Source organism: Oceanitalea stevensii, assembly GCF_014837105.1.
GTDB classification, from domain to species: Bacteria; Actinomycetota; Actinomycetes; order Actinomycetales; family Actinomycetaceae; genus Oceanitalea; species Oceanitalea stevensii.
On record NZ_JACSPO010000005.1, the window covers coordinates 69,232 to 182,206 of the forward strand.

Here is a 112,975-nt window from a genome sequence, read left to right on the forward strand (position 1 = left end):
TTCATCGCCGACACGTTGTTCTGCACGGACATAGCCATGGTGGTGTTCCTCTTCTTCCTGAAGATCAGTGGATCGACAGCCCGTCCATGGGCAGTCACACACTCCTATCGGTCACCCGCGACCGGTGATGAGAGGTCCCGGAACGCCAGACGCCGGCACCCATGGAGGAAGTGCCGGCGTCGGGGTACCGCTGGGTCTCAGACCGCTTCGCTGATCACCGGTGCGGTCGTCACCTCGATGACGCTGTGGAGCGCCGTCGCACTGGCCCGCTGGGCCACCGCGGCGTAGTAGGCCTGGCGGCGCTTCTCCGCGACGCCGGGCTGCTCGGAGGCCACCGGGGCGAGCTCCGGGTCGAGCGCCGTGTTCATCGCGTCGCGCAGCATCTGCAGGGCCTGGGTCCGCAGCTGGCTGATCCGGGACTGGGTGACTCCCAGCTCGGCGGCGATCTCGACGACCGGGCGCTCCTCGAAGAAGATCCCCTGGACGACGACGCGCAGGTTCTCGGGCAGCTCGCCGACGCCGGCGGTGAGGTAGCGCAGGCGCTCGTCGACGACGATGCGCTCCTCCGGGCTCGGTGCCTTGTCGCTGATGCTGCCGGTGGCGTCGGTGGTGTCGGCGTCGAGGGAGACGACCCGGCGCTGCGCGTCGTCGCGGATGGAGCGGAGCTCGTCGACACCCACGCCCATCGCCTGCGCCAGCTCGTCCTGGCGCGGGGCGCGACCGAGGTCGCCCGTGAGGCGCTCGGTCAGCTCGGCCAGGCGGCGGGCGCGCTGGCGGGTGCCGCGGGAGGCCCAGTCCATGCCGCGCAGCTCGTCGAGGATCGCACCGCGGATACGGGTGGAGGCGTACCGCGCGAACGGGACACCGAGGTCGGCGTTGAAGCCTCGGGCGGCCTGGACCAGCGCCAGGGACCCGGCAGCGGCGAGCTCGTCGCGCTGCACGTGGGTCGGAACCCGTCGAATCATCTCACTCACGTGGTAACCCACGAGCGAAAGATGCTGCTCGATGAGTTCGTCCTGCTCGCGACGCTCAAGCGCCATGGTCCTACCCCCAGGTCGGGACCCGTCGCGACGCGAGCGAGCCCCTGAAGTTGTGATCGTTGGATGTGGTCATCGCTGCCGATCTCGGTGCGAGATTGCCCCGACAGGTGACGACTACTCCGTCAGCATGGTGGTTCCTCCTCCGAAAGTACAAGCCGTTCGGATTGTGATGTGGACCACACAGGATCGACGAATCGCTTGTGCACCAGCGCTTCGACGCAGTAGTGGGTCAGAGGTCCCGCAGGCGCGTTGCGAGCCCCCGCGACCCGCGTGTGGTCCCAACGGAGGAGGAGGGGTCGGAAGGAGGAAGTACGCCTGCACCGCTCACACCCGCCGCTGCGCTGCCGATGGACAGGACCGTGATGGTGAACGCAACGGCCCCGAACGGAGAAGTGACAATGCTCGGCTCCCTCTCCGACCTCCTCTGGCGCGAGCGCGACCTGCTCGAGTCGCTGCGCTACCGGCTGGAGGTCGAGCACCTGCTCCTCGCCGCCGGACGCACCGAGCTGCTGCCGCTGGCCGTCCGAGAGGTCGACGACGTGCTCGCCGACATCCGGACCGCAGAGCTGGCCCGCGCGATCGAGGTCGCCGCGGCCGCCGCCGCGCTCGGCCTGGCCGACGGCGCGAGCCTGCTCGACCTCGCCACCGCGGCCCCCGCCCCGTGGGACGGGATCCTCCTCGAGCACCGGCTCGCCTTCCTCACCCTCACCACCGAGATCGCGACGGTCGCCGAGACGAACCGCGACTTCCTCATGGCCAGCCACCACGCCACGCAGGAGACGCTCATGTCCCTGCACGAGAGCGTCGACGTCTACGACGAGCGCGGCGGCACGTCGCGCGGCATGGCCGACGCCCACCTCGTCGACAAGTCCCTGTGAGAGGTCACCCATGAGCTCCTTCTCCGCACTCAACGGTGCCTTCACCGCCCTCACCGCCCAGCGGGTCGCACTCGAGGTGACCGGACAGAACATCTCCAACGTCAACACCGCCGGCTACACGCGCCAGCGCGCGGGCATGGAGGCCATCTCCGGCACCACCCGCCCGACGATGTTCGCGACCGGCGGCGCCCCCGCCTCCGGTGTCCGCATCACCTCGATCGACCGGCTCGGTGACATCTTCCTCGAGACCAAGCTGCGCACCCAGACCGCCTCCACCGCCCGTCTCGAGGCCGTGGCCGGCACCTGGTCACTCGTCGAGACGACGCTCAAGGAGCCGGGCGAGAACGGCCTCGCGGCCGGGCTGGACACGTTCTTCACGTCGTGGGACGACGTCGCCAACCGGCCCGACGACGCCGCGGCCAGGTCCGTGCTGCTCGGCAACGCGACCGCCCTCGCCTCGTCCATCGCCAACGGCTACCGCGCCGCGGCCAACCAGTGGGACAGCACCCGCGCGCAGGCCGACGCCATGGCCGTGGACGTCAACACCGCCGCCGTGGCCGTCGCCGACCTCAACGGCCGCATCCGCGACGCCCAGGTGTCCGGGGACAACGCCAACGCCCTCATCGACCAGCGCGGGGTGCTGCTCGACGGGCTCGCCGCCATGGTCGGCGGTGAGGTGCGCGAGCGCGCCGACGGGAGCGTCGACGTCATGATCAGCGGCAACGCGCTCGTGCGCGGCGACCGCGCCTACGCCGTCGCCGTCCACGGCAGCACGACTCTCGCGGACCTGAGCTCCGCGGGGACCGAGCCGGCCGAGGGCTGGGGCAGCAAGGAGGGACCGGCCCGCCTCGTGTGGGCCGCGACCGGTAACGCCGCCGTCTCCTCCGGGGGACGCGTCGTCGGCCTGCTCGACTCGATCGCGCCCGACGGGCCCGTCGCCGGTCTCGCCAGGACCTACAACGAGATCGCCACCACGGTGGCGACCGAGGTCAACGCCCTGCACTCCTCCGTGCCCGGCGCCGACGGCACCTCGCGCGACTTCTTCGCCTTCTCCCCCGCCGGCACGCCGCCCGCCCTGTCCCTCACTGTCGCCGTCACCCGCGACCAGGTCGTCACGGGCAACCCCGGCGAGGTCGACGGCACCCTGGCCGCGCGGATCGCCGACCTCGGCGGCGCCCGCGAGCAGTGGGCCAGCGCCGTGACCCAGATCGGCGTGAGCAGCGGGGCGGCCTACCGCCGGGCGCAGGCCGCCGAGAGCACGCGGGCCACCGCCGAGTCGCAGCTGCTCTCGCAGACGGCCGTCGACCTCGACGAGGAGAGCGTCAACCTCGTGATGTACCAGCGTGCCTACGAGGCGTCGGCCCGCGTCATGACGACCATCGACCAGATGCTCGACACCCTGATCAACCGCACCGGCGTGGTGGGAAGGTAGTCCGATGATTGGCCGCGTCACCCAGCAGGGGCTCCAGCGAGCGTCCCTCAACCAGCTCCAGACCAACCTCTCCGAGCTCGCCCGCCTCCAGGAGCGCCTCACCACGGGCAAGGTCATTACCAAGCCCTCCGACGACCCCGCCGGCACCGTCGACGCCATGCGGCTGCGCTCGGACCAGCGGACGACGGCGCAGCACGCGCGCAACGTCGCCGACGGCGACAGCTGGCTCACCACGGTGGACAGCGCCCTCGGGGACGCCCTCACCCAGCTGCGCAAGGCCCGGGACCTCACCGTCCAGGGCGCCAGCACCGGGTCCCAGGGCCCCTCGTCCCGCAGTGCCCTCGCCGGGGAGCTGCGAGCCACCGCGGACGGCCTGCTCGAGGTCGCGAACACGACGTACCTCAACCGCTCCGTCTTCGCCGGCACCTCCACCGAGGCGGCCTACGCGGTGACCGACGCCGGGACCGTCACCTACAGCGGCCGGCCGGGCGCGGAGGTGCTGCGCCAGGTCTCGGACACGACGAAGGTGCGGGTCGACTCCCCCGGCTCGGAGGTCTTCGGCGTCGACGTCGTCGACGCCGACGGCGAGCTGGTCCGCGACCCCGCCACCGGCGAGCCGGTCGGCATGTCCGTGTTCACCCTCCTGCGTGAGGTCGCAGCGAAGGTCGAGGCCGGGGACCCGGACGTCGGCCGGTTCCTCACCGAGATCGACTCGCGCATGAGCGCCTTCCTCGGTGAGGTCGGCAGCGTCGGGACCCGGCACAAGCAGGTCCTCCAGGCGAAGGACGCTCTGGAGACGCGCGAGATCGCGCTGACCAACCAGCTGTCCTCCGTCGAGGACGCCGACCTCGCCAAGACGATCGTCGACCTCCAGCTCCAGGAGGTCGGCTACCAGGCGGCACTCGGGGCCACCTCCCGCGTGCTGCAGCCCAGCCTGTTGGACTTCCTGCGATGAGCGAGGACACCATGACCATGACCATGGCCGTCGAGACCGACGCCGCCCTCCACTTCGTCACCCCGCCGCCGGGGCTGAGCCCGCTCACCGAGTTCACCCTCAGCGCCGTCACCGAGGAGCTGTACTCGCTGCGGGCGGTGGACGCCGAGGGTGTCCGCCTCTTCCTCATCGACCCCCGCCCCTACTTTCCCGGGTACGAGCCCCGCGTGGCGGAGCAAACCCTCGAGGAGCTCGGGACGACGGACCCGGCCGTGCTCGTCGTCGTGCGCCCCGGAGAGGGCGGAGCCCCCACGGCGAACCTCCTCGCGCCGGTGCTCGTCGACCTGACGACCGGTGCCGCGATGCAGACGATCCTCGAGAACAGCGACCAGCCGCTGCGGGCGCCCCTTCCCCGCTGACTCGACCGACGTGGTCCACAAGCCGACGTCGGTGGCGGCGGATACCCTCTAGAACCACCGGAGACCCCCGCCTCCCTGGGCACCGTCCCCCTCCGCACGGACGGTGCTCAGCACGAATCAGAAGGGCGTGACCATGCGCGCGCTTTCCGACTTCCTCTGGCACGAGCGTGACGTGCTCGAGCTCCTGCTGCACCGGCTGGAGACCGAGCGCGCCCTCCTCGAGACGGGCCGCACCAGGCGGCTGCCCCGCGCCGCCCGCGAGATCGACGCGGCGATCGCGCAGCTGCGGACCGCCGAGCTCGGCCGTGCCGCGGAGGCCGCCGCCGCCACCCAGGTGCTCGGCCTGCCCGCCACCGCCTCCCTGCTCACCATCGCCGGGACGGCGCCCGTCCCGTGGGGCGACATCTTCCTGGACCACCGCGCCGCCATGCGCGAGCTCGTCGACCAGATCGTCGCGCTCGCCGACGGGGAGCAGCGCGCCACCCCGGCCGTCGGCGGGACCACCATGGACGCCATGGCCGACGCCGACGCCGAGCTCACCGACGCCGTCGTCGAGCTCGAGCTCGAGCGTCTCGGTCGCGGCGCCGCCGAGAACCGCGGCGGCGTCATGCAGCGCGAGCTGCTCGCGTTCCTGGCCTAGCCGTTCGACGGCCGCCCCGAGGCGGCGGTGACGAACCTGGCGTACAGGGCGTCGTAGACCGGGTCGGGGCCGCTCCCCGCGGCCTGCGAGCCGAGCACGAGGGGCTCGGCCAGCCCGGCGCGGTGGGCGGCGAGCACGGCCGCGCCGACGGCGACCGCCTCCCGCTCCCCCACCACCCGTAGCGGCGCCGGACCGGCCGCCGCCTTGGCGCGGAGCCACGCGGACCCGCCGGCGGTGGCCGAGCCGAGCACCCGCACCTCGCCGCCGGCAGGGTCCGCACCGGCCAGCTCGGCCTGCGCGGTGAGCATCCATCTGGCGTGGAGCGCCAGGCCGTCGAGGACAGCGGCGGTGCGGTCGACGTCGTCGTGCTCCGGCCGCTGACCGACGACGACGGCGTGGGCACGCGGGTCCGGGCGCGGCGCCTGCCGACCGCGCAGGTACGGCAGGAGCAGCGGCACCGCCGCGCTCCGAGGACGCGCGGCAGCGGCGTCGAGGAGCGGGGCGAGCGCGGGGAAGCCGCCGACCTGCTCGGCCCACCACGCGAGGACCGCCCCCGCCGTCGCCGATCCGGCGACGAGCGCCTCGTGCCCGCCCTCGACCGTGCGGACGAGGCTCATGCCCGCCGCAGCCACCGCCGCCGGGACGGGCCGCGCGCCGAGCACGCGCACGACCGACTCGGCCGTGCCGACGGAGTCCGCGACGTCCCCCGGCTCCCGCACCCCGGCCGCCCACGCACCGACGGGGTGGTCGTGCCCGGCGACGATGACGGGCGTGCCCGCGCGCAGCCCCCACACACCGCCCGCCGTGACGTGGGCCGCAACGTCACCGGGTGCGACGACGTCGGGCAGCTGCTCGGGGCGGAGGCCGACGGCGGCGAGGAGCTCGGCGTCGAAGCCGCCCGGGACGAGCTCGCCGGGGGCGGGGAGCCGATAGGCCATCGTGCGGCCGGCGAGGGTGTGGTCGGTGGCGAGCCTGCCCGTGAGGGCGAGCACGACGAGATCGGCGGCACCCGCCCACCGCGCCATCGCCGTCCACCGGTCGGGCTCCTCCGCGCGCAGGTGTGCCCACGTCGCGAGCGGCACCTTGCCGCTGGGCCGCACGCCGGTGGCGGCGAAGAGGGGGGCGGCGCCGTAGGTGGCGGCGAGAGCGGACGCGTGGTCCTGCGCCCGCGAGGGGTCCCAGCGGACGAGGTCGCCCAGGGGGACGCCGTCGCCGTCGAGGGGCACCCCGGTCTCGGCCATCGACGCCACACCCACGGCGGCGACCTCGGTGCCCACCTCACCGACGAGGCGGGCGACGGTCCGCTGGAGCGCGACCCCGCCTGCCGGGGTGGGGGCGGAGGCATGGGCGACGACGGTGGCACGTCCGACGTCGACGACGACGGCCTTGATGTTCGTCGTCCCGATGTCCAGGCCCAGGCTGCGCATGCCCCCATCCTGCCTGCGGCCTCCCACCGCTCCCGCCTCGGCGGCGCACGGGTCGTACGCTGAGGCGGTGATCGAGCTCAAGACCCCCTCCGAGATCGAGGCCATGCGCCCGGCCGGCCGTTTCGTCGCCTCGGTGCTCGAGGAGCTGCGCCGCCGCGCGGCCGTCGGCGTCAACCTCCTCGAGCTCGACGCCCTGGCGCACGAGATGATCCGCACGGCGGGCGCGGAGTCCTGCTACATCGACTACCACCCCTCCTTCGGCGCGCGGCCCTTCGGCTACGTCCTGTGCACCTCGGTGAACGACGCCGTCCTGCACGGCCTGCCCCACGACTACACGCTGCGCGACGGCGACCTCCTGTCGGTCGACTTCGCCGCGAGCGTCGACGGCTGGGTGGCCGACTCCGCCCTCAGCCTCGTGGTCGGCACGCCGCGGCCCGAGGACCTGCGGATCATCGAGGCCACCCAGGTGGCGCTGGAGGCCGGCATCGCGGCCGCCGTCGTCGACAACAAGATCGGGGACATCTCCGCGGCCATCGGGGCCGTCGCCGCCGACTACGGCTACCGCGTCAACGTCCAGTTCGGTGGCCACGGCGTGGGCCGCACGATGCACGGGGAGCCGCACATCGCCAACGACGGCCGGGCCGGGCGCGGCCTGCGGCTGCGCCCGGGGCTCGTCGTCGCGATCGAGCCGTGGTTCATGGCCGGCACCGACGAGCTGGTCACCGACCCCGACGGCTGGACCCTGCGCAGCACCGACGGCTCCCGCGGCGCCCACAGCGAGCACACCATCGCCGTCACCCCCGACGGACCGGTCGTCCTCACCGCCCGCAGCAGCGACTGACCGCGGCGGCGCTCAGGCGGCCGGGGCGGCCGCCCAGGCGAGGAGGTCGGCGGGGCGGTCGGTGATGATCCCGTCCACCCCCAGCTCCCTGGCCGCGGCCCAGTCCTCGGGCTCGTTGAGGGTCCACGGCGTCACCGTGAGGCCCGCGGCCTGCGCCCGGCCGGTCACCTCGGGCCGTGTCCGGAGCAGCGCCCCGTGCGGGTTGCAGGCGCTCGTCTCGAGCCGCCGGCACAGCTCGAGCACCCCGTCGCCCGCCTCCTTGACGAGCAGACCGCGGCGCAGTCCCGGGGCGACGGTCGCGAGCGCCGCCACCGTCGCCGCGGAGAAGCTCTGCGCCAGCACCCGGTCGTCGAGTCCGCGGGAGACGACGGCGTCGGTGACCCGGCGGACGTCGTCGGCGTCCCAGGTGCCCTTGACCTCGAGGAAGAGCTCGACGTCGCCGGCGGCCGCGAGCATGTCGAGCACGTCGGTGAGCACGGGGACGCGCTCGTCCACGAACCGCTCCCCGAACCACGAGCCCGCGTCCAGGGCCGTGACCTCCGCGGCCGGTGCGGCCGCGACGGGCCCCGACCCGTCGGTCGTGCGGTCGAGCGTCTCGTCGTGGATGACGACGGGCACGCGGTCGCGGGTGAGCCGGACGTCGATCTCCACGCCGCCCGCCCCGCACGCCACCGCCGAGGCGATCGCGGCAAGGGTGTTCTCCGGTGCCGCGGAGGAGTTCCCGCGGTGCGCGACGACCCTCACCGGGCGGCCTCCGCGCGGTCACGGTCGACGGCGTGGGTGACCGGTGAGCCGAGGTCGGGCAAGGCCCTCATGCGTGTCTCCGATGTGCGGTCCGGGTGAGCCGCCACCCACGCTACGAGGCCGAGCGCGCCGAGTGGCCGACGTTCAGCAACCCGCCCGCAAGAGTTCACCGACCATTCACCGGGTGCCGCCCGCCGTCACGCGACGGATACAGACCTGCGCCTGGGACGTCGACCGTGCCGCGCACGGGGGTCGTCACCCGGCCCCGGTGGTCCGCTGCTTCCGCACCGCGTACGCGCGCTTCATCTTCACGTGGTTGCCGCAGCCCGCCATCGAGCACCAGCGACGCGCCTGGTTGCGGGAGGCGTCGTAGAAGGCCCACCGGCAGGTGTCACGCGCGCAGACCTTGAGCCTGGGCCAGGTGCCGTCCTGAGCGCTGCGGCGGACGGCGTCGAGGAGACCGGCCAGGGCGTTGTGCCAGGGCTCGGACGTGGCAGCGACGAGCCGGGGGCCGCCGGCGCCGAGCGTGACGCGGACGGGGACGGCGGCCAGCTCACGCTCCAGCTCGTCCAGCGGTCCGCGGTCGACCTCGTGCCCCGCGTGCTCGAGCAGCACCTGCCGCAGGCCCTCCCGGACCGCCACGGCACGCCTGAGGTCCGACGCCGTCACAGCCGCTCCCGGGGGCAGGAGACCGCGACCGTTGAGCCAGGCCGCCAGGCTGTCCGGCGTGACCAGCTGCTCCTCGTCCGTCTGCGGCTCGCGAGTGTTGACGAAGTCGCGCACGAGCCGAGCCGCAGCCGGGACGTCCTGTTCGTCGTCCATGGAAGACACCTCCAGATACACCAGCGTAACCGCTTGACAGGTGTGAGCGATCGGGGTCACTCTGATTACACCAGTGAACAGCGTTTGCTGGTGTACCAGGAGAGGTGATCCGCATGGTCATGACGCAGCGGCCTGCTGCACCAGCGCCACCCGCACCGCCCACACCGCCGGTCCGACCGGCCGGTCCGCCGCCGCCGGACGGCGCACCCCGCCAGGCCCGTGGCCGTCGCTGGCACGTCGAGTTCCTCAGCGCGCTCGAACGGCACTGGGCGACGATGATGCTCTGGCGGTTGTGAGGACCTGCCCCGCCGAGGCTCCGCCGGGGGTCGTTCAGCCCGCGGCGCGGGCCGCCGCGTTGGCGAGCTGGTCGACGATCTCGTTGTACGTGTCTCCGGCGTGGCCCTTGACCCACTCGAGCTCGGTGCGGCCGGTGCGGGCGTCGATGAGCGCGATGATCGTCTGGACGATCTCGAGGTTCTCGGGGACCTTGCCGTCGGCCTTCTTCCACCCGCGTCGCTGCCACCCGCGCCCCCACGTGGTGGCGATGTTGATGACGTACTGGGAGTCGGCGCGGACCAGCAGGTCACCGTCCGGGCCGGCGTGCTCGAGGGCGTAGCGCAGGGCGAGGAGCTCACCGATGTTGTTCGTGCCGTGGCCGAGGCCGCCGGCACCGGTCTCCCCGGTGCGCTGGTTGACCCAGGCCCACCCGGTGGGGCCGGGGTTGCGGATGGCCGAGCCGTCGGTGGCGTAGACGTGGTCGAAGGCGGAGTAGTCCTTGGTGGCCGGCGGGGCTGTCGCTGCAGTCTCCTTGGGGCCGCCGAGGAGGGTGAGGACCTCCGAGGTGGACCAGACGTAGAACTCCGTGCCGTCACGCATGGTCGTCTTCTTCGCCAGGCCCTGGGACACGGCTGACTCGGTGGCCGTCGAGCCGGACTTCAGCCCGAGCTCGGTGAGCCTGGTCCCCACCTGCCGGGCGTCGAGCCCGACCTGCTTGCCCAGCTGTGTCTGTGTCGACCATGCGGCCACGGATGAGTCCCTTCGGTTGGCGGCCCCCTATCCTCCCTCACCCGCGCTCATCAGCTGGATGTCGAAGATCGGCGTGGTCGCCTCGTCGAGGGCGGGAGTGGTGGGGAGACGACGGACGGCGGGGTCGGGGTGCGTGGACTCCGCGTCCACGACCGCGCTCTCCAGGTCCGGGGAGACCCACACCGTGGTGCCCCACTCCATGACGGCGCCGTCCGTCATCGCGACGATCTTGACGTCGACGGGCACCGGCTCCGTCGCTTCGTCATGCTCCTCGCCCAGCACGGGGGCCAGCACCGAGTAGTCCGGCACGATCTGGTAGGCACCCGAGGAGTCCGTCCGGGTGGAGCCGATCGGGGTGAGCGAGAACTCCTCGCCGACCGCCACCTCCTCCATCGCGGAGTCCGTCGGCCAGGCGTAGGCGCCCACCGTCGCACCGGGCACGGGGTGACCGTCCTCGCCGGTGATGACGCCGGCGGCGAGGACCGCCGTCGCGTCGACAGCCGGGTGGTCGCCGGGGAGCGTGAGGGCGGGGGCACTCGGCACCGGTCCGGCTGCCGGCGCGGTGGCCGTCCCGCAGGACGCGACGACCGCCATGGACGCCAACGCCACAGCGAGCGGCGGCAGCGCACTGACGATGCGACGCCTCATAGGGGACCCCCGGGTGCGGCCGGGGCCGAACGTCGGTGTTCGTGATGACCCGGAAGCTTGCCCCGAAGGTAGCGGCGACACCTGCCGCGTCACAATGCGACGAAAGGGGGAACGGGGCGGCTCGGCGATGCCGAGCGTGCCCCTCGGAGCCGCCTGTCGGAATCGAACCGACGACCGTCCGCTTACAAGGCGGGTGCTCTACCAGCTGAGCTAAGGCGGCGCGGGCTGGGACCCGTCCACAGGGGACGAGGACCTGCCCACCGGGGCGGGGCCGCGTGGCCCCGCCCCGAGAAGTTTGCCAGACGTGGCGGCCGGGTCAGGCTGCGGCGTCGGTGACGGCCTGGGCGAGGGCACCCGGCTGCTGCCACCCGGTGAAGGGCTCACCGTCGATGAGGACGGTCGGCGTGCCGCCGATCTCGTCGCGGCGCGCCTGCTCGGTGGCGCCCTGGACCCAGTCGCTGTAGCGGACGTCGTCGAAGGTCTCGATGACCTCCTCCGGCACGCCCACCTCGCGGGCGGCGTCGGCGATCTGCTCGTTGCTCAGCGGAGTGGCGCCGCCCTCGGGCTGAGCGGCGAAGAGCTGGCCGTTGAACTCCCCGAAGTGCTCGGGTGACTGGGTGGCGACCTCGGCGAGGGCGCTGGCACCGCGGACGTTGAAGTCCGAGCCGCTGATGTAGGCGATCGGGTGGTAGTTCACCGTGGCCTCGCCGTTGGCGGCGAGCTCCTCGAGGACGCCCGCGTTGAGGTTCTCGAAGGTCCAGCAGTGGGTGCACAGGTAGTCGAGGTAGACGTCGACGACGGGCGCGCCCTCGCTCACCGAGCCGACGCCGTCGGCACCGAGCTGGATGGCGCCGCTCTCGATGGCGCCCGCGGGCTGGGAGTCGACGCCCTCGAGCGGGTCGGCGTTCCGGGAGTTGACGATGGCGAAGAGCGCGGCGGCGACGATCGCGATGAAGACGACGACTCCGGCGATGACGAGGACGCGGTTGCGCTTCTCGCGGCGCTGCTGGGCCTCGCGCAGCTTGCGGGCCTGCTCGCGCGCGGCGTCGCGGCGCTCCTGCTGCTTGTTCACCTTGGCGTTGGACATGGGATCTCCTGGTGTGGGGTGGGCGCGCTGCGCCCATGGGTCTGGCGGTCCGCCGTGCGGCCGGCGCGCTCGTTCCCGCGGCGGGAGGGGGAGCTCAGGCCGGCAGGGCGGCCGGCGGTCCGCGCAGCAGCGGGACGGCCGCGGGCGTGCGCCACGTGGGCACCGCGAAGGTCCCGACGGCGGCACCCAGGCGGGTGGGCACGACGATCGGCCGCAGGGCCGGCTGCCGGCGCCACGGGGTCAGTCGGGCGAGCCGCGCCAGCGAGCGCCGCACGACGGCGCCCACTCCCCAGCTGCCGGCGAGCACGCCGGCGTGGAGGAGCAGCATCGGCACGGTGAGCAGGACGACGGCGGTGAGCACCTGCTCGCTCTCCCCACCCAGCGCGACGCCCGTCGTCGGGCACTCCGCTGCGGGTCGCAGGAGGGCGAGGTTGACGCCTACGTGCGCGATGCCACCGGGCACGCTCACGCAGCGGGTGACGTGCACCGTGCCGCTGAGCAGCGCCGCGAGCGCAGGCAGCAGCGCGGCCACGGCCATGAGGAGGCCGGGTCGCGCGAGCGGGCGGGTGCGGGGCACCGGGTCAGCGTACGTGTCGCGCCCGCCCCGTGGCGATCATCACGGTGACGATCTCAGGGGCCGGCCTCACGCCGGCTCGGGCAGCGGCGACCAGACCGGCTGCGGCGCGCTGCCGGAGAGCACCAGCCCGGCGAGCACGACGGCGGTCGCGAGCGCCACGAGGACGAGCGCGAGGCGCGCCTGCCGGGGCAGCCCGCCGAGCACCACGCGAGCACCCTCGCGGGCGGACGCCGACGGCGGCGCCGTCCACGCCAGCGCGAGCCCGGCCGCCGCCGCGGCCCACAGGAGAACGGCGGCGGCCTCGTCGCCCGACCCGCTCATCTCGCGCACCACCCACCACCCCCCACCCGCGACGACGACGGCGAGCAGCAGTCCCGGCAGCGCCGCACCGGCCGCCCACAGCAGGTGGACGGGCGCGCCGACCCACGCACGTGCGGCGTCCGAGCGGCGCAGGCCCCGGCGGATCCGGACGGCGCGCAGACGCTGGTTGCCGCGTCCCACCGCACCGAGGATGACGACGAGCGCGGCCACCCCGATCAGCCAGGACCCGGGGGCCAGCACGGCGAGGGCGCTCAGGCCAAGACCGAGGGCCGCCACCGCCCCGCGACGGGGGCGCGGTGGCCGGACCCACTCGGGGGCCTCGAGCGGCGCGGCGCCGCCCCACCCCGGTGCGGGCTGCAGCGGGGCGGACGGTACCGGGAGTGGCTGCTCGTAGGCGGGCGCCGCCTGCCACGGCTGGGTGCCCTGCCACGCGTCGGTGGGCGCGGCCTCCCACGCCGCGGCCGGTGCGGCCCGCCACGGCTCGGCCGGTGCGGCCCGCCACGGCTCGGCCGGTGCGGCCCGCCACGGCTCGGCCGGCGCCGCCTGCCCCGGCCGGTCGGTGACCGGCGGGAGCACCCGGGTCTCCGGTGCCGGTGGCGCGGGCAGCACGGAGGTCCGCGGCACCGTGGCGGGCTCCGGCGCACCGAGCAGCGCCTGCAGGGCCGGCCGGTGCCAGTCGCCGTCGAGGGCGGCGAGCACCTCCTCCGGCGGGAGGCGGCGGGCGGGATCGGGCTCGAGCGCGGCCGCCAGCACCACCGCCAGGTCGGCGGGCAGGCCCTCCGTGTCGACGAGCCCGGTGCTCACGCGGCCCAGCACCGCCTGGATCGTCCCGCGACCGAACGGCGGGCGGCCCGTGGCCGCGAAGGTGAGGACGGCGGCCCACGCCCACCAGTCGCCGTCGGCGCCGGGGTCGGCGCCGGCGAGCACCTCCGGGTCGAGGTAGCCCGGCGTGCCGGTGACCATCCCGGTCTGGGTGAGGCGCACGTCGTCGGCCACCTGGGCGATGCCGAAGTCGATGATGACGGGGCCGTCGGCGGCGAGCATGACGTTGCCGGGCTTGAGGTCGCGGTGGGTGACGCCGGCGGCGTGGATGGAGCGCAGCCCGGCCGCGAGCCCGTGGGCGAGGCCGCCGAGCTCCTCGGCGTCGAGCGGTCCGTGCTCGCGGACGTCGTCCTCGAGGGTGGGGCCGTCGACGAGCTCGGTGACGACGAACGCGGTGACGCCGTCGACCTCCGCGTCCAGCACCCGGGCCACGCCCTGCCCGCGGACGCGGTGGAGGAGCTCGACCTCCCGGCGCAGCCGGTCCCGGGCCGCGGGGTCGGCCGCGATGGACTCGTGGAGAACCTTGACCGCGACCCGGTTGCCGTCGGCGTCGAGCGCCTCGTGCACCGAGCCCATCCCGCCGGCGCCGATGCGCCGCACGAGGTGGTAGCCGTCGATCCCCTGCATGACGACAACCTACCCAGCCCACCGGCCGGCCCCGTCGTCCCCATGCCGCCGTGGGCGGCCCCGGGTAGCCTCGGCAAAAGGATTCCCAAGGAGGACTGAACACCTGATGCCTGCCGGTGAGCACTCGATCGTCGTCGTCGCCAACCGCCTTCCCGTCGACATCACCACGGGTCCCGACGGCTCCGTCGACTGGACGCGCTCCCCCGGTGGCCTCGTCACCGCGCTCGCGCCGGTCATGCGGCAGCACGAGGGAGCCTGGGTGGGCTGGGCGGGCAGCGCCGACCTCTCCCTCGACCCCTTCGACGCCGACGGCATCCGCGTGTGGCCCGTCGCGCTGAGCGAGCAGGAGATCGCCGACTACTACGAGGGCTTCTCCAACGGCACCCTGTGGCCGCTCTACCACGACGTCATCGTGCCGCCGGAGTACCACCGCAAGTGGTGGAACGCCTACGTCGCCGTCAACCGCCGCTTCGCGGCCGCCGCGGCCGAGGCCGTGGCTGAGGGCGGCACCGTGTGGGTCCACGACTACCAGCTCCAGCTCGTGCCCTCCGTGCTGCGGATGCTGCGGCCCGACGTCCGCATCGGCTTCTTCAACCACATCCCCTTCCCGCCGGTCGAGATCTTCGGCCAGCTCCCCTGGCGGCGGCAGGTCGTCGAGGGGCTCCTCGGCGCCGACCTCATCGGCTTCCAGCGCTCCTCGGACGCCTCGAACTTCATGCGCGCGGTGCGGCGCCTCACGCCGCTCACCACGAAGGGCCGGACCGTCACGGTCGGCGCCCGGTGGTCGCGGCCCGAGCGCCAGGTGCGCGCCGGCGCGTTCCCCATCTCCATCGACACCGCCTCCTTCGACGAGCTCGCCCAGAGCGAGCCGGTGCAGCAGCGCGCCGTGGAGATCCGGAAGGAGCTCGGCAGCCCCGACGTCCTCCTCCTCGGTGTGGACCGCCTCGACTACACCAAGGGCATCCGTCACCGGCTCAAGGCCTTCGGCGAGCTCCTCGCCGACGGTCGCGTGACGCCGCCGGAGACGACGCTCGTCCAGATCGCCAGCCCCTCCCGCGAGCGCGTGGACCAGTACCGGCAGCTGCGCGACGAGATCGAGGTGACGGTCGGGCGCATCAACGGCGACTACGGCGTCCTCGGCAAGCCCGCCGTCCACTACATGCACCACTCCTACCCCGCCGAGGAGATGGCCGCCCTCTACCTCGCGGCCGACGTCATGCTCGTCACCTCCCTGCGGGACGGCATGAACCTCGTCGCCAAGGAGTACATCGCCGCCCGCCGCGACCTCGGCGGCGTCCTCGTGCTCAGCGAGTTCACCGGCGCCGCCGACGAGCTCGGTCAGGCGCTGCTCATCAACCCGCACGACGTCGACGGCACCAAGACCGCGATCATGCGGGCCATCGGCATGGAGCCGCGGGAACGACGACGCCGGATGCGCGCCCTGCGCCGCCGGGTCGTCGAGCACGACGTCCAGCGCTGGGCCGAGGACTTCCTCAGCGCCCTGTCCACCGGAAGGAGCGAGGCATGAGCGAGAACCACGACCCGGGCGTCCCCGGCCCGGGGGTCGACGTCCCCCTGTTCGTCCAGCACGTCGAGGAGATCCTCGACCAGGCGCTGCGGGGGCTCGCCGCCCAGCCCTCCATCCTCGTCGCGCTCGACTTCGACGGCGTGCTCGCGCCCCTCGTCGACGACCCCACCGAGTCGCGGATCGTGCCGGCCGCCGTCGAGGCGCTCGCCCGGCTCGACGCGCTGCCCGGCGTCCACGTCGCGCTCATCTCCGGGCGCGAGGCCACCTCGCTCGTCTCCCTCGCCGAGGTCCCCGTCGGCACGCGCATCGTCGGCAGCCACGGCGCCCAGCGCGGGCACGTGGGCCTGTCCCCCAGCCAGCTGCCCGAGCTCGTCACCGAGCCGCTCGCGCTCAGCGACGAGCAGGCCTCGCTCCGCGCCGAGGTCCTCCGCGAGGCCACCGACCTCGCCGGCCGCTACGAGGGCGCCTGGGTCGAGACCAAGCCGGCCTCCGTCGTCGTGCACTCGCGACGGTGCAGCCCCGAGGACGCCGCCGCCCTCGCCGACGCCGTCCTCGCCGGGCCGGCCACCCGCCCCGGGCTGCGCGTGCAGGAGGGCAAGTCCGTCGTCGAGATGGCGGTGGTCGACACGACCAAGGGCGACGCCGTCGCCGAGCTCCGCGCCGACGTCGCCCCCCACGCGGTGCTCTTCGCCGGTGACGACGTCACCGACGAGGACGCCTTCGCCGTCCTCGAGCCGCACGACGTCGGCATCAAGGTGGGCGACGGACCGACCACGGCCGGCTACCGGGTGGCCGACCCGGACGAGATGGCCGCCGTCCTCCTGCGACTCCTGGAGCTGCGCGAGACCGTGTGACGCGCAGCACACCGGGACCTGTGGCCGTGCCGCCCGACACCCCTCCTGTGTCACACTGGCCCCAGCCCAGCCACGGTGGTCCCCGACCTCCGCGGACGGGCCAGTGTCAAGGCAGACACCTGGCACTCTTCACAACGGATCGTCCGGCACGTACCTGCCGGTGAAGGGATGTACACCACCATGGCATCAGTCACGTATGACAACGCCACTCGCGTCTACCCGGGCACGGAGCGCCCGGCCGTCGACGCACTCAACCTCGAGATCGCCGACGGCGAGTTCCTCGTGCTCGTCGGCCCCTCCGGCTGCGGCAAGTCGACCTCGCTGCGCATGCTGGCGGGCCTCGAGGACGTCAACTCCGGCCGGATCCTCATCGGTGACCGCGACGTCACCGACGTCCAGCCCAAGGACCGCGACATCGCGATGGTCTTCCAGAACTACGCGCTGTACCCGCACATGTCCGTGGCCGACAACATGGGCTTCGCGCTGAAGATCGCCGGCAAGCCGAAGGCCGAGATCCGCCAGCGCGTCGAGGAGGCTGCCAAGATCCTCGACCTGTCCGAGTACCTCGACCGCAAGCCCAAGGCCCTGTCCGGTGGTCAGCGTCAGCGTGTGGCCATGGGCCGCGCGATCGTCCGCCAGCCGCAGGTGTTCCTCATGGACGAGCCGCTGTCGAACCTCGACGCCAAGCTCCGCGTGCAGACCCGCACGCAGATCGCCTCGCTGCAGCGCCGCCTGGGCGTCACCACGGTCTACGTCACCCACGACCAGACCGAGGCCCTCACCATGGGTGACCGCATCGCGGTGCTCAAGGACGGCGTCCTCCAGCAGGTCGGCACCCCGCGCGACATGTACGACCGTCCCGCGAACGTCTTCGTCGCCGGCTTCATCGGCTCCCCCGCGATGAACCTCGGCACCTTCCGCATCGAGGACGGCGCCGCCGTGCTCGGTGACGTCCGGATGCCGCTGAGCCGCGAGACCATCAGCGCGCTCGGCAGCGACGAGAAGGGCGAGATCGTCGTCGGCTTCCGTCCCGAGTCCCTGGACCGCGTGTCCGCGGGCACCGAGGGCGCGATCCCGGTGACCGTCGACCTCGTCGAGGAGCTCGGCTCGGACGCCTTCGTCTACGGCCGCCTCGCCGGCTCGCAGGAGCTCGCGTCGCACATCACCTCGGGCGCGGGCGACTCGCAGATCATCGTGCGCATCGACCCGCGTGACGTGCCGATGAAGGGCGACACGATCCACGCCCGCATCCGCGTGGGCGAGCAGCACAACTTCGCCGTGTCCACCGGCGAGCGTCTGCCCGGCTGACGCACCAGCGCATCACAGGGGCGGACCCGATACGGTCGGGTTCGCCCCTGTGGCACGTCACGAGGAGTCGGAGCTGATGGCACAGTCCCTGGAGATCACCGCTGCGCGGCTGGACCCTGCCCTCCTCGACCTGCCGTGGGAGGTCGCGCTCGAGGAGTGGCCGGACTCGGTCCTCGCCGCGCTCCCCCGCGGCATCTCGCGCCACGTCGTGCGTTTCGTGCGGCTCTCCGGGCGGGTCATCGCCGTCAAGGAGATCGGCGAGACCGTCGCGTTCCACGAGTACGAGATGCTCCGCAACCTCAACCGGCTCGACGCGCCGTCGGTGCAGCCCCTCGCCGTCATCACCGGCCGGGCCACGCCGCAGGGCGAGCCGCTGGACTCCGTGCTCGTCACCGAGCACCTCCAGTTCTCCCTGCCCTACCGCGCACTGTTCTCCCAGTACCTGCGCCCGGACACGGCCACGCGCCTCATCGACGCCGCGGCCGTGCTCCTCGTCCGCCTGCACCTCCTGGGGTTCTACTGGGGCGACGTCTCGCTGTCCAACACCCTCTTCCGCCGCGACGCCGGCGCCTTCGCGGCCTACCTCGTGGACGCGGAGACCGGGGAGTTCCAGCCCGAGCTCACCATCGGCCAGCGCGAGTACGACCTCGACATCGCCCGGACGAACATCATCGGCGAGCTCATGGACCTCCAGGCCGGCGAGATCCTCGACGAGGACGTCGACACGATCTCGGTCGGCAACCGCATCGTCGAGCGGTACACCGCCCTGTGGCGCGAGCTCACCGACTCCGAGTCCTTCGACACCGGCGAGCGCTGGCGGGTGGCCGCCCGCATCGACCGCCTCAACGAGCTCGGCTACGACGTCGGTGAGCTGACGATGACGACCGACGTCGACGGGACGAGCGTCCAGATCCAGCCGAAGGTGGTCGACGCCGGCCACCACCACCGCCGGATGATGCGCCTCACGGGCCTGGACGTCCAGGAGAACCAGGCGCGGCGGATGCTCAACGACCTCGACGCCTACCGCGCCGCGACCGACCGCCAGGGCGAGGACGAGGAGTTCGTCGCGCACGACTGGCTCGCCAAGGTCTTCGAGCCCACCGTGCGCGCGATCCCCCGCGAGCTGCGCGGGAAGCTCGAGCCGGCGGAGATCTTCCACGAGGTGCTCGAGCACCGCTGGTTCATCTCCGAGCAGCAGCGCCGCGACGTGCCGCTGCCCGAGGCCGTGCGGTCCTACGTCGACGAGGTCCTGCGCCACCGCCCCGACGAGCGCTCCTTCCTCGGCGTCGACGCCCCCCGCCTCGAGGACCTCTAGCCGCTCCCGCCGGCGTCCGGCGTCACCGTCCCTGACCATCCCCCGTCGCTGTTCTGCGCACAGGTTCGCGACACACGGGCGACACGCCGGGACACCTGACGCATAAAGGCGCTTCTGGCGACCTGTGCGCAGATCAGCGACCGTGCACCGGTCTCACGACCCGCCGAGCAGCCCCTTCACAGCCGAGACGATCACGCGGGGGTCCTGCATGATCTCCTCCCACGTGAAGCGCAGGACGAGGTAGCCCCTCTCGAGCAGCGCGCGGTCGCGCCGCCGGTCCTCCCGGTACTCCGCCCGGCCGGAGTGGTAGGCGAAGCCGTCACACTCCACGACGATGCGGCCCTCGACCACCAGGTCGACCTCGCCGACTCCGTCGATCTTCACGCCCGCCGACACGATCAGGCCGGCGTCCTCGAGCGCCAGCCGCGCGCGCGTCTCGATGACCGATCGGCTGCGCGGACTGCAACGCTCCAGGGTGGCGAGTGCGGCCGGACTGCCCCTCCCGGTCAGCGTGCGGCGGACCGCCTCCGGTGCCACCAGGCCCTTTCGCAGGGCGGCGTCCAGGACGACGGCCGCTTCCTCCGTCGGCCGGCACCGCAGCACCCGGGCGAGCGCGTCGGCCAGCGGAGCGAGGGGGAGGCCGACAGGCAGCGGAGCGGTCCAGCTGCCCTCCCCGTGAACGCGCACGGCCATGTCGATCGACCGTCTCCCGCGCCTCCGGGGGAGCGCGATGTGCGGGCGGTCGGGGGTGACGAGAAGGGGCAGGTCGAAGAACTCGGCGATACTCACGCAGGTGATCGCCGCGCCCATGCGGCGGGCGACGACGACGGACTCCTGGGCGTCAGCGAGGGCGAGCCACCCTGCCCCCAGGTCGCGGACCTGTCCCGCGGCGACCGCCGCCGTCACCGCGCGCCGCTCCGCCGTCGTCCGGGCGATCTGGGTGCGCGTGCCGACGCCGCCGTACGTCCACAGCCTGTTGACCGCATCCATCGGCCGAGCGTCGCCGACCGCGAGTACCCCGCCGTCGCCAGCTGCACGGAACGGTGGACGGGACACCCACGCGCGGGAGCTGTGCAGCAACCGAGGTCGCCGCGATGTCGCCGATCTGCGCACAGGTTCCTCGAGGCACCTCGTACGCGCCACCTGTCCCGGCGTGTCGCGCCCGTGTCGCCAACCTGTGCGCAGCATCGCTGCAGTCGGCGGCACGGGCCCCGCCCAGCAGCGGCCGCCCGTGCCGCAGCGGCGGCGCTCAGCGGGTGGCGCGGATGCGGGCAATCTCGTAGAGGCTGATGCCCGTCGCCACGGCGGCGTTGAGGGACTCCACGCTCGAGGAGATCTCGATGCCGGCGATCGCGTCGCAGGTCTCGCGCACGAGCCGCGACAGGCCCTTGCCCTCGGAGCCGACGACGACGACGAGCGGCTCGGTGGCGAGCTCGAGCTCGGCCACCGTCGTGGGCGCCTCGCCGTCGAGCCCGACGACGAAGCAGCCGGCCTTCTTGTAGTCCTGCAGCGCCCGCACGAGGTTCGTCGCCCGGGCCACCGGCACGCGGGCGGCGGCACCGGCCGACACCCGCCAGACCGTGGCGGTGACGCCGGCGGAGCGGCGCTCCGGGACTAGGACACCGTCCACCCCGAAGGCACCGGCGGAGCGGAGCACCGCCCCGAGGTTGTGCGGGTCGGTCACGCCGTCGAGGGCGACGATGAGCGGCGCGCTGCCCGGGAAGCGCCCGAGGAGGTCGGAGGGGTCGGCGTACTCGTAGGGCGGCACCTGGATGGCGATGCCCTGGTGGTTGCCGCCGTCGGTGAGCTTGTCGAGGTCGCTCTTGCTCGCCTCGAGGAGCGGGGTGTTGCGAGCCGTGACGGTGCGCAGCACCTCGCCGAGACGCTCGTCGGAGTCGACGCGGGCCGCGAGGTAGACGTGGTCGATCGGGATACCGGCCCGCACGGCCTCGAGGACCGCGTTCCGGCCGGCCACGAGCTCGCGTCCGGTGCTCGACCGGGCCGCCGCCGGCTTACGTGCCGGGGCGCCACGGCCCTCCCGCTTCTCGGCAGCCGCCTTGCGCGCTGCCGCCGGGTGGTAGGGCCGCTCGGCGGCCTTGGGCGTGGGGCCGCGCCCCTCGAGCGCCCGGCGGCCCTTGCCGCCGCTGCCGACCGTCGCCCCCTTCTTCGATCCAGCCTTGCGTACTGCGCCTCGGCGCTTGGAGTTCCCGGCCATCAACGGCCTCCTCTCGTCCCCAGCTGCCATCTGGCACCGTCGGGTGAATCCTCAATGATGATGCCCGCCGCCTGGAGCTGGTCGCGCAGCGCGTCGGCGCGGGCCCAGTCCTTGGCCTTGCGGGCGTCCGCGCGCTCGGCGAGCACGACGGGCATGAGCACGTCCAGCGCCTCACGGGCGGCGTCGTCGGAACCTGCCGCGGTGGCCCACGGCGCGGCGAGCGGGTCGAGCCCGAGCACGTCGAGCATCGAGCGCACCTGCAGCTGGGCCTGCCACACGACGCTGTCCTCGCCCGCGGCGAGGGCGTTGTTGCCGGTCCGCACCTGCTCGTGGACGGCGGCGAGCGCGGCGGACACGTTGAGGTCGTCGTCCATCGCGGCGACGAAGGCGGGCGGCAGCGCGGAGATCGGCCGGCCCGTCACCTCCTCGGCGGGCACCTGCCCCACGCGCTCGACGGCCCGGGTGACGAAGCCGCTGAGGCGCTCCCAGGTGCTCGTCGCCTCGGCGAGGGAGTCGTCGGAGAACTCCACCGTCGAGCGGTAGTGGACGGTCCCGAGCGCGAAGCGCAGCACGACCGCGGGCACCCGCTCGAGCACGGCGGACACGACGAGGGAGTTGCCCAGCGACTTGCTCATCTTCTCGCCACCGACGGTCACCCAGGCGTTGTGCATCCAGAGCTGGGCGAAGTCGTAGCCGGCGGCGCGGGACTGGGCCACCTCGTTCTCGTGGTGCGGGAAGCGCAGGTCGATGCCGCCGCCGTGGATGTCGAAGCTCTCCCCGAGGTAGCGGTGGGCCATGGCCGAGCACTCGAGGTGCCAGCCGGGCCGTCCGCGCCCGTAGGGGGTGTCCCAGGCGGCGGAGGCGGGCTCGCCGTCCTTGGGCGTCTTCCACAGGGCGAAGTCGCGGGCGTCGCGCTTGTCGCCCGCCTCCTCCTCGTCGAGGGTCGACATGTTCTCGAGCAGCTGGCGGGTGAGCCCGCCGTACTCGGAGAAGGAGCGGACGTCGAAGTAGACGTTGGCCCCCTCGCCCCGGTAGGCGTGCCCGCGCTCGACGAGCCGGTCGATGAGGGCCACCATCTCGGTCACGTGACCGGTCGCGCGGGGCTCGTAGGTGGGCCGCCCGACCCCGACGGCGTCGTAGGCGGCGGTGAACTCCTGCTCGAAGCGGTAGGCCCAGGCCCACCAGGGCACGCCGGCCTCGGCGGACTTGATGAGGATCTTGTCGTCGATGTCGGTGACGTTGCGGACGAGGGTGACCTCCAGCCCCCGACGGCGCAGCCACCGGGCGAGCACGTCGAAGGCGATCGCCGAGCGCAGGTGACCCACGTGAGGCGCCCCCTGGACGGTGGCGCCACAGAGGTAGATGCTCACCTGTCCGGGGACGAGGGGCACCAGCTCGCGGTCCGACCGGGTGGCGGAGTCATGTAGTCGCAGGCTCACGTGCCCCAGGCTACCGGCGCAGGGCCGGGATGCCGCGGTGCCGGACGTCACCCCGAGGACGCTAACGTTCGTCACGTGACCACAGCGCCCGTGACTCCAGGCCCGACGCAGCGCCGCCGGGCCTTCGGCTGGCCCGTCTACGCCTGGAGCCTGTGGGACTGGGGGTCGGCGGCCTTCAACGCCGTCATCACCACCTTCGTCTTCACCGTGTACATCACCAACGCCGAGCTCTTCGGCCCGGGCGCCTCCCAGAAGCTGGGCTGGGCGCTGGCCGGCGCGGGCGCGCTGATCGCCGTCTGCGCACCCGTCGCCGGGCTGCGCTCGGACCGTTCGGGACGGCGGACCTTCTGGCTCGCCGTCAACACGATGGTCGTCGTCGTCATCTCCGCGTCGTTGTTCTTCGTCGCGCCGGGCCCGAGCAACCTGTGGCTGGGCCTGGTCCTGCTGGCGGTCGGCAACGTCTTCTTCGAGCTCGCCTCGGTGAACTACTACGCGATGCTCAACGACATCTCCACGCCGCGGACGATCGGCCGGATCTCCGGCCTGGGCTGGGGCCTGGGGTACATCGGCGGGATCGTCCTCCTCCTCATCGTCTACTTCGGCCTCATCAGCCCGGACGTCGGCCTCTTCGGAATCACCTCGGAGAACGGCATGGACGTGCGCGTGGCGATGCTCATCTGCGCCGGCTGGACGCTCCTGTTCTCCCTGCCGGTGCTCCTCACCATCCGCGACGACCGCTCCGCCCGCGAGCGGCTGCCCCGGCTCGGCGTCGTCGGCTCCTACCGCCTGCTCTTCCGCTCCGTGCGGAACGTGTGGCGCCAGGACCACCACACCGTCTTCTTCCTCGGCGCCAGCGCGGTCTTCCGGGACGGCCTGGCCGGGGTCTTCACCTTCGGCGGCATCGTCGCGTCGACGGTCTTCGGCTTCGAGGCCGGTGAGGTCATCATCTTCGGCGTCGCCGCGAACCTCGTCGCGGGCGTCGCGACGATCGCCTTCGGGGCGCTGGACGACATCCTGGGTCCCAAGCGGGTCATCGTCGGCTCACTCGTCGCCATGATCCTCGCGGGGATCGGCGTCTTCGCTCTCCACGAGCACGGCGCCGTCGTCTTCTGGTGCCTCGGGCTGGTCCTGTGCGTCTTCGTCGGCCCGGCCCAGTCGGCCTCGCGCACCTTCCTCGCCCGCCTCATCCCCAAGGGCAAGGAGGGCGAGCTCTTCGGCCTGTACGCCACCACCGGCCGGGCGGTGAGCTTCCTGGCGCCCATGTGCTTCGCGCTCGCGATCAGCATCGGTGCCGCCGTCACCGGGCAGAGCGTCGCCGACTCCGAGTACTGGGGCATCCTCGGCGTCGCCGCGGTGCTCACCGTCGGCCTGCTCCTCCTGCTGCCGGTGCGCGTCAAGGTGCGCAGCGAGAGCGCCCTGCACGAGCCGCCCCCGGCCTGAGCCTCGCTACCCTGACGACCATGCTGCCGCGCACCGGGATCGGGACCGACGTCCACGCCTTCGCCCCGGAGGGCAGCGACCGTCCGCTCCACGTCGCCTGCCTCGAGTGGCCGGGCGAGGTGGGTCTGGAGGGACACTCCGACGGCGACGTCGCCGCGCACGCGGTCTGCGACGCGCTCCTGTCCGCGGCCGGCCTGGGCGACCTCGGCTCCCGCTTCGGCACCTCCGACCCCCGCTGGGCCGGGGCGTCCGGCGCCGAGTTCCTCTCCGCCACCGCGGCCCTCGTCCGCGAGGCCGGATTCGAGATCGGCAACGTCGCCGTCCAGGTCGTGGGGAACCGCCCGCGGATCGGTCGCCGGCGCGAGGAGGCGGCTGAGGCGATGTCTCGCGCCCTCGGGGCGCCCGTGAGCCTGTCGGCGACGACGACGGACGGGCTCGGCTTCACCGGCCGCGGCGAGGGGCTGCTCGCCGTCGCCACCGCGCTCGTCGCCCGCTGACGGGGCGACGGCGGACGGAAGGTTCCGCTCACCGGGCGGGCATCCCGGCCCCGGGTGTGCCGGCGGTCACTAGCATGGCGGGCACCCATCCAGTGAAAGGCCTGACATGAGCGAGTCGTCCACCGGGGGCCCCTCCTCCGGCGAGTTCCCCCCGCCGCCGGGCTCCACCCCGCCGCCCCCGCCGCCGCCCGGGCAGGCAGGCCAGCCTGGCCAGCAGCCGCCCGCCGGCCAGGGTCCGTACGGCCAGCAGCCGCCCTACGGTCAGCAGCCGCCCGCCGGCCAGGGTCCCTACGGCCAACAGGGCTCCTACGGCCAGCAGTCCCCGTACGGCCAGCAGCCCCCCGCCGGACAGGCACCGTACGGCCAGCAGCAGTACGGCCAGCAGCAGCCCTACTACGCCCCGCCCGCTCCGGGCTTCTCCCGGGCCGGCCAGCCCGCGGAGCTCGGCTCCCGCTTCCTCGCGCGGCTCGTCGACTTCATCCTCATCGGCATCGTCAACGGGATCATCGGCTGGATCCTGGGCGCGTCGGCCTACACCAGCATCCTCACCACCGGCCGGGTCGACTACGGCACGCTGGCGCTCGTCACCGTCGTCACCACGGCGATCACCGTCGCCTACTTCGTGCTCCTCGAGTCCAGCCGCGGGCAGACGCTCGGCAAGATGCTGCTCAGGATCAGGACCGTCGGCGCAGGTGGGGGCAACCCCACGACGGCGGAGGCCCTGAAGCGCAACGCGTGGACGGCCATCGGCATCCTCGGCGTCGTCCCGATGCTGGGCTGGATCGGGAACCTGCTGTCCCTGGCCGCCGTCATCGCGATCATGGTGACGATCAGTGGCAACACCGCCACCCGTCAGGGCTGGCACGACAACTTCGCCGGCGGCACCCGGGTCGTCAGGACCGACTGAGCAGCCGCTCCGCCAGCTCGAGGTCGGCGGGCGTCGTGATCTTCAGCGCCGCCGCCTCGCCCGGCACGAGGAGGACCTCCTCACCGAGCGACTCCACGAGACCCGCGTCGTCCGAGACGGCGCGGGTCTCGTCGTCGGCGCGCTCGGCACCGAGGCGGTGCGCCCGCTCGAGGAGCTCGCGGCTGAAGCCCTGCGGCGTCTGCACGGCCCGCAGGGTGGACCGCTCGGGTGTCTCGACGACGCGGGCGCCGCCGCCCGGCAGGTCCACCACGCGCTTGACCGTGTCGGTCACCGGGACGCCGGGCACGACGGCGCCGTGCCCGGCCTCCAGCGCCGCGACGACGCGGCGCACGAGCTCGGGGCCCGCGAGGCAGCGGGCGGCGTCGTGGACGAGGACGGCCTCGCACCCGGGGGCGACGTCGTCGAGCGCGGCGAGGCCGGCGGCGACGGAGGCCTGCCGGGTGGCGCCACCGACGACCACGCGGACGGGGACGTCGCTGCCCGGGACGCGACCACCCGGGAACAGCGCGGCCACCTCCTCGAGGTGGCCGTCAGGTGCGGTGACGACGACGGCGTCGACCACACCGGAGGCCGCCAGCCCACGCGCCGCGTGGACGAGGAGCGGGGTCCCGGCGAGCGGGACGAGCGCCTTGGGCAGGGCGTGCCCCAGGCGCGTCCCGGAGCCGGCAGCCGTGAGGACCGCGGCGCAGAGCACGTGGGTCAGGAGGCGAGGACGTCGTCGAGCATGGCCTCCGCCTTGTCCTCCTCGGTGCGCTCGGCGAGAGCGAGCTCGGAGACGAGGATCTGGCGGGCCTTGGCGAGCATGCGCTTCTCCCCGGCCGACAGGCCGCGGTCCTGGTCGCGGCGGGACAGGTCCCGCACGACCTCGGCGACCTTGATGACGTCACCGGAGGCGATCTTCTCGACGTTCGCCTTGTAGCGGCGCGACCAGTTCGTCGGCTCCTCGGTGTACGGCGCGCGCAGCACCTCGAAGACCTTCTCCAGGCCCTCCTTGCCCACGACGTCACGCACCCCGACGAGGTCGACGTTGTCCGCGGGCACCTCGATGGTGAGGTCGCCCTGGGCCACGCGGAGCTTGAGGTAGAGCTTCTCCTCGCCCCTGATGACCTTCTTCGAGATCGCCTCGATCAGGGCGGCTCCGTGGTGGGGATAAACGACGGTCTCACCGACGGTGAAGGTCATAGTGGTCATGCTCCTTGGTCGCGAGGAGTACCTATTCTAGCACGCGGAAATGGCGCGATTCCGCGGGTTTGCGCGGACTCTGCGCCGGCGCAGGCCGGTCCGCGCACGTGGCCGGGATCGCGCGGGGCGACCGCGCGTACCGGGCCCGGGGCCCGGTAACCTGGGGGGACACGTCGACGAAGGAGACCGTCTTGGCCCGCATCCACCACCTGCTTCGTGGCGCCGCAGTTGTCGGCGCCTCCGCGCTCGTCGCCGGCTGCAGCGTGATGACCCCGATCCAGACCGCCGAGCCGTACAACGCGGGCGACGGCGTGCGGGTCGTGGTCACCGACGAGATCCGGGCCGAGAACCTCCTGGTCCTGTCCGAGGAGGAGGGCGGCGAGGGCCAGGTCTTCGGCTCCCTCGTCAACGACAGCCAGGAGGACGTCGTCATGTCGGTGACGATCGGCGACGGCGGGATCCAGGTCCCCGTCCCGGCCACCGGCCAGGTCCTGCTCGGCGTCGACGAGATCGTCGTCGTGCCGGCCGTGCCCGTCCCGCCGGGCGCCAACGCCGAGGGGCTCGTCGAGGCGACCGGCCTCGGGACCGTCTCGGCGAACGTGCCCGTCCTCGACTCGACGCTCCCGCAGTACGCCGACTACGTGCCGTGACCGGCGTCAGCCGGCGGCCGGACCCTCGATCCGGTCGACGGCGGCCATGACGCGCTCGCGCAGGTCAGCGGAGATCGGCGCAGCGCCCGCGACCTCCGGTGACGCGGCGCGGGCCTGGCCGTCCTCGCTGGCGATGTAGCCGAGCAGCGCACGCACCGAGTCGGCCTTCTCCGCGCTGTCGTAGCGCGTGCAGGCGATCGTGTAGGAGATGAGGACCACCGGGTAGGCACCGGCCGCGTCCGTGTCCCGGTCCAGCTCGATGACGAGCCGGGTGTCGCTCGCGCCCGGAGCGGGCGGGGAGGCGTCGACGACGGCGGCCGCCGCCTCCGGGGAGAAGGGCACGAACTCCTCGCCCACCCCCACCGCGACGGTGCCCAGCTCGTCGGTCACCTGGGAGGCATCGACGTAGCCGATCGTCCCCTCGGCGGCCTCGAGCGTCGAGACCATGCCGACGTTCTGCTGGCCCGAGTGCGTCCCCGAGCGGGGCCACGTGCCGCTCGGCTCGTGCGGCCAGGCGCCGCCGCCGGCCTCGGCGAGGTACTCGGTGAAGTTCTCGGTGGTGCCGGAGTCGTCGGAGCGGTTGACCGGCACGACCTGGAGGTCGGGCAGCTCGACGCCCGGGTTGGTCGCGATGATCGCGGGGTCGTCCCACCGCTCGATGCGCCCGTCGAACATCCCGGCGATCGTCTCCGGCGCGAGCTGGAGGTGCTCGACGTCCAGCCCGGGCAGGTGGTAGGCGACGGCGATCGGAGAGATGTAGAGCGGCAGCTCGAGGACCTCCCCGCCCTCGCAGCGCTCCTCGGCCTCGAGGACCTCCTCGTCGTCGAGGTGGGCGTCGGAGCCGGCGAAGTCGACGGCGCCGGTGATGAACATCTCGCGCCCGGCCCCGGAGCCGGTGGGGTCGTAGGACGCGAGGATCTCCGGCTGCAGGTCGTGCAGGCCGGCCAGCCACGCCTGCATCGCGATCTCCTGGGAGGAGGCGCCGGCGCCGGCGATCGACGTGCCGTCGGTGCCGCACCCGGCGGCGGTGAGCGCGACGACTGCCGTCGCGGCCGCGATCCGTCGTCCCGTGCCCTTGATCATCCCGTCCCCTGTCGTGTCGCTGAGGCTTCAGCAGCACACGACAGGTTACGGGGTCCGCTCGGGTGCGACGAGCTTGTACCCGAGGCCGCGCACGGTGAGGAGCATCTCGGGCACGGACGGGTCGTGCTCGATCTTCGCGCGGATGCGCTTGACGTGGACGTCCAGGGTCTTGGTGTCACCGACGTAGTCGGCACCCCACACCCGGTCGATGAGCTGGCCGCGGGTGAGGACGTGGTCCGCGTTGCGCAGGAGGACCTCGAGGAGCTCGAACTCCCGCAGCGGCATCCGCACCGGCTCGCCGTCGACGAGGAGCTCGTGGCGGCCGACGTCCATCCGCACCCGGCCGACCTCGAGCACGCCCGCCGCCCCCTCCTCGGCCGGCTCGGCCCCCCGGCGCAGGACCGCCCGGACCCGGGCGACGAGCTCGCGGTAGGAGTACGGCTTGGTGACGTAGTCGTCGGCGCCCAGCTCGAGGCCGAGCACCTTGTCGAACTCGTCGTCCTTGGCGGTGAGCATGATGACGGGCGTGTTGCCCTGCCGGCGCAGCTCGCGGCACACCTCAGTCCCGGACATGCCGGGCAGCATGAGGTCGAGGAGGACGAGGTCGGGCGCCGCGCGCTCGAAGGCCGGCAGCGCGTCGAGCCCGTTGTCGACGGCGACGACCTCGTAGCCGTCCCGCTCCAGCTGGTAGGTGAGCGGCTCTCGGTAGGACTCCTCGTCCTCGACGAGCAGGATCGTCGTCATGGCTGTCTCGGCACTCCTGGGGTCGGGGCGGTGGTGTCGGGGGACGCCGTCGTCGGCGGGTCGGCGATCGGGAGGACGAGCGTGAAGGTCGACCCGGCGCCGGGCTTGGACCACACCTCGGCCTCACCGCCGTGGTCGGCGGCGACGTGCTTGACGATGCTCAGGCCCAGGCCGGTCCCGCCGGTGCGGCGGGCACGGGCCGGGTCGCCGCGGTAGAAGCGCTCGAAGATCCGCTCCTGCTGGGCGGGGGCGATGCCCTCGCCCTGGTCGACGACGGCGATGCGCACCTTGTCCCCGTCCCGCGCGACGCCCACGGACACCCGCCCGAGGGGGTCGGAGTGGCGCAGCGCGTTGTCGAGGAGGTTGCGCACGGCGGTGGTGAGGAGGTCGGCGTCGCCGAACACGTGGAGGCCGGGCTCGCCGCCCACCGCCAGGGTGATGCGCCGCGACTCGGCCTCGACGCGCACGCGGTCCGCCGCCTCGGCGACGACGGCGTCGATGTCGACGAGCTCGGAGCCCACGAGCGCGTCCGGCTCCTGGAGGCGGGAGAGGTCGATGATCTCCTGGACGAGCGCGGTCAGCCGCCGCGACTCCCGCCGCATCTGGGCGGTGAAGCGGCGCACGGCCACGGGGTCGTCGGCCGCCTCCTCGAGGGTCTCGCTGAGGAGGGCCAGGGCGCCCACGGGCGTCTTGAGCTCGTGGGACACGTTGGCGACGAAGTCGCGCCGCACCTGGTCGAGGCGGCGCGCGGCGGTGTGGTCGTCCCCGACGACGAGGATGCGGCCACCCGTGAGCGGCACGACGCGCAGCTGGAAGATCATCTCCCCCGCGCCGGCGAGCGGGCCGCGCGGCAGGCTGAGCTCCCGGTCCTGCGGCTGGCCCTCCGCGCGGACGCGCTCGACGAGCTCGGACACGGCCGCCAGGGCGACGCGACCGGAGCGCACGAGCCCGTAGCTGTAGGCCGAGGGGCTGGCCTGGAGGACGTCCCCGTTCGCGTCGAGGACGAGGACGGTGGACCGCAGCGCCCGCAGCAGCTCCCGGGCATCCTTGCTCACGCCCTGCGAGGTCGGTGTCACGACGGCCGCCCGACGTGCCCGCACCGGGAAGAAGCCGCGCACGAGGACGCCGACGCCTGCGCCGACCAGCGCGACGACGACGAACGGCCAGATCCCCTCCACGTGTCAGAGGGTAAGCCCCTCGGGGACGCCGTGAGCGTCCGTCCGGGCGGGCCCCCGACCGTTCACCGGGACGCCACCTGTCGTTCACCGACCCCTGGAACGCTACGGTGGGATCACGACGAGACCGAGGAGAGCGAAACGTGCGCGAGATCTTCATGCAGGAGCTGGCCCAGGTCGGTGAGGACCTCCAGCGGATGAGCCGGCTGGTCATCGACGCGATCGAGAAGGCCTCCACCGCGCTGCAGACCGCGGACCTCCAGCTGGCCGAGCAGGTCATCCGCGCCGACGAGCAGATCGACGAGATCGAGCGGAGCCTGGACGAGCAGTGCATCTCGCTGCTGGCCCGTCAGGCGCCGGTCGCCACCGACCTGCGCGTCGTCATCGCGGCGCTCCGGATGTCGGCGACCATCGAGCGGATGGGCGACCTCGCCCGCCACATCGCCTACGTGGCGCGTGGGCGCTACCCCGAGGTGGCCCCCAGCCCCGCGATGCAGGAGATCTTCGCGCAGATGGGCGAGGCGGCGACGAAGGTCGCCCACCAGGTGAGCAACCTCCTCGCCACCCGCGACCTCGAGCTGGCCGCCGGCGTCGAGCGCGACGACGACGCCCTGGACGCGCTGCACAAGCAGACCTTCACGATCCTCCTCGACCCCGAGGTGGAGATGACCAAGCAGCAGATGGTCGACGGCGTGCTCCTGGGCCGCTACTTCGAGCGCTTCGGTGACCACGGCGTCTCCGTCGCCCGCCGCACGAGCTACCTCGTCACGGGCGACCTCACGAACTCCGTCGCACGCGACGACGCCGCCAGCGAGCACTGACGTACGAGGAAGGGGGGCCGGCTGAGCCGGCCCCCCTTCGTCGTGCCTGGGTGCTTACTTGCCCTGGTTGGCGACCGCCGCGATGGCTGCCTCGGCGGCAGACGGGTCGAGGTAGCGACCACCGGGCGTGATCGGCGTGAGGTTCTCGTCCAGCTCGTAGACGAGCGGGATGCCGGTGGGCACGTTGAGGCCCGAGATCGTGTCGTCGTCGATGCCGTCGAGGTGCTTGATGATGGCGCGCAGCGAGTTGCCGTGCGCGGCGACGAGAACGGTCTTCCCTGCCTTGAGGTCCGGAACGACGTCGGACTCCCAGTACGGCAGTGCGCGCTCGAGGACATCCTTGAGGCACTCGCTCGCCGGAATGGGCTCACCGGCATAACGCGGGTCGGTGTCCTGGGAGAACTCCGAACCGGCCTCGATGGCCGGCGGCGGGACGTCGTAGGAACGGCGCCAGAGCATGAACTGCTCCTCGCCGTACTCCTCGCGGATCTCCTTCTTGTTCTTTCCCTGGAGAGCGCCGTAGTGGCGCTCGTTGAGGCGCCAGTGGCGCTTCACCGGAATCCAGTGGCGGTTTGCGCGGTCGAGCGCGAGGTTCGCCGTCATGATGGCCCGGCGGAGAAGAGAGGTGTGGACGACGTCCGGCTCGATACCGGCGTCGACGAGCAGGTCGCCGCCGCGCAGCGCCTCCTCGGTGCCCTTCTCCGAGAGCGGGACGTCCACCCAGCCGGTGAACAGGTTCTTGGCGTTCCAGTCGCTCTCGCCGTGGCGGAGCAGCACAAGCGTGTAGGTCATGTCCCCATCATCTCCTATGAGCGCGGCACCGTCGCGGTGCCTTTCGTCCCGTGGACGTGCGCGAGGGCCACGGACCGGTCGGTCCGTGGCCCTCGGTCGCGTCAGTTCGCCTTGGCGTAGGCCTCGGTGACCTCGGCCGGGATGCGGCCGCGGTCGGAGACCGTGTAGCCGTTGGCGCGGGCCCACTCGCGGACCTTCGCGGCGTCGCTGTTGCCGCCACCGCTGGAGCGGCGACCGGAGCGGGCGCCGCCGCCACCGCCGGTGCGGCGTCCACCGGCCCGGCGGGCGTGGCCCACCCAGGGAGCGAGCGCGTCGCGGAGCTTGGCGGCATTGTCGGTCGTGAGGTCGATCTCGTAGTTCACACCGTCAAGGCTGAAGAGGACCGTCTCGTCAGCGGGAGTCCCGTCGACGTCGTCGATTAGTGTGACCATGACCTTCTGCACCATCTGATTCTCTTCCTGTACTTTCCAGTCCCTGAGGACCGCAGCGATGTTCGCTCCCGCTACCCCCTGCCGAATAGCGTTGCGCACACACTAATTCGCAGAATCGGAATTGTCACGCCGCGTCGTATTGTCCTCATGAGCGACAAGCGATGCCGAGTTGTCCATCTCGTTCTCGAACTCGCGAATTGCCGCTCGTTCACGACGGTCGGCGAAGAGAATGGCGCGCAGCACGACGACGAAGATGATCGCCAGGCCGATGGAAGGAAGGAGCGCCACGACATAGTCCATAGGGCCCATGGTACGTCCGCTGGAGGGGGTGGAGCCGCCTGTGGGAATCGAACCCACGACCTTCTCATTACGAGTGAGACGCTCTGCCGACTGAGCTAAGGCGGCGCGGCCCGCGCGGGGCAGCGCGGACCACTGTACCGGGGCGAGCCCCGTGGACCAAAAGTCAGCAGACGAGGCCGTCCTCCGGGACGGTGCCCTCAAGGAGGAAGCGGTCGACGGCGTCGGTCACGCAGTCCCCGGCGCGCCCGTAGGCGGTGTGCCCCTCACCCTCGTAGGTGACGAGGACGCCGGACTCCAGCTGCTCGGCCAGCTGCTCGGACCACGCGTACGGCGTGGCCGGGTCGCCGGTCGTGCCGATGACGACGATGGGATCGGCGCCGGCCGCGCTCACCGGCGCACGCTCGACGCGCGGCTCGTAGGGCCACGCGGCACAGGTGACGTCACCGTAGGAGAGCGCCGGCCCGAAGGTGGGGGAGATCTCCTCCAGCGCCGCGGCCTGCTCACGCCACTCCTCGATGCCACCCTCGACGGGGTAGTCGATGCAGTTGATGGCGATGTTCGCCTCGTTGGAGTTCGACAGGTAGGTGCCGTCCTCCTCGCGCTCGGCGGCGAGGTCGGCGAGGAAGAGCAGCTGCGAGCCGTCCTGCTGGTTCATCGCCGCGTCCAGCGCGGAGGTGAGGAGCATCCAGTACGCGTCGTCGTACAGCGGCATGATGATGCCGGAGAACATGAGCGGGGCGGTGAGCTCGCGGTCGGTGCCCGTCTCCAGCGGCGTGTGGGAGGCGAGCTCGAGGAGGTCCTGGACCTGCCCGACGGCGGTGTCGACGTCCCCGCTGAGCGGGCAGCCCTCACCGGCGAGGCAGTCCTCGGCGTACGCGCGGATGGCCCGTTCGAAGCCCTCGGCCTGGCCGCGGACGATCTCGTCGCTGCCCAGCGAGGGGTCCATCGCGCCGTCGAGCACCATCCGCCCGACGTTGTCGGGGAAGAGCTCGGCGTACACGGCGCCCAGGTGGGTGCCGTAGGAGTAGCCGAGGTAGTCGAGGCGGGGCTCCTCGAGCACGTGGCGCAGGACGTCGAGGTCGCGGGCGGCGCTCACGGTGTCGACGTGGGCGAGCAGCTCGCCGCTGTTCTCCTCGCAGGCCGCGGCGAGCTCGTCGGCGGACTCGGTGAACGCCGCCACGCCCCCCTCGGTGCTCGTGTCGAAGTCCTCCGAGCGCATCTCGTCCAGCTCGGCGTCGCTCACGCACTCCACCGGGGTGGAGGCGCCCACGCCGCGCGGGTCGAAGCCGACGACGTCGTAGCCGTCGAGGAGGTCGGCGGAGAACATGAGCGGGACGGACTCGACGAGCTGGACCCCGGAGCCGCCGGGCCCGCCGGGGTTGATGAGCAGCGAGCCGACCGGCTCGTCGCCGGCGGCGCGGCGCTTGACGGCGAGGGTGATCGACTCGCCGTCGGGCTGCTCCCAGTCGAGGGGCACCGTGACGTCGGTGCAGTCGAAGCCGTTGCCGCACTCCTCCCAGGTGAGGGACTGCCCGTAGACGTCCGCGAGCTCGGCGGGCACCTCGGGCATCGGCTCCTCGGCCCTGGGGGTGCCGGACTCCTCGGTGGCGGAGCCGGTGGGAGCGTCGTCGGGGTCCTCGTTCGCGCTGCAGGCGACGAGGGCGGTCACGGTGACGAGGGCGAGGCTCGCGCGCAGGATCCGGCTCACCGGCGCCACTCTACAAGCGGGCGGAGGACGCCTGCGGGCGCAGCCCGACCATCATCGCCTCGACCGCCAGGAGGGGTGCGACGTTGGCGGCGAGGCGGGTCCGGGCGGTCCCGACGGCGTCCATCCGCTGCACGGTCTGCTCGGCGGACGAGTCGGCGGCCAGGGCCCGCACCTCCGCCTCGAGGTCGGTGTTGACGAGCGGCACGTCGGCGCCCAGCTGGACGACGAGGACGTCGCGGTAGAGGGAGAGGAGGTCGACCATCGCGCGGTCCAGGACGTCGCGCTGCGCGCGCGTGGCGCGGCTCTTCTGGTTGTCCTCCAGACGCTTGACCTGGGACCGCACGGCGGGCGGCAGCCGGGTCTCGCCCTCGGCGCCCAGCGTGCGCAGCAGCTCGGCACGCTCGGCGGCGTCACGCTCCTCCGTGGCGGCCTTGCCCTCGGCCTGGGCCAGCTCGACGAGGTCCGCGGCCGCGAGGACGGCGTCCCCGACCCCCCGGATGCGGCTCGGCACGGTGAGGATGGCACGTCGCCGCTCCCGCGCCTGCGGGTCGGTGGCCAGCCGCCGCGCGACCCCGACGTGGCTCTGGGCGGCGCGCGCGGCCATGAGGGCGATCCGGGGCTCGATGCCGTCGCGGCGCACGAGCAGCTCGGCGACGTCCTCCGCGGCCGGGACGCGCAGCGAGACGGTCCGGCAGCGGGAGCGGATGGTGGCGATGAGGTCCTGCGGGCTCGGGGCGCACAGCAGCCACACGGTGCGCGGGGGCGGCTCCTCGATCGCCTTGAGGAGGACGTTGGAGGTGCGCTCGACCATGCGGTCGGCGTCCTCCATGAGCATGACGCGCCAGCGACCCTGGGAGGGCGCCTGCTGGGCATCGGAGACGATCGGGCGCATGTCCTCGATCTTGAAGCTCACCCGCTCGGTGGCGATGACCTGGACGTCGGCGTGGGTGCCGGCGAGGGCCGTCGTGCAGCCGTGGCAGTGGCCGCAGCCCACCTCGTGGGGGTCGGTGCAGGCGAGCGCGGCCGCGAAGGCGCGCGCGGCGACGGACCGTCCGGAGCCGGGCGGGCCGGTGACGAGCCAGGCGTGGGTCATGCCCGTGCCGCGCGAGTCACCGCCGTCCGCGATGCCGCGGGCGGCCTCGGCGGCCGAGCGCAGCGTCGCGACCGCCTCGCGCTGGCCGACGACGTCGTCCCACACGCTCATCGGACGAGCCCCAGCAGCGGGCTCAGGGCCGCGACGACGGCCCGGTGGACGTCCTGCGGGGGCAGGGACGCGTCGACGACGGCGTACCGGTCCGGCTCCGCGTCCGCGAGCGCGAGGAACCCGGCGCGCACCTCCTCGTGGAAGGCGTGCGGCTCACGCTCGAGGCGGTCCGGCTCGCCCGAGCGGCGGGCGGCGGCCGTGGCGGCGTCGAGGTCGAGGACGACGGTGAGGTCGGGAAGCAGGCCCCCGGTGGCCCACAGCGACAGCTCACGGATCTCCTCGCGGCCCAGCCGGCGGCCGGCGCCCTGGTAGGCGACGGAGGAGTCGATGTACCGGTCGGTGACGACGACGGCGCCGCGCACGAGGGCGGGCCGCACGAGCGTGTGGACGTGGTGGGCGCGGTCGGCCGCGTAGAGGAGCGCCTCGGTGCGCGGGTCGAGGTCCTCGCCGTGGAGCACCTCGCGGCGCAGGGTACGGCCCAGCTCCGTGCCGCCCGGCTCGCGGGTGAGGACGACCTCGCAGCCGTGGCCCTCGAGCCACTCCTGCAGCAGCCGGGCCTGGGTGCTCTTGCCCGAGCCGTCCCCGCCCTCGAGGGCGATGAACAGGGGCGCTGCATGGGTCGTCACCGCCCCAGCCTAACGAGCGCCTCCGACGCCCCGGCACACCCGCCCACACCCCAGCCCCCCACCCGCGAGAGCCGGATTCTCCGGCGGAGAATCCGGCTCTCGGCGAGAAGGGGGTGGGGCGGGGACCAGGGCGGGGAGCTACTCGCCGGGGTAGGTGACGCCGAGCTGGCGGCGGACCTCGTCCATCGTCCCCAGGACCGCGAGGGTGTCGTCCCAGCTCATCGTCGCCGACTGCCGGCGGCCCTCGGCGACGCAGCGCGCCACCTCGGCGGCCTCGTACTGGAAGCCGCCCTCGTGGCGCGGGCGGACGGTGACCTCCTCGTCGCCACGGGTGACGGTGAAGCTCGTCGCGCCGTAGAAGGGGCCCTCGATCTCGATGACGCCGTCGGTCCCGCTGATGGTGGCCCGGCAGGGCGTGCCGGCCCAGAGGGTCGAGGAGCACACGGCCTGCGTCCTGCCGGCGTACTGCAGGAGCACGGTCTCCTGGCCGTCGACGCCGGTCTCGGTGAGCGCGCCGGCGGCCACGACGGCCTCGGGCGTGCCGAGGAGGTCGTGGGCGAAGGACAGCGGGTACACGCCGAGGTCGAGGAGCGCCCCGCCGGCGAGCGCGGGGTTGAGCAGGCGGCCGGCGGGGTCGCCGTCCAGGCGCTGCCCGTGGTCGGCATGGAAGGCGACGACCTCACCGATGGCGCCGCTGCGCACGAGCTCGCGGACGGCGACGACGTGCGGCAGGAAACGCGTCCACATCGCCTCCATGACGAAGACGCCGCGTTCCTCGGCGGCCGCGAAGACCTCCCGGGCCTCGGCCGCGTTGCGGGTGAAGGCCTTCTCGACGAGGACGTGCTTGCCCGCGGCGATGGCGAGCAGCGCGTGGTCGCGGTGCTCGCTGTGCGGCGTGGCGACGTAGACGGCGTCGACGTCACCGTCCGCGAGCAGCTCGTCGTAGCCGCCGTGGGACCGTTCGATCCCGTGCTCCTCGGCGAAGGCCGCGGCGCGGGCGCCGTCACGGGACCCGACGGCGACGACCCGGCCGCTGCTGTGCGCGGGCACCTGGCGGGCGAAGGTGCGGGCGATGCCGCCCGCGCCGAGGATGCCCCAGCGCAGCGGCGGCGCGTCGAGGGGGTCGGGGGCGGAGGTCAGCTCGAGCGTCGAGGTCATGGCAGGAGGTTAGCGGCGCCCGTCGCGGCCGATGTCGCCCATCGGGTCGTAGCCGTACCGCGCGCCCGGGCTGTCCGGCCCGAGGGTCGACGCCCCGCCGGGGTTCCGGCCGGCGCGGCTCGCCCGCTCCCTCGCGCCCTTGAGGAGCAGGGTGACGGTGACCGCCTGGCCCACCATGAGCGCGGCGACCACGGCGATGAACACCTCGAAGGGCACGACGTCGAAGACCCACAGGAGCACGGTGGTGGCGAGGAGGAGCCCGCTGACCGTCGCCATGACGAGGAAGTGTCGTGGGTTGATCGTCGGCTGCGCGGGCGGCGCCATGTCAGGCCTTCTTCTTCGCGGGCGCCTTCTTGGCGGCGGGCTTGCGGGTGGGCGTCTTGCGGGTGGTCGTCTTCTTGGCCGGGGCCTTGGCGCGCTTCTCGGCGAGGAGCTCGTAGGCGCGCTCGGGCGTCACCGTCTCGACGTCGTCGTCCTTGCGGAGCGTCGCGTTGGTCGTGCCGTCGGTGACGTACGGGCCGAAGCGGCCGTCCTTGACGACGACGGGCTTGCCGCTGACCGGGTCCTCGCCGAGCTCGCGCAGCGGCGGCTTGGCGGTGGCCCCGCGGCCGCGCTTGGGCTGCTTGTACAGCTCGAGGGCCTCCTCGAGGGTGATCTCGAAGATCTGGTCCTCGCCCTCGGGCAGGGTGCGGGAGTCGGTGCCCTTCTTGAGGTAGGCGCCGTACCGGCCGTTCTGCGCGGTGATCTCCTCACCGGACTCCGGGTCGGTGCCCACGACGCGCGGCAGGGACAGCAGGCGCAGCGCGTCCTCGAGGTTCACCGTCTCCAGCTGCATCGTCTTGAACAGCGACGCCGTGCGCGGCTTGGGGGCGGCCTTCTTCCTCGCCGGCTTCTTCGCGCCCTCGGCGGCAGGGGCCTCCTCCGGCTCGGGCAGCACCTCGGTGACGTAGGGCCCGTAACGGCCGGTCCTCGCGATGATCGTGTGCCCGGTCTCCGGGTCGGTCCCCAGCTCGCGACCGTCCTCGGCGCTGGCGGCCAGCAGCTCGCGGGCCTTGTCGACGGTGAGCTCGTCGGGCGCGACGTCGTCGGGCACGGAGGCGCGCTTGCCCTCCTCGTCGGCCGTCTCGAGGTAGGGGCCGTAGCGGCCCACGCGCAGCGTGATGCCCTCGCCGATGTCGATGCTGTTGACGGCGCGGGCGTCGATGTCGACGAGGTTCTCGACCTGGGTGCGCAGTCCCTCGCGCTCCCCCTCGCCGCGGTAGAACCGCGCGAGCCACTCGACACGGTCCTCCTGGCCGGCGGCGATCTGGTCGAGGTCGGTCTCCATCGCGGCGGTGAAGTCGTAGTCGACGAGCCGCGGGAGGTACTCCTCGAGCAGCCGGACGACGGAGAAGGCCAGCCAGGTGGGCACGAGGGCCTGGCCGCGGCGCTCGACGTAGCCGCGGTCGGTGATGACGGAGATCGTCGCCGCGTAGGTGGAGGGACGGCCGATGCCGCGCTCCTCCATCACCTTGACGAGGCTCGCCTCGGTGTAGCGCGGCGGCGGCGTGGTCTCGTGGCCCTCGGCGCGGACGGACTCGGTGCCGACCGGGTCCCCCTCGGCCAGCTGCGGCAGGCGCGTCTCCTTGTCCTGCGCGGCGGACTCGGCGTAGCGCTCGGCGTCGCGGCCCTCCTCGTAGGCGGCGAGGAAGCCGCGGAAGGTGATGACGGTGCCGGAGGCGCTGAGCTCGGCCTGGCGGGTGCCGTCGGCCAGGGCGGCGTCGGCGCGCAGCCGCACGGTGGCGGTGGAGCCGGCGGCGTCGGCCATCTGGGAGGCGACGGTCCGCTTCCAGATGAGCTCGTAGAGCCGGAACTGGGCACCGGTGAGCTGGCCGGCCACCTGGGCGGGTGTGCGGAAGGAGTCACCGGCGGGCCGGATGGCCTCGTGCGCCTCCTGGGCGCCCTTGGACTTCTGCGCGTAGAACCGGGGCTTGGCCGGCACGTACTCCGCGCCGTACAGCTCGGTGGCCTGCGCCCGGGCCGCGGCGATCGCCTGCTGCGACAGCGCCGAGGAGTCGGTACGCATGTAGGTGATGAAGCCGTTCTCGTACAGGCCCTGCGCGGTGCGCATGGCCTCCCGGGCGCTCATCCGCAGCTTGCGGCTGGCCTCCTGCTGCAGCGTGGAGGTGGTGAAGGGCGCGGCGGGACGACGCGTGTAGGGCTTGGTCTCCATCGACGCGACCCGCGCCGGCGCCTGCTCGAGCGCCTCGGCCAGCGCCGTGGCGGTGGCCTGCTCGAGGTGGACGACCTCGTTCTTGCGGGCCGCGGCGGTCAGCTGGCCGTCGTCGCCGAAGTCACGGCCGGTGGCGACCTTCTGGCCGTCGAGCGCGACGAGACGCGCCTCGAAGGGGCGGGTGCCGCCGCCGTCGTCGCCGGTGAAGGTGCCCTTGACGTCCCAGTAGGAGGCGGAGCGGAAGGCCATGCGCTCGCGCTCCCGCTCGACGACCATCCGGGTGGCCACGGACTGCACGCGGCCGGCGGAGATGCGCGGGCGGACCTTGCGCCACAGGAGCGGGGAGACCTCGTAGCCGACGAGGCGGTCGAGGATGCGGCGGGCCTCCTGCGCGTCGACGAGACGCTCGTCGAGCTCGCGGGTGTTCTCCAGCGCCCGGGTGATGGCCTCCTTGGTGATCTCGTGGAAGACCATCCGCTTGACCGGCACCTTGGGCTTGAGGACGTCGAGGAGGTGCCAGGCGATGGCCTCCCCCTCGCGGTCCTCATCGGTGGCGAGGTAGAGCTCGTCCGCCTCCTTGAGGGCGCGCTTGAGCTCGGAGACCTTCTTCTTCTTGTCGGCGTCGACGACGTAGTACGGCTCGAAGTCGCCCTCGACGTCGATGGCGAACTTGCCGAAGGGGCCCTTCTTCATCTCGGCGGGCAGCTCGGAAGGCTGAGGCAGGTCGCGGATGTGTCCGACGCTGGCCTCGACGTCGAACTCCGGCCCGAGATATCCGCCGATGGTGCGCGCCTTCGCGGGCGACTCGACGATCACGAGCTTGCGGGAACCTGTCACCGCCTACCTTCCTTCTGTCCACAGGGGGCGTGTCGGGGTGACGGTACCTGATGGGACTGGCGGGCGTCGGCGTCAGCTCGGCCTGGGCAGCCCCAGACGGGTGCGCACCCCGGGCGAGAAGTGGACGAGCGGAGCGCCCGTCGGCGCGGGCAGGCCGGCCGCGCCCAGCACGTCCCCGACGTCGACGACGACGGCGCGCGCCTCGTGCAGCGACCAGTCCGGGTGGGCCACGGGGACCTGCCACAGCCGTCCCGCCCGGCGGCTGAAGGCCCACCACCGCGCGCTGAGGAACCGGGTGAGGTCGTCGGTGTCGACGGGGGCACCGACCTCGATCTCGGCGCGCAGGCGGACGGGGGCACGCCAGGGCACGAGTCGGTCGCTGCGGTAGCGGACCGTGCCCGGCGCCTCGCCGTCGACCTCGCCCCGGCACCACATGTACGGCAGCCCGAGGACGCGCGCCGCCGCGACGATCCACAGCCGCGTGGCGTCGAGGGAGAAGAACCAGACGCCGCTCGTGCCGTTGGCGTGGCGCACGTAGGTGCGGCAGTTGAGCTCGGGGAAGGAGGAGAGGTGGGGCAGCGGTGGCAGGCCCGGCGTCCGGACCGCGTGCATCCGGAACGGGACGACCCCCACCCAGGCCCGGCCGTCGACGGTCTCGACGGTCAGCCCCTGCGGCAGGAGCGCCTGCACGACCTCCGGCGGGTAGGTCCAGTGGAGGAAGGTGAGGTCGAGCCAGCCCTGGAGGTTGACCGCCCGGAAGGTGGGCGGACCCGGCGCCTGGTCCATGCGCGCAACGTACTCCGCATGGGCGGCGCCCGGCGCCCGCCCGCTCAGTCGGCGGCGGGGAGGAGGAGCCCGTCGAGGACGAGGTCGCGGACGGCGGGCAGCACCTCGGCGGCGACGGCGTCGACCGGCTGGTCGAGGACGACGGCGAGCCCCCCGACGATCTGCCCGACCGTGAGCTCCCCGTCGCAGGCGCCGACCGCCCCGGCGACGAGCGTGCCGGGCTGGTAGGTGCGGCCGAAGCCGCCGCCCTGGCGCAGCAGGAGGACGCGCGGGTCCGGCTCCCCGGGGCGCAGGTGGCGCTCCTCGGTGACGTCGTCGGCCACCCGGAAGGTCTGCGCCGCGAGGTCGTCGTCGTCGGTGGCGGCGAGCCACTCCTGGGCGGCGAGCACGTGCGCGACGTGCCCGCCGAGGGGTCCCTGGACCGGCGACGTCAGCTCCTCGACGCGACGCCAGCGTGGACGCGACTCGTCGGCGGGCCGGCGCAGGACGAGGTAGCCGAAGCCCACGCCCTCCACGCCGCGGGCGGCGAAGTCGTCCAGCCACGCCGACAGGGCGGCGTCGAAGAGCGAGCTGCCGGGCCGCAGCCCGCCGTCCCGCAGCCAGGTGTGGGCGTACTCGGCCGGGTCCTGCACCTCGCGCTGGACCACCCAGCCGTCGGTGCCGGCGGCCTCCAGCCAGCCACCGACCCGTTCGCGCCAGTCCTCCCCGGCGTGGTGCTCCCAGTTCCCCAGGAGCTGCGCCACGCCGCCCGGCGCCAGGTGGTCCCCGAGCCCGGAGACGAGGTCGGCGACGAGCGAGTCGCCGGGCCGGGCGCCGTCGCGGTACTCCATGACGGGCAGGCCGGCGGCGTGGGCGGCCGGCGGGGTGATGACGAAGGGCGGGTTGGACACGACGAGGTCGAAGCGCTCCCCGGCGACCGGCTCGAGCAGCGAGCCCTCGCGCAGCTCCAGCGGCGTCCCGGCGAGCGCGGCGTTGAAGGCGGCGAAGTCCAGGGCGCGGCGCGAGACGTCGGTGCCCAGGACGTGGTCGGCGTGCCGGGTCGCGTGGAGCGCCTGGACCCCGCAGCCCGTGCCGAGGTCGAGCACGCGCGGCCGGTGGTCGCGCACGGTGATGCGGGCCAGGGTGAGGGAGGCGCCCCCGATCCCGAGGACGTGGTCGGCGTGGAGGCTGCGGCCCGTCGCGAGCTCCCCGAGGTCGGAGGCGAGCCACCAGCGGGCCTCACCGGCCGCGTCGCTGGCCTCGTAGGGACGGAGGTCGACGGCGGCGCGCACCTCGTCCTCGCCGTCCTCCCCCGCCGCGGCGACGAGCCCGACGGCGGTGGCTCCCGCCGTCGTCGTCCGCGGCAGCGCGGTGTCGAGTGCCGCCCGGCTCACCGGCTCACCGAGGAGGAAGAGGCGGGTGAGCACGGCGGCGGGCCCGGTCAGCCCGTCCGTCGCCCGGCGGGCGGCGACCGGCTCCTCGCGCTGGAGGGCCGCGGTGGCGACCGGCCCCAGCGCGTCCTCGACGGCGGCGCGGGTGTAGCCGGCGGCGAGGTCGGCGCGCAGGGCGTCGGCGAGCGCAGCGGGCAGGCGGGGCGGCAGGGGGCTCGGCATGGACCCGAGGGTACGGGGGTGTCCTGTGTCACAGCCGGGCGCTAGCCTCGACAGCGTCTGCCGACGGCGTGCCGGACCGGCCCGTGCGGTGGCAGCACACGTCCACACCCACCCGGAAGGACCACATGCGCACACGCAGAACAGTTCCCGCCGCGACGACGGCGGCGCTCCTCCTCGCAGCGGCGGCCGCACCCGCCGCCGGCCAGCCCGTCGAGCCGGACCGGCTCGAGCTCACCCTGCTCGCCACGACCGACGTCCACGGTCACGTCTACGACTGGGACTACTTCCGCAACGCCCCGTTCCCCGCCGACGACTCCCTCGGGCTCACCCGGGTCGCGACCGCCGTCGAGGAGATCCGGGCGGAGAAGGGGGAGGAGTCCGTCCTCCTCCTCGACAACGGCGACGCGATCCAGGGCACCCCGCTCACCTACTACTACGGCATGGGCGAGGGCCGCGACGAGGTCCTCGACGACGAGGTCACCCACCCGATGGCCACCGCCTTCAACGCCCTGGACTACGACGTCCAGGTGGTCGGCAACCACGAGTACAACTACGGGCTGGACCTCCTCGAGGCCTACGACGAGGACCTCGACGCCCCGCTGCTCGGGGCCAACGTCATCGACGTCGAGACGGGCGAGCCCTACCACCAGCCCTACGAGCTCCTGGAGCGCGAGATCGACGGCGAGACGGTGACCGTCGGCGTCATCGGCCTGGTGACCCCCGGCGTGCGGGTCTGGGACAAGCAGCACGTCGAGGGCGTGCTGGAGTTCCAGGACATGGTGACCGCCGCCGAGCGGTGGGTCCCGGAGGTGGACGCGCAGGCGGACGTCGTCGTCGTCATCGCCCACACCGGCCTCGGCAACGTGGACAACGACGCCTACGACCGCGACGCGCTCCACGAGGACGTCACGAACAACATCGCGCACTTCGTACCGGGCATCGACGTCATCGTCGCCGGCCACACCCACCAGGACCGTCCCCAGGAGGTGCTGACGAACGTCGAGGGCGACCCCGTCCTCATGACGCAGCCGACGTACTGGGCGCGCTCGCTCACCGAGACGACGCTCGGCCTCGTGCCCGACGGCGAGGACGGCTGGGAGGTCGACTGGAGCGAGGACGACGCCCCCACGGCGGTGGCGCACCGCGGCACGGACTACGCCGAGGACGAGGAGCTGCGCGCGGCACTCGCAGACGAGCACGCGACGACAGTCGAGTACGTCAACACCCCGGTCGCGGAGTCGGTGACCGAGCTGCTCGCCGAGACGTCCCGCTACGAGGACACCCCGATCATCGACTTCATCAACCACGTCCAGCAGACGACCGTCGAGGCCGCGCTGAGCGAGGAGGACCGCGCCGGACGGACGGTCATCTCCCAGGCCTCACCCTTCTCGCGGACGGCTGTCTTCCCCGAGGGCGAGGTGACGATCGCCGACATCGCCGGCCTGTACATCTACGAGAACACGCTCTCGGCGGTGGTCCTCACCGGCGCCGAGCTGCGCGACTACCTCGAGTACTCGGCCCGGTACTTCAACCAGGTGGAGGAGGGCGCGGAGTTTGACCCGGAGACCGGGACGAACGCCGTCTACCCGGACCGCCCGGAGGGCGTGCCGGACTACAACTACGACGTCATCTCGGGGCTCGAGTACGTCATCGACATCTCGCAGCCGGTCGGCGAGCGCATCGCCGCTCTGTCCTACCCCGACGGCACGCCCGTGGGTGAGGACGACGAGTTCGTCATGGCGGTGAACAACTACCGCCAGAGCGGCGGCGGCGCCTTCCCCCACGTCGCGGAGGCCGAGGTCGTCTACGACGAGCGGCTGGAGATCCGCCAGCTGCTCATCGAGTGGGCCCAGGAGCGCGGGGTCATCGACCCGGCGGACTTCTTCGTCGAGAACTGGTGGCTCGTCACCGAGCCGCTCCCCGAGCCCGAGCCGACGACGCCCGGCGAGGAGCCGAGCGAGGAGCCGACCACCGCGCAGCCCTCGCCGACCACCGCACCGCCGAGCCCCGACGCGACGACACCGCCACCGGCGGCCGGCCCCGGCAGCCTGCCGAGCACCGGCGCCCCGGTGCTGGCTCTCGTGGGTCTGGCGCTGCTCAGCGTGGCCGGCGGTGCGGGCCTGCTCGCCCGCCGTCGCCGGGCCGCCCTGTAGCGCCCCCGTAGCGGCCCCGTAGCGGCGCCCTCGCCGCCCGCCCCCGCCCTCCTCTCCCATCGTCGAGAGCTGAGTTGTTATCCAACTGCTCAGCTCTCGGCGGGGAGGAGGGCGGTGGGCTGCCTACGCTGGGGGCATGACCGTCACGGCAGTGGTGGAGGCTCGGGCGCTGCCCGCGCCCGAGTGGCTCGCGCGCGAGTCGCGCCACCGGGAGCGCGCCCTGGAGCTCACCCGCGCGCACCGGGAGCGCCGCTCGCGCGGCGAGAAGCACCCGGTCGAGGACTTCCTCTTCGACTACTACGCGCTCCGCGCCGGACGGCTCGACCGCTGGCACCCCGGTACCGGCGTGACGCTCCTGGCCCACGACGACGAGCTGCTGGCCGGCCGGGCCGGGTGGCGCTGGCACGTGCGCACCTCCGACGGCGGTGTGCGGCTGGACGCGGACGCCTTCGTCGCCGACCGCGGGCCGGCGCTGCGCCAGCTCCTCACCGTCCTGCGCGCCACCGCCGCGCGTCCCGCGCACCTGGGGTGCCTCGGCCTGCACGAGTGGGCGATGGTCTACCGGCAGCCGGAGGCCGAGCGGCGCCACGACCTCCCGCTGCGCCTGGGACCGGAGGGCACCGACGCGGTGGTCGAGGGGCATCCCGTGCGCTGCACGCACTTCGACGCCTTCCGCTTCTTCACCCCCGCCGCGCGGCCGGTCAACCGGCTGCAGCCCACCCGGGAGAACCAGCCCGAGCTCGAGCAGCCCGGCTGCCTCCACGCGAACATGGACCTCATGCGCGCGGCCCTCACCCTCGGGCCGGCGTGCCCCGGGGAGCTGCTCCTCGACTGCGTCGCGCTGGCCCGCGACATCCGGGTCCTCGACATGCGGGCCTCCCCCTACGACGTCACGTCCCTGGGCCACCGCCCGGTGGCCATCGAGACGGCCGAGGGCCGGGCGGAGTACGTGGCGGCGCAGCGCGCCTTCGCGGAGCGGTCCGCTCCCCTGCGCGAGCGGCTCGTCGCCGTCGGGGAGGGGCTGGGACTGTGAGCGCCCCCCGGACCGCCGCCCTCGCCGTCGTCGTCCTCCTGCTCACCGCCTGCGGGGGTGAGCCCTCCCCCGGCGAGACGCCCGAGGAGACGCCGTCGTCCCACGAGCTGCCGGCGCCGACGACGCCCGCACCGAGCGGCTCCGACGTCGAGCGGACACCGCAGGTCGACGCGGCCGTCGCAGACCTCGCCGCGCACCTCGGCATCGAGCCGGCCGAGGTCACCGTGGTGAGCCACGAGGACGTCACGTGGCCCGACGGCTCCCTCGGCTGCCCGCGGCCGGGGACGAGCTACACCCAGGCCCAGGTGCCCGGCGCCCGCCTCGTGCTCGCGGCCGGGGGCCGGGAGTTCTCCTACCACGCGGGCCGCAGCGGCGACTTCGCCCGGTGCGCGTCCCCGCGGCTGGGGACGACTCCGCCTCCCGCCGAGAGCTGACCTCCCCCTTTCCCACATATGCGCGATTTCTGCCGCGCCGAGTGCCGTCGAGCCGCAAGATTCGCGCATATGAGGGGGGAGGGTGGGGGTCGAGGGTGGGGGTCGAGGGTGGGGGTCAGCGCGGGCTGGCCGCGGCGACCGCGGCGCGGGCCTCGTTCTCCTGGTCCACCTTCGCGGCCCGCAGGCGGGAGGCGATGACGGCGCCGAAGGCCACCGCGGCGGCCGCCGAGGCGATGCCGATGCGCAGCACGTGGTTGGCGTCGGCCGGCACGCTCAGCTGGACCACGGCGGGCGCGATGAGGAGCGCGACGAGGTTCATCACCTTGATGAGCGGGTTGATGGCCGGGCCGGCGGTGTCCTTGAACGGGTCGCCGACGGTGTCCCCGATGACGACGGCGGCGTGCGCCTCGGAGCCCTTGCCGCCGTACCTGCCGTCCTCGACGATCTTCTTCGCGTTGTCCCACGTCCCACCGGCGTTTGCGAGGAACACCGCCATGAGCACGCCGGCGGCGATCGACCCGCCGAGGAAGCCGGCGAGCGGCCCGACGCCCAGCCCGAAGCCCACCGCGATCGGGGCGAAGGCCGCGAGCAGCCCGGGGGTGGCGAGCTCACGCAGGGAGTCGCGGGTGCAGATGTCGACGACGCGGCCGTACTCGGGGCGCACCTCGCCGGTCATGATGCCCGGGTTCTCCCGGAACTGGCGGCGCACCTCGAAGACGATGGCGCCGGCCGCCCGGGTCACGGCGTCGATCGCCAGGCCGGAGAAGAGGAAGACCGTGGCGGCGCCGAGGATGACGCCCACGAGGGTCACCGGCGAGATGATGTCGTAGGCGAGCATCGAGGTGACGACCCCACCGGCGACGTCCTTGCCGGAGTCGAGGATGTCCTGCAGGGACGTGGCGACGGCGTCGGCGTAGGAGCCGAAGAGCGCGGTCGCGGCGAGGACCGCGGTGGCGATCGCGATGCCCTTGGTGATGGCCTTGGTCGTGTTCCCGGCGGCGTCGAGGTCGGTGAGGATCTGGGCGCCCTCCGCGTCGACCTCCCCCGACATCTCGGCGATGCCCTGGGCGTTGTCCGACACGGGCCCGAAGGTGTCCATCGCGACGATGACGCCGACGGTGGTGAGCAGGCCGCAGCCGGCGAGCGCGACGAGGAAGAGCGAGAGCCACACCGAGCCGCCCGCGAGGAGGAAGACCCCGCAGATCGCGGCGGCGATGATGCCGGCGGTGTAGACGGCCGACTCGAAGCCGACGCCGATGCCGGACAGCACGACGGTCGCGGCACCGGTCTGGGAGGTGCTGGCCACGTGCAGGGTGGGCTTGGAGGTGGTACCGGTGAAGTAGCCGGTGAGCCACAGGATGATGCCGGCGAGGACGACGCCGATCGTCACGGCGGCGGCGGCGATGAGCCGCGGGTCGCCCGCGTGGTTGGCGAGCTCCTCGCTCACCCCGTTGATGGCGCCGAAGCTCGACGGCAGGTAGAGGAAGGCCGCGAGCGCCGCGAGCAGCACCCCGGCGAGCGCGGAGATGTAGAAGCCGCGGTAGATCGTCGTCAGCGCGTCCTCGTCGCCCCGCACCCGGGTGATCGCCACGCCGAGCACGGCGACGACGGCGCCGATGGCCGCGACGATGAGCGGGAAGATGATGCCCTGCTCACCGAAGGCCGCCTTGCCGAGGATGAGGGAGGCGACGAGCGTGACGGCGTAGGACTCGAAGAGGTCGGCGGCCATGCCCGCGCAGTCACCGACGTTGTCGCCGACGTTGTCGGCGATGGTCGCGGCGTTGCGGGGGTCGTCCTCGGGGATGCCCTGCTCGACCTTGCCGACGAGGTCCGCGCCGACGTCGGCTGCCTTGGTGAAGATGCCGCCACCCACGCGCATGAACATCGCGAGCAGGGCGGCGCCGAAGCCGAAGCCCTCGAGGACCGCCGGGGCGTCGCCCTGGAAGATGAGGACCACGCCGGCCGCGCCGAGCAGGCCGAGGCCGACGACCGACATGCCCACGACCCCGCCGGTGCGGAAGGCGATGCGGGCGCCCTCCCGGCGACCGCCGGGGTGCTGGGCCGAGGCGGCCACGCGGAGGTTGGCGCGCACCGCCAGCCACATGCCGAGGTAGCCGATCGCGGCGGAGAACCCGGCACCGAAGACGAAGGCGACGGCGCGGCCCACCTTGATCCCGCCGTCACCGGGCAGCAGGAACAGCAGGGCGAGGACGACGACGACGAAGATCGCCAGCGTCCGGAACTGCCGGTTGAGGTAGGCGCTGGCGCCCTCCTGGATCGCCTGGGCGATCTCCCGCATCCGGACCGACCCCTCGTCGGCCGCGAGCACCTGCCCGCGCAGCACGACCGCGATGAGCAGCGCGACGACCGCGACACCTGCGATGACCCCGACTATGACCAGACTTGATGCACTCAGCTCGAGCATCCGCCCTCCTCGGCAGTGCCCACCGACGCTCACAGCAGTGTCAGCGCTCGGCGGCGTTCGTGCGGCGCAACCGCCGCGCATTGACGTGCCGGAGTCTACGCACGTCGACGGCTCCTGCCGAGCACTTCAGGTGGAGACGACGCGAGAATCGCGCTGTCGGACGACCCCACTCGTCCCTCCGTCCAGTCCTCGTGCCGCCCCGCGGCGCCCGCGGGGCGATGATGGCGGGGTGACCGAGCTTCTCCCCCTCCTCCACCAGCTCGGCGAGGGCGACGACCGGCTCCTCCACGTCGAGCGGATCCCCGCACGCCCGGGGCGCACGGGGGACTGGCCGGCGTGGGCGGACCCCGACCTCGTCGCGGGCTACCGGCGGCTGGGTGTCGAGGCGCCCTGGGAGCACCAGGTGGAGGCTGCCGAGTCCGTGTGGTCGGGGCGGCACACCGTCATCGCCACGGCCACCGGCTCGGGGAAGTCGCTGGCGGCGTGGCTGCCCGCGATCAGTGCCGTGCGGGAGGGCGCCGAGGCGGCCGCCGGCCCGGGCTCGGGCCGGATCACCGGATACGCCCGCCGGCCCACGACGCTCTACCTCTCACCGACGAAGGCCCTTGCCGCCGACCAGCTCGCCGGGCTCGAGCGGCTCCTCGACGCGGCGGCGCTGCGGGGCGTGCGGGCCACGACCTGCGACGGCGACACCCCGCTCGCCGAGCGGGACTGGGCCCGCGACCACGCCGACATCGTGCTGAGCAACCCGGACTTCCTCCACTTCTCCATGCTGCCCCGCCACCGGCGCTGGCAGCGGCTCCTGCGCGGGCTGCGCTTCGTCGTCGTCGACGAGTGCCACGCCTACCGCGGGGTCCTGGGCGCGCACGTGGCCCTGGTGCTGCGCCGGCTGCTGCGCGTGGCGGAGCACTACGGCGCGCGCCCGACGGTGGTCCTCGCCTCCGCGACGACCGGTGACCCGGCCGCGACCGGCGCCCGCCTCATCGGGGTCGACCCCGCCGAGGTGCACGCGGTCGTCGAGGACACGGCGCCCAGCGGGACCCGCACGATCGTCCTGTGGCAGCCGGGCTTCACCCGGGAGGGGCGCCAGTGGCCCGCGGAGGGCGTGGTGCTGCCGGAGGAGCAGGGCGAGCTCGACGCCGCCGGGCCCCGGCGCAGCGCGTCCAGCGAGGCGTCCGCGCTCGTCGCCCGCCTCGTGCGGGCCGGCGCGCGCACGCTCGCCTTCGTCCGCTCCCGCTACGGGGCCGAGGCGGTGGCCGAGCAGATCCAGCACCAGCTCGCCGGCACCGGCCTGTCGGACCGCGTGGCCGCCTACCGCGGCGGCTACCTCCCCGAGGAGCGCCGCGCCCTGGAGCGGGCCCTGCGGGAGGGGGACCTGCTCGCGCTCGCGACGACGAACGCGCTGGAGCTGGGGGTGGACGTCTCCGGGCTGGACGCCGTCGTCATGACCGGCTGGCCGGGCACGCGCGTGTCGATGTGGCAGCAGGCCGGCCGTTCCGGCCGGGCCGGGCGCGACGGCCTGGCGGTGCTGGTCGCCTCGGAGGACCCGCTGGACGCCTACCTCGTCCACCACCCCGACGCGGTCTTCGGTCAGGCGGTGGAGGTGACGACCTTCGACCCCGCCAACCCCTACGTCCTCGCCCCGCACCTGTGCGCCGCGGCCGCGGAGGTCCCGCTCACCGAGGCCGACCTGCCGCGCTTCGGGCTGCCCGACGACTCCCTGCTCCAGCTGCTCACCGCGCAGGAGTTCCTGCGCCGCCGCCCGAACGGCTGGTTCTGGAACTTCTCCCGGCCCGAGCAGCCCTCCTCCCTCACCGACCTGCGCGGTGGTCACGGCCAGCCGGTGCAGGTCGTCGAGGCCGGCACGGGCCGTGTGCTCGGCACGGTCGACGGCGCGCGCGCCGACGGCACGGTCCACCCGGGCGCCGTCTACGTCCACCAGGGCCGCACCTTCGTCGTCGACCAGCTCGCCGACGACGTCGCCCTCGTCCACGCCGAGCCCGAGGTGTCCTACCGGACCAAGGCGCGCAGCGCGACGACCGTGCGGATCATCGAGGAGCAGGAGCACGCCGAGTGGTCCCACCCCGGCGGCGCCACCGTGCGGTGGTCGCGCGGCGCGGTGGAGGTGACCTCCCAGGTGACCGGCTTCGACCGGCGCCGGCTGCCCGGACTGGAGATCGTCGGCAGCTACCCGCTGGAGCTGCCCGAACGCGTCCTGCGCACGAGCGCGGTGTGGTGGTCGGTGAGCGCGGAGGCCCTGGCGGAGGTCGGCGTGAGCGCCGACGTGCTGCCCGGCGCGCTCCACGCCGCCGAGCACGCGTCCATCGGGCTGCTGCCGATCGTCGCCACCTGCGACCGCTGGGACCTCGGCGGGTTGTCGACCGCCGTCCACCAGGACACGCTCGTGCCCACGGTCTTCGTCCACGACGCCTACCCCGGCGGTGCGGGCTTCGCCGAGCGCGGCTTCCGGGCTGCCCGGGAGTGGCTCACGGCCACTCTCGGCGCGGTGGCCGGCTGTGGCTGCGCCGACGGCTGCCCGAGCTGCGTGCAGTCGCCCAAGTGCGGCAACGGCAACTCCCCCCTCGACAAGGCCGCGGCGGTGCGCGTGCTGCGCTTCCTCGTCGCCGCCTGCCCCGCGTAGCCCGGTCGGCCGACGTGCCGCTGCGCTGCGCCGGGCCGGCACGCGCGCCCGCGCGCGCCACGAGCCCCGGCCCGACCTCGCGGGCGACCTCGACCGTCACCTCCTCGCCCTGGACGGCGCAGCCGGTGAGGGCGGTCCCGTGCGCGGACGCCACCTGTGCCGCCACGGTGCAGGCACCGGTCGCTGCGCCGGGCGAGTGCAGGCGCTCCGCCGCGGCCAGGGCCGCGAGGTCGGCGGCGGCCTGAGCCGAACCGCGTCCCGCCACCACCTGCCCGAGCGTCGCGACGGCGACGAGGAGGACGAGCGCGACGGCGACCACCCCGATCCCCAGGACGGTCCCCGAGCCACGCTCCCCCGGCCTCGCGGGCGGCGGGACGCCTCGGGAGGTGGTCCTCACGGCCCCGGCTCCACCCACGCCCGGGCGCTGGCCCGGGCCTCGAGCGTGCCGGCGCCCAGCACCCCGGAGGCCACCGGACGCGAGACGACGACCTCCACCCACGACCCGTCGGTGTCGACGCTCACCTCGGCGTCCGCGCCGGCGAGCTCACGGGCGACGGACGTGACGACCGCCGCCGGCTCGCCGATCGCCGCCGCCCGGGCCGCGGCGCGTGCCGCGTCGGCGCAGCGCACCTGCCCGAGCACGGCCGCCCCCAGGGTGCAGCACACGAGCAGGACCATGACGACGGCAGGCAGGACGAGCGCCAGCTCGGCCGTCACCGCACCCTGCTCGTCCCGGGGGCGCGGGCGGCGCCGTCCTGCCCTGCCGTCCACGTCATCCCACCTGGAGGGCCTGGCGGATGATGCCGAGGAGGAAGCCCCGCACCTCGGCACTGCGCAGGATGACGAGGAGCAGCCCGGCGAAGCCCGCGGCGGCGAGGGTGGCGATGGCGTACTCGGCCGTGGCCATGCCGGCCTCGGCGGTGCGCCGCAGCGTCCGCAGGCGGGCCTGCAGAGACGCTCGTGCAGTTCGTGCCCAACGCATGATGGTGGTCCTTTCGTCGGTCCGGCTGCGAGTCAGCCGGTCCGCCCACTGTGGGTCCCCGCCCCCACGTCCTGCCGGGGCCGATGCCGCTTCTGTGCACGGCGCCCCCGCGAGCAGGGCCTGGGGCTCAGCCCCCGAGCAGCGAGCCGACCCCCGAGAGGAGCACCGGCGCCATCGCGAGGAGGACGAAGGCCGGCAGGAAGCACAGACCAAGTGGCAGGACGAGTCGCGCGCCCAGGCGGGCCGCAGCCTCCTGGGCTTCCTGGCGTCGGCGGGAGCGGATCGAGGCGGCCGCCTGCCGCACGAGCGGGCACGGGTCCACGCCGTCGGTCCAGCCCGGCTCCAGGGCCGCCGCAAGGGGCCGGAGCACCGGCGGGCAGCGTCCCCAGGCCTCCTCCCACGTGGCTCCCAGGCGCAGCGACGTGGCGGCGGACCGCAGGGGGTCGGCCACGGGGTCGGGGGTCGTGGCCGCGGCGAGGGCGGCGAGCGCCCCGGGCACCGACGCGCCCGAGGCGAGGGCGACGTCGAGGAGGTCGAGGAGGACCGCGGTGTCGGTCCCGAGGGGCGGCCGCGCCGTCCGCCGTCCTCCCCGCCGCGCGCGGGGGGCACCGGGCCGCGCGAGCAGCCAGGGCAGCGCGGCAAGGGCGACCGCGAGCGCCAGCAGCGCGCCGCTCACCGCCGGGCCGCCGCCCGCGAGCGCCGCCGTCCCACGTGGCCCGGTGCCTCCGCGGCGGCGACGAGTGCGGCCGTCCACCGCCGCCCCGCGACGAGCAGGAGCAGCCCGGTGAGCACGCTGGCCGTCCCCCAGCCGCCGTCGGTCGCCGAGCCGAGCGGGTCGGCACCGAGGCCGGCGCCGAGCAGCAGCCCGAGGAGCGGCAGTCCGGCGAGGATCCGCGCGGTGGAGCGGGGCCCGGCGAGCGCCACCCGGCGGGCGTCACGCGCCTGCTCCGCCTCGGTCACGGTCACGGCGCAACGGTCGAGCACCTCGGCCAGCGGCGAGCCGAGGGTGTGCGTGAGCCGGCTGGCGGCGACCACGGTGCGGACCGCGGCGGCAGCTCCCGGATCGGCGGCGCAGCGGGCGACGAGACGGCTCAGCGCCGGCGGGACGCCGTCGTCCCCGCCAGGACCTGCGCCGTCCCCGTCCTGCCCCTCGGCCGGACCGAGCAGCCGGCCCACCGTCGCCGCCCAGGCGGCCTCGGGCGTCGCGCCGGTCCGCAGCCGGCTCGCCACCTCGGTGACGACGACGGCGAGGTCCAGCCTCCTCGTACGCCGCCGTCCACGCGGCGGCCACCACCGGCGGGACCACCCCACCCGCGGCCCGTCCCGCGTCGAGGGCACCGGACGCCCCGGCGCCCACGCGACCGCCGCGAGCACGGCGAGGAGCACGAGGAGCGTCATGCCCGCTCCCTCCGGTCGAGGCGGTCGGCGAGGGCCGGCCACGCGGGCCCCTCCCGCACCTCCCCGCGGGCCGTGACCCGCAGCGCGGTGTCGCACACGAGCTCGGGGCCCCGACGCGCGAGCACGCCGACCTCCGTCAGCCGCCGCCCGCCCTCGGTCCGGCTCACGTGGAGGACGGCGTCCAGCGCACTCACCGCCTGGACGGCGACGGCGTGCTCCCCGAGCCCGGCGAGGGACCCGAGGGCGATGAGCCGGGCGGGCACGTCCGCCGGGGCGTTGGCGTGGACGGTGGCCCAGCCGCCGTCGTGCCCGGTGTTGAGGGCGCCGAGAACCTCCCGCACCTCCGCGCCGCGGCACTCGCCGAGGACGAGGCGGTCGGGCCGCATCCGCATCGCCGCGCGGACGAGCTCGGCCATCTCCACGCCGCCGGCCCGCTGGACGTTGGCCCGGCGCACCTGGAGGTGGACGACGTGGGGGTGGTCGGGCCGCAGCTCGACGGCCTCCTCGATGCAGACGATCCGCTCGTGGGGTCCCACGGTGGACAGCAGCGCGGCGAGGAGCGTCGTCTTGCCCGCCCCGGCGGCGCCGCTGACGAGGACGTTGGCGCGCGTGGCGACCAGCCCCCGCAGGACGTCGGCGAGCGGCGGCGCGACGGTGCCCCCGGCGACGAGCTCCTCGACCGTCAGCGCCCGCCCGCGCTGGGTGCGCAGGCTGATGAGCGTGCCGTCGGCCGACACCGGCGGCAGCACCGCGTGGAGGCGGGTGCCGTCAGGCAGCGCGCCGTCGACGACCGGGCACGCCTCGTCGAGCCGCTGGCCGCACGCCGCCGCCAGCCGGGTGGCCAGTGCCCGGACCGCCGCCTCCCCGCCGAGCCTCATCGGGACGGGCACCAGCCCGCGGCCGCGGTCGGCCCACACGCCCTGCGGCCCGTTGACGAGGACGTCGGTGACGAGCGGGTCCTCGAGGAGGTCCTGCAGCTCGCCGGCCCCCACCAGGGCGGCGCGGGCGCGCGAGTCGAGCTCGAGCAGCGCCCGCCAGCCCTGCGCCGCCTGGCCCGCCGCGCCGACGACGGCGGAGCTCACCGCCGCGCCGTCGGCCTCTCCCCCGCCGCGGGCCACGGCCGCGCGGACGTCGGCCACCGTGGTCACGGACCCAGCCCCACCGTCCGCAGCAGCCGGCGCCCGGTGGCGACGAGCGGTCCGCGCCGCTGGTCGCCCGGGGACAGCCCACGCTCCACCCCTGCGGTGAACGCGCGTTCCGGACGCAGGACCGCGGCGAGCGACCGTCCGCAGACGTCGGCGACGTCCTCGGGCAGCAAGGTGCCTGCTGCCGGTCCGCGCACCACGAGGCGCACCTCACCGAGCACGCCCACCGCCGCCGCGGCCGCAGCGGCCGCCCGGGTGTCACAGGCGGTGAGGAGCACCGTCTCGTCGCACAGCGCCAGCCACTCGCGCTCCGCGCCGGGTGCCAGCACCGCACGTGGCAGGTCGAGGACGAGTGCGTCGGCCGCCCGGGTCAGCGCGCCGACGGCGTCGACGGCCACCGGGTGCCCACCCGCCACGCCTCCGCGGACGTCCGAGGACAGCACCCGCACGCCGTGCCACTGGGGCAGCGCCGCCATGAGACGGTCCGGCGGGAAGCCGCCACGCTCGGTGAGGACGTCGCACCAGCGCGGACCGGGGTCGTGCTCCACGCCGAGCAGCACCTCGAGCCCGCCGCCGGCCGGGTCGAGGTCGACGAGCGCCGTCGTCCGCCCGGCCGTCACCGCCAGCCGCGCGAGGACGGCGGCGAGTGCGGAGGTCCCCACGCCGCCCACGGCGCCCACCACCCCCACCACCCGGGCGCGGCGGGGTGCGACCGCGCGGCTGAGCGCGTCGAGCACCACCTCGGCGTCCGCGGGGAGGGTCAGCCCGCCGGCACCGAGCTCGAGCAGCTCCCCGGTGGTGGCGGCCCCCCGCCAGGGCGGGTCGGCCGGGTCGGCACGGTCGTCGATGAGCACGGCCGCCGTCGTCGGCGGGTCACTGCCGGGCGGGCGCACCTCGAGCTCCACGCCCGCGAGGACGCACAGCCGCCGCACCCGCTCGACGACGTGCCGGTCCCCCGAGCGGAGCGCCGCCCGTACCCCTGTCTCCATGCTCGCCCTCCTCGCTCACCACGAGGATGACCAGCAGGGGGCGTCGCTGGGCAGGCACAGCCCCCGACTGGGGAGGAGCCGCCCCTGAGCCGGCCCTGGGGACCGGCGGCTCAGCGCCGAGGCGCTCGGTACTGACCCGGCTGCACCGGCGGGGCGCCGTCGTCGTCCTCGAGGGGGTGCTTGGCGAGGAAGACGATCGCGACGACGAGCCCGCCCCAGATGACGAGCATCGCGATGATCATGAACAGGATTGCGAGCGGGGTCATCGCCGGACCTCCTGGGACGCGGACAGCGGTTCGGGGGTGAAGTCGTCGACGGGGCGGCGCCACGGGATGAGCGTGTACACGAGGGCGGCGACGACCAGGAGGCCGAGCGTCCCCCACCCGGCGATGGTGAGGAAGGCCAGCGGGTAGTCCTCGTACGGCTCCGAGAAGAGTGCCCGCAGGCTCGAGAGAAGCATGATGGTCAGCGCGATCGGGACGATCGCCCCGACGAGCACGCTCCACCAGCGGCCCACGTGCCCGGTGGACACCGCGTTGAGGTGGGCGCGCAGCTCGGGCAGCTTGCGGGCGCCGAGCGTGACGATGACGCAGGTGGCGATCGCGGAGACGACGACGCCGACCTCGTTCGTGTACTTGTCCACGACGTCGAGCACGGCCAGGCCGGAGGTGGAGGAGTAGAGGGCGAGGGAGATGACGGCGGCCACCCCACCGATGAGGAGGGAGACCTGGACGCGGGAGAGACCGAACTTCTCCTGGAAGGCCGCCGAGACGACCTGGAGGATCGAGATGAGCGAGGTGAAGCCGGCGAGCGTCAGCGAGGTGAAGAAGAGGATCCCGAAGATCGGTCCGCCGGGCATCATCGAGACGATCTGCGGGAAGGTCGCGAAGCTGAGCATCGGCCCGGTGAGCCTCATGTCCCCGATGGCGATGCCCTGCTGCGCCGCCATGAAGCCGAGCGTGGCGAAGACGCCGATGCCGGCGAGGAGCTCGAAGGAGGAGTTCGCGAAGGCGACGACGTACCCGGTGGGCGCGACGTTGGAGCGCCGCTTGAGGTAGCTCGAGTACGTGATCATGATGCCGAAGGCGATCGACAGCGAGAAGAAGATCTGGCTGTAGGCCGCGATCCACACGTTCGCGTCGAGCAGCGCCTCCCAGTTCGGGGTGAAGAACGCGGTGAGGCCGTCGGAGGCCCCTTCGAGGAAGAGGGCCCTCACCACCATGATGGTGAAGAGCACGACGAGCAGCGGCATGAAGATCTTGTTCGCCCGCTCCAGCCCCCGCTGCACACCGAGTGCGAGGACGGCGAGGACGACGAGCCACAGCACGAGCATCGGCCAGAAGATCCCGCCGACGAAGTCGGTGCTCAGCCCGGCACCGCTGTACTGGAGGAAGTCGCCGGTGAAGAAGGCCGCGGGGTCCTCGCCCCAGGCCAGGTCGACGGAGAAGCCGATGTAGCGGATCGCCCACACGACGATGACCGTGTAGTAGGTGGCGATGACGAAGGAGATCCCCACCTGGAACCAGCCGAGCGGCTCGAAGCCCTTCCCCAGCCGCCGGAACACCGCCGGTGCCGAGCCGCGGAAGCGGTGCCCGAGGGAGTAGTCGAGCAGGAGGATCGGGATGCCGGCCGTGAGGAGGGCGACGAGGTAGGGGACGAGGAAGGCGCCGCCGCCGTTCTCGTAGGCCACGCCGGGGAAACGCCAGATGTTCCCGAGCCCCACCGCCGATCCGATCGCGGCGAGGATGAAGCCGTACTGGCCGGTCCACTGCTCGCGTTCCGGCGTCGTCGTGCGCTCTGCCATCGCGTCCCCTCGTCGTCTCAGCCCACCCGCGTCGGTGGTGCCGCGCAATCTAGCCCTCCCGCTCGGGCAGCGACGAGCGCACGTCTCACCTGTCGGACACGTCCTCGAGGGGGGGGACGTCGGAGGGGGCCGTTAAGGTCGGGGGAAGGAGGTTCATCCGTGCCACACACGTCCCCGGGGCGCCCAGCGGCGTTCTTCGACCTCGACAAGACCGTCATCGCCGGCTCCTCGTCGCTCGCCCTGTCCAAGGCCTTCTACGCCGACGGCCTGCTCACCCGCGCCGGGGCGCTGCGCGGCCTGTACGCGCAGCTCGGCTACCTCTCCTTCGGCGCCGACCACGACCAGACGGAACGGATGAAGGAGCGCCTCGCACGCGTCTCCCTCGGCTGGGACGCGGCCCGGACCGAGGCCGTGGCCGCCGCGGCCGTCGACTCGCACGTGCGTCCCGTCGTCTACCAGGAGGCGCTCGACCTCATCGCCGCGCACCAGGCCGCCGGCGAGGACGTCGTCGTCGTCTCCGCGTCGAGCGAGGCCGTCGTCCGCCCGATCGGCGAGCTCCTCGGCGCCGACCACGTCATCGCCACCCGGCCCGTCGTCACCGACGGCCGCTTCACCGACCAGCTCGAGTTCTACGCCTACGGGCCGACGAAGGCGACGGCGATCCGCGAGCTCGCCCGCGAGCGCGGATACGACCTCGCCACCAGCCACGCCTACAGCGACTCCGTCACCGACCTGCCGATGCTCGAGACGGTCGGCAACCCGGTCGCGGTCAACCCGGACCGTGCGCTGCGGCGGCACGCGATCGCGCAGGGCTGGCAGGTGCGCGACTTCTCCCGCCCCGTGCCCGTGCGGCCCCGCCGCCGCCCCGGTGCGCTGCTCGCCGTGGCTGCCGGCGCGGCCCTGCTCGCCGCCCTCGCGTGGCGGGCTCGCCGACGCGCCGAGCGCTGACCGGCGCGCCGCCCCCCGCCCCACGTCCGCGCCTCGCTACGTTGAGGATCGCAGACCCGAGGAGGCGACGTGTCCGACAACCCCTATGAGCGCGACAACCCCGACGAGCCGGTCCAGCCGGTGAGTGCCGACGCCGCGACCGACCCGGACGGCGCGGCCCCGGCCCCGTCCGACGAGCCGTGGTCGCAGCGGCTCGACCCCGCACCACCCGCCGACGACGCACCCTGGCTCGCGCAGGACGACGGCGCCCGGCCGGCCACGTCCACGCGGCCGGTCGACGGCGACACCGGCCCGGTCCCCACCGACGCCGGCCCGGAGCGAGCGGCCCCCGCCGAGGACCCCGGTCCGGCTCCGGCCGCGCCTGTTCTGAACGGCGACGGTGAGCAGCCCGTGGACGACGCGACGGGCGCCGAGCACCGCGCCACCCCCGACGCCGAGCGGACCGCCGCCGACGCCGAGCCGGCCGGCACCCACGGCGAGCCGACCACCGTCCTCAGCGAGGAGACCGGCGACGCCGAGCGCACCCAGGTCCTGCGCACCCACCAGGCCGAGCGCCCGGTACCGCGCTCCGGCCTCGCCGAGCACCGCAGCGCCGCCTACCTCACCGGTGAGCGCGCCGTCGAGCCCGAGCCCCGCCCGGAGCCCGAGCCCACGGCGACCACCCCCGCGCCGTGGCTGTCCGGCGCGGGCGCAGGGGCAGGGGCCGCCGCCGGCCCGGAGCCCGTCGCCCCGGCGGAGCGCCCGGCCGAGGAGGAGCGGGCCCGGCCCGAGCGTGACGTCGTCCTCGAGGGGACGACCGCCCACACCCGTCCGCCGTCGCGGGCCAAGGCGCACGTCCTCACGATCCTGCTCACCCTGCTCCTCACGCCGGTCGCCTGGTACCTCCTGGCCGACGCCGGCGCGCGGCTCACGCTCCCGCAGGGCAACCCGTGGGACACCGCGAACCTCAACGTCGCGGCGCTGCTCGAGCTCGCCGGTGGCCTGCTCGTGCTCGTCGTCGTCCTCCTCGCGGCCCGGTGGAGCTCGGTGGGCGCGATCGTCACCGGCGCCCTGGTCATCGTCCTCGGGGTGCCATTCGTCGCGGTCCCCGCGTGGACCCAGGACCTCCTCGAGCCGGTGGACTCGTGGCTCGCCGGCCTGGGCGACTTCGGTGACAACGTCGCCCACCACCTCGTCGCCTCGGGCAGCACGGGCCGGCTCGTCGCCGTCGGCGTCGCCCTCGTGCTCGTCGGCGTCGTCTCCCACGGCGCCCGCCGCCAGGGCCGCCGCGAGGTGCGCCCCGCCGTCGAGGCCTGAGCACAGCGGAACGGGCCGGTCGCGGGATCTCCCGCGGCCGGCCCGTTCCCTGTCCGTCAGTGGCTGGCGGCGCGCTCCGCGCCGGCGCCCGTCATCGAGCGGACCTCCATCTCCGCCTGCTTCGCGTCGTTGTGCTCCTTCGAGGTCACCGTCCCGAGCCAGGCGAGGAAGAAGCCCAGCGGGACCGAGACGATCGCGGGGTTGGACAGCGGGAACCACGCGAAGTCGGCGCCGGCGATCATCGCCGTCTCGCTGCCGGACACCACCGGGGAGAAGGTGATGAGGAGCAGCGCGCTGAGCAGCCCGCCGTAGATGCTCCACGTCGACCCGCGCGTGTTGAAACGCTTCCAGTACAGCGAGAAGAGGATCGAGGGCAGGTTCGCGCTCGCCGCGATCGCGAAGGCGAGCGAGACGAGGAACGCGACGTTCTGCTCGGCCGCGAGGATCCCGCCGACGATCGAGATCGCCCCGATGACGACGGCGGTGCGGCGGGCCACCTTGACCTCCTTCTCGGGGGAGGCCTTGCCCTCCTTGAGCACACCGTTGTAGACGTCGTGCGCGAAGGAGGCCGAGGCGGTGATCGTCAGGCCGGCGACGACCGCGAGGATCGTCGCGAAGGCGACCGCGGCGATGATGCCGAGCAGCAGGGTGCCGCCGAGCTCGTAGGCCAGCGCCGGGGCGGCGGCGTTGGAGCCGCCCGGGGCGTTGCGGATCGTGTCGGCACCGACGAGGTAGACCGCCGCGTAGCCGAGCACGAGCGTGCACAGGTAGAAGAAGCCGATGAGCGAGATCGCCCAGACCACCGAGCGACGTGCCTCCTTGGCGCTGGGCACCGTGTAGAAGCGCATGAGGACGTGGGGCAGGCCGGCGGCGCCGAAGACGAGCGCGATGGCCAGCGAGACGAAGCCGATCTTGCTCGTGTCCGAGGTGCCGTACTGGAGCATCGGCTCGAGGATCGCCCCGCCCTCGGGGTGGGCGTCGACCGCCCGACCCAGCAGCGCGCTGAGGTTGAAGCCGTTGGAGGCCATGATCCACACGGTCATGACGCCGACGGCGGCGATGAGGAGCACGGCCTTGATGATCTGCACCCACGTGGTGCCCTTCATCCCGCCGATCATCACGTAGACGATCATGAGCGCGCCGACGATCGCGATGACGAGCGACTGCCCCGCCCGGCTCTCCACCCCGAGCAGCAGCGAGACGAGGGCACCCGCGCCCGCCATCTGCGCGAGCAGGTAGAAGAAGGTGATCGCGAGGGTGGACGTCGCCGCGGCGGTGCGGACCGGCCGCTGCTTCATCCGGAAGCTGAGGACGTCGGCCATCGTGTACTTGCCGGTGTTGCGCAGCGGCTCGGCGACGAGCAGGAGCGCCACCAGCCAGGCGACGAGGAAGCCGACGGAGTACAGGAGGCCGTCGTAGCCGTAGAGCGCGACGGCGCCGACGATGCCGAGGAACGAGGCCGCGGAGAGGTAGTCGCCCGCGATGGCGATGCCGTTCTGGCGCCCGGAGAAGCTGCGCCCGCCGTGGTAGAAGTCGCCGACGCTCGTCGTCGTCCGGGACACCCGCACGACGATGACGAGGGTGACGACGACGAAGAGCAGGAAGATGCCGATGTTGAGCCAGGGGTTGCCGACGTCCATCACACGCCCCCTTCGAGCTCGGTCCGCAGCCGCGTGGCGACGGGGTCGAGCGACTTGTTCGCGTGGCGCACGTAGAGCCACGTGAGGAGGAACGTGGTGACGAACTGGCCCAGGCCGAAGAGCAGGCCGACGTTGAGGTTGCCGACGACCTCACGCGACATGAGGTCCTCGGCGTAGGTCGAGAGCAGGACGTAGGACAGGTACCAGACGAGGAACGCCGCCGTCATCGGGAAGGCGAACGAGCGGAAGCTGCTGCGCAGGCGGCGGAACTCCGCCGACTCCTGCACGGCCTGGAACTCCTCCGCGGTGGGCTGTCTCAGGGCTCCGGGTTGGTGTGTCATGGTCTCCCCCTTCTCAGTGACACAGGTCACGACGCCGTGACCAGCGGGCAACGTATCAGAGATCGTTTTCGAGCTCGCGGGGTGCCGGGGCTCCGGACGCCGTGCCCGCGAGCGGCGGACGAACGGTACATTCGAGGCGTGCCGATGTGATCCCGGCCATACGGGGGCACGGCGATGGAAACGAACAACGTCGTCCGGAGGAAACATGGTTGACCACACCAGCGCTGCGCCCGGCTCCGCCGAGGCAGGAGCCGGCGGCCTGGAGAACCTGCTCGTCGAGGAGCGCCGCTTCCCGCCGAGCCCCGAGTTCGCCGCCCAGGCGAACGCGACCGCGGAGCTCTACGACCGCGCGGCGGCCGACCGCCTGGGGTTCTGGGCCGAGCAGGCCCGCGAGCTGCTCACCTGGTCGACGGACTTCACCGAGGTCCTCGACTGGTCCGACGCGCCGCGGGCGCGCTGGTTCGGCGACGGCCGGCTCAACGCCGCGTACAACGCGGTGGACCGCCACGTCGAGGCAGGCAACGGCGAGCGGGTCGCCATCCACTGGGAGGGCGAGCAGGGCGACACCCGCACGATCACCTACGCGCAGCTGCGTGACGAGGTGGCCCGCGCCGCCGCGGCCCTCGCCGAGCTCGGCGTGCAGACCGGTGACCGCGTGGCCATCTACCTGCCGATGATCCCCGAGGCGGTCGTCGCGATGCTCGCCTGCGCGCGCATCGGCGCCCCGCACTCCGTGGTCTTCGGCGGCTTCTCCGCCGAGGCGCTGCACACCCGCATCAACGACGCGTCGGCGAAGGTCGTCATCACGGCCGACGGCGGCTACCGGCGCGGCAAGCCCAGCGCCCTCAAGCCCGCCGTCGACGACGCCCTGGCCAGCGGCGACACACCGGTGGAGAAGGTCCTCGTCGTGCGGCGCACCGGGCAGGACGTCGCCTGGCACGACGACCGTGACGTCTGGTGGGACGAGATCGTCCCCCGCCAGGGCACCGACTTCGCGCCCGTGGACGTCGAGGCCGAGCACCCGCTGTTCATCCTCTACACCTCCGGCACCACCGGGAAGCCCAAGGGCATCTTCCACACGACCGGCGGGTACCTCGCGCAGTCCGCGTACACCCACAAGAACGTCTTCGACCTCAAGCCGGAGACCGACGTCTACTGGTGCACCGCGGACATCGGCTGGGTCACCGGTCACACGTACGTCACCTACGGGCCGCTCGTCAACGGCGCCACCCAGGTGATGTACGAGGGCACGCCCGACACCCCGCACAAGGGCCGCTGGTGGGAGATCGTCGAGAAGTACAAGGTGACGATCCTCTACACCGCGCCCACCGCGATCCGCACCTGCATGAAGTGGGGCGAGGAGGAGCCCGGCCGCTTCGACCTGTCCTCCCTGCGGGTGCTCGGCTCGGTCGGTGAGCCGATCAACCCCGAGGCGTGGGTCTGGTACCGCCGCGTCATCGGTGGCGACCGCACCCCTGTGGTCGACACGTGGTGGCAGACGGAGACGGGCGCGATCATGATCTCCCCGCTGCCCGGCGTCACCGCCGCCAAGCCCGGCTCTGCCCAGACCCCGCTGCCCGGCATCAGCGCCGACGTCGTCGACGAGCAGGGCGAGGCCGTCCCCGCCGGCTCGGGCGGCTACCTCGTCCTCACCGAGCCGTGGCCGGCGATGCTGCGCGGCATCTGGGGCGACGAGCAGCGCTTCCACGACACGTACTGGTCCCGCTTCCCCGGCATCTACTTCGCCGGCGACGGCGCCAAGAAGGACGAGGACGGCGACCTGTGGGTCCTCGGGCGCGTGGACGACGTCATGAACGTCTCGGGTCACCGGCTCTCGACGACGGAGATCGAGTCCGCGCTCGTCTCCCACCCCACGGTGGCCGAGGCCGCCGTCGTCGGGGCCAGTGACGACACGACGGGCCAGGCCGTCGTCGCCTTCGTCATCCTGCGCGGCGAGGCGGCCGCGGCCGCCAGCGAGGCGAGCGCCGAGGAGCACATCGCCGAGCTGCGGGCCCACGTGGCCAAGGAGATCGGGCCGATCGCCAAGCCGCGGTCGATCCTCGTCGTCACCGAGCTGCCCAAGACCCGCTCCGGCAAGATCATGCGGCGCCTCCTGCGTGACGTCGCCGAGAAGCGCACCGTCGGTGACGTGACGACGCTGGCCGACTCGACGGTCATGGACCAGATCTCGGCGGGCATGCAGAAGTAGCCCCCGCCGCTACCGCCGAGAGCTGAGCTGTTCCTCGAACGGCTCAGCTCTCGGCGCGCACGGGCGGCCGGGGATCGCGGACCGTCTACGCTCCCCTCGTGGCTAGTGGACAGAGTGTGGTGTGGCAGGACGGACCGTGGGAGCACCGGTTCGTCCCGGCGAACGGCGCGCGCTTCCACGTCGTCCTCGCAGGCCCGGAGTCCGGTGAGCTGGTCGTCCTGCTCCACGGCTTCCCCCAGTTCTGGTGGGCCTGGCGCCACCAGCTGACCGCACTGGCCGACGCCGGCTACCGCGTCGCGGCGATGGACATCCGCGGCTTCGGCGGCTCGGACAAGCCGCCCGGTGGGCACGCGACGCCGGTGCTCACCGCCGACGTCGGCGGCGTCGTCCGCTCGCTCGGCCGCGAACGGGCGGTCGTCGTGGGCCACAGCTTCGGCGGCATGCTCGCCTGGTCGATGCCGGTTCTCGAGCCGCGCGTCACCCGCGCCGTCGCCGTCCTCAGCGCCCCGCACCCGGTGCCGCTGCTGCGCCCGCGCAACCACCTCGGTGCGCGTGCCCGTGCCTTCCTCGCCCGCGTGCAGGTGCCGTGGTTCCCGGAGCACGCGCTGCGCCGCGGCGACCTCCTCACCCGTGTCCTCACCGACCTCTCGGCGCCCGGCCGGGTCCTGCCGCCCGAGGAGCTGCGCGCCTACCAGACCGCGGTCCGCCTCCCGTCGGTGGCCCACGCGAGCCTCGAGCACCTGCGCTGGCTCGTGCGCTCGACCCCGCGGCCCGACGGCCGCCGCTACCTCGCCGCCATGGCGCACCCGGTGACCGTGCCGGTCCTCAGCGTGCGGGGCGGCGCCGACCGCTTCACCCCGGCCGCCGCCTTCGCGGCGGACCCGGCCCACGTGCAGGGCCTGCTGCGCACCGCCGTCGTCCCGGGTGCCGGCCACCTCCTTCCCGAGGAGGCACCCGAGGCCGTCACCGGGCTCCTCCTCGACTTCCTCGCCGGCCTCCCCGACTGAGCGGCGTCAGTCCGGACGGCGCACGAGCCCCTCGGCGACCTCCTGGTCGGTCTCACCGAGCCCGTAGCTCGGGCACACGCCGGCGAGCACGCAGGCGCCGCAGGCGGGCCGGCGGGAGTGGCACACGCGGCGCCCGTGGAAGATGAGCCGGTGGCACAGCATCGTCCACCGCTCCGCCGGCACGAGGGCGGCGATGTCCCGCTCCACCTTCACCGGGTCCTTGTTCTCGGTCCAGCCCAGGCGGCGCGCCAGCCGTCCGACGTGGGTGTCGACCGTGATGCCGGGGACGCCGAAGGCGTTGCCGAGCACGACGTTCGCCGTCTTGCGGCCCACGCCCGGGAGCTTCACCAGCTCGTCGAGGTCCGCCGGCACCTCACCGTCGTGGTCGGCGAGCAGCGCGGCCGCGAGGCCGCGCAGCGAGGTCGCCTTGGCGCGGAAGAAGCCCAGCGGCCGCAGCACCTCCTCCAGCTCGGCCTGGCCCGCGGCCGCCAGCTCGGCCGGCCCGGGCCACCGCCGGAACAGCGTGGGGGTCACGGAGTTCACCCGCACGTCCGTCGTCTGCGCGGACAGGACGGTGGCGACGAGGAGCTCGAAGGCGGAGGTGAAGTCGAGCTCGCAGCGGGCGTCGGGCCACTCCTCGGTGAGGACGTCGTCGACCTCGACGGCGGGGGCCGGGCCACGCTCGGCGAGCGGCAGGTCGGTGCTCACCGGGCCAGGTTACGGGCGGCAGCCTGCTCTCAGTGGCAGGATGGTCGCCATGGGCTCCGGCCCGGCCGCCGACACCGACGTGAAAAGGAAGCAAACGTGGACGACTCCGCGATCAGCTCCGTGCCCCTCTTTGCCTCCCTCGACGACGACGCTCGAGCGGCCCTGCGCGAGGCCATGCACGAGGTGAGCCTGCGTCGCGGGGAGACCCTCTTCCACGAGGGTGACCCCGGGGACCGCCTCTTCCTCGTCATCGAGGGCAAGATCAAGCTCGGGCACCGCTCGACCGACGGCCGGGAGAACCTGCTGGCCATCCTCGGCCCGGGCGAGCTGCTCGGTGAGCTCACGCTCTTCGAGCCCGGCGAGCGGACCGCCACGGCCACCGCCGTCGCCACCGCCCGTCTGCTCGAGCTGCAGCACGACCCGTTCATGCACCTGCTCGACACGCGCCCCGAGCTGGCCAAGCACATGCTGCGCGCGCTGGCCCGCCGCCTGCGCCGCACCAACGAGGCGCTGGCCGACCTCGTCTTCTCCGACGTCCCCGGCCGCGTGGCCAAGGCGCTGCTCGACCTGTCGGTCCGCTTCGGCGAGCAGACCCCCGACGGCCTGCGCGTGGCCCACGACCTCACCCAGGAGGAGCTGGCCCAGCTCGTCGGCGCCTCCCGCGAGACGGTCAACAAGTCCCTCGCCGACTTCATCTCCCGCGGCTGGATCCGCCTCGAGGGCCGCGCCGTGCAGATCCTCGATCTCGAGCGCCTCAAGCGCCGCGCCCGCTGACCCGCGTCTCCCGCCCCCACATTCGCCGAGAGCCGGATTCCTCCGTGGAGGAACCCGGCTCTCGGCGTGTGTGGGGCGGGGGGCGTCAGGCGACGGCGAGGACGAGCTCGATCTCGACGGGCGCGTCGAGGGGGAGGGCACTGACGCCGACGGCGCTGCGCGCGTGGCGACCGGCCTCCCCGAAGATCTCCCCGAGCAGGTCCGAGGCACCGTTGACGACGCCCGGCTGGCCCGTGAAGGCGGGGTCGCTCGCGACGTAGCCGACGACCTTGACCACCTGGACGACGGCGTCGAGGTTGCCGACCTTCGCGGCGACGGCCGCGAGGGCGTTGAGCGCCGCGACGCGGGCGAGCTCGGTGGCCTGCGCGGGCGCGACCAGCCCCTCGCCGTCGCCGACCTTGCCCGTCACGGGCAGCGCGCCGTCGACCATGGGCAGCTGGCCCGAGGTCCACACGAGGTCACCGTGACGGACCGCGGGCACGTAGCTCGCGACCGGCGGCACGACCGGCGGCAGCGAGAGCCCGAGCTCCTGGAGACGCCGGGCGATGCTCATGCCTTGGGGCGCTTGAGGTAGGCGACGGGGTTCTGCGTCGGGCCCGGCACCACCTGGACGAGCTCCCAGCCGTCGGCGCCCCACTGGTCGAGGATCGCCTTGGTGTTGTGGATGAGCAGAGGAATGGTCGCGTACTCCCAGGTCGTCATGGCGCCATCCTAGGCCTGGCGGATCTTGGCCAGGATGCGCGGCGCACGGTCGGCGCGGAGCTCGGCGATGATGTCGTCCTCCTCGTCCTGGAGCCGGTCGGCCCAGGACCGCACCTCGGGGTAGCGGCGCAGCAGCGCGCGACGCTCCCGCTCCGTCAGCCCGCCCCACACCCCGAAGGTGACGTGGGAGTCCAGCGCATCGGCCAGGCACTCCATCCGCACCGGGCAGCGGAAGCACAGCTCTCGTGCCGCCCGCTGCGCCGCCCCACGGACGAAGAGCTCGTCCGGCTCGATCGTCCGACACGCGGCCCGTGCGGCCCACGTCTGGTCGTCGTGAGTGCTCATGCCCCACCTCCTGCGTTCCCACGGCATCGTTGCCGCTCGTCTGTATCCCGACGCTAGACCTCTTAGTCGGGACGTGGAAGGCCTATGGCGTAATCGTGACCTTGGCGAAATCGTCACATGTCACATGCTGGATGTCCATATCCTTGCGAAAAGTCGGTGACCTGCCCCACCGTGCGCCCCTCGGCGAGGCACGCGCCGTACCCTGGGGCAATGGCCTCACGTCCCACGCCGCGCGGGCGCGCCGTCCGCCCCGTCCAGCTCGTCGCCATGATGATCGCGTTCCTGCTGATCGCCGTGGCCGGAGGAGTGCTGACGGCAGGACTCCTCCTGCCCGCCGTCGGCTCCGTCGGCGCCGTCGGGAACGCGACCACCGACCTCTTCAGCGACATCCCGACCGAGCTCGAGATCGACGAGCCGTCCGAGCAGAGCGTCATGTACGACGCCAAGGGCAACGAGATGGCGGTCTTCTTCGCGGAGAACCGCGTCGTCGTCGGCTTCGACGACATCTCCCAGCACGTCAAGGACGCCGTCGTCGCCATCGAGGACCACCGCTTCTACGACCACGGCGGCGTGGACCCCGAGGGCATCCTGCGTGCCGTCGCCCGCAACGTCGGTGGCGGTGAGCTCGAGGGCGCCTCGACGCTCACGCAGCAGTACGTGAAGAACATCCAGGTCGAGGAGAGCCGCGTCAGCAACGACCCGGAGCTCTACCAGGCGGCCACCGAGACCGACGGCGCGGCGGGCATCGCCCGCAAGCTGCGCGAGGCCCGGCTCGCCATCGCCCTGGAGAAGGTGCGGTCCAAGGACGAGATCCTCACCGGCTACCTCAACATCGCGCAGTTCGGGCCCTCGCAGTACGGCATCGAGTCCGCCGCGCACCACTACTTCAACAAGACGGCCGCCGACCTCAACATCGCCGAGTCCGCCCTGCTCGCGGGCATCACCCAGAACCCCGCCAAGTGGGACCCGGTGAGCAACCCGGAGAACGCCGAGCAGCGCCGCAACACCGTGCTCGGACGGATGCTCTTCCTCGACGTCATCACCCAGGAGCAGTACGACGAGGCCGTTGCGGTCCCCGTCGCGGACATGCTCGACGTCCAGGACACCCCCCGCGGCTGCGCCGTCGCCGGCAACGCCGCCTACTTCTGCCAGTACGTCGTCAACGACATCCTCACCAACGAGGCCTACGGCGAGACGGTGGAGGACCGTCGTCAGCTGCTCAACCGCGGCGGCCTGGAGATCCACACGACCCTCGACCCGGACAAGCAGGAGGCGGCCTTCGAGGCCGTCACCGACTCGGTCCCGATCGAGGACGAGTCCGGGATCTCGATGGCGCTGTCCTCGATCGAGCCGGGCACCGGCCGGATCTTCGCGATGGCCCAGAACACCCGGTACGGGATGGCCTCGGAGGACGACCCCCGCGCCACCCAGGTCAACTACAACGTCGGTCAGTCCCACGGCGGCGGCACCGGCTTCCAGTCCGGCTCGACGTTCAAGGTCTTCACGCTCGTCCAGTGGCTCAAGGACGGGCACTCGCTCATGGACCGGGTGAACTCCGCCAACCGCGTCTTCCCCCGCGACACGTGGGACATCTCCTGCGACGACCCGGAGAATCCGGCGTTCCGGCCGGGCGGGGACTACGAGCCGAAGAACCTCGAGGGCTTCGGCGGTGGCGTCGAGACCGTCCTCGAGGCCACCCGCACCTCGATCAACACCTCCTTCGTCGTCATGGCCCAGCAGCTGGACCTGTGCGACATCACGAGCACCGCCGCGGACATGGGGGTGCGCACCGGTAGCGGTGGGCCGCTGCAGAGCAACCCCGCGATGGTCCTCGGCTCGAACACGGTGACGCCCCTGTCGATGGCGAACGCCTACGCGACGCTCGCGTCCGGTGGTGTGTTCTGCGAGCCGGTCGCCATCACGAGCATGGCCGACCGCAACGGCGAGGAGATCCCCGTCCCGCCGTCGGACTGCCAGCGGGTCCTCGAGGAGGACATCGTCAACGGCGCCAACCACGCGCTCCAGGCCGTCATGGGCCCCGAGTGGGACTCCACCGGGTCCACGGCCCGCATCCCCCCGCGGCCCTCGGCCGGCAAGACCGGCACGGCCAACGACGACATGCACGCCTGGTTCATCGGCTTCGTCCCCCAGATGGCCACGGCCGTGTGGATGGGGCACGCGAACGCCGACGAGACGATGGGTGGCGAGGTCATCAACGGCGTCTGGCGCGACCGCGTCTACGGCGGTCTCATCGCGGCACCGACGTGGAAGGCCTACATGCTCGAGGCCACCGAGGACATGCCGATCGAGGAGTTCGACGACGCGGAGAGCACGGTGGTGCGCGGAGAGTTCCTCAGCGTCCCGAGCATCGGCGGGCAGAGCGTCGAGGACGCCCGCGAGACCCTCGAGGACGCCGGCTTCAACACCACCATGGGATACCCGGTCGACTCCGGCTGGCCGGAGGGCCTGGCCGTCGCCACCACCCCCGAGGCGGGCAGCAGCGCCCGGCGCGGGGAGACGGTGACGATCTACACGAGCGGCGGCCGCGGCGGGGGCGACGACTGACCGTGCTCGGCAAGCTCGCGGGGGCCACCGCGCTCACCGCCGTCGGCGGTCTCGGCTGGGCCGTCACCGAGACGCGGCTCTTCACCGTGCGCACCCACGTGGTGCCGGTGCTGGCGCCGGGCAGCCGGCCCCTGAGGGTCCTGCACGTCTCCGACCTCCACCTCACCCCCGCGCAGCGGCTCAAGCAGGAGTGGGTGCGCCGGCTGGCGGACCTCGAGCCGGACCTCGTCGTCTCGACCGGGGACAACCTCGCCCACCAGGAGGCCGTGCCCTCGGTGGCGTACGCGCTCGGCGCGCTGCTCAGCGTGCCGGGGGTCTTCGTCCTCGGCTCCAACGACTACTACGCCCCGCAGCCGAAGAACCCGGCCCGCTACCTCACGCCCTCCTCGCGGCGGAGCACGACGAGCGAGGAGCCGCAGACGCTGCCCACCGACGATCTCGTCGAGGTGCTGGGGTCGGGCGGCTGGCTCGACCTCACCAACACCCGAGGGAGTCTCGACGTCGCCGGACAGCGGCTGTCCTTCGTCGGGGTCGACGACCCCCACCTCGAGCGTGACCGTCTGCCCGCCCCCGGCGGCGAGCACGGCGACCTCCACGTCGGCGTCTCGCACGCCCCGTACACGCGCGTGCTGGACGAGATGGCCGACGACGGCTGCGGGCTGATCCTCGCCGGGCACACCCACGGCGGTCAGCTCCGCGTCCCGGGATACGGCGCGCTCGTGACGAACTGCGACCTCGACCGGGAGCGGGCGAGCGGGCTCCACGGGTGGCCGGGGCCGCGTCCTGACGCGCCCGGTGGGCAGGGCTCGGCGTGGCTCAACGTCTCCGCCGGCATGGGCACCTCCCCCTACACGCCGGTGCGTTTCGCCTGCCGGCCGGAGGTCAGCCTCCTGCAGCTCGTCGCCACCGCATAGCGACATGCCTCACACGGCGGGGTGCCGGTTTCACTCCTGAGCAGGTGCTCCGCTATCCTGATCTGGCTTTACCGGGGTGTGGCGCAGCTTGGTAGCGCGCCTCGTTCGGGACGAGGAGGTCGTGGGTTCGAATCCCGCCACCCCGACCGGTAGAAGGCCCGGAACCGCAAGGTTCCGGGCCTTCGGCGTCTCTCCGGGCGCTCTGGTCAGCCGGCGGGCCAGCCGTTGGGCAGGCAGCCGCCCAGGCCGAGGGTCTGCTGGACCATCACCGGGGCCGTCTCGCCCGGGGCCGGGCAGGCGACGTGGCCGTGGCCGATCACGTGGCCGACCTCGTGGTTGACGAGGTACTGGCGGTACTCGGCGACCGTCCCACCGGCCTCGAGGAAGGGCTCGGCGCCCTGCGCCCAGCGGACCGCGTTGAGCACGGCGTAACCCACCCGGCCGCACGAGACGGTGCCACCGGTGTCCACCGGGGCGCACAGCTCGTCGGTGGTGGCGGGTGAGGCGAGCGTGAGGTCGACGTCCGCCTCGCCGTCGGTGCGGGCGAAGACGACGGAGCCGTCGTGGCCCCACCCACGCGGGTCGTTGAGCGTGTCCATGACCTGACGGGCGAACTCGTGCCCGTCCACCCCCAGCCCGGTCTCGACCTCCACGCGCACGGTGACGACGCCCTCCGCCTCGTGCGGGGCCGCGACGGCGCCCGGGACCGTCCGCAGCCGCCCACCGGCGTCGTGCGGCACGTCGGTACGCCACAGGCCGCCCTGCTCGGCGAGGAAGGTGAGCGTGGGCGCCTTGGGGGGCGGCTTGGGCCGCTCCTCACGGGCGTCGACGGACACGCCGTTCCTGCCGGGTGAGCGTCCGCCGTCGGGCACCTGTCCGCCGTCGGGCACGCCCGTGCCGCCGAGGATCCGGGGAGCCACCCAGGGATCCCCGGACTCCGGCGTCGGCGAGGGCGCCGGGACGGCGCCCAGCAGGGCGGCCACCGTCGCCAGCGTGGCCAGGCCCCACGACACGCGTCTCATCTCACCTCACTGGGACTGAACCAGCGTCCCCCGCCGCGCGGGGGTGGCGGCGCAGACGCGGCCGAGTCTACTCAGGCCTGCTGCTCCGCCTGGGCGTCGGCGACCTTGGCCCGGACCTCGTCCATGTCCAGACCCTTGACCTGGTCGATGAGCTGCTCGAGCTGCGGACCGGGCAGGGCGCCGGCCTGGGAGAAGACGAGGACGCCCTCACGGAACGCCATGAGCGTGGGGATGGCGGTGATGCCGGCCTGCGCGGCGAGCTGCTGCTCGGCCTCGGTGTCGACCTTGGCGAAGACGATGTCCTCGTGCTTCTCGGAGGCCTTCTGGTAGACCGGCGCGAACTGCTTGCAGGGGCCGCACCAGTCGGCCCAGAAGTCCACGAGGACGATGTCGTTGTCCGTGATGGTCTGCTCGAGGGTCGTCGCGGTGACGTCGGTGGTAGCCATGCTCACTCCTGTCGATCGGGATTGTCTTGCGGGTCAACACGTGGCGCCGTCAACTATTCCGTCTCGCGCTCGCGCCACCGACCTACGCTGGGCTCATGTCGAGGTTGTCACGCTCCAGCGGCCGGCGCACGCGCGCCGCGCGCAGCTCGCCGGGCGGTTGGCCGCCCCCGGTCTGGGAGCAGCGCTTCCGGGCGCCGGAGCTCGAGGTGCCCGAGTGGGCCTCGGACGCGCCGGACCGCGCGTGCGTCGTCGCCACCGTCGACGGGCGCCCGCAGGTGCACTCGTGGGAGGCGAGGACCGGACGTCTGGTGGTCGCCACGGACCGTCCCGCGGGGACGACCGACGCGACGATCGACCCCGCCGGCCGGTGGCTGTGGTGGTTCGACGACACCGACGGCGACGAGTGGGGCAGCTGGCGGCGCCAGCCCTTCGGCTCCCCGCCCGGCCGGTCCGCCGAGACCCCGCTCCCGCTGCCGCCCGCCTACCAGGCGGGTCTGCACCTCGCACGCGACGGGACGGGCGTCGTCGGGTGCACCGACCCGGACGCCGGCACGACCATCCACCAGGTCTTCCTCGACGGCTTCTCGGCGACGCCCGCGCCGGTGCTCCTCTACGCCGGGGACCACGACGCCGAGGCCGCGGCGCTGAGCGACGACGGGAACCTCCTCGTCGTCGGGCACGCCGAGGGCGGCGACCCGCGCCACCCGGCCCTGCGCGTGCTCTCGGCGGACACCGGCGCGACGGTCGCCGAGCTCGACGACGGCCCGGGGCGTGGGCTGTGGGCGCTCGACTTCCCGCCACTCCCCGGCGACTCCCGCCTCCTCGTCCTCCACGAGCGCACCGGCACGCCACGGGCCGCGGTGTGGGACGTCCTCAGCGGTGCGTGGCGCGAGCTCGCCCTCGACGTCGACGGCGAGGTCGCCGACGCCACGTGGTACCCGTCCGGGGACGCCGTGCTGCTCGCCGTGGACCACCGGGCGCGCACCCGACTGCACCGCCACGACCTGCGCACCGGGCGCAGCACCCTCGTCGGCCCGGCCGACGGGACGGTCGACGGCGCGACGGCGCGCCCCGACGGCGAGGTCTGGTACTCGTGGTCCTCGGCCGCCGAGCCGCCCAGCGTCCGCACCACCCGGACCGGCGCCGGGCTCCTCGCTCCGGTCGGCCCGCGTCCCCGACCGTCCGTCGGCGTGCGCGACATCGACGTGCCGGGTCCCGGCGGCGAGGTGCACGCGCTCCTGCGGCTGCCCGCCACGGGGACGGCGCCGCACCCCGTCGTCGTCGACGTCCACGGCGGGCCGGCCGACCACCGCACCGACTCCTTCTCCCCCACCCTGGCGGCGTGGGTCGACCACGGCTTCGCCGTCCTCAGCGTCAACTTCCGCGGCTCGACCGGGTACGGCACCCGGTGGCGCGACGCCATCGAGGGCGACGTGGGCCGGGCCGAGCTCGCTGACATCGCCGCCGTCCACGACCGCCTCGTCGCCGACGGGACGCTCGACCCGGCGCGTTCGGTGCTCGCCGGGGCGTCGTGGGGCGGGTACCTCACGCTGCTCGGCCTGGGCACCCAGCCCGAGCGGTGGGCGCTCGGCCTGGCCGACGTGCCCGTGGCGGACTACGTCGCGGCCTACGAGGACGAGCTGCCCACCCTGCAGGCCGTCGACCGGGCGCTGCTCGGCGGGTCCCCGGAGGAGGTCCCCGAGGCCTACGCCGCCGCCAGCCCCCTCACCTACGTCGACGCCGTACGGGCGCCGGTGCTGCTGCTGGCGGGGCTGAACGACCCGCGCTGCCCGCTGCGGCAGGTGCAGCGCTACGAGAGCGCCCTGCGGGAGCGGGGCGGCGTCGTCGAGCTCTACCAGTACGGCGGCGGGCACGGCTCGCACGTCACCGCCGAGCGCGTGACCCAGATGAGGATGCAGCTCGACTTCGTCACCCGCCACCCCCCCCACCTAGTCGCCGAGTACGCACGAACGGTCACCGCGGGGCGCTGGCAGGCGCCCGCTGGTGACCGTTCGTGCGTACTCGGCGGAGGTGGGGGTTACGCGCTCGCCAGGATCTTCTCCGCGAGGAGCTCGGCGATCTGGATGGTGTTGAGCGCCGCGCCCTTGCGCAGGTTGTCCCCGACGACGAACAGGGCCAGCCCGCGGCCGTCCTCGACGCTCTGGTCCTGACGGATACGGCCGACGAAGGTCGCGTCCTTGCCCGTCGCGGCGAGCGGGGTGGGGACGTCGGCGAGCTCGACGCCCGGGGCGTCCGCGAGGAGCTCGCGGGCACGCTCGGCGGAGATCGGGCGCTCGAACTCGGCGTTGATCGACAGCGAGTGGCCGGAGAACACCGGCACGCGCACGCAGGTGCCGGAGACGGCGAGCCCGGGCAGGTCGAGGATCTTGCGGGACTCGTTGCGGAGCTTCTGCTCCTCGTCGGTCTCCTCGCTGCCGTCGTCGACGATGCTGCCCGCGAGGGCGACGACGTCGAAGGCGATCGGCGCGACGTAGGTCTGCGGCTCGGGCAGGGTGACGGCGGAGCCGTCCTGCGCGAGCGCCGTCGTGTCCTGCTCGACGGCGGCCCGCACCTGGGTGTCGAGCTCACGGACCCCGGCGACGCCCGAGCCGGACACCGCCTGGTAGGTCGAGACGACGAGCCGCTTGAGGCCGGCCTCCTCGTGGAGCACCTTGAGCGTCGGCATCGCGGCCATGGTCGTGCAGTTGGGGTTGGCGACGATCCCGGTGGGGATGTCCTCCAGGGAGTGCGGGTTGACCTCGGAGACGACGAGGGGCACCTGCGGGTCCTTGCGGAACGCCGAGGAGTTGTCCACGACGAGCGCACCGGCCTCGACGAAGCGCGGCGCCTGCTCCCGGGACGTGGCCCCGCCGGCGGAGAACACGGCGATGTCGATGCCGCTGAGGTCCGCCGTCGCGACGTCCTCGACGACGACGTCCTCGCCCTTCCACGGCAGGGTCTTGCCGGCGGAGCGGGCGGAGGCGAAGTAGCGGATGGCGGCGACGGGGAAGTCGCGGTCCTCGAGGATCTGGCGCATGACGGCGCCGACCTGCCCGGTGGCACCGACGACGGCCAGCGTGACGCCGGCCCGGTCTGCTGCGTGCGTGCTCATCGTCCCGTCCCTCCGTAGACCACGGCCTCGGAGTCGCTGCTGTCCAGGTCGAAGGCGCTGTGGACGGCGCGCACGGCGTCGTCGAGCACCTCGGCCCGGGTGACGACGGAGATGCGGATCTCCGAGGTCGAGATCATCTCGATGTTGATGCCGGCGTCGAAGAGCGCGCCGAAGAGCTTGGCGGAGACGCCCGGGTGGGAGCGCATGCCCGCACCGACGAGCGAGAGCTTGCCGATCTGGTCGTCGTAGCGCAGGTCCGCGTAGCCCAGGTCCCCGGCAGCGGCCCGTAGCGCGGCGAGGGTGGCCTCGCCGTCGGCCTCGGGCAGCGTGAAGGAGATGTCGGTGAGGCCGGTGGCCGAGGACGAGACGTTCTGGACGATCATGTCGACGTTGGCACCGGCGCCGGCGACCACCGCGAACAGGCGGGCGGCGGCACCCGGGACGTCGGGGACCCCCTTGACGGTGATCTTGCCCTGGCTGCGGTCGTGCGCGACCCCGGCGATGATCGGGTCTTCCATGCTGCTCTCCTCGCTCTGGGAGTCGTCGTCGTTGCTGATCCAGGTCCCCACCTTGGAGGAGAAGGAGGATCGCACGTGGATGGGCACCCCGTAGCGGCGGGCGTACTCGACCGCTCGCAGGTGCAGGATCTTGGCGCCGTGCGCCGCCATCTCCAGGGTCTCCTCGCTGGTGATCGAGGTGATCTGGCGGGCGGTGGGCACGATGCGCGGGTCCGCGGTGAACAGGCCGTCGACGTCGGTGTAGATCTCGCAGACGTCGGCGTCCAGCGCCGCGGCGAGGGCGACGGCGGTCGTGTCGGAGCCGCCGCGGCCCAGGGTGGTGACGTCCTGGTTCTCGCTCACGCCCTGGAAGCCGGCGACGATCGCGACGCCGCCCTCCTGGATGGTCCGCGCGATGCGCTCGGGGACGACGCCGACGATCGAGGCCTTGCCGTGGGCGGCGTCGGTGAGCACGCCGGCCTGCTGGCCGGTGTAGGACCGGGCGGTGACGCCGAGCTCGGTGATTGCCATCGCGAGGATCGCCATGGAGATGCGCTCGCCGGCGGTGAGGAGGATGTCCAGCTCACGCTCGGAGGGCTTCGCGGTGACCGAGGCGGCGAGGTCGAGCAGCTCGTCGGTGGTGTCGCCCATGGCCGACACGACCACGACGACGTCGTTGCCGGCCTCCTTGGTCTCGACGATTCGTTTCGCGACGCGCTTGATGCTGGTGGCGTCGGCGACGGACGAACCGCCGAACTTCTGCACGACAAGGGGCACGAGAGGGCTCCGCTGGTTGGGTACAGGTGGAGCCGGCCGGGAGGGGGCGCGGCCCCGAGAACGCAGCACAGTCTAGGTCGATCTCAGATCTCGGTCATCTGAGTGTCCGCTGACTGGAAAACCTGCGTCAACACTCACCCGCTGAGGACGTCCCAGCCGAGACGGGCGATGAGCGCGAGGACGACGACGAGGAACACGACCCTGACGAAGCCGCTCCCCTTGGCCACGGCCATCCGCGCCCCCAGGTACCCACCGACGAGGTTCGCCGCCCCCAGCGCCAGGCCCAGGCCCCACAGGACCGCGCCGTGCGGGACGAAGAACAGGAGCGCGCCGGCGTTCGTCGCGAAGTTGACGATCTTGGCCAGCGCCGAGGCCGGCAGGAAGGCGTAGCCGAGCACGGAGACGAGGCTGATGACGAGGAAGGTGCCGGTGCCGGGGCCGAGCAGCCCGTCGTAGGCGCCGATGCCCAGGCCGAGGGCGGCGGCGGCCAGGTGGTGGCCCCGGCCGCTCCAGCGCAGGTCGGTCTGGGCGCCGATCGTGGGCCGGGCGATCGTCCAGGCCGCCACCGCGAGGAGGACGACGAGGATGATCGGGGTGAAGAGCTCGGAGGGGATCTGCGCGGCGAGCGCCGCCCCGCCGAAGGCGCCGACGAGCGCGGCGAGCGCCATGGGCGCCGCCGTGCGCAGGTCCGGGCCCACGCGCCGGTAGTAGGTGAGGGCGCTGACCGACGTGCCCATGATCGAGCCGACCTTGTTGGTCGCCAGCGCCTGGACCGGGCTGATGCCCGGCACGAGGAGCAGCGCCGGCAGCTGGATGAGACCACCACCGCCGACGACGGCGTCCACCCAGCCGGCGGTGAAGCCGGCGAGCAGCAGGAGGACGAGGCCGAGGACGTCCAGCTCGAGGGGCACGCGCCCATCCTGCCCCACGGCGCGGCCGGGCCTGTGCGGCGGCCGCAAGGGGTGGGGTCAGACCGCGCCGTCGGCGTGGAGGGCGTCGAACTCGGCGTCGGCGGCGACGTCGGCGGGCACGTCGAGACGGAGGTGGGAGAGCACCGAGAGGAGGGCGCGCAGCGCTGCTGCCGCGCGGTCCCCCCAGCTGGACAGGTAGGAGAACTGCCACCACCACAGCGCCTCGATGACGTTCCCGGCGCGGTGGTGGATGAGGCCGCGCCGCAGCGCGAGGGCCACCTCGGCGATGTCCGCGGACAGCATGCCGGTGACGGAGACGTTGTCGACGAGCGGGTCGGGGACCTCGCGGTACTCGTCGAGACCGTCGAAGACGTTCGCCAGACCGAGGCGGAGCGGGTCGGCGTCGGGCTCCTCGCCGTCGTCGGGCTCGAAGCGCTGGGGCGGGACGACGTCGGTGACGGCGCCGAGGCGGGCCCCGGCGGCGCTGAGGTCGGAGAGCGCGAGGAGGAGCAGGGAGATGGCGAGGTCCGGGTGGGCGCCGGCGGCCACCTGGGTGACCGTCTCGAGGAAGCGCTCGGACTCGGCGGCCATGGCGCCGGCGAGGGCATGGAGGTCGGCGACCTCGGCGCCCTGCGGGTCGGTCTGCTCAGGCATCGATCCTCCTGCGTCCCTCGAAGGCCCTGCCTAGGGTGATCTCGTCCGCGTACTCCAGGTCCCCGCCCACGGGCAGGCCGGACGCGAGCCGGGAGACCGGGATGCCCATCCCACGGAGCATGCGCGCGAGGTACGTGGCGGTGGCCTCGCCCTCAATGTTGGGGTCGGTGGCGAGGATGACCTCGGTGACGTTGCCGTCGGCCAGGCGGGTCATCAGCTCGCGGATGCGGAGGTTGTCCGGGCCGATGCCGTTGATCGGGTTGATCGCGCCGCCGAGCACGTGGTACTTCCCGCGGAACTCGCGGGTGCGCTCGATCGCGACGACGTCCTTGGCCTCCTCGACGACGCACAGAACGTCGTCGCTGCGGCGGGTGTCCAGGCAGATACGGCAGCGCTCACCCTCGGAGACGTTGCCGCATACCTCGCAGAAGCGGACCTTGCTCTTGACCTCCGTGAGGACGTGCGCGAGCCGCTCGACGTCCGCGGTCTCGGCCGACAGGACGTGGAACGCGATCCGCTGGGCGCTCTTGGGCCCGATCCCGGGGAGTCGACCGAGCTCGTCGATGAGGTCCTGCACAGCGCCTTCGTACACCTGGACAGCGTACGTCCCCCCGGTGACACCGGGGGGTCCGGCCCGGTGCGGCTACTCCTCGTGGATGATCGTCCCGCCGAGCATCCGCTCGATGAGGGGCGCCCCGACGAGCCCGGAGTGCTCCGCGTCCGGGTCGTCCATGCTCGGGACGTCGTCGGCGGGCGCGATCCGGGCAGCGGCGGGCGGCTCGGGTGCGGGCGGCGCCGTGCGCGGCGCGGCGGCGCGTCCCTGCGGTCCCGCGCCGTCCCGTCCCGTCGCGGACGACGACGGCGAGCCGGCCGACGGCGGTGACGCGGCGGGAGCCCGGGAGTCGGGCGCGGGGCTCGGCGGCGCCGCGGGCTCGCTGGTCCAGGCCGGCGGCTCGGGTGCGGGCTCGCCCCACGGCTCGGCCGCGGGGGCGGGGTCCGGGGCTCCCCAGGCGGAGGAGGTGGCCGGTGCCGGGGCCGCGTAGGGGGCCTCGCCCTGCCGCCCGTCCTCGGCCGCGGTGCTGAGCACCGGCTCGATGCGGAGCTGGACGCCGAGGGTCTCGAGGAGCGCGCGCTGGAGGTGCTCGGTGTGGGCACCGCTGCCGAAGGTGTGCGCGAGGCCGGAGGTGGCGAAGGCGAGGTGGAGGACTCCACCGGAGACCTCACCGACCTGGGCGTTCTGGGAGACCAGCGCCCAGGTGGTGCGCTTGAAGCGCGCGAGGGTGGAGAGCACCTCGGGCCACCGGCGGCGGATGAGGTCCGCGTCCGGCCCGGCCGGCGCGGGAGTCGCCGGCGCGGGAGCCGCGGGCGCGGCGCCGCCGCTCGGCATCGACCCGCGGCCGGGCGTGGGGCCGCCGGGGGCCGGGCTCGCGGGGGCGCTGCCCCAGCCCGCCTCGGACTGCGGCTCCGCCGCCTGCCGCGCGGCCGGGGGCTGGGACGCGGCCGGTCGCTCGGGCGTCCTGTCGACCTCCCACGCGGGCTGCTCCCGCTGCGGGGGCGGGGCGGCCGGACGGTCGTCCTCCTGCGCGGGCGCGGAGCGCTGAGCGTCCTGCGAACGTGCGTCGTCCGCCCGCTCGGGGGCAGCAGCCTCGCGTCCGGGCTGCTCCTCGCGGGGGCGGGGGGCCCTGGGACGCTCGGCGGCAGCCGGACCGGCGTCCGGCTGCTCCTCCGCCCGGCGGGCGTCCTCGCGCTGCGGGCGGTCGTCGCGGTCCGGGCCGGGTGTGGGCTCGGCGGGCGCCGGTGCGGCCTGCGGCGTCGTCCGCTGTGCCGGGGCAGGGGCCTCCTCCGAGGGGGCCGGCGCATCCTGGGCCGGCGCCGACGGAGCGGACGCCGCCTGGGCGGGAGCGGGCGCGGCCTGGGCGGGAGCGGCCTGGACGGAGGCGGACGGCGCAGGCGCGGACTGAGCCGGGGTCGACGGCGCGGGCGCAGCCTCGGCGGGAGCGGACGGCACAGGCGTCGCCTGGGCGCGCGCGGACTGACTCGGCACGGGCTGGGCGGCGGCCGGAGCGCCTCCCCCACCGGAGAGGTGACGCTCGATGCGGTCGAGGCGGGCCGCGTGGCCGCGGGCGGCGTCGTCGGCGCCGGGCAGGAGCAGGCGCGCGCACATGAGCTCGAGCTGGAGACGCGGGGAGGTGGCCCCGCTCATCTCGGTGAGGGCGTCGTTGACGAGGTCGCCGGCGCGGGTGAGCTCGGCGGGGCCGAGCTGCTGGGACTGGACCTGCATGCGCTCGAACTGGTCCTTGGACAGCGAGCGCAGCACGGAGACCGCGTGCTCCCCGGACACGGCGATGACGACGAGGTCGCGGATCCGCTCGAGGAGGTCCTCGGCGAAGCGTCGCGGGTCGTGGCCGGAGTCGATGACGCGGTCCACGACGCGGAAGAGGCTCGCGCCGTCGCGCGCGGCCAGGGAGTCGACGACGTCGTCCAGCAGGGTCGCGTGGGTGTAGCCGAGCAGGGCGACGGCCCGCTCGTAGCTGACCTCCCCGTCCTGGGCGCCGGCGATGAGCTGGTCGAGCACCGACAGGGAGTCACGCACCGAGCCGCCGCCCGCGCGCACGACGAGCGGCAGCACGCCCGTGGCCACCCGCACGCCCTCGGCCGTGCACAGCTCCTCGAGGTAGGACTGCAGGCGCTCCGGCGGCACGAGCCGGAAGGGGTAGTGGTGGGTGCGGGAGCGGATGGTCCCGATGACCTTCTCGGGCTCCGTCGTCGCGAAGACGAACTTCACGTGCGCCGGCGGCTCCTCGACGAGCTTGAGGAGGGCGTTGAAGCCCTGGCTCGTCACCATGTGGGCTTCGTCGATGATGAAGACCTTGTAGCGGTCGCGGGCGGGGGCGAAGGCCGCCCGCTCCCGCAGCTCGCGGGCGTCGTCGACGCCACCGTGCGAGGCGGCATCCATCTCGACGACGTCGAGCGAACCGGAACCGCCGCGGGCGAGGTCGACGCAGCTGGGGCAGACACCGCACGGGGTGTCGGTCGGGCCCTCGGCACAGTTGAGGCAGCGCGCGAAGATGCGCGCCGACGTCGTCTTCCCGCAGCCGCGCGGCCCGGAGAAGAGGTAGGCGTGCGTGATGCGGTCCGACTTCAGCGCGGCCCGCAGCGGGTCGGTGACGTGCTCCTGCCCGATGACGTCCGCAAAGGTCTCGGGGCGGTAGCGGCGGTACAGGGCGGTGCTCACCCCACGACTCTAGGCGCCCGAGGCCCCTCCTCGCGCCCCCCCCTGTGCAGGCATGAAAGGACCCCTCGCGCACCCGCCAGAGCTCACCTGCCCTTGCTGCCTTCCGGCCCTGGGGGAGTTCAGTGAGGTGACGCCGCACGAGGGGTCGGCACCAAGTCTAACGGACGGTGACGGGCGGTCCATCCCACGTCGCGAACCGGGGCGTGAGTGAGGGATGGCGCACACCTGGGCACGGGCGGTTCGATCCACGGCCGGTCCTCGGGTACTCTCGACGCGCCAGGAGGATTCGCCTAGTGGCCTATGGCGCACGCTTGGAAAGCGTGTTGGGTTAACGCCCTCGGGGGTTCGAATCCCCCATCCTCCGCCGGTGCCGAACGGCCTCCGACCGCGTACAACGCCGGTCGGGGGCCGTCGGTCTTTCCAGCCCGAGGGTCGCGACCGGGTGGCACGCCGAGCCGGCCCGTGCCTACGGTGCCTACGTGGCAGACGAGGCGACCGACCCCTTCGTGCGCGTCCGGGGCGCCGCCGAGCACAACCTGCGAGGCGTCGACGTCGACCTCCCCCGGGACGCGATCGTCGCCTTCACCGGTGTCTCGGGGTCCGGAAAGTCCTCCCTCGCGTTCGGCACCCTGTACGCCGAGGCGCAGCGCCGGTACTTCGAGTCGGTGGCGCCCTACGCCCGCCGCCTGCTCCAGCAGGTGGGGGCACCGCACGTGCGGGAGGTCACCGGCCTACCGCCCGCCGTCGCCCTCCAGCAGCGCCGCGGCGCCCCGAGCTCCCGCTCGACGGTGGGCACCCTCACGACGCTCTCCAACCTGCTGCGGATGCTCTACTCCCGGGCGGGCACCTACCCGCCGGGGGCGGCACGGCTGGACGCCGAGGCGTTCTCCCCGAACACCGCGGCGGGCGCCTGCCCGCGGTGCCACGGGCTCGGCGAGGTGCACGACGTCACCGAGGACCTCCTCGTCCCCGACCGCTCCCTCAGCATCCGCGACGGCGCGATCGCCGGGTGGCCCGGCGGCTGGCAGGGCAGGAACCTGCGGAGCGTCGTCATGGGCCTGGGCATCGACGTGACCCGGCCCTGGCGCGAGCTCAGCCCGGAGGACCGGGACTGGCTGCTCTTCACCGACGAGCAGCCCTCGGTGCTCGTCGCCCCCGAGCCCGGCCGCATCGACCACGGCTACTACGGGAAGTTCTGGAGCGCGCGCAAGCACGTCATGCACGTGCTCGCGAGCTCCAAGAGCCAGCGGATGCGCGACCGGGCGATGCAGTTCGTCCGCAGCGTCACCTGCCCCGAGTGCCACGGCGGCCGCATCCGGCCCGCGGCGCTCGCCGTGACCTTTGCCGGCCGCTCGATCGCCGAGGTCGGCGCCATGCCGCTCGCCGAGGTCGCCGAGCTGCTGCGCCCCGTCGCTGCCCTGCCCGAGGCGGCCGCCGCCACCCCCGGCGCCGGCTCCGGGGAGTCGACCGAGGTGGCGATGCGGCTCAGCGCCGACCTCGTCGCCCGCATCGACGTGCTCCTCGGACTCGGCCTGGGCTACCTCAGCCTCGCGCGCCCCTCCACGACCCTCTCGCCGGGCGAGGCCCAGCGCCTGCGGATCGCCACCCAGCTGCGGTCGGGGCTCTTCGGTGTGGTCTACGTGCTCGACGAGCCGTCCGCGGGGCTGCACCCGGCCGACGCCGAGCCGCTGCTCGACGTGCTCGACCAGCTCAAGGCGTCGGGCAACTCGCTCTTCGTCGTCGAGCACGACATGGACGTGGTGCGCCGGGCCGACTGGGTGGTCGACATCGGCCCCGGCGCGGGCGAGCGCGGCGGACGCGTGCTCTACAGCGGCCCGGTCGCGGGCCTCGAGGAGGTGGCGGAGTCCGCCACCGGCCTGCACCTCTTCGGGCGGACGGAACCGCTGGAGCGGCCCGCCCGCGCACCGCAGGGCTGGCTGCACCTACGCGGCGTCTCCCGCCACAACCTGCGCGACGTCTCCGTCGACGTGCCCCTCGGCGTGCTCACCGCGGTGACCGGCGTCTCCGGCTCCGGGAAGTCCACCCTCGTCACGCAGGTGCTCGCCGAGGTCGTGCGCCGCCACCTCGGCGTCACGCCCGAGGACGACGACGGCGCGGCAGTCGCGCTCGACCTGCGGGACGCGGCGGGCCTCGAGGCCTTCGACCGGCTCGTCCTCGTCGACCAGCGCCCGATCGGCCGCACCCCCCGGTCCAACCTCGCGACGTACACCGGGATGTTCGACGCCGTCCGCCGGCTGTACGCGTCGACGGACGAGGCCCGGGCGCGCGGCTACACCGCCGGCCGGTTCTCCTTCAACGTCCCCGAGGGCCGGTGCGAGACCTGCGAGGGCGAGGGGTTCGTCTCCGTCGAGCTGCTCTTCCTGCCGGGCACGTACGCGCCGTGCCCCACCTGCCACGGCGCGCGGTACAACGCCGAGACTCTCGAGATCACCTACCGGGGCCGGACCATCGCCGAGGTGCTGGCGATGTCGGTCGACGACGCCGCGACGTTCCTCGCCGACGTGCCGGCGGCACTCCGCAGCCTGGCGACCCTCCGGGACGTCGGCCTGGGCTACCTGAGCCTGGGCCAGCCGGCGACCGAGCTCAGCGGCGGTGAGGCACAGCGCATCAAGCTCGCCACCGAGCTGCAGCGCGCCCGGCGCGACCACGCGCTGTACCTGCTCGACGAGCCGACCGCGGGCCTGCACCCCGCCGACGTCACGCTGCTGCTGCGACAGCTCCACCGGCTCGTCGACGCGGGCAGCACGGTCGTCCTGGTCGAGCACGACCTCGACACGATCGCGTCCGCCGACTGGGTCGTCGACCTGGGTCCCGGCGGTGGTGATGCGGGGGGACGGGTGGTCGCCGCGGGCACACCGGCCGAGGTCGCCAGGAGCGCGGACAGCGTCACCGCGCCCTACCTCGCCCGGCGGCTCGGGCGGGCAGGGCACCGGTAGTCCGCCCCCTCGTCCCGCCACCTCCCGAAACCCGCGGGTCGCACCTACTATCGACGGGTGATCTTCAAGGCAGTCGGCGATGGCCGTCCCTACCCGGACCACGGTGTGGAGACCACCCGCGACTGGGCCGCGGTCGCACCGCGGCAGGTCCGGCTGGACGAGCTCGTCACCACCAAGAGCGAGCTCGACCTGCGCCATCTCCTGGCGGAGGACTCCACCTTCTACGGCGACCTCTTCGCCCACGTCGTCTCCTGGCGCGGCGTCCTCTACCTCGAGGACGGGCTGCACCGGGCGCTGCGCGCGGCCCTCCAGCAACGCCTCCACGTGCACGCGCGGGTCCTCGAGCTGGACCTCGACGGGACGGTCCTGTCCGCCGGCTGAACCGGGCGTCTCACGGACCCGCCGAGTGACGGGTTCACGCCGGGGAGCGCCCACGCACTACCTTGGCCTCTGTGACGACTGACCCAGCCGAGGCCGCGCGCCGTCGTGCCGCCCGTCGCCGCCATCTCCAGCAGCGCCAGACCCTGATCTTCGGGATCATCATCACCGCGATGCTCGCGGTGGCGCTGGTGGCCGCCGCGATGTGGGGCAACGTGATCCCCTCACCCTTCGCCCGCCCCTTCAGCTCTCCGGAGCCCACCGACGCGGCCAGCGCGAACGTGCCCTGCCCGCCCGTGGACGCCCTCCCGGCGCCCTACAGCGAGATCACCGCGAACGTGTACAACGCGACGGACGAGACCGGCCTCGCCGCCCGCACCGCCAGCGGCCTGGCGCAGTACGGCGTCGTCATCTCCCAGGAGGCGAACTACGGGGGCAACCTCGAGGGTGTCGCGAACATCGTGAGCGGACCGCGCGGCCTGCAGGCCGCCTACACGGTCGCCCAGATCGTGCCCGGTTCGACCGTGTCGCTCGACGGGCGCGACGACGCCACCATCGACGTCGTCCTCGGCGGTGCCTTCAGCGAGGTGCCCGCGCCCGAGGAGACGGCCGTGGACCCCGAGCAGCCGCTCCCCCCGCCGCCGGGCTGCACGCCCGTCCCGGTCCCGAGCGACCCCGCCGAGGACGAGGAGGCGACGGCGGAGGGCTGAGCCGCTCCGCCGTCCCCTGGTCCCTCGGGCCTCAGCCCTCGCGCGAGGCGTCCGGCACCGAGGCCGGGCTCGCCGGCTCCGCCGTCGTCCCGCGCCACCGGGCCAGCGCCCGCATGACGTGGTAGACCCCGAGCGCCGCGGCCGTGCCGAGCGCGATGCCCTCGAAGCGCAGGTCCCCGGCCACCCACGTGTAGTTCGCGATGCCGACGATGAGGGCGATGGCGGCCGTCGTGAGGTTGACGGGGTCGGAGAAGTCGACCTTGGCCTGCACCCAGATGCGTGCACCGAGCACGCCGATCATCCCGTACAGGACGGTCGCGGCGCCGCCGAGGACACCCGCGGGGACGGTGTTGATGAGCTCGCCGAACTTCGGGGACATGCTGAGGACGAGCGCGACGACGGCGGCCACGCCGTAGGCGGCGGTCGAGTAGACGCGGGTCGCGGCCATGACGCCGATGTTCTCGGCGTAGGTCGTCGTGCCCGAGCCGCCGCCGGCACCGGCGAGCGTCGTCGCCAGGCCGTCGGCGAGGAGCGCACGGCCGGTCACGTCGTCGAGGTTCTCCCCCGTCATCGCGGCCACGGACTTCACGTGGCCGATGTTCTCGGCGATGAGGACGATGACGACCGGCACGAACAGGCCCAGGAGCGCCGGGTCGAAGCTCGGGGCGGTGAAGGTCGGCAGCCCGAGCCAGTCCGCCTGCTCCACGCGCGTGAAGCTCACCTCGTCGCGCAGGACGGCGACGACGTAGCCGGCGAGCACGCCGACGAGGATGGCGAGCCGGCCGAGGATCCCCCGGAACAGCACCGTGACGAGGACGACGACGGCGATGGTCACCAGGGCCGTCGCCGGCGCCGTCCTCACGTTGTTCCACGCGCTCGGCGCGAGGTTGAAGCCGATGAGGGCGACGACGGTGCCCGTGACGATCGGCGGCATGACGACGTCGATCCAGCGCGAGCCGGCGAAGTGGACGAGCAGCCCGACGAGGGCGAGGAGCACGCCGACGACGAGGATGCCGCCGAGCGCGGCGGACATCCCGCCCACCTGCGTCGCCGCACCGATGGGGGCGATGAACGCGAAGCTCGACCCGAGGTAGCTGGGGACCCGGTTGCGCGTGATGAGGAGGAACAGGATCGTGCCGACGGCGGAGAAGAAGAGCGTCGTCGACGGCGGGAAGCCCGTGATGAGCGGGACGAGGAAGGTCGCGCCGAACATCGCGACGACGTGCTGGGAGCCGATCCCGATGGTCCGCGGCCAGCTCAGCCGCTCGCGGGGGCCGACCACCTCGCCCGGTCCGACTCGGACCCCGTCCCCGTGAACCGTCCAGATCGCCATGTCCGTGCCCTTCGCCGCAGGTGTGTACGCCGCCGGGAAGAGTAGCGCCACCGCGGGCCCCGCCCCGGCCGTGTCCCACCGTGCAATCCTTGACGCGTGGACGACGGTCAGTGGCGCGCACCCGGGCGTGACGACCGTGCGCCGCGGGCCGAGCCCTACGCCCCCGCCGGCGCACCGGTCCCGGTGGGCGAGCCCTACGGGGGCGCACCGGCGCCGTCGCCGTACGTGACGCCGTCGTCGTCCGCGTTCGGCACGAGCGAGCGCCACCGCGAGCGGGTGCTCGGCGGGGCCGGCTACGACAGCCCCGCCTACCGCAACGACCGCGTCGCGGTCACGACGATGGTGTTCGGGGTCCTCGGGGTGGTCGTGCCGGGGCTGTGCCTGGTCGCGATCGCCTTCGGGCACCTGGGCCTGCACCGGCTGCGGACCTCCTACGAGGGCGGACGCGGGCTCGCGGTGGCCGGACTCGCTCTCGGGTACGCGATGACCGCAGTGTGGACAGGGCTGTTCCTCCTGTTCCTCTCCGCGCGGACACTGATCTGAGCGAGCCGCGGCGCGCAGGTAGCCTGCGGACGTGAAGCCCTTCCTGCTGATCTCCACCCGCTCCGAGGACGACGCCGCCGACTCGGAGTACGCGTCGATGCTCGCGCTGGGCGGACTCGCCGAGGCCGAGCTCGAGCGGCTGCGGCTCGAGGCCGAGCCGCTCCCGGACCTCGACCTCGAGGCCTACTCGGGCATCATCCTCGGCGGCAGCCCCTTCACCAGCTCGGTCCCCGACGAGCACAAGAGCGACACCCAGCGCCGCGTGGAGGCCGAGCTCAGCGGCCTGCTCGACGTCCTGGTGGAGCGCGACTACCCCTTCTTCGGGGCCTGCTACGGGATCGGCACGCTCGCCCGGCACATCGGCGGGGTCCTCGACGGCACCTACTCCGAGCCGATCAGCGCGCCGGTCATCTCGCTGACCGACGAGGGCCGAGCCGACCCCGTCCTCGCGGGGCTGCCGACGTCCTTCCAGGCGTTCGTCGGTCACAAGGAGGCGTGCACGCACCTGCCGGAGAGCGCCGTCATCCTCGCCACCTCCGAGCACTGCCCGGTGCAGATGTTCCGGGTGCGCTCGAACCTCTACGGCACCCAGTTCCACCCCGAGCTCACCCTCGAGGCGCTCGTCGAGCGGATGACCGTCTACCGGCACGCCGGCTACTTCGACCCCGACGACTTCGACGAGGTCCACCGCGAGGTCGCGGCCGCCGACGTCTCCGCGGCCGGACAGATCCTCACGAACTTCGTCCGGCGCTACGCGCGCTGAGGAACGGCAAACGGCCCGGGCCCCCGCTGGGGGACCCGGGCCGCGCTGGCGGTAGCGGTGGGATTTGAACCCACGGTGGCTTGCACCACACAGCATTTCGAGTGCTGCACCTTCGGCCGCTCGGACACGCTACCTCGGCGACCGAGTGTACCGGCCAGCCCGCCCGAGCAACTAATCCCCGGCCGGCCGCGGCGCTGTGGGCCTCACCTCAGCCCCGTTCCCTCAGGACGGGCCCGCTTCTGCCGATCGTTCGGCCTGAAGGGAAAGCAGTCTTTCGAGAGGTGGGCCAGACCCGTGCGAGCAACGGCGCCGACAGGAGTGGCGCGCACCTTCGGTGAGGACGAGATCATCGTGTCCAAGACCGACCTCAAAGGCCGGATCACCTACGCGAACGACGTCTTCCTCCGGGTCTCGGCGTACGAGGAGGACGACGTCCTCGGCCAGCCCCACAGCCTTATCCGCCACCCGGAGACGCCCCGCGGCCTCTTCCACCTGCTGTGGGACACCATCCAGGGCGGGGACGAGATCTTCGCCTACATCAACAACCTCGCCAGGGACGGCGCCCACTACTGGGTGCTCGCCCACGTGACGCCCACCCGCGACGCCCGCGGCGCCGTCGTCGGCTACCACTCCAGCCGCCGGTCCCCCTCGCCCGTCGCGGTCGCGCAGGTCGAGAAGGTCTACGCCCGCATGCGCGCGGCCGAGGCCGGTCACCGGCGGGCCGTGGACGCGGCCGCGGCGTCCCGCGCCGCGCTCGAGGAGCTGCTGGACGGGCAGCTCTATGACGAGCTCGTCTGGACCCTCGTCGAGGGAGGGCAGGCATGAGCCGTAAGCAGGACGCCGCCAGGATCGCCGCGCTCGAGGCGGAGCTCGCCACCCACCGCACCGCCCAGGCCGCCGTGACCGCCGTCGTCGAACGCGCCGCCGCCGGTGACCTCGAGGCCCGCGTGCCGGCCCTCGGCGAGGAGGTCCCCGCCGAGGCGCTGCGCGACGGCGTCAACCGGCTCCTCGACGTCACCGACGCCTTCGTCCGTGAGTCCCAGGCGGCACTCACCGCCGCCGCGGACGGACGTTTCCACCGCCGCTTCCTCCAGCAGGGCATGCCGGGCAGCTTCCGTGAGGGGGCCGCTCGGATCGACGCGGGGCGTGCGTCGATGGAGGACGGTGCCCGGCGGCTCGCGGAGCAGGTCGACGCACGGACGAGCTTCGCCGACTCCGCGCTGGCCGCCTCCGCGCAGGTCACCGCCGACCTCGGTGAGGTCGCGTCCTCGACGAGCCACCTGGCGGCGTCGACCGCAGCCGCCGTCGGCGAGGCGCACGCGGCACTGGGCACCATGCGTGAGCTCGAGGAGGCCTCAGCCGCCACCGCCGAGGCCGTCACCCTCATCAGCACGGTGGCCGCACAGACCCGCATGCTCGCGCTCAACGCCACCATCGAGGCCGCCCGGGCGGGCGACGCCGGCCGCGGCTTCGCCGTCGTCGCCCACGAGGTGCGCTCGCTCGCGGACGAGACAGCCACGTCCGCCGCACGGATCGGCGCCCAGATGGAGACCGCCATCGCCTCGGCCCACGAGGCCGCCGCGACCATCGACCGGATCGCCCGGCTCGTCGGCGAGATGGACACGCAGGTCGGCACCATCACGGCCGCCACCGGCGCGGGCTCGACGCTCGCGGAGATGGTCCACTCGCTGCGGGAGCAGATCGGCACCTTCGCCGGCTGAGCGGACCGGCGGGGCCGGGGTTAGCCTCGGCCGGTGGACCCGCTACGCCCCCTCATCGTCGCGCCGCCGGCCGACGCCGCCCGGCCCGAGCCGGAGGACGTCCCGGCCGCGCTTGCTCCCGTCGTCGACCTCCTGTCCGGAGCGAGGGTGGCGGCGCTGACCGGGGCCGGGCTGTCGACCGACTCGGGCGTGCCGGACTACCGCAGCCCCGGTTCCCCGCCGCGGCGGCCGATGACGCTGCAGGAGTTCATCGCCACCGAGGAGCACCGCCGCCACTACTGGGCGCGCAACCACCTCGGCTGGCGCCACCTGCGCGACGTCAACCCCAACGCCGGCCACGCCGCGCTGGCGCTCATGGAGTACGAGGGCACCGTCAACGGGGTCGTCACCCAGAACATCGACCTCCTCCATCTCAAGGCCGGGTCCCGCAACGTCGTCCACCTCCACGGGCGGTTCGACCAGGTGGTCTGCCGCGACTGCGGGCGCACGTTCTCCCGGGAGGCCCACGACCAGGCCCTGTCCGCGCTCAACCCGGGCTGGCGGGAGCGGCACGTCGACGACGTCGAGGTCGCCCCGGACGCCGACGCCGCCCTGGAGAGCACCGCCGACTTCCGCGTCGCGCCCTGCCCGCGCTGCGGCGGCACCCTCATGCCCGACGTCGTCTTCTTCGGCGGCACGACGCCGCGGGAGCGGGTGGAGCACGCCCGGGGAATCGTCGACGAGGCCGACGCCCTGCTGGTGGCCGGCTCCTCGCTGGCGGTGATGTCCGGGCTGCGCTTCGTGCGCCAGGCCGCCAAGTCCGGCAAGCCGGTCGTCATCCTCACCCGGGGCGAGACACGCGGGGACGACCTCGCGACGGCGAAGGTCGAGGTCAGCACGACCCTCGCCCTGCCCTACCTCGCCCGGATGCTGCCATCCCGCCACGCCGACGGCTAGGGTCTCCCGCGGCGCACCGGCGTCGCTGTCGCTGTTCTGCGCACAGGTTCGCGACACGCGGGCGACATGCCGGGACAGCTGTCGCCCGACTTGGAGCCGCCGGAACCTGTGCGCGGAACACGCGCAGGCGGTCTCGGAGGAATCCGGCTGTCGGTGAGGGAGAGAGGCGTCAGCGGCGGGCGGCGAAGAAGTCGCGGAGCAGGCGCGCCGAGCGCTCCTCCTCCACGCCGCCGACCACCTCGGCCCGGTGGTTGAGCCGCGAGTCCCGGACGACGTCGCGGACCGAGCCGCACGCGCCGGCCTTGGGGTCCCAGGCTGCGAAGACGACCCGGTCGACCCGCGAGAGCACCACCGCGCCGGCGCACATCGTGCAGGGCTCGAGGGTGACGACGAGCGTGCAGCCCTCGAGGCGGACGTCCCCGGTGGCGGCAGCCGCGGCGCGCAGCGCCAGGACCTCGGCGTGTGCGGTGGGGTCCCGGTCGACCTCGCAGCGGTTGTGCGCCGTCGCGAGCACCCTCCCGTCCCGGTCGAGGACGACGGCGCCGACCGGCACGTCCCCGCCCGCGAGCGCCCGCTCGGCGAGCTCCAGGGCAGTGTTCATCGCCACGGTCCACGGTGCCATGGGTCCCATCCTGCACGCCGCCGCCCTGGCACCGGTACGTTCTACCCATGCGCCTGCACGTCGCGGACCACCCGCTCATCGCCCACAAGCTCACCGTCCTGCGGGACGAGCGCACCGAGTCGCCCACCTTCCGGCTGCTCGTCGACGAGCTCGTCACCCTCCTCGCCTACGAGGCGACCCGTGAGGTGCAGACCGAGCAGGTGGAGATCGACACGCCGGTCGCGCGCACCACGGGCACGCACCTCGCCGCGCCGCGTCCGCTCGTCGTGCCGATCCTGCGCGCCGGACTGGGGATGCTCGACGGCATGACCCGCCTGCTCCCCACCGCAGAGGTCGGCTTCCTCGGGATGCAGCGCGACGAGCAGACCCTCGAGGCGATCACCTACGCCAACCGGCTGCCCGAGGACCTCAGCGGCCGCCAGGTCTTCGTCCTGGACCCCATGCTCGCGACCGGCAACACGCTCATCGCGGCGATCGAGTACCTCCTCGACCGCGGCGCCCGCGACGTCACGGCCATCTGCCTGCTCGTCGCACCCGAGGGCCTGCGGACCGTGGAGCAGGCGGTCGGGACGCGCGGTGAGGTCAAGATCGTCACCGCCGCCGTGGACGAGCGCCTCGACGAGAACGCCTACATCGTCCCCGGCCTCGGCGACGCCGGAGACCGCCTCTACGGCGTGGTCTGAGCCGCCCCATCTCCACTGTGCGCCCGTCCGGTGCACTGTGCGCCCGGTCCACGGGGCGCACGGTGACCGGGCGGGCGCACAGTGCGTTCCGGACCAGTGGGCCTGTGCGCTCAGGGTGTTACTCCTGTTACCAATGTGACATGTGAGGCCCGTGGGTCTAACCTGAGCGCGGACACATGGCTCGACGGCCCGCTGCACCCTCCCGCCGTCGACGCCTCGGCTAGTCACGGGCAGGGACGCACGCGTGCGCAGGCGGAGGAGGAGCCGTCGTGGCATCTGACGCACAGGCACGGACCGGCGCACGCCGTCCGCGCCGCACCGCTTCGCGCGTGGGCGCCGTCGCGGCCTCCTTCGTCCTCACCCTCACGGTGCTCGCGAGCACCGTGACCGCCGCACCGACACTGCCGGCCTGGGTGCTCCTGCCGCTCGAGGCCAGCGGCATGCCGGCGCACATGACCGGCGGCACCGTGGTCACGATGACGCCGGACCGCGCGGACATCAGCATCTCGCTGGCCGACTACGCCGCCCAGGAGCGTGTCGCCGAGGCCGCCCTCGCCGCCGCCGCGGACGCCACCAAGTCCCGCACGGCTTCCCTCGCGTCGCGCGCGCAGCGGCCCGAGAAGGCCGCGCCCGCGGTCGCGATGAACGAGAGCCCCGTCGCCACGCCCGGCGGGGACAACCCCGTCCTCGTGCCCGACGACGGCGCCGAGACGCTCCCCGAGCCGGAGCCCACGACCGCGCCCGCGCCGGAGCCCGAGGCGACCGAGGAGCCGTCCCCGGAGCCGGAGGTCACCGAGGAGCCGGAGCCCGAGCCCACCGAGGAGCCGGAGCCGCCGCTCACGGCCGCCCCCGCGCCCGCACCGGAGGCACCAGCCACCGCGGACCCGGAGCCCACCCCTGAGGAGTCGGCCGCTGAGCCCACCTCTCCGGAGGAGGGCAGCACGCCGAGCCCGAGCCCGTCGGCCACTCCGTCCCCGGCGCCGAGCCCCACGCCCAGCGCCACGCCGACTCCCACGCCGTCGGCGACTCCGAAGCCCACGCCCTCGCCGACGCCCAGCCCCACGCCGTCCGCGACGCCGAAGCCGAAGCCCACGCCGACGCCGACGCCCACCCCGACCCCGACTCCGAAGCCGACGCCGACGCCCACCCCGCCGCCCGGCGACACCGGCACGGCCCGTAGCACGCTGTTCGCCCTGCTCAACATCTTCCGCCAGGCCAACGGTCTGCCGCCGGTCGCGTACAACACCCACCTGCAGGGCGTCGCCCAGGGCTGGGCGAACCACCTCGCGGACTGGGAGCCGGCCAGCATGACCAGCGCCCACAACCCCCGGATGACGCAGCAGGTCGGATGCCGTGGCTACAGCACGGGGGCCTGGGGCTCGTGCAGCGAGCTCATCGTGCGCAACACCGGTGGCGCGTCGATGAACTTCAACACGCTGCTCACCTGGCTGCACACGTGGTGGACCCAGTCGCCCAACCACCGGCCGTGGATGCTCAGTGACACCTACACCCACGTGGGCTACGGCTTCGCCTGGAGCGAGGACCGCGTGCCCTACGCCGTCACGGTCATCGCCCAGAAGTACTGACCCGCTAGCGGACCTGGAAGTCCTGCTCCCCCTGGGGCTGCTCGACGCGCACGTCGACGTCCTCGACCCGCGCGGCGGACGGTCCCTCGTGCAGCCAGCGCAGCACCTGGTCGACGGCGGTCTCCTCCCCCTCGAGGACGGCCTCCACCCGCCCGTCGGGCAGGTTGCGCACCCAGCCGGCCACACCGGCGCGCTCGGCCTGGGCGGCGCAGGCCATGCGGAACCCCACCCCCTGGACCCGGCCGGTGACGGTCACGTAGCAGCGCCGCATGTCACTCCTCCTCGGCAAGCACCTCGGCGGTCTGGCCGACGACGCCGACCATCCACCCGGCGTCGGGCACCGCGGCCACGTCCGTCGCCGCGATCTGGACGACGACGGCGTACCCCTCGCCGTCCGCCGACCCCAGGTACCACGAGCCTGCCATCTCACCGGGCGCGCTGCCGCCCTTGAAGCCGACGTACTCCCAGCCCTCGGGCGCCTCGATGCCCGGGTTGAGCGCGAGGATGCCGAGCACCGTCTCGTCGCCGCTCTCCTGCAGGCCGGCGTGCGCGCGGCACAGGTCCTGCGCCGTGGCGAACCAGTCGAGCCCGTCGGGCCAGATGACGTCCTGGGCGAGCGCCGGGTCGACGGCGACCTCGCCGCCGGGCAGCCCGGCGAGGATCTCCTCGCGCCCGGCGGCGTCGGCGGCGGCCCACCGCTCGCGCAGCCCGGGGTCGGTGAAGCCGAGCTGGAACAGCTCGCGGGTGGTGACGAGCGGGGTGAGCAGCGCGGGGTCGTGGTGGCCGAGCCGCTCGACCGCCGCGAGCACGGCCTCGCGCCCCACGGCGTCGATGAGAAGGTCGGTGGCCGTGTTGTCGCTGATGGAGATCATGAGCTCGGCCGCGTCGCGGACGCTCACCTCGTGGCCCGCGGGCTCCTCCTGGAGGACGCCGGAGGGCAGGGAGCGCAGGTCGTCGGTGAGCGTGAGGGTGTCCTCCCACGCGAGCGTGCCGTCGGCGACGGCCTGGCGCACGGCGTCCAGGACGTAGAGCTTGACGATCGAGCCGATCGGCCGTGCGACGTCGGACTCCCGCTCGTGGAGGGGCTCGCAGGTGGCGCCGTCGGCGACGAGGACGGAGGTCTCGGCGTCGAGGCCCGCGAGCGCGGCGTCGAGGTCCTCCGGGGAGGTGACGTCCGGGACGGCGCGCGTCGCCTCGAAGAACAGGGTGCTCATCCGGCCGTCGGCCTCGGTGACGACGTGGAGGAGGAAGCGGCCGTCCTCCGCCGCGAGTGGCAGCCGGGCGGCGTCCTCGGTGCCCTCGTACCCCTCGACGACGTAGGGGCCACCCGCCCGCAGCTGGTCGAAGACGGCGGCCACCTGAGCCGCGGGCACCTCCGCGAGGAAGGGCTCGGCGAAGCGCTCCTGTGCCTCCTCGGCGCCGGGCCCCTCGTCCGCGGCGAGCTGCTCGAGCACCCACGCCGTGGCCTGTCCCGCCCGCGTCTGCGGGAGGGTGACGCCGTCGGCGATGCTCACCTCCTCGGTGGGCGCGGGCGGCGAGGACGACGACGGCGCACCCTCCGGATCCTCCGTCCCACCTCCCCCGCACCCGCCGACGAGGAGCAGCAGCGCGAGCGCTGCCGGCACGGTCCGACGTCTCCCCCGAGTCATGGCCCCGATCCTCCCAGACGCCTGCGAGGATGCGGCCATGTCCGCCCGCCTCTCCCCGCCCCTGCCCGACGCCCTCGGTGAGCCCTGGGTGCAGCGCCGCATCGCCCTGCGTCCCTCCCCCGACTACGACGGGCAGCCCGAGGCCGTCCTCGTCCACCGGCGTGAGCCGACGAGCCGGCAGGCCGTGCTCTACCTCCACGGCTTCACCGACTACTTCTTCCAGGCCGACCACGCCGAGCGGTGGGTGGCCGCCGGGCTCGACTTCTACGCGCTGGACCTGCGGATGAGCGGGCGGGCGCTCGGTGAGAAGGCCCGCGCAGGGGACGTGCGCGACCTCCACCACCACGACGAGGAGATCGGCGTCGCGCTGGACGCGATCCGCGCCGACGGGCACGAGCAGGTCGTCCTGCTCGGCCACTCCACCGGCGGTCTCATCGCGGTGAGCTGGGTCGACCGCCACCCGGGACAGGTGGACGCCGTCGTCCTCAACAGCCCGTGGCTCGAGCACAACGGGCCGTGGACGGAGCGGGTCATCCTCACCCGGGTCATCCGCCTGCTCGCCCGGTGGCTGCCGAGCGTCGTCGTCAGCCACCTGGACGAGCCGTACGGACGGTGGCTGCGCGAGCAGGGCTGGGACTACGACCTCGCGTGGAAGCCGGTCGAGGGCTTCCCGATGCGCGCGGGGATGGCCGCCAGCGTGCGCCGCGAGCACGCGCGGGTGGCGCGGGGGCTGGCGGTCGACGTGCCGGTGCTGCTGTGCTGCTCCACCCGCTCCGGCTCGCCGTCCTCGCCCACCGCGGAGGAGCTGCGCAGCGCCGACTGCGTCCTCGACGTGCGGCACATGGTGGACCGCGCCCCGCGCCTGGGCCCGGACGTCAGCGTCGTCCAGGTCCACGGCGGGGTCCACGACCTCGCCCTGTCGCCAGGACCGGCGCGCGAGGCCTACGAGAGCACCGCCATCGAGTGGGTGACGGAGCGGCTCGCGGCCTCGCGAGACGGCAGCGTCTAGCCGGCCTCGCGGGACGGCAGCGTCTAGCTGGCCCTGCGGGCCGGGCCCTCGTCGTCGCCGGTCTCGGCCGTGTCGTCGGCGGGGAGCTCGCTCTTGACGTCCTGCACGGCGCGCTTGACCTCGAGGTCCACGGTGTCGCGCAGCGTGGAGCCCTTCATGAGGATCGCGGCGACGAGGGCGATGACGGCGAGGACGCCCATGATGAGGAAGATGAGGTCCATGCCGTCGCCGTAGGCGCTGCGGACGATCGCCTCGACGTCGTCGGGCAGGGCCGCGACGTCGAGGTTACCGCCGCCCGCCAGCGAGCCCGCCGGGATGCCCGCGTCCGCGAGCCGGGACACGAGGAGGGTGGCGATGTGCGCGGAGAGCACCGCGCCGAGCACCTGGACGCCGATGGCGCCGCCGAGGGAGCGGAAGAAGGCGACAGCCGAGCTGGCAGCGCCCATGTCCTTGAGCGAGACCGTGTTCTGGACCGCGAGGACGAGGTTCTGCATCGAGGCGCCCTGGCCGATGCCCATGAGCGCCAGGTAGATGCCCAGCACCCACAGCGGCGTGGACACCCCGATCGTCGCCATGAGCGCGACGCCCACGGCCTGGATCGTGATGCCGCCGACGACGTAGCGCTTCCACGTGCCACGCGCGCTGACGAGCCGGCCGGCGATGGTCGAGGAGAGGAAGACGCCGAGCATCATCGGGACCATGAGCAGGCCCGACTCGGTGGGGCCGTAGCCCCGGCCGATCTGGAAGTACTGGCCGAGGAAGACCGGGGCGGCGAACATCACGGTGCCGACGGCGAAGCTCGCGACGATGCTCAGGGCGGTGGTGCGCTCGGTGAGGATCCACATCGGCACGACGGGCTCGGCGGCCCGCAGCTCGACGAGGACGAAGGCGACCGTCCCGAGGACCGCGCCGCCGAGCATGGCGGCGGACTGCCACGAGACCCACGCGAAGCTCGTGTCGACGAAGGACAGCCAGAGCAGGAGGAGGGTGACGGACATGACGATGAGGGCCGCGCCCCAGTAGTCGATCTTCGGCTTGCGGCGCGTGCTCGGCGGCACGTGGAGGCGCCGGTGGAGCACCCAGATCGCGATGAGCGAGAAGGGGATGGCGCTCCAGTAGCACCAGCGCCAGCCCAGCCACGGGGTGTCGACGATGACGCCGCCGATGAGCGGGCCCGACACGGTCGCCACCGCCATGACGGCGCCCATGTAGCCGTTGTACCGCCCGCGCTCACGCGGGGAGATGATCGTGGCGATCGTCGTCTGGACGAGCGCCATCTGTGCGCCCATGCCCACGCCCTGGATGACGCGGTAGGCGATGAGCGTGTTCGCGCTCTGCGCGGACCCGGCGAGCAGCGAGCCGACGCTGAAGAGCCCGATCGCGAGCAGGAGGAGCTTCTTCTTGTCGAAGAGGTCCGCGAGCTTGCCGAAGATCGGGGTGCTCGCCGTCGAGGCGAGGAGGGCCGCGGTGACGATCCACGTGTACTGCAGCTGCGTGCCGCCGAGGTCGGCGATGATGACGGGCAGCGCGTTGCCGACGATCGTGCCGGAGAGCATGGCGACGAAGAGGGCGAGCAGCAGACCGGTGAAGACCTTCATGACCTCGCGGTGCTTGGTCTCCTCCGCCTCGGTGCGGCGGGCGGGGCGGGGCATGCGGTCGGGGCGCGCCATCAGCGCGTCACCTCCTGGGTCGCGTCGAGGAAGCGGGCCACCGTGCCCAGCACGTCGGTGAGCTGGGCGACGTCGTTCTCGCTCCAGTCGGTGAGGGCGGACTCGAGGTGGCGACGGCGCAGCTCACGGATCGCCGTGAGCGCGTCCTGTCCCTTGGGCGTGAGCCGCAGGAGCGCGGCTCGCGCGTCCGCCGGGTCCTGACGGCGCTCGACGCTGCCGTCCTGCTCGAGCGGGCTCACGTGCCGGCTCACCACGGACGGGTCGACGAGCAGGTCCTCGGCCACGTCGGCGATGCGGCACTCGCCCTGGCGGGCGAGGGAGGCGAGGACGGCCACCTGGGAGGCGGGCCGGCCGGACTCCCGGGAAAGGCGGACGGTGAGGTTGCGGTGGCGACGGGTGAGGTCGGCCAGCGCGTCGATGAGGCCTTCGAGGGCGTCGTGCTGAGCTGCGGTCACGATGACCAACGATAACCCTTACATGCAGCATGCATATATCTGGGAGCATGGTGAGGTCGCCCACCCCCGGGACCAAAGCCCCTTCTCCCGACTCCATGTCGCGCCCACAGCTGAGTTGTTACGGAGCCCGGTGCTCCGGGCTGGAGTAACAGCTCAGCTCTCGGCGCAGGGGTCGGGGCGGGAGGCGTCAGGAGCGGTTGGGGTGGCAGCCGCCCGCCGGTAACAACTCAGCTGTCGGCGGAGGGTTCTTGGTCGGGGAGGTCAGTGGTTGCGGAGGGCCTTGATGAGCTCGTCCTTGTTCATGCTCGAGCGGCCCTCGATGCCGATCTCCCGCGCGCGGTCCTGGAGGTCGTCGACCGTCCAGTCCTCGTAGGAGCCGGACTGGCCGCCCTTCTCCCCCACGTCGCTGCGCGAGCTGTTCGCCGCGGCGTTGGCGATGCGGGCCGACTTCTCCTTGGAGTTGCCCTCGTCGCGGAGGGACTCGTAGAGCTCCTTGTCCTTGACGCTGGGGCCGGGGTCCTGCTTGCCGGGCATGTGCCGCCTCCTTCTCGTCGGGCCTCCAGGATCCGCCGGGGACGCGGGCCCTGCATCCGCAGCGTGTCCACCCCTCGGTGGACACGGCCTCCACCCGGGAGGGGACGGCGACGGCGCGGGATCAGTCCACCGCCCGACGCGTCGTGGGGGGTCGCGGCCGGACGCTGGAGCCATGACAGCCCACACCCCCGCCCCGCCACCACCCACCACCACCGCGGTGCCGGTCCTCAGCACCCGCGGGCTCACCAAGACCTACGGGATGACGACGGCGCTGGCCGGTGTCGACGTCGACCTCCGGGCCGGGGAGTCGGTCGCCGTCATGGGAGCCTCCGGCTCCGGCAAGACGACCCTGCTCCACTGCCTCGCCGGGATCGTGCGGCCGAGCAGCGGCCGGGTCCTGCTCGCAACGAGCCACGGCCCCGTCGTCATCAGCTCACTGTCCGACGCCGAGCGCTCCAGGCTGCGCCGCGAGCGCCTCGGCTTCGTCTTCCAGGAGGGCCTGCTCATCCCCGAGCTCACCGCCGTGGAGAACGTCGCGATGGCGCTCATGCTCCAGGGGGTCGGGCGGCCGGCGGCCGAGCACCACGCCGCCGTCTGGCTGCAGTACCTCGGCCTGGCCGGGATGGAGGAGCGCCGCATCGGCCAGCTCTCCGGCGGTCAGGCCCAGCGCGTCGCGATCGCCCGGGCGCAGGTGACCGGCGCGGAGGTCGTCTTCGCGGACGAGCCCACCGGCGCCCTGGACAGCGACACCTCCCGCGAGGTCATGCAGGCCCTGCTCCACGCCACGACCGGCGCGGGACGCACCCTCGTCGTCGTCACCCACGACGAGACGGTCGCCGCGCAGTGCTCCCGCGTCCTGCGGCTGCGGGACGGGCGCGTCGTCGGGGACGCCCGCTCATGAGCACCGTGACGGGCCCGTCCCCCGCGCCCACGCAGGCTCCGCCCCCGCCGCCGCCCGGCAGCGGCGCCGGAGTGGTAATCCCGGTCGGCCTGCTCCTCGCCCGTCGGGGCAGCGCGCGGTCGGCGGTGCTGCTCCTGCCGGTCGTCGCCTTCGCCGCGACGACGACGCTCCTCCTCGTGGTCCTCGCCGGCGCCCTGTCCTTCCGCCAGTGGGACGACAGCTACGCGCTCTCCTACCAGCTCTTCGCGGCACTCGCCGTCGTCCTGCTCGTCGTCCCGCTCGCCTCCCTCGGTGGCGCCGCGGCACGGCTCTCGGCCCGACGGCGCGACGACCGCCTCGCCACGCTGCGCCTCCTCGGGGCGACGACGGCGACGGTCGCCAGGATGACCGTGCTCGAGGCGGCGACCGTCGCGCTGACCGGCGCACTCGCCGGTGTCGTCGGGTACGTCGTCCTCGCTCCCTTCGTCCAGCTCATCCACTTCCGCGGTGAGCCGATCGGCAGCGCCTTCTGGCTGGCACCATGGCTCGTCGCCCTCGCGGTCCTCGCCGTCGTGCTCCTCGCCGCCGTGAGCGCCGTCGTCGGCCTGCGGCAGGTGAGCATCTCCCCGCTCGGGGTCCGGCGCCGGACCGACGCCCCCACGATCGGGTGGGTGCGGGCCGCCGTCAGCGTCGTCGTCATCGGCGCCGCCGCCGTCGCGATGCAGGGCAGCTATGCGGACCTCGCCGTCATGATGGCCGTCCTCCTCGGGGGCTTCGGGGGCGTGCTCGCGGTGCTCAACCTGCTCGGCCCGTGGGTGGTCGCGCGGCTCGCACGCCGCCAGCTGCGGCGGGCGCACACGCCGGCGCAGCTGCTGGCCGCCCGCAGCATGGCGCAGTCGCCCAAGGCGGTGTGGCGGCAGGTCAGCGGCGTGGTCATGGCGTGCTTCGTCGCGGTCGTGGCCGGCAGCGGCGTCGCGGTCATGGGCGTGAGCGCCGACATGAGCAGCCGGGACGACCAGATGCTCCTCGTGGACGTCCAGACGGGCATCGTCATCACGCTCGTCGCCACCTTCCTCATGGTCGCCGTGTCCGCCGGCGTCACCCAGGCCGCCGAGGTCCTCGACCGCGCCGAGCTCTACCGCAGCCTCGACCGGCTCGGGATGCCGGAGGCGACGATGGTCGCGGCCCAGCGCCGCACCGTGATGAAGCCCCTCGTCGTCGTCACGGTCATCGCGGTGGCCGCCTCGGGCACGCTCGTCCTCCCGCTCGTCGGGATCGCCGTCGTCACCGCGCCCGTCTCGGTCCTCATCACCGCGGCGAGCATCGTCGGTGGCGTGCTGCTCGTCCGACTCGGGGTCACGACGTCCCGGACCGTGCTCCGCGGCGTCCTGGCCGAGGGGAGGTCGTGATGGTCCCCGTCCCCGTCCCGCTGGAGGAGGCCGAGGTCCGGCTGCGGCGCGCGCTGGTGCTGCTGGCGCTCTTCGTCCTCGGCTGCGCGGTGGTCGCTGCCGGCGCCGCCCTGGGCCTGGGCGCGGTGTGGCAGGACGTCCACGAGTGGGTGTTCTCCCGCGTGACGGGTGACCAGCTCGGCGGGTGACAGCCCGGCGCCCCTCCACCGGCCCTCGCCGGGGTAGCGTGCGAGCCGTGAGCGACGTCGAGATCACCGTCCGCGGCTCGAGCCGCATGTTCCACCCGGCCGAGCGCGCCACCGTCCACGCCCGGATCGGCCTCGAGGGCCCGGACGCGGACCGCGTGTACGCCGCCGTCGCCGAGCAGGCGAGCCGGTTGCACACGAGCGTCACGGCACTCCACGACCCCGCGCACGGGCCGGTGACCTGGTGGTCCGCACAGGACGTCCGCACCTGGGCCCAGCGTCCGTGGAACACGGAGGGCAAGCAGCTCCCGCTCGTCCATCACGCCCGCACCGAGCTGCGCGTGAAGTTCCGCGACTTCACCCGGCTGAGCCGCTGGCTGTCCGAGGCGGCCACGGTGCCGGGGTTCGGCGTCGACCGGGTGGAGTGGGCCCTGACCGCCGCGCGCAGGCAGGAGCTCGAGCACCGCGCCCGGTCCGGGGCGGTGGAGCAGGCCCGGGTGAAGGCCGGCGCCTACGCCGCGGCGCTCGGGCTCGACGGCGTCCGTGCCGTCGCGCTCGCCGACGCCGGCATGCTCGGGGACGGGCTCCACCCGGTCGACGACGGCGGCGCACCGTTCGCGCGGGCCATGGCCGCCCCGGCGGGAGACACCCTGCAGCTCGTCCCGGAGGACATCGAGATCACGGCACAGGTCGACGCCCGGTTCGTCGCGGTCAGCCCGTAGGGAGCCCGGTCGGCAGGCCGTCGATGCTCACCCGGTTCTTCTGCTGCTGGTAGTCGCGGACCGCGTCGGGGCCGCGGCTGTCCGCCCAGGCCGGCATGAGGTCGCGCTGCTCCACGTACTCGTAGAGCGGCACCCCGAAGCCGCACGAGGTCTGGACGAGGTCCACCTGCAGCTCGAAGACGTTGCGGGCACCGCTCATCGGCGGGAAGTGGGCGAGGGCCTCCTCCCAGTCCGGGTCCCCCTCGTGGATGGCACGGGCGGTGCCGTAGAGCCGCATGATGAGCGGCTTGCCCTCGAAGGAGCAGAACATCAGGGTCATCCGGGGCGAGTCGAGGATGTGGGCCGCGGTCTCGTTCCCGCTGCCCGTCCCGTTGAGCCACAGGACCCGCTGGGGGCCGAGGACCCGCAGGGAGTCCAGGCCCTTGGGCGAGACGTTGACCCGCCCGTCACGCGCCGCCGTGCCGACGAAGTACATGTGCTGGCGCTCGATGAAGGACCGGTGCTTCTCGGAGATGCTCGGGTACTGCCGCATGACGCGCAGTGTGCCAGGTCACCGGGCACCGCCCCCGAGAACACCGACAGCCGGACCCTCCCGCGGGAGGAATCCGGCTGTCGGCGCTCTTGAGGAGGTGGGTCAGGCGACCTTGGCGGTGCCGGTCACCTCCTTGGCGGCCGCTGCCGGCGCCGGCGCCTGGCCGACGGGCCGGCGGATGCCGAGGGTGTCGGTCCCGTTGCCGTCCCAGTCACCCACGTGCACCTCGTCGCCCTCGCGACCGAAGGTCAGCACGCGGTCCGCGTCCCCGCCACGCAGGGAGTTGTTGACGTGGAAGACCCGGCCACGCTGGATCGTCAGGGTGTCGGTGCCGTTGCCGTCCCAGTCACCCGCGAGGGTGACGTCGCCGGCCCGGCCGTAGGTGAACACCGTGTCGGCGTCCCCGCCACGCAGGGAGTTCTTCACGTGGTAGGTCGCGGCCCGGCGCACCGCGAAGGTGTCCGTCCCGTTGCCGTCCCAGTCACCCACGAGCACCGTGTCGGCCTCCCGGCCGTAGCGGAACACCGAGTCGGCGTCCCCACCCCGCATCGAGTTCTTCACGTGGTAGGCGTTGCCGCGGCGGACCGCGAAGGTGTCCCGGCCGTCCCCGTCCCAGTCGCCCACGAGGATCGTGTCCCCGGGCCGGCCGTAGGTGATGACGGCGTCGGCGTCCCCGCCCTGCTGGGCGTTGGACACGTGGAACACGTTGCCGCGGCGCACCGCGATCGTGTCCTTGCCGTCCCCGTCCCAGTCACCGATGAGGACCTCGTCGGCCCAGCGGCCGTACATGAAGTGCACGTCCGTGGAGCCCTGCCACGAGTTCGACAGGTGGAACTCCGCCGTCCGCCGGTCCGGCTGCGGCTCCGGCTCCGGCTCCTCCTCGAGGTCCGCGACGCGGACGTTGCGGAAGTAGACGTCGTCGCCGTTGCCGTGGTTCTGCAGCCCGATGAAGCCGGCCGTGAGGTCACGGTCGGGGTGGGTGCTGTCGAAGTCGTTGACCAGCACCTCGTTGAGGAACACCTTGATGTTCTGCCCCTCGACGACGATCTCGTAGGAGTTCCACTCCCCCGGCGGGTTGAGCGCCTCGTCGCGGGCCTCGAGGTCGGCGCTCTGGAAGGTGTAGATCGCACCGGTCGTGCGGTCGTCCTCGTCCGTCGCGTCGATCTGGATCTCGTAGCCCTCGTTGACGGCGATCCACGGGTCGTCGCCCGGGTCGGGGAAGCCGACGAAGACGCCGGAGTTGTCGTCCCCGTCCATCATCCAGTCGAGCTTGAGGCTGTAGGACCCCAGCTCCTCGGGGTACCAGAGCAGCCCCATGCCGCCTACGCTGAGCATCGAGCAGTCCTCCTGCAGCTCGAAGCTGCCGGGGCCCGCCATCCGCCACGCGTCCAGGCTCTCCTGGGTGCCGTCGAACAGGGCGCGGTAGCCCTCCTCGACCTCTCCCGGCTCGCAGGCCGGGGGCTCGGGCTCGCCACCCTCGGTGGAGAAGGTGTGCTCCCACTCGGCGGTGGCGCCCTCGGCGAGGACGTAGCCCTCGAGCGCCCGGGCGGTGACGGTGACCGTGCCGGAGCCCGGGTGGGTGCCGGCCCCCACGACCTCGCCGTCGACGACGTACTCGACGCCCTCGACCGCGGGGACCGTGTACGTGTCGTCGTCGGTGCCGTCCTCGTCGGTGAAGGTCACGGCCTGCGGAGTGACCTCCGTCGGCTCGGCGACCTCACCGGCGACCCGGAACTCGACCTCGTGGACCTCGCTCGTGTTGCCGGCCGCGTCGGTGGCCCGGAAGGCCGCCGTGTGCGCGCCGGGCTCGTCGACCGGGACCGCACCGTCGAGGGTCGTCCACTCGCCGCCGTCGAGCGAGTACTCGACCGTGTCGACACCCGAGCCCTCGCCGTCGTCGGCCTGCGCGACCAGCGAGGCGGGTGCCTCGTAGGCGGCGAAGTCGGCGCAGGCGATGGGCAGCCCGGGCGGCTCGGAGTCGTGGACCATGATCGACAGCGGCTCCTGGCGAGCGATCCAGGTCGCTGCGCCGGACCCGACGGCGGTGCCGTTGCGGTTCGGCCGGAGGTTGCCCTCGGGGTCGTTGCTCGAGGACGCCCAGATCTCGTTCGGCGGCCGCGCCGGGCCCGCGGGGTCGTGCATGTAGTGCCCCCCGTGGTCCATGCACGAGCCGTCGTGCAGGTGCGAGGCGTACTCCTGGCCGGGCAGCAGACCGGTGACACGGACGCTCACGGCGGTGCCGGTCGCGGTCTTCTCGAAGGTGGCCGTGCCGCCGATGTCGAGCGTGGTCCCAGCGCCGTGGCCCATCGGTGCGAACTCACCGATCGACCTGCCGAGCACGTTGCCCTCGACGGTCGGAGCGTCCTCGTCGACAGGCGGCTCGACGTCGCCGTCGACCACCCGGAACCAGTCGAAGCTCACGGTGGTCGGCTCGGTCTGCTCCGGGCCGATGGCGACGAGGCCGACGGCGGAGAGGTCACCCGCGTGGGTCACCGGGTCACCGAGGGGGGTCCAGCTCTCCCCGTCCTCGCTCACCCAGCCCGCGTAGCTGTCTCCGGTGCGGCTCATCCGCAGGTGCCAGTAGTCGCCCTCGGGCTCGGCGGCCAGGTCGACCGAGCGGTTGCCGCCGGCCCCGAAGGAGCCGTCGACCTCGGAGACCAGCTCCGCGCCCAGGTTGAGCGCCGATCCTGGCTCGTTGCGGGCCACGACGTCGAGCTTGACGTACTCGTCGTCGTCGCCGTACGCGAGCAGGCCCGCGTACTGCCACCGGTGGATGAGCGGCGCGTGGAAGCGCGTCTCGACCGTCCAGTCACCCTCGGGTGCCGACTGCAGGATGAAGTTCTCCGGCGAGTCGGGGTTGTCGTTGTTGATGTCACCGGGAGCGGTGACGACGTGGAGCTCCCCGTCGGCGACGGAGACGTTCTCCTCGTTGTAGCGGACCGTCGCGTCCCAGCGGCAGCCGTCGAGGGCGTCGCCCTCGAACTCGTCGCTCGGCTCACGCTCGCCGTCGTCCTCGCGGTCCGGAGTCACCCGGACGTGGTCGACGACGGCGACGCCGCCACCCGCGCCGGTGTCACCGGCGGCCACGACGCCCAGGGTGGCCTCGGGGTCGAGGACCGCCGAGCCGTCGAGCGTGGTGAACTCCTCGCCGTCGAGCGAGTACGCCGCGGTCACGTTCTCCCCGTCGCTGCTCAGGCGCAGGTGGACGGATGCCGGGGTGTCGGCCGGGAGGTTGACGTTGGCGGCGTTCTGGGTCCGCGACCCTCCGGCCTCGGTCCAGAACTCGAGGAAGCGGCTGCCGTTGTCGCTGCGGGTGAACGTCAGCTTGGTGTAGTCGTCGTCCCCGGAGTGCAGCATGAGGCCGCTGTACTGCCAGTGCCGCTCGTGGGCGAGGGTGACCTGCGTGTCGACCTGCCACTCGCCCGAGGGCACCGGCTGGCCGACGAAGCTGATCGGGCCCGTGTTGACGCCGTCGATGTCACCGGTGGTGACCGGCAGGTGCAGCGCACCGTCGGCGACCGAGACGTCACCGCGGACGGTCGACCAGCGCTGGGCGCTGAGGTCGTCGCCGTCGAACTCGTCGCTCATCGACACCGGGCACACCGGTCCCGGTCCCGGCTCGGGGTCCGGGTCGGGGCCGGGGACGACCGGGTCGTCGTCGAAGACGAAGTCGCTGAACACGACCTCGCTCGTCGCCGTCGCGTGGTGGGCGGTGACGAACAGGCCCAGGTCCTGCACCGAGGCGGCCCCGGGCAGCGTGACCGGCTGGCCGATCTGCGCGAAGTCCTCCCCGTTGGTGCTGTGGAAGGCCGTGTACTGGTCGCCGTCGCGCACGATGCGCACCCACGCCGGGTAGGCGGTGGAGCCGGCGGCCGTGGACGCGTTGAGCTGGCCGTTGCCGTTGGCCGAGCGCAGCCACTCGAAACCGCCGCTGGGACGGATGCCGAGCGCGGCGTAGCCGGCCGACTGCCCCGGTGCGGTGATGTCGTTGCGGACGATGAGGCCCGCCTTGGCGCTCCCGTGGGAGTTGCCCTGGCTGACGACCTTGACCGTGGCGGACCAGTCCTCGTCGGCGCCCGCGGGCAGGTACAGCGAGCTGTACTCGTCCGCCGCGTTCCACATGTTCGCGCCGCCGGAGGTGATGACGAAGGAGCCGTCCTCACCGCGGGAGAACTCCCCGCGGGCGTTGGTGAACTGGCTGAAGTCGCCGAAGGGCTCCCCGACGGTCACCGGGACGATCCGCGACGTCGTCGAGACGCCGTTGTCGTTGGTGGCGACGGCGGTGAGCTGGTACACCGACTCCTCGGTGACCTCCCACGTGACGCTGTAGGGCGCCTCGTCGTCGACACCGATGGACTCGTCACCGACGAAGAACTCGACCTGGGTGATCTCGTTCTCCGCGTCCGTCGCCTCCGCCGTCACGGTGATCTCACCGGGCTCGAGGGACTCCGCACCGGTGGGTGCGGTGACGGCGACGCGCGGGGTCGTCGTCGGGGACACGCCCTTGCCGTCGGCCTCGATGAAGTTGAGCCTGCGCTCGCCCTCACCGACGAAGACGACGTACAGCTCGAAGGTCTCCCCCGGGTCCGTCACGTCGACGGCGACGTCCGTGTAGCGGGACAGACCACCGGTGGAGGGGACCGCCGCCGTGGCGAGCAGCTCGCCGTCCGGTGCGCCCATCCGCAGCTCGATGTCCCCGCCGGTCGCCGAGGCGACCCGCAGGAGCAGCCGGTCGATGTTGACGAGGTTGACCGGGTCGTAGGAGGCCCAGGCGCCGTCCTGCCCGCTGATCGAGGTGCCGTGGCCCTCGACGTCGCGGGAGGCCGCGGCCGTGACGCCGTCGGACTCGGCGAAGAACTCCGCCTCGCGGATCTTGCCGAAGAGCAGCGAAGTGTCCTGGCCGGTGAGGGCGGGGACGCCGTCGCCACCGGAGTCGGTGTACCGGGCGTCGAGCACGTAGAAGACGTTCATGTCGTCGCTGTGCCCACCACCCAGGCTGGTCGCGACGGTCCCGGTGCGGCCGCGGAACGGCTCGGCCGGGTGGGAGTGCGCGTCGTGGCCGAGGGCCGGCTGGACGATGATGTCCTCGTCGGCGATCTCCTCCTCGGCGTCGGTGGCCTCGATGTCCCAGCTGATCTCGTCGCCGAAGTTGAAGAAGGCGCCGTCGGGCGGGAGGTTGAAGCTGATCTCCGGGCGGGTGTTGCCCACGGTGACGGGCACGGTGGTCGTGCCGGTCTTGCCGTGGGGGTCGGTCACCGTGAGGCGGGCGTCGTAGACGCCGTTCTCGGTGTAGGTGGTCGTGGGGCTGGCCTCGGTGGAGTCGGTCTCGCCGTCACCGTCGAAGTCCCACGCGTAGGTGAGCTCCTCGTTCTCCGGGTCGCTGCTGCCGGACCCGTCGAAGGTCACCTCCAGGGGTGCCTGTCCGCTGTCCGGCGTGGCCGTGGCGACGGCGGACGGCGAGCGGGAGCCGGAGACGTAGTCGATCCGGTGCAGGCCCGAGTCGGGGTTGTGCCGGCCGAAGCCGCCGCCCCAGTCGAGGACGTACATCGAGCCGTCCGGCCCGAACTTCGCCTCGATCGGCGCCATGAAGGGCTCGGAGGGCAGGAACTGGTTGACCTTCTCCAGGCCGGTCCCGTCCTCGGTGAGGAGCAGGGAGTACATCTTGTTGCGGGCCCACTCGAAGAAGAAGGGCTGGCCGTCGAAGGCCGGCGGGAACTTCGTGTCGGAGTCGAGCTCGGGGTCGTAGTGGTAGAAGGGGCCGCCCATGGGCGCCAGCCCGCCACCCTGCGTGACGATCTCCGGGTGCGAGGCGCGCTGGTAGCCGTACCACATGTCGGGTGCGACGGCGGCGGGCAGCTCGGTGAGGCCGGTGTTGTGGATCGAGTCGTTGACCGGGTTCTCGCAGTCGAAGTACTCGCCCACGGTCACCGGGTTGGTCCGGTAGTCGACGTCCCGGAAGGGCTCGTTGTCGCCCATGCACAGCGGCCAGCCGTAGAAGCCGGGCTCCTCGACGAGCATCCACTCCGCGATGCCCGCCGGCCCGCGGTTGGGGTTGTCGTTGCCGTTGTCCGGGGAGTAGTCGGCGAGGGAGAGGTTGCCGGTCTCCTCGTCGATCGCGAACTGGAAGGGGTTGCGGAAGCCCATCGCGTAGATCTCGGGCAGCGTCTTGTCCTCGGTGTCCTCGGACTCGTCGAACATGTTGCCCTCGGGGATCGCGTACGTGCTGCCGATCCCCGGCTCCGCGTCGGCAGCGATGTCCTCCAGCGGCGTGATGCGCAGGATCTTGCCGCGCAGGTCGTTGCTGTTGGCGGAGGTGGCCCGGGCGTCGTGGAACTGGCCGTCGCGCTCGGAGAGCGGCGCGTAGCCGCCCGAGGGCTCGGAGTGCGGGTTCACGTCGTCACCGACGCCGAGGTAGAGGTTGCCGTCCGCGTCGATCTCGACGACGCCGCCCGTGTGGCCGGGCTCGTCCGGCAGGCGCCGGGCCGGGACCTCGAGGATGACGCGCTCGGTGTCCGGCTCGATGATGCCCGTCTCGTGGTCCATGGTGAACCGGGAGAGCTGGCTGAAGAAGTTCGCGGGGTCGGTGTCGTCCTCGCTCGCGGGCGAGTAGTACAGGTAGAGGTGGCCGCTCTCGGCGAAGTCCGGGGCCAGCGCGATGCCGAGCAGCCCGTCCTCACCGCCGGAGTAGACGTCCAGCTCGAGCGCCGTCGTCGTCGTGTGCGTCTCGGGGTCGTAGACCCGGACCTGCCCACGGACGAGCTCGGTGAAGAAGACGCGGCCGTCGTCGGCGATGTCCATGCCGAAGGGGGCGGAGGTGTTCTGGTCGAGCGCGACCCGCTCGTACATGTCCCAGTTCGTGCCGCCGCAGTCACCCTCGGCGAGTCCGGCGGCCCACTCGACGCCACCGAGGATGTGGCCGAGCAGCTCGGGCTCCTCGAAGTGGGAGGGGAAGTGCCCCATGCCGGTCACCCAGGCGCGACCGCCGTCGTAGAGCTTGCACCACGAGATCGGGTGGTCGTAGCCCATGCGGTTGCCGCCGGGCTCGTAGGTCGACTCGTCCATCGTGGCGAGCACGTGGGCCTCGCCGCGGACGTTGGCGGAGTAGTTGTACCACTCGTCCGCGCGCTCCCAGCGCTGCGGGAGGTGGTCGGTCGAGGGGTGAGACTGGTCCTCCACCCGCACGGTGCCGGTGAGGCCCGGGTCGGTACCGGTCGCGGCGTGGCCGGGCATGAGCGCGCCGACGAGCTCGTCCCACCAGTCGTAGTCGCCGCGCATGTCGGTGGCGTTGTGGATGGCGACGATGCCGCCGCCCGCCTGCTGGTAGCCCTCCAGGGCCTCCTTCTCGTCCGCGGTCCACGGGTCGCCGGAGGTCTGGAACATGACGAGGGCGTCGAACTGTGCGAGGTCCTCGTCGGTGAAGATCGAGGAGTCCTCGGTCCACACGGACCCGATGCCGGCCTCCTCGAAGGAGTCCATGAGCAGGGGCGTGCCCTGCTCGATGGTGTCGCCGTGGCGCCAGGCCGCGGTCTCGGTGAAGACGAGGACGTTCGCCCGGTCGCCCTCCCGCGTGTCGATGATGTCGTGCTCTGGCTCGACGACGGCGGACGCCGGCATCGCGGTGAGCAGGGACAGGCCCAACGCACTCACCGCGACCGACGCCACCGGCCGTCCCCAGCCGGGACGTGAGGTGCTCATGAGACGAATTCCTCCATTGGATCGCGCATCTGCTTGCTTCTTCGCCGCCCGACAGTGGACGGTTGACCCCCGTCAGCTCCTGCGCATCAACCCCTTCAGGTGGGCCAGACCGTCGACGGCGATGGCGTCCTGGGTGGCCGCGAGCGGCCGCCAGATGGACGCGGCCGTCGCGATGGTCGCGTTCTCGGCCGTGAAGGACTCGATGCACAGGGGGCCCGCGTAGCCGGCGTCGTCGAGCGCGGTGAGGATGTCGCGCCAGGGCAGGTGGTCGGCGCCGGGGGCGCCGCGGTCGTTCGCGCACACCTGGACGTGGGCGATGCGGGAGCCGGCCCGGCGGATCGCGGCGGGCACGTCCCGCTCCTCGATGTTGAGGTGGTAGACGTCGAGGAGGATGCCGACGTCGGGCACCGGGGCGAGCGCCTCCAGTGCCTGGTCGACCGTGTTGATCAGCGAGGTCTCGTACCGGTTGAGGGGCTCGACGGCGATCCGCACCCCGGCCTGCACGCCGTGCTCGGCCACGGGGGCCAGGTGCTCGGCGAGCTCGGCGTAGCAGCGGCGCCGCTCGTCGTCGTCCATCCGCCACGTGCGCCCCACGGAGGCGTAGGCGGGCCCGGCGATGACCGGGGAGCCGACGGCGTGGGCGGCGTCGATGACGCCCCGCAGGTAGTCCTGGGTGCGGCGCACGGTCGCGTCGTCGGTGGCGACGAGCTCGCTGCCCTCGCCCATGACGAGGGTGACGGTCGCGCCGAGGCCGAGGTCCGCGAGCAGGGTCGCGGCGCCGGCCGGGTCCCAGTCGCCCAGGTGCTCGACCGGGAGCTCGACGAGGTCGAAGCCCCAGTCCTTGATCTGCGGCGCGAGGCGGCGCAGGGAGTCGTCGGTGAGCGGGGAGGTCCACACCCAGGTGTTCACGCCGATCTGGCGAGACGTCATCGTCCATCCTTCGTCGGGCCGGGCGCCTGTGCCCGGCGGGACGCCGGGGGGGGCGGGGCCCGGGCGGGCCGCCGTGGGCCACCGGGGGGCGGCGCCCCACGGCGGGGTCGTGCTAGTTGCCCTGCCAGGCCTCGGGGAAGCCGGGGAGGTCCTCGCCGCCGAACTTGGCGTAGTGCAGCGAGGGCATGTCGGCGTTCCGCTCGAGGTAGTCGTCGAGGTCGGCGTCGGTGATCGGCTCCTGCGGGAGCACCCACTCGGCCGGGACCTCCTCGCCGGCCCAGATCATCTGGGCGGCCAGGACGGGCGTGCGCCACTGGAAGTTGGAGTAGCTCAGGCCGATGGCCGTCATCCCCGTCTCCTTCCACTTGCGCATGAAGCTCAGCTCGTCCTCACCGACGAAGACGGGGTAGTCCACGCCCATGTCCTCGAAGGCCTCGACGGCGGCGACGGCGCCGTCACCGGCGTCCATCCAGATGCCGTCGACGTCCCCGCGCTGGAGGTACTGGGTGACGATGTCCTTGATCGCAGCGGCGTCGCCACCGGTGAACTCCTGGCCCACCACCTCGATGTCGTTCTGCGAGAAGATGTCGTTCGCCGCGCCCCAGCGGTGCTCGAGGACGTCGACGCCCGGGAGGATCCGCAGCGCCAGGACCTTCGAGCCGGGCTCGAGGTTGTCGACGAGGAACTCCGCGCCGCTCGCGCCGTAGGCGTAGCCGCCGATCGGGTGGATGAAGGTGACGGCGCAGTCGGTGTTGACCCCGCGGTCGAAGACGATGACGGGGGCGCCGCTCGCGCACGCCGCCTCGACGGCGGGGGTGAGGGTCGCCGTCGTCGACGGGGAGATGATGATCGCGCC

The 112,975-nt window shown here is 73.4% G+C and carries 103 protein-coding genes, 5 tRNA genes, 1 other RNA gene and 2 pseudogenes (1 of these 111 cut by a window edge); 44 read left to right on the forward strand and 67 right to left on the reverse strand.

What is annotated here, in order from left to right:
• Positions 1-197: 197 nt before the first annotated feature.
• Positions 198-1,040 carry a sigma-70 family RNA polymerase sigma factor gene (locus tag H9624_RS10380; RefSeq protein WP_251839825.1) on the reverse strand — a complete coding sequence of 281 codons (843 nt, stop codon included), beginning with the start codon at positions 1,038-1,040 and terminating at the stop codon, positions 198-200.
• Positions 1,041-1,438: 398 nt separating this feature from the next.
• Here H9624_RS10380 and flgN (H9624_RS10385) point away from each other — a divergent pair, with 398 nt between their 5' ends.
• From flgN (H9624_RS10385) to flgN (H9624_RS10405), 5 genes are all read left to right on the forward strand, one after another.
• Positions 1,439-1,918 carry a flagellar export chaperone FlgN gene (gene flgN, locus H9624_RS10385; RefSeq protein WP_251839826.1) on the forward strand — a complete coding sequence of 160 codons (480 nt, stop codon included), beginning with the start codon at positions 1,439-1,441 and terminating at the stop codon, positions 1,916-1,918.
• A gap of 10 nt (positions 1,919-1,928) precedes the next feature.
• A complete protein-coding gene (gene flgK / locus H9624_RS10390; RefSeq protein WP_251839827.1) occupies positions 1,929-3,350 on the forward strand; it encodes a flagellar hook-associated protein FlgK in 1,422 nt (473 codons plus the stop codon).
• Between the two features lie 4 nt (positions 3,351-3,354).
• Positions 3,355-4,305 carry a flagellar hook-associated protein FlgL gene (gene flgL, locus H9624_RS10395; RefSeq protein ID WP_251839828.1) on the forward strand — a complete coding sequence of 317 codons (951 nt, stop codon included), beginning with the start codon at positions 3,355-3,357 and terminating at the stop codon, positions 4,303-4,305.
• Positions 4,302-4,703, forward strand: coding sequence for a flagellar assembly protein FliW (locus tag H9624_RS10400; protein WP_251839829.1), 402 nt, complete (start codon positions 4,302-4,304; stop codon positions 4,701-4,703). Before flgL ends, H9624_RS10400 begins: the two co-directional genes overlap by 4 nt.
• Positions 4,704-4,836: 133 nt before the next feature.
• Positions 4,837-5,343: a flagellar export chaperone FlgN gene (gene flgN, locus H9624_RS10405; RefSeq protein WP_251839830.1), complete on the forward strand. Its 507-nt coding sequence runs from the start codon at positions 4,837-4,839 to the stop codon at positions 5,341-5,343.
• On the opposite strand, the gene H9624_RS10410 is transcribed toward flgN (H9624_RS10405), so the two are convergent.
• Positions 5,340-6,770, reverse strand: a complete 1,431-nt coding sequence (locus H9624_RS10410; RefSeq protein WP_251839831.1) for an FGGY-family carbohydrate kinase — start codon at positions 6,768-6,770, stop codon at positions 5,340-5,342. The genes flgN (H9624_RS10405) and H9624_RS10410 overlap by 4 nt on opposite strands.
• 67 nt (positions 6,771-6,837) lie before the next feature.
• Here H9624_RS10410 and map point away from each other — a divergent pair, with 67 nt between their 5' ends.
• A complete protein-coding gene (gene map, locus H9624_RS10415) occupies positions 6,838-7,611 on the forward strand; it encodes a type I methionyl aminopeptidase (protein WP_251839832.1) in 774 nt (257 codons plus the stop codon).
• 12 nt (positions 7,612-7,623) lie between these two features.
• Here map and H9624_RS10420 read toward each other — a convergent pair whose 3' ends face one another.
• The 8 genes from H9624_RS10420 to H9624_RS10455 form a co-directional block, all read right to left on the reverse strand.
• On the reverse strand, positions 7,624-8,355 hold the full coding sequence (locus H9624_RS10420) for a glycerophosphodiester phosphodiesterase (protein ID WP_251839833.1): 732 nt from the start codon (positions 8,353-8,355) through the stop codon (positions 7,624-7,626).
• 255 nt (positions 8,356-8,610) lie between these two features.
• Complete coding sequence (locus tag H9624_RS10425) at positions 8,611-9,177, reverse strand: CGNR zinc finger domain-containing protein (protein ID WP_251839834.1); 567 nt, start codon at positions 9,175-9,177, stop codon at positions 8,611-8,613.
• A 330-nt stretch (positions 9,178-9,507) separates the two neighbouring features.
• Positions 9,508-10,203, reverse strand: coding sequence for a ribonuclease H family protein (locus H9624_RS10430; protein ID WP_251839835.1), 696 nt, complete (start codon positions 10,201-10,203; stop codon positions 9,508-9,510).
• A 27-nt stretch (positions 10,204-10,230) separates the two neighbouring features.
• Positions 10,231-10,851 carry a hypothetical protein gene (locus H9624_RS10435; RefSeq protein ID WP_251839836.1) on the reverse strand — a complete coding sequence of 207 codons (621 nt, stop codon included), beginning with the start codon at positions 10,849-10,851 and terminating at the stop codon, positions 10,231-10,233.
• 147 nt (positions 10,852-10,998) lie between these two features.
• A tRNA-Thr gene (locus tag H9624_RS10440) sits at positions 10,999-11,071 on the reverse strand.
• Positions 11,072-11,167: 96 nt separating this feature from the next.
• Complete coding sequence (locus H9624_RS10445) at positions 11,168-11,938, reverse strand: DsbA family protein (RefSeq protein ID WP_251839837.1); 771 nt, start codon at positions 11,936-11,938, stop codon at positions 11,168-11,170.
• Between the two features lie 94 nt (positions 11,939-12,032).
• The gene (locus H9624_RS10450) at positions 12,033-12,515 is read right to left on the reverse strand and encodes a hypothetical protein (RefSeq protein ID WP_251839838.1); all 483 of its coding nucleotides are present in this window, start codon (positions 12,513-12,515) and stop codon (positions 12,033-12,035) included.
• A gap of 66 nt (positions 12,516-12,581) precedes the next feature.
• Entirely contained in the window at positions 12,582-14,285 is a 1,704-nt protein-coding gene (locus H9624_RS10455) for a serine/threonine-protein kinase (RefSeq protein WP_251839839.1), read from the reverse strand.
• Between the two features lie 106 nt (positions 14,286-14,391).
• On the opposite strand from H9624_RS10455, the gene H9624_RS10460 reads away from it, so the two are divergent.
• The 4 genes from H9624_RS10460 to H9624_RS10475 all read left to right on the forward strand — a co-directional run bounded on the left by H9624_RS10460 (position 14,392) and on the right by H9624_RS10475 (position 19,290).
• A complete protein-coding gene (locus tag H9624_RS10460; RefSeq protein WP_251839840.1) occupies positions 14,392-15,813 on the forward strand; it encodes an alpha,alpha-trehalose-phosphate synthase (UDP-forming) in 1,422 nt (473 codons plus the stop codon).
• The gene (gene otsB, locus H9624_RS10465) at positions 15,810-16,667 is read left to right on the forward strand and encodes a trehalose-phosphatase (protein ID WP_251839841.1); all 858 of its coding nucleotides are present in this window, start codon (positions 15,810-15,812) and stop codon (positions 16,665-16,667) included. The genes H9624_RS10460 and otsB overlap by 4 nt, the downstream gene beginning before the upstream one ends.
• A gap of 180 nt (positions 16,668-16,847) precedes the next feature.
• Complete coding sequence (locus tag H9624_RS10470) at positions 16,848-17,975, forward strand: ABC transporter ATP-binding protein (RefSeq protein ID WP_251839842.1); 1,128 nt, start codon at positions 16,848-16,850, stop codon at positions 17,973-17,975.
• Positions 17,976-18,051: 76 nt separating this feature from the next.
• Positions 18,052-19,290 (forward strand): DUF4032 domain-containing protein, encoded by a 1,239-nt coding sequence (locus H9624_RS10475; protein ID WP_251839843.1) that lies wholly within the window; start codon positions 18,052-18,054, stop codon positions 19,288-19,290.
• Positions 19,291-19,443: 153 nt separating this feature from the next.
• Here the strand turns inward: H9624_RS10475 and H9624_RS10480 are convergent, their stop codons facing one another.
• From H9624_RS10480 to cysS, 3 genes are all read right to left on the reverse strand, one after another.
• Positions 19,444-20,280 carry a PDDEXK-like endonuclease domain-containing protein gene (locus tag H9624_RS10480; protein ID WP_251839844.1) on the reverse strand — a complete coding sequence of 279 codons (837 nt, stop codon included), beginning with the start codon at positions 20,278-20,280 and terminating at the stop codon, positions 19,444-19,446.
• A 259-nt stretch (positions 20,281-20,539) separates the two neighbouring features.
• Positions 20,540-21,505: a 23S rRNA (guanosine(2251)-2'-O)-methyltransferase RlmB gene (gene rlmB, locus H9624_RS10485; protein ID WP_251839845.1), complete on the reverse strand. Its 966-nt coding sequence runs from the start codon at positions 21,503-21,505 to the stop codon at positions 20,540-20,542.
• A complete protein-coding gene (gene cysS / locus H9624_RS10490) occupies positions 21,505-22,944 on the reverse strand; it encodes a cysteine--tRNA ligase (RefSeq protein WP_251839846.1) in 1,440 nt (479 codons plus the stop codon). The genes rlmB and cysS overlap by 1 nt, the downstream gene beginning before the upstream one ends.
• Before the next feature lie 75 nt (positions 22,945-23,019).
• On the opposite strand from cysS, the gene H9624_RS10495 reads away from it, so the two are divergent.
• From H9624_RS10495 to H9624_RS10505, 3 genes are all read left to right on the forward strand, one after another.
• Positions 23,020-24,384: an MFS transporter gene (locus tag H9624_RS10495; protein ID WP_251839847.1), complete on the forward strand. Its 1,365-nt coding sequence runs from the start codon at positions 23,020-23,022 to the stop codon at positions 24,382-24,384.
• A 20-nt stretch (positions 24,385-24,404) separates the two neighbouring features.
• Positions 24,405-24,881 (forward strand): 2-C-methyl-D-erythritol 2,4-cyclodiphosphate synthase, encoded by a 477-nt coding sequence (gene ispF, locus H9624_RS10500; protein WP_251839848.1) that lies wholly within the window; start codon positions 24,405-24,407, stop codon positions 24,879-24,881.
• A gap of 106 nt (positions 24,882-24,987) precedes the next feature.
• On the forward strand, positions 24,988-25,788 hold the full coding sequence (locus H9624_RS10505; protein ID WP_251839849.1) for an RDD family protein: 801 nt from the start codon (positions 24,988-24,990) through the stop codon (positions 25,786-25,788).
• On the opposite strand, the gene ispD is transcribed toward H9624_RS10505, so the two are convergent.
• Positions 25,775-26,503 (reverse strand): 2-C-methyl-D-erythritol 4-phosphate cytidylyltransferase, encoded by a 729-nt coding sequence (gene ispD, locus H9624_RS10510; protein ID WP_251839850.1) that lies wholly within the window; start codon positions 26,501-26,503, stop codon positions 25,775-25,777. The genes H9624_RS10505 and ispD overlap by 14 nt on opposite strands.
• 5 nt (positions 26,504-26,508) lie before the next feature.
• Positions 26,509-26,991 (reverse strand): CarD family transcriptional regulator, encoded by a 483-nt coding sequence (locus H9624_RS10515; protein WP_251305239.1) that lies wholly within the window; start codon positions 26,989-26,991, stop codon positions 26,509-26,511.
• Positions 26,992-27,182: 191 nt separating this feature from the next.
• Here H9624_RS10515 and H9624_RS10520 point away from each other — a divergent pair, with 191 nt between their 5' ends.
• On the forward strand, positions 27,183-27,641 hold the full coding sequence (locus tag H9624_RS10520; RefSeq protein WP_251839851.1) for a hypothetical protein: 459 nt from the start codon (positions 27,183-27,185) through the stop codon (positions 27,639-27,641).
• Positions 27,642-27,647: 6 nt separating this feature from the next.
• Here the strand turns inward: H9624_RS10520 and H9624_RS10525 are convergent, their stop codons facing one another.
• From H9624_RS10525 to H9624_RS10535, 3 genes are read right to left on the reverse strand one after another with little or no spacing between them, the layout of a single operon-like run.
• Complete coding sequence (locus H9624_RS10525) at positions 27,648-28,724, reverse strand: phosphate ABC transporter substrate-binding protein PstS (protein ID WP_251839852.1); 1,077 nt, start codon at positions 28,722-28,724, stop codon at positions 27,648-27,650.
• A gap of 45 nt (positions 28,725-28,769) precedes the next feature.
• On the reverse strand, positions 28,770-29,468 hold the full coding sequence (locus H9624_RS10530; RefSeq protein ID WP_251839853.1) for a response regulator: 699 nt from the start codon (positions 29,466-29,468) through the stop codon (positions 28,770-28,772).
• Complete coding sequence (locus H9624_RS10535; RefSeq protein WP_251839854.1) at positions 29,465-30,646, reverse strand: sensor histidine kinase; 1,182 nt, start codon at positions 30,644-30,646, stop codon at positions 29,465-29,467. The genes H9624_RS10530 and H9624_RS10535 overlap by 4 nt, the downstream gene beginning before the upstream one ends.
• A 140-nt stretch (positions 30,647-30,786) precedes the next feature.
• Here H9624_RS10535 and phoU point away from each other — a divergent pair, with 140 nt between their 5' ends.
• Positions 30,787-31,464 carry a phosphate signaling complex protein PhoU gene (gene phoU / locus H9624_RS10540; protein WP_251839855.1) on the forward strand — a complete coding sequence of 226 codons (678 nt, stop codon included), beginning with the start codon at positions 30,787-30,789 and terminating at the stop codon, positions 31,462-31,464.
• Between the two features lie 54 nt (positions 31,465-31,518).
• Here phoU and H9624_RS10545 read toward each other — a convergent pair whose 3' ends face one another.
• The 12 genes from H9624_RS10545 to H9624_RS10600 all read right to left on the reverse strand — a co-directional run bounded on the left by H9624_RS10545 (position 31,519) and on the right by H9624_RS10600 (position 43,110).
• Positions 31,519-32,256 (reverse strand): phosphoglyceromutase, encoded by a 738-nt coding sequence (locus H9624_RS10545; RefSeq protein ID WP_251839856.1) that lies wholly within the window; start codon positions 32,254-32,256, stop codon positions 31,519-31,521.
• Positions 32,257-32,357: 101 nt separating this feature from the next.
• Entirely contained in the window at positions 32,358-32,702 is a 345-nt protein-coding gene (locus H9624_RS10550) for a histone-like nucleoid-structuring protein Lsr2 (RefSeq protein WP_251839857.1), read from the reverse strand.
• 87 nt (positions 32,703-32,789) lie between these two features.
• Positions 32,790-32,987, reverse strand: coding sequence for a hypothetical protein (locus H9624_RS10555; protein ID WP_251839858.1), 198 nt, complete (start codon positions 32,985-32,987; stop codon positions 32,790-32,792).
• A 29-nt stretch (positions 32,988-33,016) separates the two neighbouring features.
• Positions 33,017-33,092: transfer RNA gene (locus H9624_RS10560), tRNA-Thr, on the reverse strand.
• A gap of 58 nt (positions 33,093-33,150) precedes the next feature.
• Positions 33,151-34,695, reverse strand: coding sequence for an alpha/beta hydrolase (locus H9624_RS10565; protein ID WP_251839859.1), 1,545 nt, complete (start codon positions 34,693-34,695; stop codon positions 33,151-33,153).
• A gap of 10 nt (positions 34,696-34,705) precedes the next feature.
• A complete protein-coding gene (locus tag H9624_RS10570; RefSeq protein WP_251839860.1) occupies positions 34,706-35,899 on the reverse strand; it encodes a DNA polymerase III subunit delta' in 1,194 nt (397 codons plus the stop codon).
• Complete coding sequence (gene tmk / locus H9624_RS10575) at positions 35,896-36,525, reverse strand: dTMP kinase (protein ID WP_251839861.1); 630 nt, start codon at positions 36,523-36,525, stop codon at positions 35,896-35,898. The genes H9624_RS10570 and tmk overlap by 4 nt, the downstream gene beginning before the upstream one ends.
• A 138-nt stretch (positions 36,526-36,663) precedes the next feature.
• The gene (locus H9624_RS10580) at positions 36,664-37,683 is read right to left on the reverse strand and encodes a Gfo/Idh/MocA family protein (protein ID WP_251839862.1); all 1,020 of its coding nucleotides are present in this window, start codon (positions 37,681-37,683) and stop codon (positions 36,664-36,666) included.
• Between the two features lie 9 nt (positions 37,684-37,692).
• Positions 37,693-38,007, reverse strand: a complete 315-nt coding sequence (locus H9624_RS10585; RefSeq protein ID WP_251839863.1) for a hypothetical protein — start codon at positions 38,005-38,007, stop codon at positions 37,693-37,695.
• A 1-nt stretch (position 38,008) separates the two neighbouring features.
• Positions 38,009-40,732, reverse strand: coding sequence for a type I DNA topoisomerase (gene topA, locus H9624_RS10590; protein WP_251839864.1), 2,724 nt, complete (start codon positions 40,730-40,732; stop codon positions 38,009-38,011).
• 72 nt (positions 40,733-40,804) lie between these two features.
• A complete protein-coding gene (locus H9624_RS10595) occupies positions 40,805-41,518 on the reverse strand; it encodes a YqjF family protein (RefSeq protein ID WP_251839865.1) in 714 nt (237 codons plus the stop codon).
• A gap of 44 nt (positions 41,519-41,562) precedes the next feature.
• Positions 41,563-43,110, reverse strand: a complete 1,548-nt coding sequence (locus H9624_RS10600) for a DUF7059 domain-containing protein (RefSeq protein WP_251839866.1) — start codon at positions 43,108-43,110, stop codon at positions 41,563-41,565.
• Positions 43,111-43,235: 125 nt separating this feature from the next.
• On the opposite strand from H9624_RS10600, the gene H9624_RS10605 reads away from it, so the two are divergent.
• The 3 genes from H9624_RS10605 (at position 43,236) to H9624_RS10615 (ending at position 46,730) form a co-directional block, all read left to right on the forward strand.
• The gene (locus H9624_RS10605) at positions 43,236-45,263 is read left to right on the forward strand and encodes a bifunctional metallophosphatase/5'-nucleotidase (protein ID WP_251839867.1); all 2,028 of its coding nucleotides are present in this window, start codon (positions 43,236-43,238) and stop codon (positions 45,261-45,263) included.
• A gap of 136 nt (positions 45,264-45,399) precedes the next feature.
• On the forward strand, positions 45,400-46,296 hold the full coding sequence (locus H9624_RS10610; protein ID WP_251839868.1) for a 3-methyladenine DNA glycosylase: 897 nt from the start codon (positions 45,400-45,402) through the stop codon (positions 46,294-46,296).
• A complete protein-coding gene (locus tag H9624_RS10615; RefSeq protein ID WP_251839869.1) occupies positions 46,293-46,730 on the forward strand; it encodes a DUF8738 domain-containing protein in 438 nt (145 codons plus the stop codon). The genes H9624_RS10610 and H9624_RS10615 overlap by 4 nt, the downstream gene beginning before the upstream one ends.
• 115 nt (positions 46,731-46,845) lie before the next feature.
• Here H9624_RS10615 and H9624_RS10620 read toward each other — a convergent pair whose 3' ends face one another.
• On the reverse strand, positions 46,846-49,155 hold the full coding sequence (locus H9624_RS10620) for a sodium-translocating pyrophosphatase (protein WP_251839870.1): 2,310 nt from the start codon (positions 49,153-49,155) through the stop codon (positions 46,846-46,848).
• A gap of 229 nt (positions 49,156-49,384) precedes the next feature.
• Between H9624_RS10620 and sftH the strand changes: the two genes are divergently transcribed.
• Complete coding sequence (gene sftH, locus H9624_RS10625; protein ID WP_251839871.1) at positions 49,385-51,796, forward strand: DEAD/DEAH box helicase; 2,412 nt, start codon at positions 49,385-49,387, stop codon at positions 51,794-51,796.
• Positions 51,797-51,839: 43 nt separating this feature from the next.
• Here the strand turns inward: sftH and H9624_RS17030 are convergent.
• The 9 genes and pseudogenes from H9624_RS17030 to H9624_RS10665 all read right to left on the reverse strand — a co-directional run.
• Positions 51,840-52,295 (reverse strand): annotated as a pseudogene (locus H9624_RS17030) (Rv3654c family TadE-like protein); the annotation flags it as partial.
• On the reverse strand, positions 52,190-52,567 hold the full coding sequence (locus H9624_RS10630) for a TadE family type IV pilus minor pilin (protein WP_251839872.1): 378 nt from the start codon (positions 52,565-52,567) through the stop codon (positions 52,190-52,192). The pseudogene H9624_RS17030 and the gene H9624_RS10630, both read right to left, overlap by 106 nt.
• 1 nt (position 52,568) lies before the next feature.
• Entirely contained in the window at positions 52,569-52,778 is a 210-nt protein-coding gene (locus H9624_RS10635; RefSeq protein WP_251305796.1) for a DUF4244 domain-containing protein, read from the reverse strand.
• Positions 52,779-52,905: 127 nt separating this feature from the next.
• Positions 52,906-53,454 carry a type II secretion system F family protein gene (locus H9624_RS10640; protein WP_251839873.1) on the reverse strand — a complete coding sequence of 183 codons (549 nt, stop codon included), beginning with the start codon at positions 53,452-53,454 and terminating at the stop codon, positions 52,906-52,908.
• The gene (locus tag H9624_RS10645; protein WP_251839874.1) at positions 53,451-54,176 is read right to left on the reverse strand and encodes a hypothetical protein; all 726 of its coding nucleotides are present in this window, start codon (positions 54,174-54,176) and stop codon (positions 53,451-53,453) included. Before H9624_RS10645 ends, H9624_RS10640 begins: the two co-directional genes overlap by 4 nt.
• Complete coding sequence (locus H9624_RS10650) at positions 54,173-55,324, reverse strand: TadA family conjugal transfer-associated ATPase (protein ID WP_372435130.1); 1,152 nt, start codon at positions 55,322-55,324, stop codon at positions 54,173-54,175. Before H9624_RS10650 ends, H9624_RS10645 begins: the two co-directional genes overlap by 4 nt.
• Complete coding sequence (ssd, locus tag H9624_RS10655; RefSeq protein WP_251839875.1) at positions 55,321-56,310, reverse strand: septum site-determining protein Ssd; 990 nt, start codon at positions 56,308-56,310, stop codon at positions 55,321-55,323. Before ssd ends, H9624_RS10650 begins: the two co-directional genes overlap by 4 nt.
• A gap of 110 nt (positions 56,311-56,420) precedes the next feature.
• On the reverse strand, positions 56,421-56,576 hold the full coding sequence (locus tag H9624_RS10660; protein ID WP_251839876.1) for a methionine/alanine import family NSS transporter small subunit: 156 nt from the start codon (positions 56,574-56,576) through the stop codon (positions 56,421-56,423).
• Positions 56,573-58,114 (reverse strand): sodium-dependent transporter, encoded by a 1,542-nt coding sequence (locus tag H9624_RS10665; protein ID WP_251839877.1) that lies wholly within the window; start codon positions 58,112-58,114, stop codon positions 56,573-56,575. The genes H9624_RS10660 and H9624_RS10665 overlap by 4 nt, the downstream gene beginning before the upstream one ends.
• A 159-nt stretch (positions 58,115-58,273) precedes the next feature.
• Between H9624_RS10665 and H9624_RS10670 the strand changes: the two genes are divergently transcribed.
• Together H9624_RS10670 and H9624_RS10675 are read left to right on the forward strand one after the other, a co-directional pair.
• Entirely contained in the window at positions 58,274-59,062 is a 789-nt protein-coding gene (locus H9624_RS10670) for an HAD family hydrolase (RefSeq protein WP_251839878.1), read from the forward strand.
• A 69-nt stretch (positions 59,063-59,131) separates the two neighbouring features.
• Positions 59,132-60,358 (forward strand): hypothetical protein, encoded by a 1,227-nt coding sequence (locus H9624_RS10675; RefSeq protein ID WP_251839879.1) that lies wholly within the window; start codon positions 59,132-59,134, stop codon positions 60,356-60,358.
• Positions 60,359-60,414: 56 nt separating this feature from the next.
• Here H9624_RS10675 and H9624_RS10680 read toward each other — a convergent pair whose 3' ends face one another.
• Entirely contained in the window at positions 60,415-61,998 is a 1,584-nt protein-coding gene (locus tag H9624_RS10680) for a monocarboxylic acid transporter (protein WP_251839880.1), read from the reverse strand.
• Positions 61,998-62,339, reverse strand: coding sequence for a DUF485 domain-containing protein (locus tag H9624_RS10685; protein WP_251839881.1), 342 nt, complete (start codon positions 62,337-62,339; stop codon positions 61,998-62,000). Before H9624_RS10685 ends, H9624_RS10680 begins: the two co-directional genes overlap by 1 nt.
• A 205-nt stretch (positions 62,340-62,544) precedes the next feature.
• Between H9624_RS10685 and acs the strand changes: the two genes are divergently transcribed.
• Positions 62,545-64,548, forward strand: coding sequence for an acetate--CoA ligase (gene acs / locus H9624_RS10690; RefSeq protein WP_251839882.1), 2,004 nt, complete (start codon positions 62,545-62,547; stop codon positions 64,546-64,548).
• 98 nt (positions 64,549-64,646) lie between these two features.
• Positions 64,647-65,555 carry an alpha/beta fold hydrolase gene (locus H9624_RS10695; RefSeq protein WP_251839883.1) on the forward strand — a complete coding sequence of 303 codons (909 nt, stop codon included), beginning with the start codon at positions 64,647-64,649 and terminating at the stop codon, positions 65,553-65,555.
• A gap of 6 nt (positions 65,556-65,561) precedes the next feature.
• Here the strand turns inward: H9624_RS10695 and nth are convergent, their stop codons facing one another.
• On the reverse strand, positions 65,562-66,263 hold the full coding sequence (gene nth, locus H9624_RS10700; protein ID WP_251839884.1) for an endonuclease III: 702 nt from the start codon (positions 66,261-66,263) through the stop codon (positions 65,562-65,564).
• A gap of 96 nt (positions 66,264-66,359) precedes the next feature.
• On the opposite strand from nth, the gene H9624_RS10705 reads away from it, so the two are divergent.
• Positions 66,360-67,037 (forward strand): Crp/Fnr family transcriptional regulator, encoded by a 678-nt coding sequence (locus H9624_RS10705; RefSeq protein ID WP_307784954.1) that lies wholly within the window; start codon positions 66,360-66,362, stop codon positions 67,035-67,037.
• A gap of 85 nt (positions 67,038-67,122) precedes the next feature.
• Here the strand turns inward: H9624_RS10705 and H9624_RS10710 are convergent, their stop codons facing one another.
• The 3 genes from H9624_RS10710 to H9624_RS10720 are packed head-to-tail and all read right to left on the reverse strand — an operon-like array spanning position 67,123 to position 68,084.
• Positions 67,123-67,590, reverse strand: a complete 468-nt coding sequence (locus H9624_RS10710) for a RidA family protein (RefSeq protein ID WP_251304545.1) — start codon at positions 67,588-67,590, stop codon at positions 67,123-67,125.
• Positions 67,587-67,739 (reverse strand): Sp36 family protein, encoded by a 153-nt coding sequence (gene sp36 / locus H9624_RS10715; protein ID WP_110851617.1) that lies wholly within the window; start codon positions 67,737-67,739, stop codon positions 67,587-67,589. Before sp36 ends, H9624_RS10710 begins: the two co-directional genes overlap by 4 nt.
• A gap of 9 nt (positions 67,740-67,748) precedes the next feature.
• Complete coding sequence (locus H9624_RS10720) at positions 67,749-68,084, reverse strand: WhiB family transcriptional regulator (protein WP_251304544.1); 336 nt, start codon at positions 68,082-68,084, stop codon at positions 67,749-67,751.
• Between the two features lie 210 nt (positions 68,085-68,294).
• On the opposite strand from H9624_RS10720, the gene H9624_RS10725 reads away from it, so the two are divergent.
• The 3 genes from H9624_RS10725 to H9624_RS10735 all read left to right on the forward strand — a co-directional run bounded on the left by H9624_RS10725 (position 68,295) and on the right by H9624_RS10735 (position 71,709).
• Entirely contained in the window at positions 68,295-70,649 is a 2,355-nt protein-coding gene (locus tag H9624_RS10725) for a transglycosylase domain-containing protein (protein WP_251839885.1), read from the forward strand.
• Entirely contained in the window at positions 70,646-71,563 is a 918-nt protein-coding gene (locus H9624_RS10730) for a metallophosphoesterase (protein WP_372435135.1), read from the forward strand. The genes H9624_RS10725 and H9624_RS10730 overlap by 4 nt, the downstream gene beginning before the upstream one ends.
• Positions 71,564-71,635: 72 nt before the next feature.
• Positions 71,636-71,709: transfer RNA gene (locus tag H9624_RS10735), tRNA-Pro, on the forward strand.
• A gap of 60 nt (positions 71,710-71,769) precedes the next feature.
• Here the strand turns inward: H9624_RS10735 and H9624_RS10740 are convergent.
• Positions 71,770-72,585, reverse strand: a complete 816-nt coding sequence (locus tag H9624_RS10740) for a DUF3152 domain-containing protein (protein ID WP_251839887.1) — start codon at positions 72,583-72,585, stop codon at positions 71,770-71,772.
• 71 nt (positions 72,586-72,656) lie between these two features.
• Positions 72,657-73,031, reverse strand: a complete 375-nt coding sequence (trxA, locus tag H9624_RS10745) for a thioredoxin (protein WP_251839888.1) — start codon at positions 73,029-73,031, stop codon at positions 72,657-72,659.
• 95 nt (positions 73,032-73,126) lie between these two features.
• Between trxA and H9624_RS10750 the strand changes: the two are divergent.
• Positions 73,127-74,971, forward strand: a pseudogene (locus H9624_RS10750) (S9 family peptidase); the annotation flags it as partial.
• Positions 74,972-75,069: 98 nt separating this feature from the next.
• Here H9624_RS10750 and H9624_RS10755 read toward each other — a convergent pair.
• The 7 genes from H9624_RS10755 to ffs form a co-directional block, all read right to left on the reverse strand.
• Positions 75,070-76,143: an aspartate-semialdehyde dehydrogenase gene (locus H9624_RS10755; RefSeq protein ID WP_251839889.1), complete on the reverse strand. Its 1,074-nt coding sequence runs from the start codon at positions 76,141-76,143 to the stop codon at positions 75,070-75,072.
• The gene (locus H9624_RS10760; RefSeq protein WP_251839890.1) at positions 76,140-77,417 is read right to left on the reverse strand and encodes an aspartate kinase; all 1,278 of its coding nucleotides are present in this window, start codon (positions 77,415-77,417) and stop codon (positions 76,140-76,142) included. Before H9624_RS10760 ends, H9624_RS10755 begins: the two co-directional genes overlap by 4 nt.
• Before the next feature lie 134 nt (positions 77,418-77,551).
• Positions 77,552-78,328 carry a sulfite exporter TauE/SafE family protein gene (locus H9624_RS10765; RefSeq protein WP_251839891.1) on the reverse strand — a complete coding sequence of 259 codons (777 nt, stop codon included), beginning with the start codon at positions 78,326-78,328 and terminating at the stop codon, positions 77,552-77,554.
• A gap of 57 nt (positions 78,329-78,385) precedes the next feature.
• Positions 78,386-78,982 (reverse strand): DUF5063 domain-containing protein, encoded by a 597-nt coding sequence (locus H9624_RS10770; RefSeq protein ID WP_251839892.1) that lies wholly within the window; start codon positions 78,980-78,982, stop codon positions 78,386-78,388.
• Positions 78,975-79,574 (reverse strand): recombination mediator RecR, encoded by a 600-nt coding sequence (gene recR / locus H9624_RS10775; RefSeq protein ID WP_251839893.1) that lies wholly within the window; start codon positions 79,572-79,574, stop codon positions 78,975-78,977. Before recR ends, H9624_RS10770 begins: the two co-directional genes overlap by 8 nt.
• Positions 79,575-79,625: 51 nt before the next feature.
• On the reverse strand, positions 79,626-82,217 hold the full coding sequence (locus H9624_RS10780; RefSeq protein ID WP_251839894.1) for a DNA polymerase III subunit gamma and tau: 2,592 nt from the start codon (positions 82,215-82,217) through the stop codon (positions 79,626-79,628).
• Positions 82,218-82,270: 53 nt separating this feature from the next.
• Positions 82,271-82,367, reverse strand: an RNA gene (gene ffs, locus H9624_RS10785) — signal recognition particle sRNA small type.
• A gap of 129 nt (positions 82,368-82,496) precedes the next feature.
• On the opposite strand from ffs, the gene H9624_RS10790 reads away from it, so the two are divergent.
• From H9624_RS10790 to H9624_RS10805, 4 genes are all read left to right on the forward strand, one after another.
• Positions 82,497-82,581 (forward strand) — tRNA-Ser (locus tag H9624_RS10790).
• Between the two features lie 115 nt (positions 82,582-82,696).
• Positions 82,697-85,174 (forward strand): excinuclease ABC subunit UvrA, encoded by a 2,478-nt coding sequence (gene uvrA, locus H9624_RS10795; RefSeq protein WP_251839895.1) that lies wholly within the window; start codon positions 82,697-82,699, stop codon positions 85,172-85,174.
• A gap of 57 nt (positions 85,175-85,231) precedes the next feature.
• A complete protein-coding gene (locus tag H9624_RS10800; RefSeq protein ID WP_251839896.1) occupies positions 85,232-85,555 on the forward strand; it encodes a type II toxin-antitoxin system VapB family antitoxin in 324 nt (107 codons plus the stop codon).
• Between the two features lie 71 nt (positions 85,556-85,626).
• The gene (locus H9624_RS10805; protein WP_251839897.1) at positions 85,627-86,262 is read left to right on the forward strand and encodes a LytR C-terminal domain-containing protein; all 636 of its coding nucleotides are present in this window, start codon (positions 85,627-85,629) and stop codon (positions 86,260-86,262) included.
• A gap of 31 nt (positions 86,263-86,293) precedes the next feature.
• On the opposite strand, the gene H9624_RS10810 is transcribed toward H9624_RS10805, so the two are convergent.
• Complete coding sequence (locus H9624_RS10810) at positions 86,294-87,595, reverse strand: uracil-xanthine permease family protein (RefSeq protein WP_251839898.1); 1,302 nt, start codon at positions 87,593-87,595, stop codon at positions 86,294-86,296.
• 96 nt (positions 87,596-87,691) lie between these two features.
• On the opposite strand from H9624_RS10810, the gene H9624_RS16915 reads away from it, so the two are divergent.
• Both H9624_RS16915 and H9624_RS10820 read left to right on the forward strand, forming a co-directional pair.
• Positions 87,692-88,138, forward strand: coding sequence for a DUF4190 domain-containing protein (locus H9624_RS16915; protein ID WP_251839899.1), 447 nt, complete (start codon positions 87,692-87,694; stop codon positions 88,136-88,138).
• A 31-nt stretch (positions 88,139-88,169) separates the two neighbouring features.
• Positions 88,170-88,901: a glutamine amidotransferase gene (locus tag H9624_RS10820; protein ID WP_251839900.1), complete on the forward strand. Its 732-nt coding sequence runs from the start codon at positions 88,170-88,172 to the stop codon at positions 88,899-88,901.
• A gap of 46 nt (positions 88,902-88,947) precedes the next feature.
• Here the strand turns inward: H9624_RS10820 and H9624_RS10825 are convergent.
• Positions 88,948-89,035 (reverse strand) — tRNA-Ser (locus H9624_RS10825).
• A 160-nt stretch (positions 89,036-89,195) separates the two neighbouring features.
• On the opposite strand from H9624_RS10825, the gene H9624_RS10830 reads away from it, so the two are divergent.
• From H9624_RS10830 to H9624_RS10840, 3 genes are read left to right on the forward strand one after another with little or no spacing between them, the layout of a single operon-like run.
• Positions 89,196-89,726 carry a PAS domain-containing protein gene (locus H9624_RS10830; RefSeq protein ID WP_251839901.1) on the forward strand — a complete coding sequence of 177 codons (531 nt, stop codon included), beginning with the start codon at positions 89,196-89,198 and terminating at the stop codon, positions 89,724-89,726.
• Complete coding sequence (locus H9624_RS16570; protein WP_286011080.1) at positions 89,723-90,622, forward strand: methyl-accepting chemotaxis protein; 900 nt, start codon at positions 89,723-89,725, stop codon at positions 90,620-90,622. The genes H9624_RS10830 and H9624_RS16570 overlap by 4 nt, the downstream gene beginning before the upstream one ends.
• Positions 90,623-90,655: 33 nt before the next feature.
• Positions 90,656-91,558 (forward strand): Sir2 family NAD-dependent protein deacetylase, encoded by a 903-nt coding sequence (locus tag H9624_RS10840; RefSeq protein WP_251839902.1) that lies wholly within the window; start codon positions 90,656-90,658, stop codon positions 91,556-91,558.
• Positions 91,559-91,727: 169 nt separating this feature from the next.
• Here the strand turns inward: H9624_RS10840 and H9624_RS10845 are convergent, their stop codons facing one another.
• Positions 91,728-92,180, reverse strand: coding sequence for a nucleoside deaminase (locus H9624_RS10845; protein ID WP_251839903.1), 453 nt, complete (start codon positions 92,178-92,180; stop codon positions 91,728-91,730).
• A 47-nt stretch (positions 92,181-92,227) separates the two neighbouring features.
• Between H9624_RS10845 and upp the strand changes: the two genes are divergently transcribed.
• Positions 92,228-92,863 (forward strand): uracil phosphoribosyltransferase, encoded by a 636-nt coding sequence (upp, locus tag H9624_RS10850; RefSeq protein ID WP_251839904.1) that lies wholly within the window; start codon positions 92,228-92,230, stop codon positions 92,861-92,863.
• A gap of 269 nt (positions 92,864-93,132) precedes the next feature.
• Positions 93,133-94,449 carry a CAP domain-containing protein gene (locus H9624_RS10855; RefSeq protein WP_251839905.1) on the forward strand — a complete coding sequence of 439 codons (1,317 nt, stop codon included), beginning with the start codon at positions 93,133-93,135 and terminating at the stop codon, positions 94,447-94,449.
• A 4-nt stretch (positions 94,450-94,453) separates the two neighbouring features.
• On the opposite strand, the gene H9624_RS10860 is transcribed toward H9624_RS10855, so the two are convergent.
• Positions 94,454-94,720, reverse strand: a complete 267-nt coding sequence (locus H9624_RS10860) for an acylphosphatase (protein WP_251839906.1) — start codon at positions 94,718-94,720, stop codon at positions 94,454-94,456.
• A gap of 1 nt (position 94,721) precedes the next feature.
• On the reverse strand, positions 94,722-96,098 hold the full coding sequence (locus H9624_RS10865) for a serine hydrolase (RefSeq protein ID WP_251839907.1): 1,377 nt from the start codon (positions 96,096-96,098) through the stop codon (positions 94,722-94,724).
• Positions 96,099-96,135: 37 nt separating this feature from the next.
• On the opposite strand from H9624_RS10865, the gene H9624_RS10870 reads away from it, so the two are divergent.
• Positions 96,136-97,107 (forward strand): alpha/beta hydrolase, encoded by a 972-nt coding sequence (locus tag H9624_RS10870; RefSeq protein WP_251839908.1) that lies wholly within the window; start codon positions 96,136-96,138, stop codon positions 97,105-97,107.
• Positions 97,108-97,130: 23 nt separating this feature from the next.
• Here H9624_RS10870 and H9624_RS10875 read toward each other — a convergent pair whose 3' ends face one another.
• The 3 genes from H9624_RS10875 to H9624_RS10885 form a co-directional block, all read right to left on the reverse strand.
• Complete coding sequence (locus tag H9624_RS10875) at positions 97,131-98,777, reverse strand: MDR family MFS transporter (protein WP_251839909.1); 1,647 nt, start codon at positions 98,775-98,777, stop codon at positions 97,131-97,133.
• On the reverse strand, positions 98,777-99,232 hold the full coding sequence (locus tag H9624_RS10880) for a MarR family winged helix-turn-helix transcriptional regulator (RefSeq protein ID WP_251839910.1): 456 nt from the start codon (positions 99,230-99,232) through the stop codon (positions 98,777-98,779). The genes H9624_RS10875 and H9624_RS10880 overlap by 1 nt, the downstream gene beginning before the upstream one ends.
• A 261-nt stretch (positions 99,233-99,493) precedes the next feature.
• Positions 99,494-99,766 (reverse strand): DUF7218 family protein, encoded by a 273-nt coding sequence (locus tag H9624_RS10885; protein WP_251839911.1) that lies wholly within the window; start codon positions 99,764-99,766, stop codon positions 99,494-99,496.
• A 172-nt stretch (positions 99,767-99,938) separates the two neighbouring features.
• Between H9624_RS10885 and H9624_RS10890 the strand changes: the two genes are divergently transcribed.
• The 4 genes from H9624_RS10890 to H9624_RS10905 all read left to right on the forward strand — a co-directional run bounded on the left by H9624_RS10890 (position 99,939) and on the right by H9624_RS10905 (position 102,962).
• Positions 99,939-100,667 (forward strand): ABC transporter ATP-binding protein, encoded by a 729-nt coding sequence (locus H9624_RS10890; RefSeq protein WP_251839912.1) that lies wholly within the window; start codon positions 99,939-99,941, stop codon positions 100,665-100,667.
• 71 nt (positions 100,668-100,738) lie between these two features.
• Positions 100,739-102,055, forward strand: a complete 1,317-nt coding sequence (locus H9624_RS10895) for an FtsX-like permease family protein (RefSeq protein ID WP_251839913.1) — start codon at positions 100,739-100,741, stop codon at positions 102,053-102,055.
• A complete protein-coding gene (locus tag H9624_RS10900) occupies positions 102,052-102,243 on the forward strand; it encodes a hypothetical protein (protein ID WP_251839914.1) in 192 nt (63 codons plus the stop codon). The genes H9624_RS10895 and H9624_RS10900 overlap by 4 nt, the downstream gene beginning before the upstream one ends.
• Positions 102,244-102,290: 47 nt before the next feature.
• Positions 102,291-102,962 carry an SIMPL domain-containing protein gene (locus H9624_RS10905; protein ID WP_251839915.1) on the forward strand — a complete coding sequence of 224 codons (672 nt, stop codon included), beginning with the start codon at positions 102,291-102,293 and terminating at the stop codon, positions 102,960-102,962.
• On the opposite strand, the gene H9624_RS10910 is transcribed toward H9624_RS10905, so the two are convergent.
• From H9624_RS10910 to H9624_RS10925, 4 genes are all read right to left on the reverse strand, one after another.
• Positions 102,952-103,494, reverse strand: a complete 543-nt coding sequence (locus tag H9624_RS10910) for a pyridoxamine 5'-phosphate oxidase family protein (RefSeq protein ID WP_251839916.1) — start codon at positions 103,492-103,494, stop codon at positions 102,952-102,954. The two genes, H9624_RS10905 and H9624_RS10910, sit on opposite strands and share 11 nt — an antisense overlap.
• Before the next feature lie 102 nt (positions 103,495-103,596).
• Positions 103,597-111,189 (reverse strand): ThuA domain-containing protein, encoded by a 7,593-nt coding sequence (locus H9624_RS10915; RefSeq protein ID WP_251839917.1) that lies wholly within the window; start codon positions 111,187-111,189, stop codon positions 103,597-103,599.
• 72 nt (positions 111,190-111,261) lie between these two features.
• Entirely contained in the window at positions 111,262-112,119 is an 858-nt protein-coding gene (locus tag H9624_RS10920) for a sugar phosphate isomerase/epimerase family protein (RefSeq protein WP_251839918.1), read from the reverse strand.
• Between the two features lie 112 nt (positions 112,120-112,231).
• A protein-coding gene (locus tag H9624_RS10925) for a substrate-binding domain-containing protein (RefSeq protein ID WP_251839919.1) crosses the window boundary here: on the reverse strand, positions 112,232-112,975 show its 3' portion. Its footprint extends 504 nt past the window's final position; the window shows 744 of its 1,248 coding nt (coding positions 505-1,248); its start codon lies off the right edge, out of view; the stop codon is at positions 112,232-112,234.

Coding starts and splice junctions, on each gene's coding strand:
- H9624_RS10875 (WP_251839909.1), bottom strand. CDS start 98,777: ATGGCGCGCCCCGACCGCATGCCCCGCCCCGCCCGCCGCACCGAGGCG.
- H9624_RS10595 (WP_251839865.1), bottom strand. CDS start 41,518: ATGGACCAGGCGCCGGGTCCGCCCACCTTCCGGGCGGTCAACCTCCAG.
- H9624_RS10665 (WP_251839877.1), bottom strand. CDS start 58,114: ATGGCAGAGCGCACGACGACGCCGGAACGCGAGCAGTGGACCGGCCAG.
- H9624_RS10810 (WP_251839898.1), bottom strand. CDS start 87,595: ATGGCGATCTGGACGGTTCACGGGGACGGGGTCCGAGTCGGACCGGGC.
- H9624_RS10505 (WP_251839849.1), top strand. CDS start 24,988: ATGAGCGAGTCGTCCACCGGGGGCCCCTCCTCCGGCGAGTTCCCCCCG.
- H9624_RS16570 (WP_286011080.1), top strand. CDS start 89,723: ATGAGCCGTAAGCAGGACGCCGCCAGGATCGCCGCGCTCGAGGCGGAG.
- H9624_RS10860 (WP_251839906.1), bottom strand. CDS start 94,720: ATGCGGCGCTGCTACGTGACCGTCACCGGCCGGGTCCAGGGGGTGGGG.
- H9624_RS10920 (WP_251839918.1), bottom strand. CDS start 112,119: ATGACGTCTCGCCAGATCGGCGTGAACACCTGGGTGTGGACCTCCCCG.
- H9624_RS10435 (WP_251839836.1), bottom strand. CDS start 10,851: ATGAGGCGTCGCATCGTCAGTGCGCTGCCGCCGCTCGCTGTGGCGTTG.
- H9624_RS10545 (WP_251839856.1), bottom strand. CDS start 32,256: ATGACCTACACGCTTGTGCTGCTCCGCCACGGCGAGAGCGACTGGAAC.
- H9624_RS10410 (WP_251839831.1), bottom strand. CDS start 6,770: ATGCGCAGCCTGGGCCTGGACATCGGGACGACGAACATCAAGGCCGTC.
- H9624_RS10620 (WP_251839870.1), bottom strand. CDS start 49,155: ATGCTCGAGCTGAGTGCATCAAGTCTGGTCATAGTCGGGGTCATCGCA.
- H9624_RS10400 (WP_251839829.1), top strand. CDS start 4,302: ATGAGCGAGGACACCATGACCATGACCATGGCCGTCGAGACCGACGCC.
- H9624_RS10530 (WP_251839853.1), bottom strand. CDS start 29,468: ATGACGACGATCCTGCTCGTCGAGGACGAGGAGTCCTACCGAGAGCCG.
- H9624_RS10550 (WP_251839857.1), bottom strand. CDS start 32,702: ATGGTGCAGAAGGTCATGGTCACACTAATCGACGACGTCGACGGGACT.
- flgL (WP_251839828.1), top strand. CDS start 3,355: ATGATTGGCCGCGTCACCCAGCAGGGGCTCCAGCGAGCGTCCCTCAAC.
- H9624_RS10605 (WP_251839867.1), top strand. CDS start 43,236: ATGCGCACACGCAGAACAGTTCCCGCCGCGACGACGGCGGCGCTCCTC.
- H9624_RS10380 (WP_251839825.1), bottom strand. CDS start 1,040: ATGGCGCTTGAGCGTCGCGAGCAGGACGAACTCATCGAGCAGCATCTT.
- H9624_RS10845 (WP_251839903.1), bottom strand. CDS start 92,180: ATGGCACCGTGGACCGTGGCGATGAACACTGCCCTGGAGCTCGCCGAG.
- H9624_RS10445 (WP_251839837.1), bottom strand. CDS start 11,938: ATGTCCAACGCCAAGGTGAACAAGCAGCAGGAGCGCCGCGACGCCGCG.
- H9624_RS10685 (WP_251839881.1), bottom strand. CDS start 62,339: ATGACACACCAACCCGGAGCCCTGAGACAGCCCACCGCGGAGGAGTTC.
- H9624_RS10890 (WP_251839912.1), top strand. CDS start 99,939: ATGACAGCCCACACCCCCGCCCCGCCACCACCCACCACCACCGCGGTG.
- H9624_RS10720 (WP_251304544.1), bottom strand. CDS start 68,084: ATGAGCACTCACGACGACCAGACGTGGGCCGCACGGGCCGCGTGTCGG.
- flgK (WP_251839827.1), top strand. CDS start 1,929: ATGAGCTCCTTCTCCGCACTCAACGGTGCCTTCACCGCCCTCACCGCC.
- H9624_RS10910 (WP_251839916.1), bottom strand. CDS start 103,494: ATGCGGCAGTACCCGAGCATCTCCGAGAAGCACCGGTCCTTCATCGAG.
- H9624_RS10645 (WP_251839874.1), bottom strand. CDS start 54,176: ATGACGCTCCTCGTGCTCCTCGCCGTGCTCGCGGCGGTCGCGTGGGCG.
- H9624_RS10580 (WP_251839862.1), bottom strand. CDS start 37,683: ATGACCTCGACGCTCGAGCTGACCTCCGCCCCCGACCCCCTCGACGCG.
- upp (WP_251839904.1), top strand. CDS start 92,228: ATGCGCCTGCACGTCGCGGACCACCCGCTCATCGCCCACAAGCTCACC.
- otsB (WP_251839841.1), top strand. CDS start 15,810: ATGAGCGAGAACCACGACCCGGGCGTCCCCGGCCCGGGGGTCGACGTC.
- H9624_RS10480 (WP_251839844.1), bottom strand. CDS start 20,280: ATGGATGCGGTCAACAGGCTGTGGACGTACGGCGGCGTCGGCACGCGC.
- flgN (WP_251839830.1), top strand. CDS start 4,837: ATGCGCGCGCTTTCCGACTTCCTCTGGCACGAGCGTGACGTGCTCGAG.
- rlmB (WP_251839845.1), bottom strand. CDS start 21,505: ATGGCCGGGAACTCCAAGCGCCGAGGCGCAGTACGCAAGGCTGGATCG.
- H9624_RS10585 (WP_251839863.1), bottom strand. CDS start 38,007: ATGGCGCCGCCCGCGCAGCCGACGATCAACCCACGACACTTCCTCGTC.
- H9624_RS10870 (WP_251839908.1), top strand. CDS start 96,136: ATGTCCGCCCGCCTCTCCCCGCCCCTGCCCGACGCCCTCGGTGAGCCC.
- H9624_RS10570 (WP_251839860.1), bottom strand. CDS start 35,899: ATGAGCGTGTGGGACGACGTCGTCGGCCAGCGCGAGGCGGTCGCGACG.
- H9624_RS10725 (WP_251839885.1), top strand. CDS start 68,295: ATGGCCTCACGTCCCACGCCGCGCGGGCGCGCCGTCCGCCCCGTCCAG.
- H9624_RS10865 (WP_251839907.1), bottom strand. CDS start 96,098: ATGACTCGGGGGAGACGTCGGACCGTGCCGGCAGCGCTCGCGCTGCTG.
- H9624_RS10915 (WP_251839917.1), bottom strand. CDS start 111,189: ATGAGCACCTCACGTCCCGGCTGGGGACGGCCGGTGGCGTCGGTCGCG.
- flgN (WP_251839826.1), top strand. CDS start 1,439: ATGCTCGGCTCCCTCTCCGACCTCCTCTGGCGCGAGCGCGACCTGCTC.
- sp36 (WP_110851617.1), bottom strand. CDS start 67,739: ATGACGACCTGGGAGTACGCGACCATTCCTCTGCTCATCCACAACACC.
- H9624_RS10885 (WP_251839911.1), bottom strand. CDS start 99,766: ATGCCCGGCAAGCAGGACCCCGGCCCCAGCGTCAAGGACAAGGAGCTC.
- H9624_RS10770 (WP_251839892.1), bottom strand. CDS start 78,982: ATGCCTGAGCAGACCGACCCGCAGGGCGCCGAGGTCGCCGACCTCCAT.
- trxA (WP_251839888.1), bottom strand. CDS start 73,031: ATGGCTACCACCGACGTCACCGCGACGACCCTCGAGCAGACCATCACG.
- H9624_RS10660 (WP_251839876.1), bottom strand. CDS start 56,576: ATGACCCCGCTCGCAATCCTGTTCATGATCATCGCGATGCTCGTCATC.
- H9624_RS10555 (WP_251839858.1), bottom strand. CDS start 32,987: ATGGACTATGTCGTGGCGCTCCTTCCTTCCATCGGCCTGGCGATCATC.
- H9624_RS10740 (WP_251839887.1), bottom strand. CDS start 72,585: ATGAGACGCGTGTCGTGGGGCCTGGCCACGCTGGCGACGGTGGCCGCC.
- H9624_RS10610 (WP_251839868.1), top strand. CDS start 45,400: ATGACCGTCACGGCAGTGGTGGAGGCTCGGGCGCTGCCCGCGCCCGAG.
- H9624_RS10515 (WP_251305239.1), bottom strand. CDS start 26,991: ATGACCTTCACCGTCGGTGAGACCGTCGTTTATCCCCACCACGGAGCC.
- H9624_RS10710 (WP_251304545.1), bottom strand. CDS start 67,590: ATGAGCATCGCCCGGCGTCTCCAGGAGCTCGGGCTCTCGCTGCCGCCG.
- H9624_RS10460 (WP_251839840.1), top strand. CDS start 14,392: ATGCCTGCCGGTGAGCACTCGATCGTCGTCGTCGCCAACCGCCTTCCC.
- H9624_RS10470 (WP_251839842.1), top strand. CDS start 16,848: ATGGCATCAGTCACGTATGACAACGCCACTCGCGTCTACCCGGGCACG.
- H9624_RS10525 (WP_251839852.1), bottom strand. CDS start 28,724: ATGATCAAGGGCACGGGACGACGGATCGCGGCCGCGACGGCAGTCGTC.
- ispF (WP_251839848.1), top strand. CDS start 24,405: ATGCTGCCGCGCACCGGGATCGGGACCGACGTCCACGCCTTCGCCCCG.
- H9624_RS10600 (WP_251839866.1), bottom strand. CDS start 43,110: ATGCCGAGCCCCCTGCCGCCCCGCCTGCCCGCTGCGCTCGCCGACGCC.
- H9624_RS10455 (WP_251839839.1), bottom strand. CDS start 14,285: ATGCAGGGGATCGACGGCTACCACCTCGTGCGGCGCATCGGCGCCGGC.
- acs (WP_251839882.1), top strand. CDS start 62,545: ATGGTTGACCACACCAGCGCTGCGCCCGGCTCCGCCGAGGCAGGAGCC.
- ssd (WP_251839875.1), bottom strand. CDS start 56,310: ATGGAGACAGGGGTACGGGCGGCGCTCCGCTCGGGGGACCGGCACGTC.
- H9624_RS10680 (WP_251839880.1), bottom strand. CDS start 61,998: ATGGACGTCGGCAACCCCTGGCTCAACATCGGCATCTTCCTGCTCTTC.
- H9624_RS10635 (WP_251305796.1), bottom strand. CDS start 52,778: ATGCGTTGGGCACGAACTGCACGAGCGTCTCTGCAGGCCCGCCTGCGG.
- H9624_RS10425 (WP_251839834.1), bottom strand. CDS start 9,177: ATGGACGACGAACAGGACGTCCCGGCTGCGGCTCGGCTCGTGCGCGAC.
- H9624_RS10475 (WP_251839843.1), top strand. CDS start 18,052: ATGGCACAGTCCCTGGAGATCACCGCTGCGCGGCTGGACCCTGCCCTC.
- H9624_RS10755 (WP_251839889.1), bottom strand. CDS start 76,143: ATGAGCACGCACGCAGCAGACCGGGCCGGCGTCACGCTGGCCGTCGTC.